Source organism: Cellulomonas marina (assembly GCF_900111925.1).
Lineage (GTDB): Bacteria > Actinomycetota > Actinomycetes > Actinomycetales > Cellulomonadaceae > Cellulomonas > Cellulomonas marina.
This window is the reverse complement of the sequence record NZ_FOKA01000016.1, coordinates 1-81,587: the sequence shown is the minus strand read 5'-3', so window position 1 is coordinate 81,587 and position 81,587 is coordinate 1. Positions and strand designations below refer to the sequence as shown.

Annotated in this window: 77 protein-coding genes and 3 tRNA genes; 50 read left to right on the top strand and 30 right to left on the bottom strand. The window is 74.3% G+C overall.

The features are described from left to right. A partial coding sequence (locus BM048_RS15230; protein WP_217644271.1) for a hypothetical protein occupies positions 1-287 on the bottom strand: 287 nt, incomplete at its 3' end. Positions 288-580: 293 nt separating this feature from the next. On the opposite strand from BM048_RS15230, the gene BM048_RS15225 reads away from it, so the two are divergent. Continuing rightward, positions 581-1,555 carry an aldo/keto reductase gene (locus BM048_RS15225; protein WP_090034308.1) on the top strand — a complete coding sequence of 325 codons (975 nt, stop codon included), beginning with the start codon at positions 581-583 and terminating at the stop codon, positions 1,553-1,555. Between the two features lie 6 nt (positions 1,556-1,561). On the opposite strand, the gene BM048_RS15220 is transcribed toward BM048_RS15225, so the two are convergent. From BM048_RS15220 to BM048_RS15205, 4 genes are all read right to left on the bottom strand, one after another. Next, on the bottom strand, positions 1,562-2,110 hold the full coding sequence (locus BM048_RS15220) for a hypothetical protein (protein WP_090034307.1): 549 nt from the start codon (positions 2,108-2,110) through the stop codon (positions 1,562-1,564). A gap of 34 nt (positions 2,111-2,144) precedes the next feature. Further along, positions 2,145-2,828 (bottom strand): GNAT family N-acetyltransferase, encoded by a 684-nt coding sequence (locus BM048_RS15215; RefSeq protein ID WP_244890642.1) that lies wholly within the window; start codon positions 2,826-2,828, stop codon positions 2,145-2,147. Continuing rightward, positions 2,825-4,288, bottom strand: coding sequence for an MFS transporter (locus BM048_RS15210; protein ID WP_239079007.1), 1,464 nt, complete (start codon positions 4,286-4,288; stop codon positions 2,825-2,827). The genes BM048_RS15215 and BM048_RS15210 overlap by 4 nt, the downstream gene beginning before the upstream one ends. A 174-nt stretch (positions 4,289-4,462) precedes the next feature. After that, positions 4,463-5,554: a hypothetical protein gene (locus BM048_RS15205; RefSeq protein ID WP_175499573.1), complete on the bottom strand. Its 1,092-nt coding sequence runs from the start codon at positions 5,552-5,554 to the stop codon at positions 4,463-4,465. A gap of 190 nt (positions 5,555-5,744) precedes the next feature. Here BM048_RS15205 and BM048_RS15200 point away from each other — a divergent pair, with 190 nt between their 5' ends. Further along, positions 5,745-6,284, top strand: a complete 540-nt coding sequence (locus tag BM048_RS15200) for a peptidylprolyl isomerase (RefSeq protein WP_090034306.1) — start codon at positions 5,745-5,747, stop codon at positions 6,282-6,284. Positions 6,285-6,519: 235 nt separating this feature from the next. Further along, positions 6,520-7,230 (top strand): rhomboid family intramembrane serine protease, encoded by a 711-nt coding sequence (locus BM048_RS15195; RefSeq protein ID WP_239079008.1) that lies wholly within the window; start codon positions 6,520-6,522, stop codon positions 7,228-7,230. A 169-nt stretch (positions 7,231-7,399) separates the two neighbouring features. Here the strand turns inward: BM048_RS15195 and BM048_RS15190 are convergent, their stop codons facing one another. Beyond that, positions 7,400-7,651 carry a cell division protein CrgA gene (locus tag BM048_RS15190; RefSeq protein WP_090034304.1) on the bottom strand — a complete coding sequence of 84 codons (252 nt, stop codon included), beginning with the start codon at positions 7,649-7,651 and terminating at the stop codon, positions 7,400-7,402. 115 nt (positions 7,652-7,766) lie between these two features. Here BM048_RS15190 and BM048_RS15185 point away from each other — a divergent pair, with 115 nt between their 5' ends. The 4 genes from BM048_RS15185 (at position 7,767) to BM048_RS15170 (ending at position 10,262) form a co-directional block, all read left to right on the top strand. Further along, positions 7,767-8,507 carry a DUF881 domain-containing protein gene (locus tag BM048_RS15185; protein WP_090034303.1) on the top strand — a complete coding sequence of 247 codons (741 nt, stop codon included), beginning with the start codon at positions 7,767-7,769 and terminating at the stop codon, positions 8,505-8,507. Beyond that, a complete protein-coding gene (locus BM048_RS15180) occupies positions 8,504-9,325 on the top strand; it encodes a class E sortase (RefSeq protein ID WP_244890641.1) in 822 nt (273 codons plus the stop codon). Before BM048_RS15185 ends, BM048_RS15180 begins: the two co-directional genes overlap by 4 nt. 77 nt (positions 9,326-9,402) lie before the next feature. Continuing rightward, positions 9,403-9,642: a hypothetical protein gene (locus BM048_RS15175; RefSeq protein WP_090034301.1), complete on the top strand. Its 240-nt coding sequence runs from the start codon at positions 9,403-9,405 to the stop codon at positions 9,640-9,642. Continuing rightward, positions 9,639-10,262: an aminodeoxychorismate/anthranilate synthase component II gene (locus BM048_RS15170; RefSeq protein ID WP_090034299.1), complete on the top strand. Its 624-nt coding sequence runs from the start codon at positions 9,639-9,641 to the stop codon at positions 10,260-10,262. The genes BM048_RS15175 and BM048_RS15170 overlap by 4 nt, the downstream gene beginning before the upstream one ends. Positions 10,263-10,350: 88 nt before the next feature. Here BM048_RS15170 and pknB read toward each other — a convergent pair whose 3' ends face one another. From pknB to BM048_RS15135, 7 genes are read right to left on the bottom strand one after another with little or no spacing between them, the layout of a single operon-like run. Beyond that, complete coding sequence (pknB, locus tag BM048_RS15165) at positions 10,351-12,429, bottom strand: Stk1 family PASTA domain-containing Ser/Thr kinase (protein WP_175499572.1); 2,079 nt, start codon at positions 12,427-12,429, stop codon at positions 10,351-10,353. Beyond that, entirely contained in the window at positions 12,429-13,724 is a 1,296-nt protein-coding gene (locus BM048_RS15160) for a serine/threonine-protein kinase (protein ID WP_090034336.1), read from the bottom strand. Before BM048_RS15160 ends, pknB begins: the two co-directional genes overlap by 1 nt. Next, positions 13,721-15,175: a peptidoglycan D,D-transpeptidase FtsI family protein gene (locus BM048_RS15155; RefSeq protein WP_090034298.1), complete on the bottom strand. Its 1,455-nt coding sequence runs from the start codon at positions 15,173-15,175 to the stop codon at positions 13,721-13,723. The genes BM048_RS15160 and BM048_RS15155 overlap by 4 nt, the downstream gene beginning before the upstream one ends. After that, positions 15,172-16,671, bottom strand: coding sequence for an FtsW/RodA/SpoVE family cell cycle protein (locus BM048_RS15150; RefSeq protein ID WP_090034334.1), 1,500 nt, complete (start codon positions 16,669-16,671; stop codon positions 15,172-15,174). The genes BM048_RS15155 and BM048_RS15150 overlap by 4 nt, the downstream gene beginning before the upstream one ends. 2 nt (positions 16,672-16,673) lie before the next feature. Then, positions 16,674-18,071 (bottom strand): PP2C family protein-serine/threonine phosphatase, encoded by a 1,398-nt coding sequence (locus tag BM048_RS15145; RefSeq protein WP_090034296.1) that lies wholly within the window; start codon positions 18,069-18,071, stop codon positions 16,674-16,676. A 4-nt stretch (positions 18,072-18,075) separates the two neighbouring features. Next, entirely contained in the window at positions 18,076-18,618 is a 543-nt protein-coding gene (locus BM048_RS15140; protein ID WP_090034294.1) for an FHA domain-containing protein FhaB/FipA, read from the bottom strand. A 9-nt stretch (positions 18,619-18,627) separates the two neighbouring features. Then, a complete protein-coding gene (locus BM048_RS15135; protein ID WP_090034293.1) occupies positions 18,628-19,329 on the bottom strand; it encodes an FHA domain-containing protein in 702 nt (233 codons plus the stop codon). Between the two features lie 249 nt (positions 19,330-19,578). On the opposite strand from BM048_RS15135, the gene BM048_RS15130 reads away from it, so the two are divergent. The 6 genes from BM048_RS15130 (at position 19,579) to BM048_RS15105 (ending at position 24,823) form a co-directional block, all read left to right on the top strand. Continuing rightward, positions 19,579-19,661 (top strand) — tRNA-Leu (locus tag BM048_RS15130). 235 nt (positions 19,662-19,896) lie between these two features. Further along, positions 19,897-21,306, top strand: coding sequence for an ABC transporter substrate-binding protein (locus tag BM048_RS15125; RefSeq protein ID WP_090034291.1), 1,410 nt, complete (start codon positions 19,897-19,899; stop codon positions 21,304-21,306). A gap of 112 nt (positions 21,307-21,418) precedes the next feature. Further along, positions 21,419-22,450 carry a carbohydrate ABC transporter permease gene (locus tag BM048_RS15120; RefSeq protein ID WP_239079010.1) on the top strand — a complete coding sequence of 344 codons (1,032 nt, stop codon included), beginning with the start codon at positions 21,419-21,421 and terminating at the stop codon, positions 22,448-22,450. Continuing rightward, the gene (locus BM048_RS15115; RefSeq protein ID WP_090034290.1) at positions 22,447-23,397 is read left to right on the top strand and encodes a carbohydrate ABC transporter permease; all 951 of its coding nucleotides are present in this window, start codon (positions 22,447-22,449) and stop codon (positions 23,395-23,397) included. The genes BM048_RS15120 and BM048_RS15115 overlap by 4 nt, the downstream gene beginning before the upstream one ends. Before the next feature lie 96 nt (positions 23,398-23,493). Next, positions 23,494-24,411: an alpha/beta hydrolase gene (locus BM048_RS15110; RefSeq protein ID WP_090034288.1), complete on the top strand. Its 918-nt coding sequence runs from the start codon at positions 23,494-23,496 to the stop codon at positions 24,409-24,411. Position 24,412: 1 nt separating this feature from the next. Next, entirely contained in the window at positions 24,413-24,823 is a 411-nt protein-coding gene (locus BM048_RS15105) for a hypothetical protein (protein ID WP_203708973.1), read from the top strand. A gap of 9 nt (positions 24,824-24,832) precedes the next feature. Here BM048_RS15105 and BM048_RS15100 read toward each other — a convergent pair whose 3' ends face one another. Next, positions 24,833-25,528 carry a trimeric intracellular cation channel family protein gene (locus tag BM048_RS15100; protein ID WP_203708974.1) on the bottom strand — a complete coding sequence of 232 codons (696 nt, stop codon included), beginning with the start codon at positions 25,526-25,528 and terminating at the stop codon, positions 24,833-24,835. Between the two features lie 184 nt (positions 25,529-25,712). Here BM048_RS15100 and BM048_RS15095 point away from each other — a divergent pair, with 184 nt between their 5' ends. Beyond that, positions 25,713-26,588, top strand: a complete 876-nt coding sequence (locus tag BM048_RS15095; protein ID WP_090034328.1) for a DUF1028 domain-containing protein — start codon at positions 25,713-25,715, stop codon at positions 26,586-26,588. Between the two features lie 37 nt (positions 26,589-26,625). Then, complete coding sequence (locus BM048_RS15090; RefSeq protein WP_090034287.1) at positions 26,626-27,765, top strand: asparagine synthase-related protein; 1,140 nt, start codon at positions 26,626-26,628, stop codon at positions 27,763-27,765. 42 nt (positions 27,766-27,807) lie between these two features. Here the strand turns inward: BM048_RS15090 and BM048_RS18840 are convergent, their stop codons facing one another. Next, positions 27,808-28,233 (bottom strand): DUF1810 domain-containing protein, encoded by a 426-nt coding sequence (locus BM048_RS18840; RefSeq protein ID WP_239079011.1) that lies wholly within the window; start codon positions 28,231-28,233, stop codon positions 27,808-27,810. 265 nt (positions 28,234-28,498) lie between these two features. On the opposite strand from BM048_RS18840, the gene BM048_RS15080 reads away from it, so the two are divergent. From BM048_RS15080 to BM048_RS15060, 5 genes are read left to right on the top strand one after another with little or no spacing between them, the layout of a single operon-like run. Further along, positions 28,499-29,836, top strand: a complete 1,338-nt coding sequence (locus BM048_RS15080; protein WP_090034284.1) for an ABC transporter substrate-binding protein — start codon at positions 28,499-28,501, stop codon at positions 29,834-29,836. Then, positions 29,836-30,822: a carbohydrate ABC transporter permease gene (locus BM048_RS15075; RefSeq protein WP_090034283.1), complete on the top strand. Its 987-nt coding sequence runs from the start codon at positions 29,836-29,838 to the stop codon at positions 30,820-30,822. Before BM048_RS15080 ends, BM048_RS15075 begins: the two co-directional genes overlap by 1 nt. After that, positions 30,822-31,775: a carbohydrate ABC transporter permease gene (locus tag BM048_RS18525; RefSeq protein ID WP_090034282.1), complete on the top strand. Its 954-nt coding sequence runs from the start codon at positions 30,822-30,824 to the stop codon at positions 31,773-31,775. The genes BM048_RS15075 and BM048_RS18525 overlap by 1 nt, the downstream gene beginning before the upstream one ends. Next, a complete protein-coding gene (locus tag BM048_RS15065) occupies positions 31,772-34,603 on the top strand; it encodes a beta-galactosidase (RefSeq protein ID WP_090034281.1) in 2,832 nt (943 codons plus the stop codon). Before BM048_RS18525 ends, BM048_RS15065 begins: the two co-directional genes overlap by 4 nt. After that, on the top strand, positions 34,600-35,820 hold the full coding sequence (locus tag BM048_RS15060; protein ID WP_239079012.1) for an ROK family transcriptional regulator: 1,221 nt from the start codon (positions 34,600-34,602) through the stop codon (positions 35,818-35,820). The genes BM048_RS15065 and BM048_RS15060 overlap by 4 nt, the downstream gene beginning before the upstream one ends. Before the next feature lie 69 nt (positions 35,821-35,889). Here BM048_RS15060 and BM048_RS15055 read toward each other — a convergent pair whose 3' ends face one another. Further along, positions 35,890-36,408, bottom strand: coding sequence for a MarR family winged helix-turn-helix transcriptional regulator (locus BM048_RS15055; protein ID WP_090034280.1), 519 nt, complete (start codon positions 36,406-36,408; stop codon positions 35,890-35,892). A 120-nt stretch (positions 36,409-36,528) separates the two neighbouring features. Here BM048_RS15055 and BM048_RS15050 point away from each other — a divergent pair, with 120 nt between their 5' ends. Next, positions 36,529-37,467, top strand: coding sequence for an NADP-dependent oxidoreductase (locus tag BM048_RS15050; RefSeq protein ID WP_090034279.1), 939 nt, complete (start codon positions 36,529-36,531; stop codon positions 37,465-37,467). Positions 37,468-37,510: 43 nt separating this feature from the next. On the opposite strand, the gene BM048_RS15045 is transcribed toward BM048_RS15050, so the two are convergent. Both BM048_RS15045 and BM048_RS15040 read right to left on the bottom strand, forming a co-directional pair. Beyond that, positions 37,511-37,999: a GNAT family N-acetyltransferase gene (locus tag BM048_RS15045; RefSeq protein WP_239079013.1), complete on the bottom strand. Its 489-nt coding sequence runs from the start codon at positions 37,997-37,999 to the stop codon at positions 37,511-37,513. A 44-nt stretch (positions 38,000-38,043) separates the two neighbouring features. Further along, positions 38,044-39,117, bottom strand: a complete 1,074-nt coding sequence (locus BM048_RS15040; RefSeq protein ID WP_090034278.1) for an LLM class flavin-dependent oxidoreductase — start codon at positions 39,115-39,117, stop codon at positions 38,044-38,046. Between the two features lie 157 nt (positions 39,118-39,274). On the opposite strand from BM048_RS15040, the gene BM048_RS15035 reads away from it, so the two are divergent. From BM048_RS15035 to BM048_RS15015, 4 genes are all read left to right on the top strand, one after another. Next, positions 39,275-39,484: a DUF3072 domain-containing protein gene (locus BM048_RS15035; protein WP_090034277.1), complete on the top strand. Its 210-nt coding sequence runs from the start codon at positions 39,275-39,277 to the stop codon at positions 39,482-39,484. 285 nt (positions 39,485-39,769) lie between these two features. Then, complete coding sequence (locus tag BM048_RS15030; protein ID WP_175499570.1) at positions 39,770-42,007, top strand: alpha/beta hydrolase; 2,238 nt, start codon at positions 39,770-39,772, stop codon at positions 42,005-42,007. 192 nt (positions 42,008-42,199) lie between these two features. Beyond that, a complete protein-coding gene (locus BM048_RS15020; protein ID WP_090034274.1) occupies positions 42,200-43,759 on the top strand; it encodes an FIMAH domain-containing protein in 1,560 nt (519 codons plus the stop codon). Positions 43,760-43,833: 74 nt separating this feature from the next. After that, on the top strand, positions 43,834-44,898 hold the full coding sequence (locus BM048_RS15015) for a P1 family peptidase (protein ID WP_090034323.1): 1,065 nt from the start codon (positions 43,834-43,836) through the stop codon (positions 44,896-44,898). Here BM048_RS15015 and BM048_RS15010 read toward each other — a convergent pair. Further along, positions 44,883-45,530 (bottom strand): NADPH-dependent F420 reductase, encoded by a 648-nt coding sequence (locus BM048_RS15010; protein WP_090034273.1) that lies wholly within the window; start codon positions 45,528-45,530, stop codon positions 44,883-44,885. The genes BM048_RS15015 and BM048_RS15010 overlap by 16 nt on opposite strands. Positions 45,531-45,594: 64 nt before the next feature. On the opposite strand from BM048_RS15010, the gene BM048_RS15005 reads away from it, so the two are divergent. The 8 genes from BM048_RS15005 (at position 45,595) to BM048_RS14970 (ending at position 51,638) form a co-directional block, all read left to right on the top strand. After that, positions 45,595-46,359, top strand: a complete 765-nt coding sequence (locus tag BM048_RS15005; RefSeq protein ID WP_090034272.1) for a glycerophosphodiester phosphodiesterase — start codon at positions 45,595-45,597, stop codon at positions 46,357-46,359. 324 nt (positions 46,360-46,683) lie between these two features. Next, on the top strand, positions 46,684-47,448 hold the full coding sequence (gene map, locus BM048_RS15000) for a type I methionyl aminopeptidase (RefSeq protein ID WP_090034320.1): 765 nt from the start codon (positions 46,684-46,686) through the stop codon (positions 47,446-47,448). A gap of 55 nt (positions 47,449-47,503) precedes the next feature. Beyond that, entirely contained in the window at positions 47,504-48,025 is a 522-nt protein-coding gene (locus BM048_RS14995) for a low molecular weight protein-tyrosine-phosphatase (RefSeq protein WP_090034321.1), read from the top strand. A gap of 50 nt (positions 48,026-48,075) precedes the next feature. Further along, the gene (locus tag BM048_RS14990) at positions 48,076-49,275 is read left to right on the top strand and encodes a pyridoxal phosphate-dependent aminotransferase (RefSeq protein WP_090034318.1); all 1,200 of its coding nucleotides are present in this window, start codon (positions 48,076-48,078) and stop codon (positions 49,273-49,275) included. 10 nt (positions 49,276-49,285) lie between these two features. Beyond that, positions 49,286-50,362 (top strand): lactate/malate family dehydrogenase, encoded by a 1,077-nt coding sequence (locus BM048_RS14985; protein WP_090034271.1) that lies wholly within the window; start codon positions 49,286-49,288, stop codon positions 50,360-50,362. Then, complete coding sequence (locus BM048_RS14980) at positions 50,359-51,009, top strand: hypothetical protein (RefSeq protein ID WP_090034270.1); 651 nt, start codon at positions 50,359-50,361, stop codon at positions 51,007-51,009. Before BM048_RS14985 ends, BM048_RS14980 begins: the two co-directional genes overlap by 4 nt. A gap of 198 nt (positions 51,010-51,207) precedes the next feature. Then, the gene (locus BM048_RS14975; RefSeq protein ID WP_175499569.1) at positions 51,208-51,450 is read left to right on the top strand and encodes a helix-turn-helix transcriptional regulator; all 243 of its coding nucleotides are present in this window, start codon (positions 51,208-51,210) and stop codon (positions 51,448-51,450) included. Continuing rightward, positions 51,447-51,638, top strand: a complete 192-nt coding sequence (locus BM048_RS14970) for a hypothetical protein (RefSeq protein WP_090034268.1) — start codon at positions 51,447-51,449, stop codon at positions 51,636-51,638. The genes BM048_RS14975 and BM048_RS14970 overlap by 4 nt, the downstream gene beginning before the upstream one ends. Positions 51,639-51,671: 33 nt before the next feature. On the opposite strand, the gene BM048_RS14965 is transcribed toward BM048_RS14970, so the two are convergent. Further along, entirely contained in the window at positions 51,672-52,919 is a 1,248-nt protein-coding gene (locus tag BM048_RS14965; RefSeq protein ID WP_090034267.1) for an IS256 family transposase, read from the bottom strand. Positions 52,920-55,423: 2,504 nt separating this feature from the next. Further along, a complete protein-coding gene (locus BM048_RS14955; protein WP_090034316.1) occupies positions 55,424-55,732 on the bottom strand; it encodes a helix-turn-helix domain-containing protein in 309 nt (102 codons plus the stop codon). Positions 55,733-55,786: 54 nt separating this feature from the next. Here BM048_RS14955 and map (BM048_RS14950) point away from each other — a divergent pair, with 54 nt between their 5' ends. Then, positions 55,787-56,563, top strand: a complete 777-nt coding sequence (gene map, locus BM048_RS14950) for a type I methionyl aminopeptidase (protein ID WP_090034265.1) — start codon at positions 55,787-55,789, stop codon at positions 56,561-56,563. Between the two features lie 69 nt (positions 56,564-56,632). Here map (BM048_RS14950) and rsmG read toward each other — a convergent pair whose 3' ends face one another. From rsmG to rpmH, 6 genes are all read right to left on the bottom strand, one after another. Beyond that, positions 56,633-57,373: a 16S rRNA (guanine(527)-N(7))-methyltransferase RsmG gene (gene rsmG / locus BM048_RS14945; protein ID WP_090034264.1), complete on the bottom strand. Its 741-nt coding sequence runs from the start codon at positions 57,371-57,373 to the stop codon at positions 56,633-56,635. A 2-nt stretch (positions 57,374-57,375) separates the two neighbouring features. Further along, the gene (locus BM048_RS14940; protein WP_090034263.1) at positions 57,376-57,888 is read right to left on the bottom strand and encodes a Jag family protein; all 513 of its coding nucleotides are present in this window, start codon (positions 57,886-57,888) and stop codon (positions 57,376-57,378) included. Positions 57,889-58,009: 121 nt separating this feature from the next. Beyond that, positions 58,010-59,275, bottom strand: a complete 1,266-nt coding sequence (gene yidC / locus BM048_RS14935; RefSeq protein WP_090034262.1) for a membrane protein insertase YidC — start codon at positions 59,273-59,275, stop codon at positions 58,010-58,012. A 24-nt stretch (positions 59,276-59,299) separates the two neighbouring features. Then, complete coding sequence (gene yidD, locus BM048_RS14930) at positions 59,300-59,707, bottom strand: membrane protein insertion efficiency factor YidD (RefSeq protein WP_203708984.1); 408 nt, start codon at positions 59,705-59,707, stop codon at positions 59,300-59,302. Beyond that, positions 59,704-60,099 carry a ribonuclease P protein component gene (rnpA, locus tag BM048_RS14925; RefSeq protein ID WP_090034261.1) on the bottom strand — a complete coding sequence of 132 codons (396 nt, stop codon included), beginning with the start codon at positions 60,097-60,099 and terminating at the stop codon, positions 59,704-59,706. Before rnpA ends, yidD begins: the two co-directional genes overlap by 4 nt. Positions 60,100-60,108: 9 nt before the next feature. Beyond that, a complete protein-coding gene (gene rpmH / locus BM048_RS14920; RefSeq protein WP_088287484.1) occupies positions 60,109-60,246 on the bottom strand; it encodes a 50S ribosomal protein L34 in 138 nt (45 codons plus the stop codon). A 497-nt stretch (positions 60,247-60,743) separates the two neighbouring features. Here rpmH and dnaA point away from each other — a divergent pair, with 497 nt between their 5' ends. The 12 genes from dnaA to BM048_RS14865 all read left to right on the top strand — a co-directional run bounded on the left by dnaA (position 60,744) and on the right by BM048_RS14865 (position 74,480). Then, the gene (gene dnaA / locus BM048_RS14915) at positions 60,744-62,417 is read left to right on the top strand and encodes a chromosomal replication initiator protein DnaA (protein WP_090034260.1); all 1,674 of its coding nucleotides are present in this window, start codon (positions 60,744-60,746) and stop codon (positions 62,415-62,417) included. A gap of 658 nt (positions 62,418-63,075) precedes the next feature. Beyond that, positions 63,076-64,206 (top strand): DNA polymerase III subunit beta, encoded by a 1,131-nt coding sequence (gene dnaN, locus BM048_RS14910; protein WP_090034257.1) that lies wholly within the window; start codon positions 63,076-63,078, stop codon positions 64,204-64,206. A 108-nt stretch (positions 64,207-64,314) separates the two neighbouring features. After that, positions 64,315-65,226 carry a phosphogluconate dehydrogenase (NAD(+)-dependent, decarboxylating) gene (gnd, locus tag BM048_RS14905; protein ID WP_090034256.1) on the top strand — a complete coding sequence of 304 codons (912 nt, stop codon included), beginning with the start codon at positions 64,315-64,317 and terminating at the stop codon, positions 65,224-65,226. 73 nt (positions 65,227-65,299) lie between these two features. Continuing rightward, entirely contained in the window at positions 65,300-66,601 is a 1,302-nt protein-coding gene (gene recF / locus BM048_RS14900) for a DNA replication/repair protein RecF (RefSeq protein WP_090034254.1), read from the top strand. Next, positions 66,588-67,229: a DciA family protein gene (locus tag BM048_RS14895; protein ID WP_239079041.1), complete on the top strand. Its 642-nt coding sequence runs from the start codon at positions 66,588-66,590 to the stop codon at positions 67,227-67,229. Before recF ends, BM048_RS14895 begins: the two co-directional genes overlap by 14 nt. 344 nt (positions 67,230-67,573) lie before the next feature. After that, positions 67,574-69,541, top strand: coding sequence for a DNA topoisomerase (ATP-hydrolyzing) subunit B (gene gyrB, locus BM048_RS14890; protein ID WP_239079045.1), 1,968 nt, complete (start codon positions 67,574-67,576; stop codon positions 69,539-69,541). Between the two features lie 77 nt (positions 69,542-69,618). After that, the gene (gene gyrA, locus BM048_RS14885; protein WP_090034250.1) at positions 69,619-72,315 is read left to right on the top strand and encodes a DNA gyrase subunit A; all 2,697 of its coding nucleotides are present in this window, start codon (positions 69,619-69,621) and stop codon (positions 72,313-72,315) included. Beyond that, positions 72,312-72,941 carry a DUF3566 domain-containing protein gene (locus tag BM048_RS14880; RefSeq protein ID WP_239079042.1) on the top strand — a complete coding sequence of 210 codons (630 nt, stop codon included), beginning with the start codon at positions 72,312-72,314 and terminating at the stop codon, positions 72,939-72,941. The genes gyrA and BM048_RS14880 overlap by 4 nt, the downstream gene beginning before the upstream one ends. 95 nt (positions 72,942-73,036) lie before the next feature. After that, positions 73,037-73,110, top strand: a tRNA-Ile gene (locus BM048_RS14875). Positions 73,111-73,135: 25 nt separating this feature from the next. Beyond that, entirely contained in the window at positions 73,136-73,255 is a 120-nt protein-coding gene (locus BM048_RS18520) for a DLW-39 family protein (protein WP_217644270.1), read from the top strand. Between the two features lie 24 nt (positions 73,256-73,279). Continuing rightward, positions 73,280-73,352: transfer RNA gene (locus BM048_RS14870), tRNA-Ala, on the top strand. A gap of 204 nt (positions 73,353-73,556) precedes the next feature. Continuing rightward, positions 73,557-74,480 carry a diguanylate cyclase domain-containing protein gene (locus BM048_RS14865; protein WP_090034249.1) on the top strand — a complete coding sequence of 308 codons (924 nt, stop codon included), beginning with the start codon at positions 73,557-73,559 and terminating at the stop codon, positions 74,478-74,480. Between the two features lie 45 nt (positions 74,481-74,525). On the opposite strand, the gene BM048_RS14860 is transcribed toward BM048_RS14865, so the two are convergent. Both BM048_RS14860 and BM048_RS14855 read right to left on the bottom strand, forming a co-directional pair. Then, positions 74,526-75,239: a response regulator gene (locus BM048_RS14860; protein ID WP_275407357.1), complete on the bottom strand. Its 714-nt coding sequence runs from the start codon at positions 75,237-75,239 to the stop codon at positions 74,526-74,528. After that, complete coding sequence (locus BM048_RS14855; protein WP_139224480.1) at positions 75,236-76,543, bottom strand: sensor histidine kinase; 1,308 nt, start codon at positions 76,541-76,543, stop codon at positions 75,236-75,238. Before BM048_RS14855 ends, BM048_RS14860 begins: the two co-directional genes overlap by 4 nt. A gap of 136 nt (positions 76,544-76,679) precedes the next feature. Here BM048_RS14855 and BM048_RS14850 point away from each other — a divergent pair, with 136 nt between their 5' ends. Next, complete coding sequence (locus BM048_RS14850) at positions 76,680-77,018, top strand: DUF3140 domain-containing protein (RefSeq protein ID WP_239079043.1); 339 nt, start codon at positions 76,680-76,682, stop codon at positions 77,016-77,018. Here BM048_RS14850 and BM048_RS14845 read toward each other — a convergent pair. Next, positions 76,984-78,291, bottom strand: coding sequence for a uracil-xanthine permease family protein (locus BM048_RS14845; RefSeq protein WP_090034245.1), 1,308 nt, complete (start codon positions 78,289-78,291; stop codon positions 76,984-76,986). The two genes, BM048_RS14850 and BM048_RS14845, sit on opposite strands and share 35 nt — an antisense overlap. Before the next feature lie 431 nt (positions 78,292-78,722). Between BM048_RS14845 and BM048_RS14840 the strand changes: the two genes are divergently transcribed. From BM048_RS14840 to BM048_RS14830, 3 genes are read left to right on the top strand one after another with little or no spacing between them, the layout of a single operon-like run. Beyond that, positions 78,723-79,655, top strand: coding sequence for a MetQ/NlpA family ABC transporter substrate-binding protein (locus BM048_RS14840; protein ID WP_090034243.1), 933 nt, complete (start codon positions 78,723-78,725; stop codon positions 79,653-79,655). 40 nt (positions 79,656-79,695) lie between these two features. Continuing rightward, positions 79,696-80,754 carry a methionine ABC transporter ATP-binding protein gene (locus tag BM048_RS14835; RefSeq protein WP_090034242.1) on the top strand — a complete coding sequence of 353 codons (1,059 nt, stop codon included), beginning with the start codon at positions 79,696-79,698 and terminating at the stop codon, positions 80,752-80,754. Continuing rightward, the gene (locus BM048_RS14830) at positions 80,751-81,413 is read left to right on the top strand and encodes a methionine ABC transporter permease (RefSeq protein WP_090034240.1); all 663 of its coding nucleotides are present in this window, start codon (positions 80,751-80,753) and stop codon (positions 81,411-81,413) included. Before BM048_RS14835 ends, BM048_RS14830 begins: the two co-directional genes overlap by 4 nt. Positions 81,414-81,587 lie beyond the last annotated feature (174 nt).

The following is an 81,587-nucleotide window of genomic DNA, read 5'->3' as shown; positions in this document are numbered from 1 at the left end:
ACCTTGATCTCGCGCTTGATCTCGCGGGCGACCGTCTGGGCCTTGATCTCGCGCTTGATCTCGCGGGCGACCGTCTGGACCTTGATCTCCCGCTTGATCTCCCGCTTGATCTCGCGCGCCGGCTCGACGACCTTGATCTCCCGCGCCGCGGAGACCTGCGCGACCGACGTGGCGGGCACCGGGGCGGCCGACGCCGCACCGGCCGTCCCGAAGGCGGTGCCGGCGAGGACGGCGGCGGCGACGGCGAGGCGGGCCGCGCGGCGCTGCCAGGTGCGGGTGGAGGTCATGATCGGTGCTCGCTCTCTGCTGAGGAGGTCTGCCCGGTCACCCGGGCGAACAGCGGTTCAGGTACGTGCCTGCCATCGGCCCCGCGTCACGACCACTTGAGCCCGGAACCGTGCGCTCGCGCCCGGACCGACGGAGCGCGAAGCCCCTGGTCGGGAGGATCTGTAACGATACGGACGTCGTGGTCCGGAGGAAAGAGGACGGATCGGGCGGGTGAAAACACCCGTGACCGGGCGTGTGCGGCGCCCGGTCGTGCCCGGTCGCGACGGTCGGCGCCCCGCGGCACAGTGGTCCCATGACCTCGGACCCCGGCCTCACCCCCGTCCCGCTCGTCCCCGTCGGCTCCTCCGACCTCCGGGTGGCCCCGCTCGCCCTCGGCGGCAACGTCTTCGGCTGGACGGCCGACGAGGAGGCGTCCGTCGCCGTGCTCGACGCCTTCCGCGCGGCCGGCGGGTCCCTCGTCGACACCGCCGACAGCTACTCGGCCTGGGTCGACGGGCACACGGGCGGTGAGAGCGAGCGCGTCATCGGCCGCTGGCTCGCCGACCGCGGCTGCCGCGACGAGGTCGTCGTCGCGACGAAGGTCAGCCAGCACCCGGACTTCCGGGGTCTCGCGCCCGACACGGTCCGTCGTGCGGCCCACGCCTCGCTCGAGCGCCTGGGCGTCGAGCGCATCGACCTGTACTACGCCCACTTCGACGACGAGAGCACGCCGATCGAGGACACGGCCACCGCCTTCTCGGCCCTCGTCGACGAGGGCGTCGTCCGGCACGTCGCGCTGTCGAACTACGCGCCCGAGCGCATCGACGCCTGGATGGCCGCGGTGCAGGAGCGGGGGCTGCACGTTCCGGTGGCGCTGCAGCCGCACTACAACCTCGTCGAGCGCGACTTCGAGGGGGCCCTGCGGGAGCGGGCGGAGCGGTACGGGCTGGGCGTCCTGCCGTACTTCGGCCTGGCCAAGGGCTTCCTCGCCGGCAAGTACCGCGAGGGCGGCCCCGCGGTGGACAGCCCGCGCGCGGGGCAGGCGGCGGGCTACCTCGACGACCGCGGCCGGCGGGTGCTCGCGGTGCTCGACGAGGTCGCGGAGGCGCACGGCGTGGCCGTCGCGTCCGTGTCGCTCGCGTGGCTGCGCCGGCAGCCGACGGTCGTCGGGCCGATCGCCTCGGCCCGCAGCACCGACCAGCTCGCCGACCTCGTCGCCTCCATGACGCTCGAGCTCACCCCCGCCGAGCTCGAGGCGCTGGACGCCGCATCGCGCCCGACGCCCTGACGCGGGTCAGCGGGCGGTCCCGCGCCGCGAGCCGCGCTGGGTGATCTCGCCGAGGACCTCGGGCAGGTACACGTCCTGGGGCCCCTCCGTGACGGGCCCCTGCTCGAGGACCGACCAGCGCCAGGTCGGGGCGACCGTCCACTGCGTCGTCGCGTCGTGCAGCCGGAGGGACAGCGCCACGGCGTACCGGTAGCCGAACCGGCGCTGGAGCTGCAGCCCGTACTCCTCGCCCTCCGGGCTGCCGTCGGCGGAGAGCTCGACGAGGAGCAGGTTGTGCTCCGGGCCCAGCTTGCCGCGCCGGTGGACGACGAGGTCCGGCGAGCGGTGGTCGGCGAGGCGCTCGGTGCTCTCCAGCGCCATGCCCGACCGCTCGTACTCGGTGTCGATGTCCCAGGACCGCTCGACGAGGGGCCGCAGGTTCCACCCGAGGTGGAAGGCGATCGAGCGCTGGCTCGGCCGGCTGGTCCCCGCCGTGGGGCTGAAGAGCGACCACTCGTTGACGAGCGTGTTGGTCAGGGCGATGCGGAGACGGGACTGCAGGTCCGGGAGCAGCATGCACGGACGGTAACGCCCCAGGTCGGGGGGCGCCTCACGCCGTCGGGCCGGGCAGGAAGGCGCGCAGGGCCTCGAGGCCCTCGGTGGTGACCGGCGGTCGGAGCGCTGGCGGGCGCCCGTCCCAGTCGGCCCGGTCCAGGCGGAACCGCAGGATCCGCGCGGGCATCCCCTCGACCGCCGCGTCGGCCGTCCCGTCGGGCCGGTAGCCCAGCGCCCGGGTGACGCCGAGCGACGCCGCGTTGTCCTCGCGGGCGGAGGTCGTCGCCGTCCGCGCCCCGAGGCCCTCGAACAGCAGGTGCAGGACGAGGTGGCGCATCTGCCGCCCGAGGCCCCGCCCCTGGTGCTCCCGCCCGAGCCAGGAGCCCGTCTCGGCGGCGCCCAGCACGGGGAAGTCGGTCGTCGTCATCGCCTGCACGCCGACGGCCCGGCCTTGGTGCAGGACGGCCAGCTCCAGGGACCACCGCGACGGGGTGAGCGCCGCCCGCTGCGCCCACTGGTAGGTGAGCACCGAGCGCGCCACCTCCGCGGGCGTGCCGCGCGTCCATGGGTGGAGGAACGGCATGCGGTCCTCGTCGTGCAGGCCGCGGGACGCCAGGTCCGCGAGGGCGAGGAGCAGCTCGTCGTCGAGGTAGCGCAGCTCGAGGTCGCCGCTGCGGACGCGCACCGCCGACGGCGGCCACAGCGCGGCCCACGACGGGCCGGTCATGGCTGCCGTCACCGGCCGTCACCGCCGACGGGCGTCGCGGCCTCACCGACCCCGCCGCGGCGCACCGCGTCCCGCAGGCGCAGCGGCAGGAGTGCGGCCAGGCCGAGGACCAGGACCGCCATGAGGCCGAGGATGCCCCAGTGCTGCGACCCGGACAGCGACACGCACACCGAGAACGCCAGCGGCGCCAGGGGGCTCGCGGCCCGGCCCGTCGTCGCGTACAGCCCGAAGACCTCGGTCGTGCGGCCGGGCGGGGCCAGCCGGGTCAGCAGGGACCGGCTCGCGGACTGCGCCGGCCCGACGAAGACGCACAGCAGCAGGCCCGCCACCCAGAACGCAGCAGGTCCGGCGTCGTGCAGGAAGAACAGGGCCAGCCCGGTGACGAGCAGCCCGACGAGGGACGCGACGACGACCGCCCGCGGACCGACGCGGTCGTCGAGCGTCCCGCCGGCGAACGTCGCGAGGCCGGCCACGACGTTCGCGGCGATGGCGAACACGACGACCTCCCCGGCCGAGAACCCGAAGGTGCCCGAGGCGATGACGGCGCCGAACGTGAACACCCCCGCGAGCCCGTCGCGGTACACCGCGCTCGCCACGAGGTAGCCGAGCAGGGTGCGGTCGTGCCGCCACAGCTCCCGGACGTCGGCGGCGAGCCGGCGGTAGGACGCCAGCAGCCCGAGCCGCTCCGGCGCGGGACCCGTCCGGGGCTCGTCGCGCACGACGAGCAGCACCGGGACGGCGAACACCGCGAACCACAGGGCCGACACGAGGACGGCCGCGCGGATGTTCCACCCGTCCTCGCCCGTGACGCCGAACCAGCCGACCTCCGGGTTGATGAACCCCACGAAGAGCAGGAGCAGGAGCACGATCCCGCCGAGGTAGCCCGCCCCCCAGCCGATCCCGCTGACCCGCCCGTACGTCGCGGGGGTCGCGACCCGGGTGATCATGCCGTTGTAGGTCACCGACGCGAGCTCGAAGGTGATGTTGGCGAGCGCGAGGATCGTCAGGCCGAGGACGACGTTCGTCGCCAGGGCGTCCGGGTCGGGTCGCACCACGGCGAGCGACAAGCACAGCAGGACCGTCACCGCCGTGAGCAAGCCCAGGCGGCGGGTGCGCCGGCCCGTGCGGTCGACGCGGCTGCCCAGCACGGGTGCGAGCAGCGCGATGAGCACCCCGGCGGCGGTCAGCCCCCAGCCGAGCCAGGAGGAGTGCTCGGCCAGGACGGCCTGGACCGCGGCCCGCGCCGGCCCGTCCGTCACGCCGGCCGCGGACTCCGCGTCCGCGTCGGCGACGAGGGCCGGGTCGACGAAGGCGTCGGACGTGATCCACCGCGTGAAGACGAACGTCGTGATGACGGCGTTGAACGCCGCCGAGCCCCAGTCCCAGGCGGCCCACGCCGCGATGCGCCGCCGGTCACCCGGCGTGCCGGCGACGGCGGCGGGCGTGGCGGTCGACGGCACCGTGCGGCTCACGCGCCAGACCCTAGGCCCCCGGGGCGGCGGTGCCCAGGGGTGGTGCCGCGCGTGGTGCTGCGTGTGGTGCTGCGTGTGGTGCTGCGTTAGTGCCGCGCGCCGGACGGACGAGACCCCCCGGCCCGGGCGGGCAGGGGGGTCTCGTGGACGGCGTGCCGACGGGCGGCGCCGGGGTCAGCCCTTGGTCTCGCCCTCCGGGCGGGTCTCGAGCGCGCCCGTGGGGTCGACCGTCACGGTCGTGCCCGCCGCGGTGCCCTCACCGGTCGGCGTCTCGACGTCCGCGTCCTCCGTCTGGACCGCGGCCGCGGCGTCCGCGGCGCTGCCCGCGGCCTCGTCGGTGCCGGCGGAGCCGCCGGAGGAGCGGCGGCCGGCCTTCTTCGTGGCCTCCTTGGCGGAGCCGGCCACGTCGGCGACCTTCTCGGCCAGGTCCTTGCGGGCCTCCTGGACCTTCTCGCCGAGGTCCTCGGTCACCTCGGCCAGCTTGCCGGCGGCCTGACGGCCCTTGGCGACGGCGCTGCCGGCGGCCTCGCCCACCGCCTCGGCGGCGCCACCGGCCACGTCCTGCGCGTCGGCGGCGCGGTGCTTGGCGGCGTCGGCCTTCTCGGCCGGCTCCCACGGCTCGGCCCACGGGTCGCCCGCGGAGCGGCTGCGCACGTAGGCGTAGGCGGCGGCGCCCGTGCCGGCGACGGCGGCGACGACCCAGAAGACCTTGCCGGCGCCGCCCTTCTTCTGCTGCACGACCGCGGTACCGGCGGCGGTGGCCGCGGCGGCCTGCACGGCGGCCCGGCTCGACTCCGCGCGCTCGGCCGCCGCGTCGACGGCGGCGGTCGCGGCGGCCCCGGCCTTCTCCGCCGCCTCGTTGAGCGCGGCGACGAGCTTGGGCAGCAGGTCCGCGACGAGCTTGTCGTGCGCGGTGCCGATGGCGGGGGTCGCCCGCTCGGCGGCCTTCTCCACGCGGGGCGCGGCGGCCTTGACGCTCTCCTTGTAGACCGTCTCGATGCGCGGGGCGAGCCACTCGACGAGCGCCTCGACCTTCGGCGCGGCGTAGTCCTTGGCCTCGGTGGCGTACAGGGCCGCCTTCTCGGCGGCGACCTTGCTCTGCTTGAGCGCCTCGGCGGCACCGACGCCGGCCGTGGTGGCGGCGACGGCGGCGGTGGCCCTGCTGTGCTTGATCGCGTCGGCCGCGGTGGCCGACAGGCCTGCGGCCCGCTGCTTGATCAGCTCGCTGTCCAGCTCGACGGGGGGACGGCGGATGCTGAAGCTCATGGTCTGCCTCCGGTGGCGGTCGTGGCGTGGCCACTCACTCTGCCACCGACGGCGCACGCGCGCAGCGGTTCCGGGCGACGAGCCACCTGTGCGTCCCCCGCACCGCCGCCGCCCTGGTCACCCCTCGCGCGCGCCTCCCCTCGGCCCCTCCAGATCCTGCGCGCGAGGCCCTGCGTGCCAGGATGGACCCATGTTCGCGACCCTGCACACGTCCGCCGGCGACATCCGCGTCGAGCTGTTCGAGAACCACGCGCCGAAGACCGTCCAGAACTTCGTCGGCCTGGCCACCGGCACCCAGGAGTGGACCGACCCCCGCACGCGCGAGAAGCGGACGGACGCGCTGTACAGCGACGTCGTGTTCCACCGCGTCATCCCGAACTTCATGATCCAGGGCGGCGACCCCCTCGGCACCGGCACCGGTGGCCCCGGCTACCAGTTCGACGACGAGATCCACCCCGAGCTGCAGTTCGACCAGCCCTACCTGCTCGCCATGGCCAACGCCGGCAAGCGCCCGCACCCGGTCACCGGCCGCCCCGCCGGCACCAACGGCTCGCAGTTCTTCATCACCGTCGCCGCCACGGGCTGGCTCAACGGCAAGCACACCATCTTCGGCAAGGTCGCCGACGAGGAGAGCAAGAAGGTCGTCGACGCCATCGCCGCCACGCCGACGCGTCCCGGGGACCGGCCCGTCACCGACGTCGTGCTGACGTCGGTCGACGTCGAGTCCTGAGCACCGCCGCGGCCGGGTCGGGGACGGACCGCCGCCCGTGACGCACGTGCCGCCGCCCCCCGCCCCACCCCCGCCGCCGGGGCCGCCGGTCGACCCCGGCCCGGCGGCGGGGGGCCCGGCCGCGGTCCCGGTCTGCCCCCGCCACCCCGACCGCGTCTCGTACGTCCGCTGCCAGCGCTGCGGCCGCCCGACGTGCCCGGACTGCCAGCGCCCGGCGGCGGTCGGGATCCAGTGCGTGGACTGCGTCGCGCAGGCCGCGCGGACGGCACCCCAGGTGCGGACGGCCTTCGGCGGCCGGCTGCGCGACGGGCGGCCGGTGGTGACGCTCGTGCTCATCGCCCTGTGCGTGGGCTCGTACGGGCTGCAGTGGCTCGTGCCCGGGTGGACGGGGCGGTGGGCCTTCGCACCGGTGGTCGGCGCCGCGGAGCCCTGGCGGTTCCTCACCGCCGCCTTCCTGCACTCGCCGACGAGCATCCTGCACCTGGCGTTCAACATGGTGGCGCTCTGGGCGGTGGGGCCGTTCCTCGAGCAGTCGCTCGGGCGCGCGCGCTACCTGCTGCTCTACGGCCTGAGCGCGGTCGGCTCGTCCGTCGCGGTGCTGCTGCTCGCGACCCCCACCGACTCCTGGTTCACGCCGGTGGTGGGCGCGTCGGGGGCGGTGTTCGGGCTGTTCGGCGCGGTGCTCGTGGTGCTGCGCAGGCTGGGCCGGTCGGCGCGCGGCATCGTCGGCGTCCTCGTCGTGAACCTCGTGCTCGGGTTCGTCGTGCCGAGCATCTCCTGGCAGGGGCACCTCGGCGGGCTCGTCACGGGCGCGGCGGTCGGCGCCGCGCTGGCGTACGCGCCCCGCGCCCGACGACGGGCCGTCGCGGTGGCCACCGGCGTCGGGACGCTCGTGGTCCTGGTCGTGGCGGCCGTCGTCACCTACGCGGCGGTCGGCCTCGTCTGACGTCGCGTGCGACCCCTGCGGCGACAGACGCCTCGTCGTCCACAGCCCTCCGGGTCGTCCACAGGGCGGTCCACCGCTGGGGACGAATGACACCGGTGTGATTTCCACAGGCATGTCCACCGCTGGGGAGAACGACACCGGTGTCATTCGTGCCGCGCCAGGCGGGCGGTCAGCGCCAGCGCGTCGTCATCCCGAAGCCGACCAGCATGATCGCGAAGCCCACCCCGAGGTTCCAGCGGCCGATCGACGGGATCGGGTACTGGGAGTTCGACAGGTAGGTCGTCACCACCCATACGAGCCCGACGAGCATGAGCCCGAGCATCACGGGCACCCACCAGGCGGGGTTGGGCTTGCGGGCCGCCGTCGTGCCGGTGGGCGGCGGCGTGAAGGCCGGCTTCTTGCGGGACCTCGACTCGGGCACGGACGCACTCCTCGTTCGGCGGGTGGCGGGCGCCGATGTGGGTGGTGGACCCGCGCCGGCCTGCTCTGACCTAGCGTAGTGCGGGCCCGCCGCTGCCCCCGGGGAGGAGGCCTCCGTGACCACGTCGCCGCGCCGCCTGCGCCCCGCGCTGTCCATCGGGGTCGTCGCGGCGCTCAGCGCGGTGCTGTTCGCCGCCAACGCCCGGGTCGCGGACGGCTCCGCCACCCGGCAGCCGCAGGACCTCGCGGGGCTGCTCGAGGCGGAGTCCGACCGGGTCACGGGGCTCGCGGGCCGTGTCGACGCGCTGCGCGCGGAGGTCGACGCCCTGAGCGAGGGCATCGCGGCGGCCGAGGGGGCGCCGGCACCCACCCCGGCGCCCGCCCTGCTCGTCGCGGGCGGCACCGTGCCCGTGTCGGGCCCGGGGCTGACGGTCCAGCTCGACGACGCACCGCCGGACCAGCCCGGCGTCGACGCGGACATCCTCGTCGTGCACCAGCAGGACCTCCAGGCCGTCATCAACGCGCTCTGGGCCGGCGGGGCCGAGGCGATGACGCTCATGGGCCAGCGCGTCGTCTCGACCACGGCCTTCGAGTGCGTCGGGAACGTCCTGCGCCTGCACGGGCGCGTGTTCTCCCCGCCCTACACCGTGCAGGCCGTGGGGGACCCGGAGTCGCTGCGGGCCGCGCTCGGGCGCTCGCGGGAGGTCCGCCTCTACCAGGAGGCGGTCGACGAGTACGGGCTCGGCTGGTCCGTGGCGGCGGAGGACCGGCTGCGGCTGCCCGCCTACACGGGCGTAACGGACCTAGGCACCGCGCGCGTGCCCGACGACGTCGACGCGCTCGCGGTGGCGCCGTGACGGGCGCGACGGCGACCACGGCGACGGGACCGGCGGTCCCCGTGACGCCGCGTCGCGGAGGTCGGGCGGCCGGGGCGGCCTGGGGTGCCGTGGGGGTGCTCGGCGAGCTGCTCATCACCGCCGGTGTGCTGCTGCTGGCCTTCCTGGCGTGGCAGCTGTGGTGGACGGACGTGGTCGGCAACCGCGAGCAGGCGTCCGTCGTCGCGGGCCTGGAGCGGGAGGAGCCGCCGACCACGGCCCCGGCCGACGGCACCGGCGACGAGGAGGGCGCGGCGCCCGCGCCCGCGCCGGTGGTGGCGCCGCCGCGGTACGACGAGCCGCCCGTCGACGAGGAGCCCGCCCACGCGACGACCTTCGCCACGCTGCAGGTGCCGCGGTGGGCCGGCGAGCCCGAGCGGCCCGTGAGCCAGGGCACCGACCGGGAGACGGTGCTCGACGTGCTCGGCATCGGGCACTACGAGGGCACGGCCATGCCGGGCGGCGTCGGGAACTTCGCCGTGGCGGCGCACCGGACCACCTACGCCAAGCCGTTCCACCGCATCGAGGAGCTGGGCGTCGGCGACCCCCTCGTCGTGCGGACCGACGACACCTGGTACGTGTACCGCGTCACCTCGTGGGACGTGGTGACGCCGGCGGACGTCGACGTCATCGCGCCGGTGCCGGGGGACCCGTCGGCGGAGCCGACCGAGCGGACCATCACGCTGACGACGTGCCACCCCATGTACTCCGCTCGCGAGCGCTACGTCGTGCACGGCGTGCTCGACCACTGGGCGCCCGTCGCGGACGGGACACCGGCCGAGCTGCTGCCCGGCGCCTGATGCCCCGTGCCGGCGTGGTGCCCTGGCACGGACAGGCCAGGCATCATGGGGGACGGCGCGCGGGGATCCGCGCGGAGGTGCACGGGGACGGGCACGGGGACGAGCACGGCGACGAGCACGGCGACGAGCACGGGACAGGCGGGGAGGTGGTGGACGTGTACGGATGGCTGTGGCGTCACCTGCCGGGGCCCGTGGTCGTGCGCGCGCTGCTGCTGCTGGTCCTCGCGGCGGCCGTGCTGGCCGCGCTGTTCACGTGGGTATTCCCCGCGGTCGCGCCCCTCATGCCCTTCAACGACACCACGGTGGGTGAGCCATGACCAAGATCCTCGTGGTCGACAACTACGACTCCTTCGTCTACACGATCGTCGGCTACCTGCAGCAGCTCGGCGCCGAGACCGTCGTCGTGCGCAACGACGCGGTGCCGCCGGTCGAGGACCGCGCGGCGTTCGACGGCGTGCTCGTCTCGCCCGGACCGGGCAACCCGCAGGAGGCCGGCCAGAGCCTGCAGGTGATCCGGGACTGCGCCGAGCGTGCGACGCCGATGCTGGGGGTCTGCCTCGGCCACCAGGCCCTCGGCGAAGCCTTCGGCGGGACGGTCACGCACGCGCCGGAGCTCATGCACGGCAAGACGAGCCGGGTCGAGCACGCGGGGGCCGGCGTGCTCGCCGGGCTGCCCACGCCGTTCACCGCCACGCGGTACCACTCGCTCGCCGTCGTGGACGGCACCGTGCCCGACGAGCTCGAGGTCACCGCGCGGGCCAACGGCATCATCATGGGGCTGCAGCACCGGGAGCTCCCGCTGCACGGCGTGCAGTTCCACCCCGAGTCCGTGCTGACCGAGGGCGGCCACCGCCTGCTGGCCAACTGGCTCGGGGTCTGCGGCAGCCGCGACGCCGTCGAGCGCGCCGAGGGCCTGCACCCGCTCGTGCGTCTGTAGGCGGTCGCCGACCCGTCGTCGGGCGGCAGCGCGCAGGAGGCCCCGGACCGTGCGGTCCGGGGCCTCCTCACGTCAACGGTCCCGCGCGTCAGTCGTCGTCGTTCCCGCCACCGTTGCCGCCGCCGTTGCCGCCACCGTTCCCGCCACCGTTGCCGCCGCCGTTCCCGTTGCCGCCGCCCGTCGCGGTGGGGGACGGCGAGGCGCCCGCCCCCGACGAGACCGTCACCTGGACGGTGGACCCCGCCCGGACGGTCGTGCCGCCCGCGGGGTTGGTGGAGACGACCGCGCCGGCGGGCTGCTGCTCGGACGGCGCGTCCACCCGCTCGGGGACGAGCCCGAGCGCGTCCAGCGCGGCGGCGACGTCGTCGTAGCCCTTGCCGACGAGGTCGGTGGGCACCGTCGCGGTGGTCGGGGCCGTCGCGACCTCGAGGGTGATCGTCGTCTGCTGGCGCACGAGCCCGCCGGCCGGCAGGTCCTGGGACACGACCGTGCCAGGAGCGGCGTCGCCGGTCTCGACGTTGGTCGTGGCCGGGCGCAGGTTGAGGTCGGTGAGGAGCGCGATCGCCTCGTCGACGTTCTTCGTCGTCACGTCCGGCACCTGCACGTTGCCGGTGGACACGAAGAGCGTCACCGTCTGCCCGTCCGCGGCCGGCGCGTTGGCGGCGGGGTCGGTCTTCGTGACCTGGCCCGCCGGGAAGTCGGGGTTGTCCTCGGTCTGCCGGTCGTCGGACACGACGAGGCCCTCCGCCTCGAGGATCCGCGTCGCCTCCTGCTCCGAGCGGCCGGACACGTCCGGCACGACCACCTCGGCCGGTCCGGTCGACACGGTGAGCGTGACCTCGCTGCCCAGCTCGGCCTGCTGCCCCTCCTCGGGGTCGCTGCTGATGACCTGGCCCTCCGGGACGCTGTCCGAGGCCGCCTCGGCGTGCCGGTCCTCCAGCCCCACCGCGTCCAGCGCGGCCACGGCGTCCGCCTCCACGAGCCCGACCACCGGCGGCACCGCGACCGTCTCCGGCCCGGCGTCGCGCTGGTTGAGCAGGAGGGCGACGATGCCCGCCAGCGCGAGCAGACCGACGAGCACGAGGGCGACGACGAGACCCCGGCGGCTGCGCGGCGGCTCGTCGGCGACCACGGGGGTGGCGGCCGTCGTCGGGCCGGTGGGCGGTCCCGCGGTGCGCGGCGCCCACGCGGGCGCGGTCGGCGGGAGGGCGGCCGTCGTCGCCGCGGCCGGTGCGGGTGCCAGGACGGCGGTCGCGTCCCCCGCCGCCGGCAGGGCCAGCGCCGCGGCGACCGACGGCGCGGTCACGGACCCGCCGCGGACCGCCTGCTCGAGGTCGGCGCGGAACTCCGCCGCCGAGGAGTAGCGGTTCGTCCGGTCCTTGGCCAGCGCCTTGAGCGTGATCCGGTCAAGGGTCTCGGGCACGTCCCCTGCGAGGGCGCTCGGCACGGGCGGCTGCTCGTGCACGTGCTGCACCGCCACCGAGACCGGGGAGTCGCCCTGGAACGGCGGCCGGCCGGTGAGCAGCTCGAACAGCAGGCAGCCCGTGGAGTACAGGTCCGAGCGGGCGTCGACGCTCTCCCCGCGGGCCTGCTCGGGGGACAGGTACTGGGCCGTGCCGATGACGGCCTGCGTCTGCGTCATGGTGGCCGAGGAGTCGGCCAGCGCCCGCGCGATGCCGAAGTCCATGACCTTGACCGCACCCGTAGGCGTCAGCATGACGTTCGCGGGCTTGATGTCGCGGTGGACGATCCCGGCGTGGTGGGAGTACTCGAGCGCCGACAGGACGCCCGTGGTGATCTCCACGGCCTCCTCGATGGGCACGGCGTGCCCGTCGCGCAGGATGTCGCGGACGGTGTGGCCCTCGACGTACTCCATGACGATGAAGGGCACGTGGCTCGTGGCGCCCGTGCGCTCGGTGACGAGGTCCTCGCCCGTGTCGTACACGGCGACGATCGCGGGGTGGTTGAGCGCCGCGGCGGCCTGCGCCTCGCGCCGGAACCGCGCCTGGAAGGAGGGGTCACGCGCGAGGTCCGAGCGCAGGATCTTGATGGCGACCGTGCGGCCCAGCCGGCGGTCGTGCCCGATGTGCACCTCCGCCATGCCGCCGCGGCCGATGGTCTCACCGACCTCGTAGCGGCCCGCGAGGATGCGCGATCCGTCGTCCATCAGAGGAGATCCTTCGTTCGTTCCGAGTGCCCGGCCGGGGTCGTGGCCCCCGGCCCGGCGTCCTGGCCGATCATCGCACCCGCGCCGACGGCGGCACCGCCGGCGGCACCGCCCACGGGTCCGCCGGTGCGGTCCGTCAGCAGCAGGCCCAGCAGCACGAGGAGCCCGGCGACGACCAGCGCGAGGACCCACCGGCCCGCCGCGCCGCGGCGCCGCGGCCGGCGTCGGACCGTGGGCTGGACGGCCGTGCGCGGGCCGCTCGCCCGTGGTGGTGGCGACCCCGCGGCGGTCCCGCCCGCCGTCCGCGGCCCGCCGGGCCGGACGGGTGGTGGGACGGACGGGGGCACGGACGACGGGGGCGACGACGGCTGGACGGGCGCCGCCGTACCTGCTGCGCCCGGTGCTGACCGGGGCGCGAACGACGGCGGCGCACCCACGACGCCGGTGCGCGGCCAGACGGGCGTGCGGGAGGTCGTCAGCGCGGTGCCGGCCTCCTCGAGCAGCCGCGCGAGCTCGGCGCCGGACCGCGGGCGCGCCGACGGTTCCTTCGACAGCAGCCGCAGGACGAGCGCGGCCAGCGCGACGGGCACCGCCGGCGGCAGCGGCGGGACGGGCGAGTTCACGTGAGCCACCGCGATGTCCACGGTCGTCGGGCCCGTGAAGGGCCGCTTCCCCGCCAGCGCCTCGTACGCGACGACGCCGAGCGCGTACAGGTCCGACAGCGGCGTGGCGGGCCGCCCGACGGCCTGCTCGGGCGACAGGTACTGGGCCGTCCCCATGACCATGCCCGTGGCCGTCATCGCCTGCTGCCCGTCCGAGCGGGAGACGCCGAAGTCGGTGATCTTCACGCGCCCGTCGGCGGTGACGAGGATGTTGCCCGGCTTCACGTCGCGGTGCACGACGCCCGCCCGGTGCGCGGCGTCCAGTCCCCGCGCGGTCTGCGCGAGGACCGGCAGCAGCCGCGCCGGCGGCAGCACGGGCTCGCGCTCGAGGATGTCGCTCAGCGGCTCGCCCTCGACGAGCTCCTGCACGAGGTAGGCGGACCCGTCCTGCTCGCCGTAGTCGTACATCTGCGCGACGTTCTCGTGGTGCAGGTCGGCGCTGTTGCGGGCCTCGGCCTGGAAGCGCTGGAGGAAGGCCGGGTCGCCCGCGAACTCCTCGCGCAGCACCTTGACCGCGACCGGCCGGTGCAACGACTCGTCCTCCCCCGCCCACACCTCGCCCATGCCGCCGGTCGCGATCGGCCGCACGAGGCGGTAGCGGCCGCCCAGCACCACGCCCTCCCCGGTCCTCACGAGCCCAGCACCGCCTGCATGACGGCCCGGGCGATCGGCGCGGCCACGCGGCCACCCGTCGCCTCCGAGCCCAGGTCCCCGCCGTTCTGCACGAAGACCGCGACGGCGACCCGGGGGTCGTCGGTCGGGGCGAAGCCCGTGAACCACGCGTGCGGGGCGGCCTCCGCGGTGGTCTGGGCGGTGCCGGTCTTCCCGGCCACCTGGACGCCGCCGATCTGCGCCGACGTCCCCGACCCGCCCTCGACGACGCCGACCATCATCCGCGTGAGCGACTCGGCGGTGGTGCCGGAGACGGCCTCGGACCGCACGGACGGCTCGGTCCGCGACACCACGGACAGGTCCGCGGCGCGCACGGTGTCGACGAGGGTCGGCTCCATGAGCACCCCGTCGTTCGCGATGGCGGCGGCCACCAGGGCCATCTGCAGCGGGCTCGCGGTGACGCTGCCCTGGCCGATCGCGGCGAGCGCGGTCTGCGCGCCGTCGAGGTCGTCGGGGAACGTGCTGCCGGCGGCGTTCGGCAGGATCGCCGGCGGGTCGGCGTCGAACCCGAACCGCTGCGCCTGCTCCTCCAGCGCCTCCGCGCCGAGCTCGATGCCGAGGCCGGCGAACGCGGTGTTGCAGGAGACGCGCAGCGCGTCGGCCAGGCTGATCGGGTCGGCACCGCAGCCGCCACCGCCGAAGTTGCCGAGGGTGGAGGAGCTCAGCGGCAGCTCGAGCTCCGTCGGCGCGGGCAGCTCGCTCTCCGGCGTCCAGCGCCCGTCCTCGAGCGCTGCGGCGGCCGTCACGAGCTTGAACGTCGACCCGGGCGGGTAGTTCTCCTGGGTCGCCTTCGAGCGCAGGGGGTTGCCGGGAGCGGCGACGAGCTCGTCGAAGGCCTGGGACGCGGCGGCGGTGTCGTGGACGGCCAGCGTGTTGGGGTCGTAGCCGGGGGTGGACACGAGCGCGAGGATCCGGCCCGTGGCCGGCTCGATGGCCACGACGGCGCCCTGCTGCTGGCCGAGCGCGTCCCGCGCCGCCTGCTGCGCGGCGGGCAGGAGCGTGGTCTCGACCGTCGCGCCCTCCGGCCGCTGCCCGGTGAGCACGTCGCGCAGGCGGGAGAAGAACAGCCGGTCGGACCGGCCCGTGAGCACGTCGTCCTGCGTGTCCTCCAGTCCCCAGCCCGCCCCGTTGGCGATGGAGTAGAAGCCCGTGACGGCCGACCACAGCGGCCCGTCGGCGTACACGCGCTGGTAGCCGAAGGCGTCGTCGACCGGCGTGGAGGACGCGACCGCCTCCCCCGCGACGACGATCGAGCCCCGGGCGTTGCCGAACTCGCGGTAGATGGTGCGGACGTTGCGCGGGTCGTTGTTGAGCGAGCCCGCCTGCACGTACTGCACCGCGGTGACGCTGCCGAGCAGGGCCAGGAACATGACGAGGACGACGGACGCCAGGCGGCGCAGGGGTGTGTTCACCGCGGCACCCCCCGGACCACCTCGGTCGGCTGGTCGTCGTCCCCGTCCCCGCCGGCGCGCCCGACGCCAGGCCCGACCGGGGTGCCCGTGACGACGGGGGTGCCGTGCGCCGGCGTGCCCGTGCCGGGCCCGCCGGTGGGCGTGCCGCCGCCGGGCGTGACCGTGCGGACCGCCGGGGCGGGACGGCGGGCCTCGTCGGAGATGCGCAGGAGCAGGGCGACGACCACCCAGTTCGCGACGAGCGACGAGCCGCCGTAGGCGAGGAACGGCGTCGTGAGACCGGTCAGCGGGATGAGGCGCGTGACGCCGCCGACGACGACGAAGCACTGCACGGCGATGACGAACGACAGCCCGCCGGCCAGGAGCTTGCCGAAGCCGTCGCGCACCCCGATCGCGGTGCGCAGCCCGCGCTGCACGAGGACGAGGTAGCAGGCGAGCACCGCCATGAGACCGGTCAGCCCCAGCTCCTCGCCCAGGGAGGCGACGATGAAGTCCGACTCGGCGTAGGGGACCAGATCGGGGCGGCCCTCGCCCCACCCGGTGCCGAACAGGCCGCCGCTCGCCATGCCCCACAGCCCCTGCACGAGCTGGCCGGACCCCCCGGGCGAGCGCGCGTAGACCTCGTCGTCGAGCGCGTGCAGCCACACGTCGAACCGCGCGGCGACGTGCCCGAAGGTCGACGCGGCCGCCGCGGCCCCCCCGGCGAACAGGGCCAGGCCGATCACCACCCAGCTCACGCGCTCGGTGGCGAGGTAGAGCATCGCGACGAACATCCCGAAGAACAGCAGCGACGTCCCCAGGTCCCGCTCGAGGACGAGCACGCCGAGCGAGACGAGCCAGACGAGGAGGATCGGGCCGAGGTCCCGGGCCCGCGGGAGCTGCAGCCCCAGCAGCTTGGGGCCGGCGAGCGCGAGCGTGTCGCGGTTGCTGACGAGGTAGCCCGCGAAGAAGACGGCCAGCGCGATCTTCCCGAACTCGGCGGGCTGCAGGCCGACGCCGCCGACGCGCACCCAGATCCGGGCGCCGTTGATCGTGGCCCCGATGAACGGCAGCAGCGGCAGCACGAGCAGGACGAGGCCCGCCAGCATCGCCACGTAGGTGTAGCGCCGCAACGTGCGGTGGTCGCGCAGCCAGACGAGCACGGCCGCGGCCAGCACCATCGACAGCGCGGTCCACGTGAGCTGTCGGACCGAGAAGCCCGTCTCCTCCGCGAGGTCGATGCGGTAGATCATCGCCAGGCCGATGCCGTTGAGGCCGACCGCCAGCGGCAGGATCACGGGGTCCGCGTAGGGCGCGCGCCAGCGCAGCACCCCGTGCAGCGCGAGCGACAGCACGGTCAGCCCGATGGCGTAGCCGAGCCAGTTGGTGGGGACCGCGTCGGCCGTCCCCAGCCCGACGAGGGCGTACGCGCCGACGCCCAGCGCGAGGGCGAGGACGAGCAGCCCGAGCTCGGTGGTGCGCCCGGCACGGACCTGGTGGGAGGCGATGGTGGCCACGGTCACGGCCCCCCGGTGGTCGTGCCGTCGGCGCCGGGGGTCGGCAGCGGCTCGCCGCCGGCGCCGGGGACGGGCTCGGGGGTGGCGGTCGCCGAGGCCGACGGCGACGGGGACGGTGACGGTGAGAGGGCCCTCTGCCGGGCCTCGTCCTGCGCCACCTGCTCCTCGAGGTTGTCCACCACCCCACGGGCGGCGGCCAGCGAGGCCGCCGCGATGGTGTCCTCCAGCTGCTCGCGCTGGTAGACGGGCAGGTCCTCCACCTGCACCGAGGACCGCTCGACGACCGACGAGAGCCGCAGGGGCCCGAGGTCGTCGGGCAGCCCGCGGAAGACGGCGACCCGGCCGTCCGAGGCGCCGACGAAGTACTGCGTCTGCGTCCACGCGTAGGCGCCGGCGAGGCCGCCGGCGACGAGCAGCACGAGCACCACGGCGAGGAGCGGCCCGCGCCACCGGCGCCGGCGCGGTGCCTCGTCCTCGTCGTCGCCGGCCCTCGTCGCGCCCGCGGCCCCGGCGGCCCCGCCGCCCGCCGCCCGCGCGATCGCCACCTCGTGCGCGAGCGCCGCGGCCCGGGCCGCCGGGCTGGCGGCGGCCGAGGTCGGCGAGTGGCGGGTGGTGGCGGCGGCGCCCACGACCGCCGAGCGCTGCGAGGGCGCCGCGCCGTCGGGGAGGGCGTCGAGGTCGACGACGTCCGCGACGACGACGGTCACGTTGTCCCCGCCGCCGGCGCGCAGGGCGAGCTGGACGAGCCGGTCGGCGCACTCCTCGACGTCGGGCACCGTCGCCAGCGTCTCGGCCATCGTCTCCGCGGACACGAATCCCGACAGCCCGTCGGAGCACAGCAGCCAGCGGTCGCCCGGCCGCGCCTCGCGCACCGACAGGTCCGGCGTCGTGTCCGCGTCGAAGTCGCCGAGCACGCGCATGACGACCGACCGCTGCGGGTGCGTCTCCGCCTCCTCGGCGGTGATGCGGCCCGTGTCGACGAGGTGCTGGACGTACGTGTGGTCGGCCGTGACCTGCGTGAGCACGCCCCCGCGCAGCAGGTACCCGCGCGAGTCGCCGAGGTGCAGCATCGCCAGCTTGTTGCCCGTCCGCAGGATCGCCGTGACGGTGGTGCCCATGCCGGCCAGCGTCGGGTCGGCGTCGGAGCGGGCGATGATCTCCTCGCGCGCGACCTCCAGGGCGTCCTCGAGCTCGTGCAGCGCGTCGTCGGGACCGTGCGCCTCGTCGTCGAGGGGGACGAGCGCCGCGACCGCGACCGAGGAGGCGACGTCGCCGCCCGCGTGCCCGCCCATGCCGTCCGCGACGACGAGCAGGTGCGGCCCGGCGTAGGCGGAGTCCTGGTTGTTGGCGCGCACGAGGCCCACGTCGGAGCGGGCGGCGTAGCGCAGGGCGACGGCCACCGGGCTACCTCTGCAGCTCGATGATGCTCTGGCCGACCCGGACCGGTGTGCCCGTCGGCAGCGGCACGGGCTCGACGACGCGCTGCTCGTCGACGAAGGTGCCGTTGGTGGAGCCGAGGTCTTCGACCCACCAGCCGCCGTCCTGCGGGAAGATCCGGGCGTGCCGTGAGGAGGAGTAGTCGTCGTCGAGGACGAGCGTGCAGCTGGGGGACCGGCCGACGAGCACCGACGACGTGCTCAGCGGCATGGTCGTTCCGCGCAGCGGGCCCTCGGTCACCACGAGCCGCGACGGGCCCGAGGAGCGGCCGCTGCGCCGCTCGGGACGGGCCTCCGCACGCGGCTCGGGCGCCGCACCCGTGCCGCCGGCCGCCCCGGCCGTGGCCGCGGCGCCGCGCGGGGCCTCCCGCCGGCCGCGCCCGGGCAGGCCGCGCTGCACGATGCGCGTGCCGTACAGGTCGCGGCGCAGCACGCCGATCGCGGCCAGCACCAGCAGCCACAGCAGCGCGAGGTACCCCAGCCGCAGCAGCGCGACGGTCAGCTCACTCATGCGCCGCCGTCACGCGTCGGCGTCCTCGTCCGCACCCGTGGAGAACAGGATGCGCGTCCGGCCGATCGTGAGCGTGTTCCCGTCCAGCAGCGTCGCGGCGGGGACCTGGTGGCCCTCGACGAGGAGCCCGTTGGTGGATCCCAGGTCGGTGGCGATGACGCCGTCGGGCGTCACCCGGATCTCGAGGTGCTTGCGGCTGACCCCGGGGTCGTCGACGACGATGTCCGCCTCCGAGCCCCGGCCGATGACGGTGACGGGCCCGGTGAGGATGTAGCGCTGGCCGTCGATGTCGACGAGCGGGTGCCGCGGGCTGGGCGACGCGGTCGTCGCCGGGGCCACCGCACCCCGCACGGAGGAGGAGGACACGGTGAAGCGGCCGGCCTCGAGGTCGACGTCCTCCGTGAAGCGCACGCTCACGGGCCCGACGAAGGCGTACTGCTGGCTGGCCGCGTGGTCCGTGGCCGTCGCCGCGAGCTCGTCCGCCATGGCCTCGGCCCCCCACGACTCGACGAGGTCGTAGTCCGGCGTCGACAGCGTGATGTCGTACTCGTTCGGTGCGACGGTGCGGTCCCGGCCGACGACCATCGCCCGGTCGTCCATCTCGCGGCGCAGCGCGTCGACGAGCTGGACCGGCTTGAGCTCGCCGCGGAAGGAGCGGACGTTGTTCATGGCGCGTTCCACGCCCTTCTCGATCCTGTCGAGGATGCCCATCCGACCTCCCTCCGTCCGTCGCGTCGGTGCCGCCGGTGGTCGGGGCACGCGTCCGCGTCGTCGATCGTAGCCACCGGCCCGGTCGGGAGGGGTCCGGGCCGTGGCACACGGCCGGGTGAGCGGGGCTGGGGACGGCCCGACGGCGTCCCCCCGCAGGTGCGGAGCCCGTGACCAGCCCGTGACGAGCCACGTGACGACCCCGGCGGGTGTCCGGACCACCCGCGGGACCGTGCTAGCGTTCTACGTCGCGCGCGAGTGGCGAAATGGCAGACGCGCTGGCTTCAGGTGCCAGTGCCCGTAAGGGCGTGGGGGTTCAAGTCCCCCCTCGCGCACAGAGCAGAAGGGCCGGACCTCGGGGTCCGGCCCTTCTCGCGTTCCTCGGGGCGACCGCCCGGCCGTGACCACATCGTGACGCACCCGATGCCGGAGAAGTCGGCTTTGTGGCTTGCCTGTGCGAGATGGCAACGCTTCCATGTGAGGTGCCCGGCACGGTGGCTCGAACAGGACGTGGTCGCCGCAGAGGGCTCAGGGGCGTACCCGTCCCCACGTCGACGTGGAGGTACTCGCATGAGCAGCATCAGCAGGGGCCGGGGGCTCGCGGCCACGATGGCCGGCACGGCCGCCCTGGCCGCGGTCCTGGCGGCGTGCACGCCGCCCCCCTCGGAGGGCGGCGGCGGCGAGGGCGGTGGCGGCGGCGAGGTCGCGGAGGGCTGCGAGGACTACGCCCCGTTCATCGAGATGGGCGACCTCCAGGACACCGAGGTCTCCGTCTACACCACCATCACCGGCGACGAGGCGACCGCGCAGGAGGCGTCGTACGAGGAGTACGAGCGCTGCACCGGCACCGACATCGTCTACGAGGCCAACGACGAGTTCGAGGCCCAGATCGCCGTGCGGATCCAGTCCGGCAGCGCGCCCGACATCGCGTACATCCCGCAGCCCGGCCTGCTGCAGCGCCTCGTCAAGGACTTCCCCGACGCCATCCTCCCGGCGTCCGAGGAGGTCGCGGCCAACGTCGACGAGTTCTTCACCGAGGAGTGGCGCGAGTACGGCACGGTCGACGGCACGCTGTACGGCTCGCCCCTCGGCGCCAACGCGAAGTCCTTCGTCTGGTACTCCCCGAGCATGTTCGCCGAGGCGGGCTACGAGATCCCCACGACCTGGGACGAGCTCATCGCCCTGTCCGACCGGATCGTGGCCGAGCACCCCGACACCAAGCCGTGGTGCGTCGGCATCGCCTCGGGTGACGCGACGGGCTGGCCGGCCACCGACTGGCTCGAGGACGTGGTCCTGCGCACCGCCGGCCCGGACGTCTACGACCAGTGGTACACGCACGAGATCCCCTTCGACGACCCGCAGGTCGTCGAGGCGCTGGACACCGCGGGCGAGATCCTGCGCAACCCGGACTACGTCAACGGCGGTCTCGGCGACGTCTCGAGCATCGCGACGACCGCGTGGGACGCGGGCGGCTTCCCGATCCTCGACGGCTCCTGCTGGATGCACCGCGCCGCCAACTTCTACGGCGTGAACTGGCAGCAGGCGCAGGAGGGCGTCGAGATCGCCGAGGACGGCGACGTCTTCGCCTTCTACCTGCCGGGCGCCACGGCCGACGAGAAGCCGATGCTCGGTGGCGGCGAGTTCGTCGTCTCCTTCGAGGAGCGTCCCGAGGTCCAGGCCTTCCACGCCTTCCTCGCCAGCGACGTGTGGGCCAACGACAAGGCCGAGGTCAGCAACGCCGGCTGGGTCTCCGCCAACAGCGGCCTGGACGTCGAGCTGCTGCAGTCGCCGATCGACCGGCTCGCCAGCGAGATCCTCGCGAGCGACGAGTACACGTTCCGGTTCGACGCGTCCGACCTCATGCCCGGGCCGGTGGGTGCCGGCTCGTTCTGGACCGGCATGACGAACTGGCTCAGCGACCCGAGCACGAGCTCGGAGCAGGTGCTCTCCGACATCGAGGGCTCCTGGCCCGCCAGCTGACGCACCGTTGGCGGCGGGGGTCGGGACGTCCCGGCCCCCGCCGTCCGACGGGGTCCTGATCGTCGGGGACGCGGCGGCACGCCGTCGCGTCCCCCGGAGCGCGGAGGCGTGCATGGTCGAGAACATCGGGTTGTGGGTCGGCTACTTCTGGGGCATCACCAAGGACTTCCTGCTGGACGCCGAGACGCCGGGGCACAAGCTCGCGCTCATGCTCGTGGCGATCCTGCTGTTCGTCGCGGTCATGGGCGCGGTCCTCCTGGCCGTCGACCGGCCGAAGCGCGTGCCGTCGTGGGCGGTCACCGCCGCCTTCGCCGGGCCGGCGCTGCTCGCGCTCGCGTTCGGGCTGGTCTACCCCGCGCTGCGCACCACCTACGGGTCCTTCTTCAACCGCAACGGCACGGAGTTCGTCGGGCTGGACAACTACGTCACAGCCTTCACGCAGGAGTCCTTCCAGGTGGTCCTGCGCAACACGGCGCTGTGGGTGCTGCTGGTGCCGACGCTGGCCACGTTCATCGGGCTCGTCTACGCGGTCGTCGTCGACCGGACGCGGTTCGAGAAGGTCGCCAAGGCCCTGATCTTCCTGCCGATGGCGATCTCGCTGGTCGGGGCCTCGATCATCTGGCGCTTCGTCTACGAGTACCGGGACGCCTCGCGGGCGCAGACGGGCCTGGCCAACCAGCTGCTCGTCTGGCTGGGGCTCGACCCGTACCAGTTCCTCGTCGACCAGCCGCTGAACAACGTCTTCCTCATCGCGGTGCTCATCTGGATCCAGGCGGGCTTCGCGATGACCATCCTGTCCGCGGCGATCAAGGCGATCCCCGACGACATCGTCGAGGCCGCCACGCTCGACGGGCTCAAGGGCCTGGAGATGTTCCGGTACATCACCGTGCCGAGCATCCGGCCCGCCCTCGTCGTGGTCGTCACGACCATCGCCATGACGACGCTCAAGGTCTTCGACATCGTCCGGACGATGACGGGCGGCAACTTCGGCACGTCCGTCGTCGCCAACGAGTTCTACGCCCAGAGCTTCGTGCAGGGGAACGCCGGGATGGGCGCGGCGCTGGCCGTGATCCTCTTCCTCATCGTCATCCCCGTCGTGGTCTACAACGTCCGTCAGCTGCGCCTCTCGGAGGAGATCCGATGACCACGAACCCGGCACCCCCGCAGGCCTTCGGCGCGGCGACGACGGGCGAGGCGGGCGGCGGCCGCGCCCCGGAGCTGCGCGCCGGCATCGGGCGCCGCGCCGACCGCGCGCGCCGGCGGCTCAGCTCGCCCTGGGCCTCGGGCATCGCGATCGCGATCGCCGTGCTGTGGACCGTGCCGACCTTCGGGCTGCTCGTGACGTCGTTCCGGCCGGTCCAGGACATCCGGGCCAACGGCTGGTGGAACTTCTTCGGCGCCCCCCGCGTGACGCTCGACAACTACCAGCAGGTGCTCTTCGAGGGCGACCAGCCGCTCGCGCAGTACGTCCTGAACTCCGTCGTGGTGACGATCCCCGCGGTGGTCATCCCCATCAGCATCGCGCTGCTCGCGGCCTACGCCTTCGCGTGGATCGAGTTCAAGGGCCGCAACATCCTCTTCGTGGCGGTCTTCGCGCTCCAGATCATCCCCATCCAGATCACGATGATCCCGCTGCTCACGCAGTACGTGCGGTGGGACCTCGCGGGGTCGTTCTGGGCGGTGTGGCTGTCGCACTCGATCTTCGCGCTGCCGCTGGCGATCTTCCTGCTGCACAACTTCATGAAGGACATCCCGCCGTCGCTGGTGGAGGCGGCCCGTGTCGACGGCGCGGGGCACGTGCAGATCTTCTTCCGCGTGCTCATGCCCCTGCTGGTCCCGGCGGTCGCGGCGTTCGCGATCTTCCAGTTCCTCTGGGTGTGGAACGACCTGCTCGTCTCGCTCGTCTTCGGCTCCCAGCGCCAGGTCTCGCCGCTCACCGTGCGCCTCGCGACCCTCGCCGGCGACCGTGGCGAGACGTGGCACCTGCTGTCCTCCGGTGCGTTCGTCGCCATGCTGGTCCCGGTCGTCGTGTTCCTCGCGCTGCAGCGCTACTTCGTCCGAGGGCTGCTCGCGGGGTCGGTCAAGGGCTGACGCCGCCCGTACCGGCCGTCGTCGCACCTCGTCGTCGCACCTCGTCGGCGTGCCGCGCGGGACCCCCCGCGCGGCGCGTCCGGCAGGATCGACGCCATGCGCACCGAGACGCTGCGGCTGCACGACGACCGCGACGACGTCACGCTCACCACCTACGTCCTCGACGACTCCCCGGAGCTCCTGGCCGGGGCCCCGCGCCCCGCGGTGCTGGTGCTGCCGGGCGGCGCGTACCTCGGGTGCTCCGACCGCGAGGGCGAGCCCGTCGCGCTCGCGTTCGCCGCCCTGGGGTACCACGCGTTCGTCCTGCGCTACTCGACGTACGGCGCCGTCCCCTCCGGCGTCGACCCCGCGACGGTCGTCGAGCCGAAGGACCACTGCCGGCACCCGGGCCCCCTGCGGGACGTGGCGCTGGCGGTGCTGCGCATCAAGGAGCGGGCGGCGGGGTGGCACCTCGACCCCGACCGCCTGGCGCTGTGCGGGTTCTCCGCCGGCGGGCACAACGCGGCGATGTACGGCACGCACTGGCACCGCCCGCTGCTGACGGAGGCCCTCGGGGTGGACGCGGCCGCGCTGCGGCCGGCCGCGCTGGTGCTCGGCTACGCGCTCACGGACTACGTGCGCCTCGAGGAGTGGGTGGAGCCCGCCGACGAGGGGGTGCGGCAGGTGATGCGCGCGGCCCACGTCGCGCTGCTCGGGACGGCCACGCCGGACGCCGCCACGGAGCTCGCGCTGAGCCCGGCGCGGCACGTCGGTCCGTCGACCCCGCCCAGCTTCCTCTGGCACACCGCCGCGGACGCCCTGGTCCCCGCGCGGCACTCCCTGGCGTTCGCCGCCGCGCTCGCGGACGCCGGCGTGCCGTTCGAGCTGCACGTCCACGAGCGCGGCGGCCACGGCCTCGCGCTCGCCACGGCCGCGACGGCGGGCAGCGCGACCCAGGTCGACGACGTCGCCGCGGGCTGGTTCGGCGCGTGCGCGCGGTGGCTGGAGCAGCGCCTGGCCCTGCCGGTGCCCTGACGTGCCCGACGAGCCGCGCCCCGACGAGCCGCGCCCGGACGAGCCGCGCCCGGACGAGGCGCGCCCGGACGAGCAGCCCCCCAGAGGCGACGGCCCGCCCGTCACCCCCGACGGCCGTTACCTCGTGGTGCGCGGCCGGCTGTGGCGGCGCTCGGACCCCGCGCTCGACGAGGGGCGTCGCGCGGAGCTCACGCACGAGCTCATGGCGGCCCGCCGGGCCAAGGGTGCCGCGATGCGCGCGGGCGATCCCGCGGCACGGGAGGCGGCCCGCGCCAGGGTCGACGCCGCCAAGGTCGCGCTGGGGGAGCGCGGCCCGGTGTGGTGGGACGACGGCGCTCCCGACCTCACGCAGCACCTGGCCCGCACGACGGTCTACGCCGAGTGGTACGCGGGCCTCGCCCCCGGCGGCTGACGGCGTTCCTCAGCCGGTCGACGTCCGCGGGCCCTCGTCGCCCGGGTCCCCGCCCGCCCCGTCGGGCCACGAGGGCCGCGCCCGCGGGCGGGGAGCGTCCAGCCCCAGCCGCATCCCGACGACACGCACGACGAAGCACGCGGCCGCCGCCCCGACGGCGGCCGGCGCGCCCAGCACCTCCTCGACCCCGCCGCGCGCGGCCAGCACGGCCAGCGTCGCCCCGACGAGGGCCGGGATCGCGTACAGCTCGTTCGTCAGGACGCTCGGCACCCGGCGCAGCAGCACGTCGCGCAGGGTGCCGCCACCGACGGCGGTCGTCGCCCCGAGGATGACCGCCTGCGCGGGCCCGGCGCCTAGCTCGAGCGCCCGCGCGGCGCCGGCCACGGCGAAGAGGCTGAGGCCGGCGGCGTCGAGCACCGCGATGGTCCCCGCGAGCCGGTGCAGGTGGTGCCCGAACCAGAACGCCAGCAGCCCGCCCGCGGCGGCGACGGCGAGGTAGCGCCAGTCGCCGAAGGTGGCTGGCGGCAGGGCCCCGAGCAGGATGTCCCGCACGATCCCGCCGCCGAGCCCGGTGATGACCCCGAGCGTGACGACGCCCACGATGTCGACGTGCGCCACCCGCACCGCCGTCAGGGCGCCGTTGAGCGCGAACGCGAAGGTGCCGACGAGGTCGAGCACCAGCAGCAGGGTCAGGTCGCCGTCCACGCACCACGGTCTACCCGACGGCGGGCCCGGGGAGCAGGGGTGCCCGCGCCGGCGAGGGGGCGGCGGCGGGCCGGGCGTGATCCCCTGGACGGCGGGCCCGGACGGCGTCGGTCAGGACGGCACGGGTCGGGACGGGTGGAACGGTACGGGGCCGGACGGCGGGGACCGGGACGGGGAGGGCGCGGTGACCTTCTCGCTCGTCGCGCGCGACGACGACGGCCGCACGTTCGGCGTCGCCACCGCGTCGAAGTACCTCGCCGTCGGCGCCACGGTCCCGGCGGTGGCCGCCGGCGTGGGCGCCCTGGCGACGCAGGCGAGCACGAACGTCCTGTTCCGCGACGCGGGGCTGCGGCTGCTGCGCCAGGGTCGCACCGCCCCGCGCACGGTGGAGCTGCTCGTGGCCGGGGACCCGGGGCGGACGGAGCGGCAGGTCGCGGTCGTGGCGGCGACGGGTCCGCCCGGCGCCTGGACCGGGGAGGGCTGCTCGGACGTGGCCTGCCACCTCGTGGGCGACGGCGTCGTCGCGGCGGGCAACCTCCTGGCCGACGAGGCCGTCCTGCCCGCGATGCTCCGTGCCTCCCAGGGGGCCACCGGGACGCTCGCGCGGCGGCTCCTGGCCGGGCTGGCGGCCGGCGACGCGGCCGGTGGGGACCGGCGGGGGCGGCAGAGCGCGGCCCTCGTCGTCGCGTCCGGGTCGGGCGTGCTGCAGCTGCGCACGTCCGCCCGCGTGGACCTGCGGGTCGACGACCACCCGGCGCCCGTCCCGGAGCTGGCGCGGCTGCTCGACCGCCACGAGCTGCTCGTCGGGGAGACGGATCCCGCGGCCGTCGTCCCGCTGCGCGGCGAGGTCGCCGTGCGGGTCGAGGGGCTGCTCGCGGCGCTGGGACGCACGGCCGGACGGCTCCCGGCCCGGCTGCAGGCCTGGGCCGGGACGGAGAACCTCGAGCACCGCACGCTGCTGGACGGCCTGGACCCCGTGCTGCTCGACGAGCTGGAGCGCCTCGCCGGACGGGCCCCCGCGCGCGCCCCGGGGCCGCCCGTGCCAGGCTCGACGTCCTGAGTGGAGACCCCCGCGCGGACCGAGAGGACCAGCAGGCATGTGCGGGGTGTGCGGTGAGGTGACCGCCGACGGGTCGCGGGCCGACGCGGCGGCGGTCGCGCGGATGTGCGAGGCGCAGGCCCCGCGCGGACCCGACGGCGCGGGGAGCTGGTCCGAGGGGCCCGTCGCGCTCGGGCACCGGCGGCTGGCGGTGATCGACACCAGCGACGCGGGTGCCAAGCCCTGGGTCGACGACGACCTCGGTCTCGCCCTGGTCTTCAACGGCTGCGTCTACAACTACCGCGAGCTCCGCGAGAGGCTGCGCGGCCACGGCTACCGGTTCCGCTCGGCGTGCGACACCGAGGTGGTGCTCGCGGCCTACCACCGGTGGGGCACGGGCTTCGTCGAGCACCTCGTGGGGATGTTCGCGGTGGTCGTCCTCGAGCGCGGGACCGGGCGCGTCGTGCTCGCGCGCGACCGGCTGGGCGTGAAGCCGCTGTACCTGTCGCTCACCGCCCGACGGCTGCGGTTCGCCTCGACCCTGCCCGCGCTGCTGGCCGGCGGCGACGTCGACACGACGATCGACCGCGTGGGTCTGCACCACTACCTCACGTGGCGGGCCGTGGGGCCGGCGCCGCGCACGCTCCTGCGCGGCGTGGAGAAGCTCCCGCCGGCGACGGTGCGCGTCGTCGAGCCCGACGGCACCACCCGCGACCACCGGTACTGGTCGCCGTCCTACGAGCGCCGGGCCGAGCACGCGGGGTGGACCGCCGAGGACTGGACGGACGCGGTGCAGGACGCCCTGACCACCGCGGTACGGCGGCGCATGGTGGCCGACGTGCCGGTGGGCGTGCTCTTGGTCGAGCTGGCGGCCGCGTGCCCGCCGGAGCTCAAGCTGGCCGAGGGCGGCAAGGGTGTGCTGCGGGCCGTGGCGCGGCGCCTCGTGCCCGCCGAGGTGATCGACCGGCCCAAGGGCTACATCCCGGTGCCCGCCGTGACCCACCTCGACGGACCGGTCCTCGACCTCGTCCGCGACGCGCTCACGTCGACGGCGGCCAAGGAGCGGGGCCTGTTCCGTCCCGAGCACCTCGACCCCCTGCTCGAGCGGCCCGACGAGGGCCGCAGCCCCACCGGCGTCAACCGGCTGTGGCCGTTGGGCCTGCTCGAGCTGTGGCTCCAGACGCACGGGGTGCGCTGAACGCCGCGCCCCGGACGCCCCTGCGCCGCTCGCGTCCCGGGGCTACAGCCGGCGCAGCGTCTCGTCGTCCTCCACGCCGTCGTACCAGCGCTCGAGGACCGCACGGAAGGCGGGCTCGTCGGGCGCGGCCTGCGCGAACAGCGTCATGGCGCTGCGCACCTTGACCGCGTCGACGGTCCCGAGGACGGCGACCGGGTCGGCGGAGGGTGTCGCGAGCAGCAGGTCCGTCGTCTCGCGCAGGCGCGGGCCGAGCACGGGGTGCGCGAGGTACGCGCGGGCCTCGTCGACCCCGGCCAGGGCGTAGCGGCGCGACATCTCGCTCTGCCCCAGCCCTGCCACCTGCGGCAGGACGAACCAGATCCAGTGGCTGGTCTTCCTGCCGCGGCGCAGCTCGGCCAGGGCGCGGTCGTACGCGCCCTCCGCGTCCTGGGCGTCGACGAACCGCTGCAGCGGGTTCCCGGCGCTCACGGGGAGAGGTCCGGCCGGTCGAGGTGGATGTCCTCCATCCCCCGACCCTGTGCCGTGGTCCGGGCCGTGTCCACCGCGGCGCGAGCCAAGGACCGCGTCGGACCGGAGGACCGACCGCCGGGTAACGATTCGGCAAGCGCTCTTCCGACTAGTTCGTCTATGGGTTAGCGTAACCAGCGCCGCCCGGTTGAGGGGGGCGTCCGACGCCGCTGTCGGACCGAGCCGTCCGACGGCGTCGTCGGACCCGCAGAGAGGCGGAGGGTGCATGAGCGCCGTCACCAGCAGGACCAGCAGCACGTCCCGGACCCGAGGCCGCCGCACGCGTGCCCGCGCGGGTGCGGCGGTCGCCGCCCTCTCGGTGCTCGCGCTGACCGCGGCGTGCGGCTCCGGTGGCGGCGGCGAGGGCTCGTCGGACGGCGGCGGCACGACCGAGCTGACGATGGCCGTCTGGGGCGGTGACACCGACAAGGCCGCGTACCAGGCGCGCATCGACATGCTCGAGGAGGAGCACCCCGACATCCAGGTCACCCTGCAGCTGATCCCGTCGGACCAGTACGCGCAGAAGGTGCAGACCATGATCGCCGGCGGCGACGGCCCCGACATCATGCAGGTGGCGGAGAACGTCAACGTCTACTCCTCGAAGAGCCAGATCCTCCCGCTCGACGGGTACGTCGCCGAGGCCGGCCTCGACCTGGAGGAGCGGTTCGGCCCCGTCGGCACGCTCTACTCCTACGAGGACAGCGTCTACGCGATCCCCGACCGCTCCGGCGCGATGATCACGTACTACAACAAGGACCTCTTCGACGCGGCGGGCGTCGCCTACCCCACGGCCGACTGGACCTGGGAGGACGCGCGCGACGCCATGCAGAAGCTGACCGTGCCGGGCCAGCAGTGGGGCTACGGCGGCGCGGGCTGGTGGGCGCAGTGGTGGAGCCTGGCGTACCAGAACGGCGGCGCGATCATCGACGAGTCCGGCGCGCCGACGGCTGACTCGCCCGAGGTCGTCGAGGCCCTCCAGTGGGCCAACGACCTCACGTTCAAAGACCACGTCTCGCCCACGCCCGCCGAGTACGCGGACATGGGGCCGGACATGGGCGGCGACCCGGCGTTCGTCGCCGGTAAGGTCGCGATGAACACGACCGGCTTCTGGGCCATCGGCGGCCTCGAGGACGCCGGCTTCAACTGGGACATCGCGCCGTTCTGGGGCGGCAAGGAGAAGGCCGTGACGGCCTTCGGCTCCGGCCTGGCGATCTCCCGCGACAGCGACGCGCCGGACAAGGCGTTCGAGGCGATCGACTTCCTCACGGACGCGAAGGCGCAGGAGGTCATCATCGACATGGCCCAGGACGTGCCCGCGAACCTCGAGGTGCAGAACTCCGACGCGTTCCTCAACCCGGAGTGGGCGACGACGCCCATCAACATGGCGGCCTTCGGCGAGTCGGCCGACCACATCTACCGGGCGCCGTTCATCCCGGAGTGGAACGAGATGCAGCAGGCCTTCACGGACAACCTCGAGACGTTCTGGAACACGGGCGGCGACGCGAAGAGCGCGCTGACCGCGGTGCAGTCGCAGCTCGAGTCCGTCGTGCGGACCGACGGCTGATGACCGCCACCCTCGGCGAGGCCCTCGGGGCGGTGCGCGACGCGCGCCGCCCCGGGGCGGCCGGCCGCCGTCCCCGTCGTGGCGCGCCCCGGCAGCGGCTGACCCGCCGCGGCCGCCAGGAGGCCGGGTGGTTCTGGCTGTTCATCTCCCCGTGGGTGATCGGGTTCCTGGCGTTCCTGCTGGGCCCCATGATCGCGTCGGTCTGGTACTCCCTCACCGACTGGGACTCCTTCACCGCCCCCGAGTTCGTCGGGCTGGACAACTACGTCCGGGCGCTGACGGAGGACCCGATCTTCTGGAAGGCGCTCTGGAACACCCTGTACTACGCGGCCGTCTCCGTGCCGCTGGGCATGGCCATCGGCCTGTACCTGGCGAACCTGCTCAACAAGCAGGTCCGGTTCCGCAAGCTGTGGCGCACGCTCATCTACCTGCCCACGCTGGTGCCGCTGGTGGCCACCGCGATGGTCTTCAAGATGGTGCTCGCGCCGTCGGGGCCCCTGAACGACCTGCTCGGCGTGTTCGGGATCTCCGGTCCGCAGTGGCTGCTCGACCCGAACTGGGTCAAGCCGGCGCTCGTCGTGCTGTCCGTGTGGGGCGCCGGCGGTGCCACGGTGCTGCTGCTGTCCGCGATGAACGGCATCCCGCGGGAGTTCTACGAGGCCGCGGAGATCGACGGCGCGGGGCCGGTCCGGCAGTTCTGGGCGATCACGTTCCCGCAGATCACGCCCGTGCTGTTCTTCAACCTGGTGATGGGCCTCATCGGCGCGTTCCAGATCTTCTCGCAGGTGTACATCCTCACCGGCGGCGGGCCGAACAACTCGAGCCAGACCGTGGTGCCGCTGCTGTTCCGCGAGGCGTTCGAGTTCTACCACTTCGGCTACGCGTCGGCGATCGCCTGGCTGCTGTTCGTCGTCATCATCGGCTTCACCGCCATCGCGTTCGGCACGTCGAGGAAATGGGTCTTCTACGAGACGGAGGTGCGGTGATGGCCGCCACCAGCCAGCTGCCCGGGCTGTCCAGCACGGGTCCCGGCCTCGCCGGTGCCGCCGCCTCCACCGGGGGCGAGCCGCGCGGCCGGGTGCCCGCGCCGATCCTGCGGGCGTTCCGCGCCCGGCCGTCCACCTACGCCGTGCTGCTCGTGGTGTCCGCGCTGCTGTTCACGCCGTTCGTGCTCATGGTCTCGATCGCGCTGTCGAGCGACCGGACGACGGCCGCCGGCGCGTTCACGATCCTCCCCGGCGAGTGGAACTGGCAGAACTTCGTCGACGTGTTCACCACGGACCTGCCCACGGGCCGGTTCCTGCTGAACTCGGTCATCATCGCGACCTTCTCCGCGCTCGGGCAGGTCCTGTCGAGCTCGCTCGTCGGGTACGCCTTCGCGCGGCTGCGCGCCCCGGGCAAGAACGCCGTCTTCGTCGTCGTCATCGCCACGATGATGATCCCCGCGCAGATCACGATGATCCCGCAGTTCGTGCTCTTCAAGGAGCTCGGCTGGGTGAACACGTTCCTGCCGCTCATCGTGCCGAACTTCTTCACCAACGCCTTCAACGTGTTCCTCGTGCGGCAGTTCGTCACGCGGCTGAGCAACGAGATCGACGAGGCCGCCCAGGTCGACGGGCTCGGCTACTTCGGCATCTACCGGCGGATGATCCTGCCGATGCTCACCCCCGTGCTCATCGCGATCGGGATCTTCACGCTGACCGCCACGTGGGGCGACTTCATGGGGCCGCTCATCTACCTCAACAACGAGGAGGACATGCCCCTGGCGCTCGGCCTGCAGTACATGACGTCGACGACGAACGACCTGCAGACTCCGCCGTGGAACCTCGTCATGGTCGGCTCCATCGTGCTGACGCTGCCGATGATCGCCGTGTACTACCTCGGCCAGAAGTACCTGTACGAGATGAACCTCAACGGCGGGAGCGCAGGGGTCAAGTGAGCACCGACGTCCTTCCCGACGACCTCCTCGCCGAGGACCTGTCGTCGGACGGCGGGCAGGCGTGCGCCGGCACGGTCCCGTCCGGCGCGGTCCCGTCCGGCGCGGTCCCGTCCGTCGCGCTCACCGCCGCGGGCCTCGTCGTCGACGGCGAGCCGCAGGTCCTGCTGTGCGCGTCCCTCTTCCCGTTCCGGCTGCCGCGCGAGGAGTGGGCGGCGCGGCTCGCGCAGGTGCGGGCCTCGGGCTACCGGGCCGTCGACGTGTACGTGCCGTGGAACTTCCACGAGCTCGCGCCGGGCCGCTGGGACTTCTCGGGGCGGCGGGACGTGGGGGCGTTCCTCGACCTTGCCGCCGACGCCGGGCTCGCCGTCGTCGCCCGTCCCGGCCCGTACATCTGCTCGGAGTGGGACGGCGGGGCGCTGCCGGCGTGGCTGACCCTCGAGGACGGGCTGCGGCCGCGGCAGGCCGAGCCGCGGTTCCTGGCGCACGTGCGCCGGTGGTTCGAGCAGGTGCTGCCCCTCCTCGCGGCGCGGCAGCACGGGCGCGGCGGGTCCGTCGTGGCGGTGCAGCTGGAGAACGAGCTCGACTTCTTCGACACGGACGACCGCGCCGCGTACGTCGGGGCGCTGCGGGACCTCGCGCGGGAGCACGGCGTCGTCGTCCCGCTGGTCGCGTGCGCCGGGCAGGGGGACCTCGTCGGCGCCACGGGTGACGTCGAGGGCGTCGTGCCGGCGTTCAACTTCTACCCGTCCGACCGCTCGCCCGCGGTCGAGGCGGAGGTGCGCGCCTACGCGGACCTCGTCGCAGAGCGCGGGCTGCCGCTGCTGGTCACCGAGACGAACCGCGACCACCGCACGCTGCGGCGGTTGCTCGTCAGCGGCGCCCGGCTGGTGGCGCCCTACCTGCAGGCGTCGGGGTACGACTTCGGCTGGATGCCGTCGGTGGGCAACTGGGGCGACCCGGGCGGCCTCATGACGCACGACTACGACTTCGGCGGGTACGTCTCGCCGGTCGGCGAGCTGCGCCCGGGCCATGCGGCGGCGCGGGTCCTGGCGGCGGTCGTGGAGGCGTACGGGCCGGCGCTCGCGGCCGCGACGACGCACCCGTCGGACCTGCCGGTGGTCGTCGACGGCCCGACGGCGTCCTCCCCCTCGGCGCTGCACCTCGTCGGGGGCGGCTCCCTCGTCGGGCTGCCCAACCTGTCCGACGACGAGGTCGTCGCGCACGTCGGGCCGGTGGCCGGCCTGCCCGTCGCCGCGGTGCGGCTGCCCGCCGCGTCCTGCCCGCTGGTGACCGTCGGGCGTCCGCTCGACGCGCACGGGCTGCCGGGCACGCTCCTGCTGGCGACCGCCGACGTCGTCGCGCTCGGGCCGGACGGGGTCGTGCTGGCCTCGGCCGTGCCGGCCGTCGTCGGGCTGGGCACGTCCGCCGTTCGGGCCGGCGACGAGCGGCCCGCGGTGGAGGGCGCGCGGGTGCTCGGCACGTCGGACGCCGCCGGGTCGGGGGTGCTCGTCGAGCTGCCCGCCGGTGAGCGGGGCGTCCGCCACGAGGCGCGCGTCACGGTCGGGGCGACGACGTGGCCGCTCGTCGTCGTGCACCCGGACGACGTCGGCCCCGGCGGCGTGGCGGAGACGGGGACGGCGGTTCCGGGGGCGGGGGTGGTCGACGTCGGGAGGCAGGACGTCGACGCCGAGCCCCGGCGCCTGACGGCCGCGCGCCGGCTCGTGCCGCCGCCGCCGCCCGCGCCCGTGCGGCACACCCGGGCACCGCGGTCGGAGGAGGTCGGCGTCCACCGCGGCCGGCTCCACCTGCGGACCCGGCTCGTGCGGGACGGCGCGGACGCGCTGCTGCTCGAGGGCGCGGGCGACCTCGTCGACCTGTCCCTCGACGGCCGCGCGCTGCCGACCCTCGCCCGGTTCGGGGCGACGGCGGTGGTCGACCTGCGCGGCGAGGCGGACGCGGTCGACCTGGCGGCGACCGTCGAGACGTGGGGGCACCCGAACTTCGACGACGCGCGGCTGCCGGGCCTGCGGCTCGGCTCGCTGCGCGGGCTGGGCGACGTGTGGCGCGTCGTCGGGCGCACGGACGTCTCCGCGCTGTGGACCGTGCACGGCGACGCGCAGTGGGCCGGCGACCCGGCGCCGCTGCGGACGCTCGGCGGCTGGAGCAGCACGCGGGTCGGCCGCGAGGTCGTCTACCGGCGGGCGCTGCCCGTCGCGCCGGACGCCAACCACGCGCTGCGGCTGGACGGCGTGCCCGGCGCGGTCGTCGTGCGGGTCGACGGGCACGAGCGGGTCGTGCACGCCGTCGACCCCTGGCTGCACCTGGCCCCGGGCGAGGGCGCGACCGTCGAGGTCGTCCTGCCGCACACGCCCGGTGCGCTGGGCGGGGCCGAGCTGCTGCGGCTGGCGCCGGTCGAGGGCTGGGACGTCGTGCCGGAGGACGACGAGGCGATCGTGGCCGCCGTGCGGGCAGCGGTACCGGCCGCCCCGCCGGAGGGACCGGGCGCGGACGTGTTCCCGGTCCGCCCCGGGCCCGGCGAGGAGGTCTGGCTGGAGCTGGCCGTGCCGACCGGCACGGGCTGGTCGATCCGCCCCGAGGGCGAGCAGGTGCGCCTCACCGTCGTCGCCGGCGACGAGGGCCTCGGCCGCGTCTGGCTCGACGACGCCGCCCGGCCGCGGCTCACCGGGGGTGACGGGGGCCGGATCTGGCTCCCCGCGGCATGGAACACCGGTACTGTCCGGCTCATGGTGCGAGGGACCGCAGGGGGGCCGTCGCCGGTGCTGCACGCGCTGGTCGCGTCGCCGGTGCCACCGCCGTCCGGCCCGTGATCACCTCGCGCCGCACGGCTCGGGACATCCGCAGCGACTCCCGGCTGGCGGTGCTGCACGCCCTGCTGTCCGCGGGCGAGGCCAGCCGCAACGACCTCGCCCGCGCGACGGGGCTCAGCACCGCCACCGTCGCCACGGTCGTGGCCGAGCTGCTCGCGGAGGGCCTCGTCGTCGGCGCGGGACGGAACCGCAGCGGCGTGGGCCGCCCCAGCACGAGCCTGCGGATCGACGGGTCGCGCGGCGCCATCCTCGGCGTCGACGTCGCGGAGACGTACGTGCGGACGGTCGTGTTCGACGCCGCCCTGGCCCCCGTCGGCCGGTTCGAGGTGCCGCTCGACGAGCACGAGAACCTGCCCGGCTACGTCGTGGACGGCGTCGGCCGGAGCATCGACGGCGCCCTCGGGGAGGCCGGGGTCGAGCGGTCGCGCGTCCTCGGCGTCGGGGTCTCCCTGCCGGGGCAGGTGCTGCCCAACGCGGGCGTGTCGGTCTTCGCACCGAACTGGGACTGGCGGGGCGTGCGGATCCTGGACCTGCTCCGGGCGCGCGTCGACCTGCCGCTGGTCCTCGACAACCCGCTGAAGGCCATCGCGACCGCCGAGCTGTGGTTCGGCGCGGGGCGGTCGGTGCGCAGCCTGGTGACGATCAACCTGGGCACGGGCGTCGGGGCCGGCATCGTCCTCGACGGGCGCATCCTGCGCGGGGTGTCCAACAACGCGGGCGAGTGGGGGCACTCCCTGCTGGTCCTCGACGGGCGGGAGTGCCGGTGCGGCCGGCGCGGCTGCGTCGAGGCGTACGTGGGGGCGCGGGGCATCCAGCAGACGCTGGCGGAGATCGACCCGGACCACCCGCTGCTCGCGCTCGGGCACCAGCGCGACTTCATCTCCGCCGTCGCCGGGGGCCTCGACGAGGACGCGTCCGGCCCGTTGGCCGAGCTCCTGCGACGCACGGGCCGCTACCTCGGCGCGGGTGTCGCGGACCTCGTCGCCATCCTCAACCCGGAGCGGGTGACGCTCACGGGATGGACCGCCTGGACGCTCGGCGAGCACCTCATGGCCCCGACGAACGCCGAGCTGGCCGTGCAGGCCCCGCTCGGCTCGGCCAGCGACGTGACGCTCGACGTGTCCACGGTCCGCGGCGGCTCGGTCGCCCGCGGCATGGCGACCTTCGCGTTCGAGCGCTTCCTGGGCGACCTCGGCCTGCTCAGCGTCGACCGCTGACGCGCCGGCGCGGCCCGGCGTGCGCGCCCGCCCCCTGCGTGCGTCGGACGCGGCCCGGACCGGGGGACGTCAGGTGGTGGCCCCCGGTCCGGCGGCCCTGCGCCGACGTCGGGCGGCGGACCGGGGCGGCGTCCGGCGCATGTGGTCGCGCGCGCGGGTGAGGATCTCCGCGAGCGTCTCGACGTCCTGACGGGTCAGCGGCGCGAGGAGCAGGTCGTCGACGACGCCGACGTGACCGGGCAGGACGTCGGCGAGGACCGCCCGGCCCTCGTCGGTGATGGACACGGTGACGCTGCGCTCGTCGTCGGGCGCCGGGGCGCGGGTGACGAGGCCGCGCCGCTCCAACGTCTGGGCCTGGTAGGTGAGCCCGCTGCGGCTGTAGACGACCCCGTCGGCGAGGTCGGTCATCCGCCGGCTGCCCCCCGGTGCGTCCCCGAGGGTGGCCAGGAGCTGGAACTGCACGTAGCTCAGCCCCGCCACCTCGCCGAGCTGCTGCTCCACGGCGTGCCGCAGCAGGCTGCTGGCCTCGATGAGGGCGAAGTAGGCGCCGAGCTCGGTGGCGTCGAGCGACCGTGCGGTGGAGGTCATGGCACGAGCGTATCGAAGCTTCGGCTTCGAACCACTTGCTACGGATTCGAAGCACTAGTACGGTGGCTGCAGGCGCTTCGAACTCGAAGCACCATATCGCTCACGAGGAGGGAGAAGACCATGAAGGCAGTGCGTTTCCACGAGACCGGCGGCCCCGAGGTCCTGCGCTACGAGGACGCCCCCCAGCCCGTTCCCGGTACCGGGCAGGTCCGCGTCCGGGTCGCCGCGTCGGCCTACAACCCGGCGGACGGCGGCATGCGGGGCGGCTTCCTGCCGATCCCGATCACCCTCCCGCACGTGCCGGGCTACGACGTGGCGGGCACCGTCGACGCGCTCGGCGACGGCGTCGACGGGCTCGCGGTGGGCGACGCCGTCGTCGGGTTCCTCCCGATGGCGTCGGACGGGGCGGCGGCCGAGTACGTCGTGGCGCCGGCCGAGGCGCTCGTCCCGGCGCCGACGCGGATCCCCCTCGTCGACGCGGCCGGGCTCCCCTCGGTCGCCCTCACGGCCTGGCAGGCACTGTTCGAGGCCGGCGGGCTGGAGGCGGGTCAGCGCCTGCTGGTCAACGGGGCGGGCGGACCCGTCGGCGGGTACGCCGTCCAGCTCGCCGCGCACGCGGGGGCGCACGTCGTCGCGACGGGCAGCCCCCGCAGCGCCGCCGCCGTGCGCGCGGCGGGTGCCGACGAGGTCGTCGACCACACGACGACGTCGCTCCTCGAGGCGGTGGCCGAGCCCGTCGACGTGCTGCTGAACCTCGCCCCGATCACCGCGGACGACTTCACGGCGCTGGTGGCGCTGGTCCGCGACGGCGGCGTCGTCGTCTCCACGACCCCGATGGTCCCGACGCCCGGCGACGAGGCGCGCGGGGTCCGGGCCGAGACCGTCTTCGTCCACCCCGACGCGGAGGTGCTGTCCCGGCTGGTCGCCCGGGTCGACGCCGGGGAGCTGCGGGTCCAGGTGGCCCGGCGCGTGCCGCTCGCGGAGCTGCCGGCCCTGCACGCGGAGGCGGAGGCCGGCGGGGTGCACGGCAAGGTCGTCGTCGTGGCACCCGCCGCGTGAGCGACCGCACCGACCCGGCCGCGGCGCACGCACCGCGGCCGGGTCAGCCCGCCCGACGCATGGGGACGTGCGGGATGCCGTCCTCGTGGAACGCGGGCCCGTCGACGACGAACCCGAAGCGCGCGTACCAGTCGGCCAGGTGGGCCTGGGCGTCGAGCACGACGTCGACGCCCGGGGCCCGCTGGGTGCACCGCGCGACACCGAGCCGCATCAGCCGCGAGGCGACGCCCCGCGACCGCGCGGACGCCGCCGTGGCCACCCGGCCGATGCGCTGCGTGCCGTCCGGGTCCCGCAGGACGCGCAGGGTGCCGAGCACCTCGTCGCCGGCCGCGGTCCACAGCAGCTCCGCGTCCGCCTCGGCGTCCCGTCCGTCCAGCTCGGGGTACGCGCACTCCTGCTCGACGACGAAGACGTCCACCCGCAGCCGCAGGAGCCGGTAGAGCGTGCGGGCGTCGACGTCGTCGAGCGTCGCGCGGTGGTCGGTCAGGGGCACGTCGAGGGGCGCGTCGAGGGGCAGGTCGGGTCCGGGCACGCCCCGGGACGGTACCCGCGCGGCCTCCGCGACGGATCCGCCGCTCAGCCGACGGCGACCCCACGGTCCGCGAGCATCTCGCGAGCCAGCGGCACGACCCGGGTGCCGTAGAGCTCCACCGCGCGCATGAGCCGGCTGTGCGGCATCGGCCCGCTGGAGTACTTGAGGTCGAACCGGTCGACGCCCAGGGCGGCCACCGCGTCGGCGATGCGCCGGGCGACGGTCTCGGGGCTCCCGACGAACAGCGCCCCGCCCTCGGCCTCGGCGTCGAACTCCGCCCGGCCCATGGGGGGCCAGCCGCGCTCGCGGCCGATGCGGTCGCGGTTCGCCTTGAAGTGCGGGAACAGCAGCTCGCGCGCCTCGTCGTCGGTGTCGGCGACGAAGCCGGGAGAGTGAACGCCCACGGCCTGCCGCCCCGTGCCGAGCTGCTCGGTGGCCCGGTGGAACAGGTCGACGTAGGGGGCGAACCGCGCGGGCGCGCCGCCGATGATCGCGAGCATGAGGGGCAGCCCGTGCCGGGCGGTGCGCACGACGGACTCGGGGCTCCCGCCCACGCCCACCCACACCGGCAGGCACCCGCGCTCCGTCGTCGGGAAGACGCGCTGGTCCGTCAGCCCCGCGCGGGTCGTGCCGGACCAGGTGACCGGGCCCTCGTCGCGCAGCCGGACGAGCAGGTCCAGCTTCTCCTCGAACAGCACCTCGTAGTCGGTCAGGTCGTAGCCGAACAGCGGGAAGGACTCCGTGAAGGAGCCGCGGCCGACGGTGATCTCCGCGCGCCCGCCGCTGATCGCGTCGATGGTCGCGAAGCGCTGGTAGACGCGGACCGGGTCGTCGGAGCTGAGGACCGTCACGCCGGAGCCGAGCGTGATCCGCCGGGTCCGCGCCGCGACGGCCGCGAGCACCACGTCGGGGGCCGAGACGGCGTAGTCGTCGCGGTGGTGCTCGCCGAGGCTCAGGTGGTCCACGCCGACCTCGTCGGCCAGGACCCCCTCCTCGACGACGTGCCGGACGACCTGGTGGGCCGGCACCGGCCGGCCGTCGTCGTCGACCGTGACGTCGCCGAAGGTGTCGAGGCCGAAGGTGACGGTCCGGGGCTGCTGCGCGGTGGGGTCGCTCATGGCCCGATCAACGAGCACGCCGCACGCGGTGTTCCTGTGGGTGCCCTGTCCGCGCCGGCGCCGGCGCCGGCCCCGCCGGGCGGGTGTCGGGGGGCGGGGCTAGCGTCGGCGGCGGACGCGGCAGGACGACGACGCCGCCCGACGAGAGGAGCCGGCCGTGGCCGATGCCGATGACGTGACGCAGTCCGCCGAGAAGGACCCGTCGGACTGGACGACGGGGGACGAGCCCATGACGGGCCCGCAGCGCAGCTACCTGCACACGCTGGCGCGCGAGGCGGGCGAGGAGGTGCCGGACGACATCACGAAGGCGCAGGCCTCCGAGATGATCGACCGGCTGCAGTCGGCGACGGGGCGCGGCGCGTCCTGACCCTCGCCCTCGGGCTCCGAGGGCCCTGCGCCCGAACGGCCGTCGTCCCCCCGCGGGGCGGCGGCCGTTCCTCGTCTGGGGACGGCCCACGGCGGCCGCCGGACAGACCCTTGACACGGACGTGTGAACGGCAGACGATCGCTGTGCGGTTACGACGTCGTAAAAGTGCGCGTCAGCAGCATTACGACGTCGTGAGGGCGGTGCACGGGCGCGCCGCCGCGGGAGGCACGGCGCGGTGCCGGTCCCCGACGTGAGCGGACGGCGATGAGAGGCGAATCGATGGCGATGGGATCTCGACAGGGGACGACCGGGCTGCGGCGACGCCGCGGCCGGCAGGCTGTGGCGGCCACGGCGGCCGTGGCGATGGGGGCGGCGGCGCTGCTCGTCGCGCAGCCCGCGGCGGCGGACGCGATCGGCGCCGACCCGTGGGTCGCGGAGGTGCCGAACAACCCGGTGCAGGACGTCTACCGGTTCACGGTGCCCTCCGCGGCGGTGTCTGCGGCGACGGGCATCGCGGGCGGCCAGACGGCGGTCGAGGGCAACTTCGGCCCCGGCAAGGCGTGGACCACGTACAACATGGGCGCCAGCGGGGCGAACCTCACCGCGACCTTCGGACCCCTCGAGCCGGGCCTGTACTACTACCAGTACGCGACCCGCCCCGCCGCGGACCAGGACGCGGTCGCCTTCCGCAACCCGGCGTTCGCGCAGGAGGTCACGTCGAAGCCGACGCTGGCCACGCTCTTCGTCCCCGGGCCGGGGGCGGAGTGGCTCGCGGACGCGCCCGGTGGTGGTGAGCTGGAGACGTTCTCCTACGGCAAGGCGCCGCGCAGCGGGGGGGAGGCGGTCGTGTGGACGCCCCCGGGCTACGACGAGGACCGCGCGGAGCCCTACCCCGTCCTCTACCTGCTGCAGGACGAGGGCCAGAGCCCGCGCGAGTGGGCGGAGCTCGGCCGGCTCGAGCAGATCATGGACAGCCTGACGCTCGGCGGCGACGCCGAGCCCATGGTGGTCGTCATGGGTGACGCGGGCATGTCCGACCGCGTCTCCCGCGTGACGAAGGACCTCTTCCGCGACACCGAGCGCGCGTACAACGTCGCCACCGACGGCGAGGAGCGGGCGATCGCGGGCATCGGTCGCGGGGCCGCCCTGGCGGTGGAGAGCCTCGTCGAGAGCCCGCGGGACTTCTCCGCCGTCGGCGTCTTCTCGGGCGGCTACGACGGCTCGATCCGGGACAGCAAGGTCCGCAAGATCAACGAGTCGACGGACGTCCTGCGCCTGTACGCGGGCAACGTCACCGACCCCGCCTACGACGACACCGTCGCTCTCGCGGCGTCGCTCACGACCGCAGGTGTGGAGTTCCAGTCCGACGGCTCCGACCCGACCACCGGCGGGACCTGGGACACCTGGCAGAAGAACCTGCACGACTTCGCCCAGCGTGCCTTCCGTGACGCGGTCGACGACGGCCCGAGCGAGGGCCACCTGCCGCTCGTCCCGTACACGCCGCCCGCGGCCGGCACGACGCCGACGCCCGTGGTGGGCGAGAACGGCGTGGTGACCTTCGAGCTCGGCGCCCAGTACGCCGACGCCACCGACGTCACCGTCTGGGCCAACTTCGGCCCGGCGGGGAGCTGGCCGCGCACGCCGATGGTGCAGCAGGCCGACGGCTCGTGGCGCCTCTCGCTCGTCGTGCCCGGCGGCTCGTACTACGACAAGTTCGTCGTCGACGGCGTGGACCTCAAGGACCCGACCAACCCGACGAAGGTGACGTCGGAGCCCACGTGGAGCACGTTCACGGTCGAGGGCGACACCCTGCGCGGCCGGTACACCTCCGAGGTCCCCGCGGCGGCGCAGGGCGAGGTCAGCGTCATGACCTACACGAGCACCGCCGGTGAGCAGCAGCGGCAGGCGTACGTGTGGACGCCCCCGGGCTACGACGCGGACCGCGCCGAGGCCTACCCGGTCTTCTACCTGCAGCACGGCGGCGGGCAGACCTGGACGGACTGGGTCGAGGTCGGCCACATCGACCGCATCCTCGACAACCACCTGCAGGACGGCACGATCGTCCCGATGGTCGTCGTCATGGCCAACGGGAACGCCGTGGACTTCCCCCGCGAGGTCACCGAGCGCATCGTGCCGACGGCCGAGGCGCAGTACAACGTCAGCACCGAGGGCGACCGGAAGGCCCTCGCCGGCCTGTCGATGGGCTCCGGCGCCACCCTGAGCACGCTCTGGGCGCACCCGGGCGACTTCGCGTACATCGGAGCGATGTCGGCCTTCGGCGCGGTGCCGGCGGGCGCCGACGTCGCGGCCATCAACGAGGGGACGAAGCTGCTGCGCGTGTACAGCGGCGACGTGCAGGACTTCACCTACGGCGCGACGCTGCAGCTCATCTCGTCGATGACCACCCGGGGCGTGGAGCACGAGTTCGCCCCGATCATCCCGGGCCCCCACAGCTGGGACGTCTGGCAGAAGTCGGTCATCGACCTCCTGCCGCGGCTGTTCGTGGACGGTGCCGGGGCCTGACGCCCCTCACCTCCGCCCCGGTGCGGCCGGCAGGCACGTCCTGCCGGCCGCACCGGCCCCGACGGCGCTCCTCGGTGCCCACCGCACCACCGCGCTCGTCACCGCACGACCGCAGGACGTCGACGTGCCCCAGCGCTCGTCGACGACGAGCCGCCGTGCGACGGCTCGCCCACCGTTCGAGGGAGAACAGTGATGTCAGCTCTGCACCCCAGCCGGGCCGTCGCCGGGTCGGGTCCCGCGACCGGACGTGCGTCCGGCCGTCGGACCGCCCGCCTGGTCCTGGTCACCGGCGTCGGCGCCGCGCTCGCGCTCGGCGCCGTTCCCGCGACCGCGATGGCCGACGACCACGTCGACCTCACCCCCGGCCCGACCGTCGTGGCCGACCCGGGGTCGCCGACGGGCTACACCGGGCACTTCGTCCTGCACGAGCCCGACGCCGAGAGCGTCCGCTTCGTCGCCGACATCAACCTGCGCAGCTGGGAGGACCCGGCGGACCCGACCGTGTACTCGCCCTTCGACTACCGGCCCGGGCTCATGCGCGGCGGCGGTGCGTACGAGGTCGAGATGACGGAGGTGGAGGACGGCTGGTGGGTCACGGAGGTGCCCCTGGCCGCCGGCGCGAACCAGTACTGGTTCTACGTCGACGGGGACACGAGCCTCTGGGTGACCGATCCCGCCAACTCGCCGGTCTACGCGCCCGACGGCCTCACGGGTACCGCCCGCCGCGCGTTCAACAAGGTCAACGTGCCCTACGACCCGGAGAAGCAGGACTACGCCCCGCTGGCCGCACGGGCGGTGGAGAACCCCCGGCCCGGCTCGGCGAAGGGGACGTGGAGCTACGTCCCGATCCAGGTGGCCGGTGCCGAGCGCACCGTCGGCGTCTACCTGCCGCCCGGCTACGACCCGGAGCGGCGGCAGCCCTACAAGACCATCTACATGCAGCACGGCGGCGGCCAGGACCAGTCCGACTGGCTCAACATCGGCAGCGTCCCGGTCATCATGGACAACCTGCTGCAGGACGGGCTGACGGAGCCCGCGGTCGTCATCACCACGGCGACGAACTACCTCGGGGACCCCGCCCAGGGCTACCCGAACCTGCGCGACGTCGTCCTGCCGTTCGTCGAGAGCACCTACAACGTCTCGACGGACGCCGACGACCGCGCCTTCGCCGGGCTCTCGATGGGCAGCATCGCCACCCAGAACATCATCAACCACGATCCCACACTCTTCGGGTGGTACGGGCCGTGGAGCGGCGGGGCCCGGCTCGACCCGACCACGCCGGACCTGGCGACGCCGTACATCCTCTTCGGCGGCGGCGCGTGGGACTTCGGCCTGCCCAACGCGGCCGTGGTCGAGTCGTACGACAACGCGCTCGTCGAGAACGTCGTGGTGAGCGGGGCGCACGACTTCAACGCGTGGAACCAGCTCTTCACGATCTTCGCCCGTGACTACCTGTGGCAGCCGGACGCCTTCGTCGCCCCGTACCTCGAGCGGACGCAGACGGAGCTGGACGCGCTGCAGGCCGAGCGGGCCGTCGCCGGACCGGTGTCCTTCCTGCTCGACGAGCACCTGTCCGCCGCCACGCGGATGGCGGACCGCGGGAAGACCACCGCGGCCGTCGTGCAGCTCGAGCGGTTCCTCGGCCGGCTCGACTCGCCCCCCGGGCCGTCCAGCCGGGTGTCCGAGGAGGCCGACGCCGAGCTGCGGGGGCGTGCCGAGACGCTCATCGAGAACCTCAGCCAGGAGCGCTGAGCGCGGGTCCACGCGGAGGGGTGCGCCGACCAGGGGGCGGCGCACCCCTCCGTCGTCATGACAGGGTGACGGACATGGACGACGAGGTCGGCAGCATCACGGACGTCCCCGGGGTGCGCGTGGGCCAGGTGCAGCGGGTCGGCGACGGGTGGCTGACCGGCGTGACCGTGGTGCTGCCCCCGCCGGGCACGGTCGGCGGGGTCGACGTGCGCGGCGGCGGACCCGGCACGCACGAGACCGACGCGCTCGACCCCCGCACGCTCGTCGCCACCGTCGACGCGGTCGTCCTCACCGGCGGCAGCGCCTACGGCCTCGTCACCGCCCACGGCGTGCAGCGCTGGTGCGCGGAGCAGGGGCGGGGGTTCCCCGTCGGCCCGCGGCCCGACGAGGTCGTGCCCATCGTCCCGGCCGCCGCCGTGTTCGACCTCGGCCGCGGCGGGCGGTTCACGGCCCACCCCGACGAGGCCATGGGCTACGCCGCCGCGGTCGCCGCCGGCGCGCAGCCCGAGCACGGGACGGTCGCGCGCGGCACGGTCGGCGCGGGCACGGGCGCGGCGATCGCCGGCGGCCGGTTCAAGGGCGGGGTGGGCACGGCGTCCGTCCGCGTCACGGTGGACGGGCCGCAGGGGCCGCGACCCGTCGTCGTCGGCGCCATCGCCGTCGTCAACGCGGCGGGGGCGCCGCGCGACGACGGTGCCGGCGCGAGGACCGCGGTCCCGGCCGCCGCGGCGGAGGCAGGAGGCGCGCTCGCCGCCGCACCCCTCAACACGACCATCGCCTGTGTCGTGACGGACGCGGCGCTCGACCCGGCGGAGACGTCCCGGACCGCGACCGCCGCGCACGCCGGCCTCGCACGGGCCCTCAACCCGGTGCACACCCTCGTCGACGGCGACACCGTCGTCGCCCTCGCCACCGGCGACGTCCCGCTGCCCGCACCGCGCCCGGAGCGGGTCGGTGCCCTCGTCGCCCTGCACGCCGCCGCGGCGCACGCGCTGGAGGCGGCCGTCCGCGACGCCGTGCGCTCGGCCACGCCCGTCCGGACGCCGGCCGTCGACCTGCCCGTGTGGCCGGGCGGTCCCGCCGTGGACCCCGGGAGGGGGACCGGCGGCGGGACCACCCCGGGTCACATGTCGCGGTAGCGGCGCGCGGCGCCGAGGGCCTCCTGCAACCCCGCGACGTCCAGGCGGACGCCGTAGCCGGGCGTGTCGCGCTGGATGCGCCAGCCCTCCGACAGCGGCTGGAGGGTCACGGTGTCGAAGCCGAGCTCGTGGATCAGCGCGGCGACCTGGCCGACCGCATCGGTGTCGTCCCCGGCGACGACCAGTGCACGGCGGCCCGCGGGCTCGTCGGGCTGGGCGTGCTCGAGCAGGTGCGAGGCCATGATGTGGTTGAAGGCCTTGACCACGCGGCTGCCGGGCAGGTGGGCCTGCAGCAGCTCCGCGGTGGTGGTGCTCTCGTCGTCGAGCTCGGCGATCTGGCCGTCGCGCTGCGGGTAGTAGTTGTTGGTGTCGACGACGACCTTGCCCACCAGCGGCTCGGCGGGCACGGACCCGATCGCCTTCAGCGGGATCGTCACGACGACGAGGTCGCCGGCGGCCGCCGCGTCCTGCGCCGTCGCCGCCCGGGCGCGCGGGCCGATGTCTGCGACGAGGTCCGCGAGCGTCTCCGGCCCGCGGGAGTTGGAGAGCACGACGTCGTACCCGTGCTGCGCGGAGAGCCGCGCGAGGGAGGAACCGATGTGGCCTGCGCCGATGAACCCGATCGTGGTCATGGCGGCCCCAACGTCACCCGACAGGGGTCGTGTTCCCGCAGGGTCGCGCCGCTACGGTCCCGGCATGGACCCGGTCCGGCCGGCTCGGCCGCTCGTCGTCGCCCACCGCGGCAGCTCCTCCGTCGCCCCGCAGAACACGCTCGCCGCGCTGGAGGCGGCGTGGCGCGCCGGCGCCGACCTGGTGGAGGTCGACGTGCAGCGCACGCGCGACGGCGCGGTCGTCGTGCTGCACGACGACGACGTCGACGCGACGACGGACGGCACCGGGGCGGTGGCCGACCTCGACCTGGCGCAGGTGCGCGCCCTCGACGCGGGGGCGTGGTTCTCGCCGGCGTACGCCGGGCAGCGGGTGCCGACGCTGGCGGAGGTGCTGGCCTTCCTGGCCGACCGGCCGGGCATCGGCCTGCTGCTCGAGGTCAAGGGCACGTGGGACGAGGACGCCGTGCGCGCGGTGACGGAGCCGGTCCTGGCGGCGGGGCTCGGCGGGCGGGTGCTCGTGCAGGGGTTCGACGAGGGGACCGTGGCGGCGCTCGCGGCGGTGGCACCCGGGCTGCCCCGCGCGCTGCTGGTGGCCGAGGTGCCCGACGACCTCGTCGAGCGGTGCCGGGCGCTGGGCGTCGTGGCGTGCAACCCCGGCGCGCTGGCGCTGGCCGCGCGGCCGGACCTCGTCGGGCGTCTGCAGGCGGAGGGGTGGCGCGTCATGGTCTGGACGCTCGACGAGCCCGAGGACTGGGCGGCCGCCGTCGCGCTCGGCGTCGACGCGGTCATCACCGACCGGCCGGACCGCCTGCGGGGCTGGCTGGAGGGGCGGGCGTCGTCGTCCTCCTGAGCCCCCGCCGAGGACCGGCGATCTCCCTGGGCGAAAACCCCTTGGCGTCCCCGCCCGACGGACGTACGGTCGAGGCACACGGAAGGGAGGTGGTCCTGAGGTGAATTCTCATAGGACGCGTGAGGTGGCTGCCCGCTAGTCGCCCGAGCACTCGGACGGATTGTCCCGATCCGCCGTGCCCCGCCGGACCGTTCCGGACGGGCGCAGCGAATCCCCGGCAGTCACCGCAGCCCGTGGGTGCCGTGGTCTCGTCCTCCACGGCAGGTCCCCGTCAGGGGAGCCGGCCCACGGGCTGTTGCCTGCCCGCGTGCGAGAGTGGGGCGCATGGCTCTGAAGACCCCCGCCCAGATCGAGGAGATGCGGCCGGCCGGACGGTTCGTCGCCTCCGTGCTGTCGTCGCTCCGGGACGTGGCCCGCGCCGGCATGACGCTGCAGGACCTCGACGACCACGCGCACCGCATGATCGACGCCGCCGGCGCCCGCTCGGTGTACCTGGGCTACCACCCGTCGTTCGGCGCCATGCCGTACCCGGGGGTGCTGTGCACGTCCGTCAACGACGCGGCCCTGCACGGCCTGCCGTCGGACCGCGTGCTCGAGGACGGCGACGTCCTGAGCATCGACTTCGCCGCGGAGCTGGGCGGTTGGGTCTGCGACTCCGCGCTGACGGTCCAGCTCGGCACGACGACGCCCGAGGCGCAGGAGCTCATCGCGACGACGGAGCGCGCGCTCGAGGCCGGCATCGCGGCGGCACGCGTCGGCGGGCACATGGGCGACGTCTCCGCGGCGATCGGCCGCGTCGGGCACGCGGGCCGCTACGGCATCAACACCGACTTCGGCGGCCACGGCGTCGGCCGGACGATGCACGAGGAGCCGCACGTCCCCAACGACGGCCGCCGCGGCTCGGGCATGCGGCTGAAGGCGGGGCTCGTCGTCGCCATCGAGCCCTGGTTCATGGCCGGCGGCCGCGACTACGTCATCGACCCCGACGGCTGGACGATCCGCTCCGCCGACGGGTCGCTCGCCGCGCACGCCGAGCACACCGTCGCGCTCACCCCGGAGGGGCCGCTCGTCCTCACCGCCCGCGACTGACGGCGTCGCGGGGCAGGATGGCCGGGTGACCAGCACCCCCGAGCCCTACCGCGTCATGACCGTCTGCACCGGCAACATCTGCCGCTCGCCCATGGCGGAGGTGGTCCTGCGCGAGCGGCTGCGGGAGGCGGGGCTGGCCGACCGGGTGCTCGTCGACTCGTCGGGCATCTCGGACGAGGAGAACGGCAACCCCGTCGACCGGCGCGCCCGCCAGGTGCTGCAGGCGCACGGGTACCCGGTGCTCGAGGGGCACCGCGCGCACGCGGTGGCCACCAGCGAGGTCGTGGAGCGGGACCTGCTCCTGGCCATGACGGCCCAGCACGTGAAGGCGCTGCGGCACCTGGCCGACCACGCCGGGGCCGAGACGACGAAGGTCCGCATGCTGCGCAGCTTCGACCCCGACGCCCCGCGCGTGGAGCCCGGCGGCCGCGAGTCCCGGCTCGACATCGCGGACCCCTGGTACGGCGGCATCGAGGACTTCGAGGTCACGCTGCAGGAGGTGGAGGCGGCCGCGGACGGCGTCGTGGCGTACGTGCGCTCGCAGCTCGAGGCGCGCGACGCGGGCGGCGGCGCCTGACCGTGGCGCCGCCGCCGCCGACGTCGCAGCCGGTCCCGCCGCCTGACCCGCTGCCCGCCTCCCGCCGGTCCCGGGTCCCGCCGTTCGCGGTCATGCAGATCGTGGCCGCGGCCAACGAGCGCCGGGCGGCCGGCGCCGACGTGCTGTCCCTGTGCGTGGGGGAGCCGGCCGGCGGCGCGCCCGCGGTGGTCCGGCGGCGGGCGGCGGAGCTCGTCGAGCACGCGGACCTCGGCTACACGGAGGCGGCGGGCCTGCCCGCCCTGCGCCACGCGATCGCCGGCCACTACGCGCGCTGGTACGGGCTGGACCTCGACCCGCGCTGGGTGGTCGTGACGACGGGCTCGTCGGGCGCGTTCGTCCTGGCGTTCCTCGCGGCCTTCGAGCACGGCGACCGGGTGGCGCTCGCGCGGCCCGGCTACCCGGCCTACGCGAACATCCTGCGGGCGCTCGGCTGCGAGGTCGTCGACCTGCCGTGCGGCGCCGCGCAGCGCTACCAGCCGACGACGGCCCAGCTCGACGCGCTGGACCGCCCGCCCGCCGGCCTGCTCGTCGCCAGCCCCGCCAACCCCACGGGCACGATGCTCGACGCGGCCGCGCTCGACGCGCTGGCGGCGTGGTCGGCCGCGCACGGCACCCGGCTCATCAGCGACGAGATCTACCACGGCCTCACCTACGCGGGCCCTGACGGCCGCCGCCCCCCGCTCACCACGGCGGCCCGCCACCCGGACGCCGTCGTCGTGTCGTCCTTCTCGAAGTACTGGGCGATGACGGGCTGGCGGCTGGGCTGGCTCGTCCTGCCCGACGCGCTCGTCGACGCCGTGGACGCGCTCGCGGGCAACATCGCGCTCTCCCCGCCCGCCCTGCCGCAGCACGCGGCCCTGGCCGCCTTCAGCGAGGAGGCGTACGCGGCGGCGGAGGCGGCGGTGGCGCGGTACGCCGACGCCCGGGCGCTGCTGCTGGACCGGCTGCCGGCCCTGGGCTGGTCGCACGTCGCACCCGCGGACGGCGCGTTCTACCTGTACGCGGACGTCTCCGCCTCGGGCCTGGACTCCGTGACGTGGTGCGCCCGGCTGCTCGACGAGGCCGGCGTCGCCCTCACGCCCGGCACGGACTTCGACCCGGCGGACGGCCACCGGTGGGTGCGGCTGTCCTTCGCCGTCGCGCCGGAGGTGCTGTCCGCGGCGCTCGACCGCATCGAGGCGTGGCAGGCGACGATCGGCGTGGCTCCCGACACCGGCACGACCCCGTAGGTTCTGCGCCGTGGACGTGGCGGTGCTGGGGGCGACGGGGGACGTCGGGCGGCAGGTCTGCACGCAGCTCGTCGAGCGGCGCGTGCTGCCGACGAGCTCGCGGCTGCAGCTCGTCGGGCGGGCCGACGGGCACTCCGGCCGGGCCACGCACGGCCTGCGCGCGGACCTCGTCGACGCCTACGACGAGCACGCCCCGCTCATCGACGTCGCCCTGACGCCCGAGGAGGTCGTCGCGGACGTCGTCGTCGTGTGCGCGGGCAGCACCGCACCCGCCCGTCCCGACGCCTCCACGGACCGCGGCGCGCTGGCCGCCGGGAACGCCGCGGTCTTCGCCGCCTACGCCGACGCGCTCGCGGCGCACGGCTCGGGCAGCGAGGTCGTCGTCGTCGTCTCCAACCCGGTCGAGCTGGGCGTCGCCGTGATGGCCGAGCGCCTGGGCCGGCACCGGGTGGTCGGCATGGGCGCGTGGCTCGACACGCTGCGGTTCCGCCGGGAGGTGGCCGTGTCCCTCGGCGTGCGTCGGCACCGGGTGACGGGGTTCGTGGCCGGGCAGCACGGCGACGACCTCGTGCCGCTGTGGTCGACCGTGCGGGTGAGCGGGCTGGACCTGGCCGAGCGGCGGCGGGCGGTGGACGGGCTGCGGCGCGGGCGGACGCTGGCGACCTTCGGCGCGGAGGTCACCGCGGCGCAGGCCGAGCTCTCGTCGCTGGTGCTCGACGACGTCGAGGCGGCCTTCGCCCGCATCGACAGCTACCCGCCGGACCTGCGCGTCGTCACCCGTCCGTCGCTGACGCACCGCAGCGGCGCCAAGACCGCGGCCGGGACCGCCAGCGCGACGATCGACCTCGTGGAGACGGTGCTCGACGGGCGGGACATCGTCGTCGCCGGGCAGGTAACGCTCGACGGGGAGACGATCGCGGGCCGGGAGCGGCACGGGGTGCTCGGTGTGCCCGTCGTCCTCGGCCCGGAGGGCTGGTCGCGCGTCCTGCTCGACGACCTGCCGCCCGACGAGGCCACGCGCCTGGACGAGGTCGCCGACCGGATCGCGGCCGTCACCGCGCCCTGGCTCGCCGCGGGTGCCCGGTGAGCGCGCCCGACGAGGGCCGCGCGCCCCTGGCCGCCGAGGACGAGGAGCGCTGGGTCGCCTACGTCCGCGCCGACCACCGCACGGGCACCGTCGCGGCGCTCGCCGGGGTCTTCGCCACCCGCGGGGTCAACTTCGACTCCCTGGCCGGGTCGCCGGGCTCCCGGGTGCCGGCGGCGGACGGCACGGTCGAGCCGGGCCTCGTCGTCGTCACGTTCTGGGCCACTCCGCGTCGTCAGCGGCTGCTCACCCGCAGCGTCGAGCGCCTCGCGGCCGTCCGGAGGGTGCAGGTCCGCAGCGCGGGCCATCCGGACGTGCGGGCGGCGGCGGTCGTCCGCCTGCCCGCCCGGTCGACGTTCCGGCCGCCCGACGACTCCGCGGTGCGCTGGACGGGGGAGCCGCAGGGCCAGGGACCGCTGCTCGTCGAGGGTCGGTTGGCCGACGTCGAGGCGGTGCTGGACGCCGCAGAGGCGGCGGGCGCGGTGGCCTCCGCCGTCGTCCTGGAACCCTTGCCCCCCGCCGAGCTGATGGCGGAGGCGAGCACCTCGATCCTCGACGAGGTGCATGACGGAGCTGGTGGACGAGCCGGGGGCGGCCTGCCCTTCCGCGATGCGGCGGAGGCGGTGCGCGAGGACCGTGATCGTCGTTGACGCGAGCTCGTCGCGGGTCCTCTCGTCGATGTCGAGGTGCTTCTCGATGCCGCCGGCGGTGGTCGGGGCCTCACGCTGTCGGTCCAGCTCCGCGTACTTCGTGCGTCGCTGAGTTGGATGTCGCGATATGCAGACGTGCCGTTGGCGACCGGATATCCTGACGCACGGCAGGCAACGGTACGGTCACAGGAGGGCGTCGTGGAGGAGCCGCGCAGAGCCGGCTGGGCCTACGTCGCGACGCCCGAGCAGCTCGGGCGCTGGCTGCGCGAGCAGCGCGAGTCCCTCGAGCTGACCCAGGAGCAGCTCGCCGACGAGCTGGGCATCACGCGCCAGTACCTGCACGAGATCGAGAGCGGCAAGCCCAGCCTGTACACGTCGCGCCTGTTCTCGCTGCTACGCCTGCTCGGCGCGCGGTTGAAGGTCGAGGGGCGCAACGGGTGAGCCCAGCGCTCGACGCATGGCTGTACGGGACCCACGTCGCCACCTTCAGCCCCGCCGCCGGACGCTCCAGCCCCGGCGTGCGGATGACCTGGGCGTCCGAGGCGGCGGAGCGGTGGGGCGACGGATCGGTCGTGCTGTCCCACCTCCTGCCGACCGGTGCCGACCCCCACCGGTCAAGTCCTGGGTAGTGGTGTAGCGGTTCGGCGTGATCCTGGTGTTGTTCAGGCGGTCAGGGCCAGGGTGTTGTCGGTGGTGTTGATCTGCGGGTTCGGGTCGGGGAGGGCCTGGAGGCGGGCCTTGGCCAGGACGTCGAGGGCGAAGTAGCGGCGGCCTTCGGCCCATTCGTCGTGCTGTTCGGCTAGGACGGCGCCGACGAGCCGGGTGACGGCGTTGCGGTCGGGGAAGATGCCGACGACGTCGGTGCGGCGGCGGATCTCGCGGTTGAGCCGCTCGTTGGGGTTGTTGGACCAGATCTGGCGCCAGATCTCCTTGGGGAACGCGGTGAACGCCAGCACGTCGGCGCGTGCGGCGTCCAGGTGCTCATGGACCTGCGGGAGCTTGTCGGCGACGGCGTCGAGCAGCTTGTCGAACTGGGCGTTGACCTGGTCCTTGTCGGGCTGGTCGTAGACCGAGTGCAGCATCGCCTTGACTGCTGGCCACGAGCTCTTCGGGCATGCGCCCATCAGGTTCGCTGCGTAGTGGGTGCGGCACCGCTGCCAGGACGCTGCGGGCAAGGTGGCCCCGATCGCGGCGACCAGCCCGGCGTGGGCGTCGGAGGTCACCAGCTTCACGCCGGTCAGGCCCCGGGCGGTCAGGTCCCGGAAGAACGCCAGCCACCCGGCGCCGTCCTCGGCGGTCGAGACGTCGATGCCGAGGATCTCCCGGTGCCCGTCGTTGTTGACCCCGGTGGCGACCAGCACCACCGCGTTGACGACCCGCCCGTCCTCGCGGACCTTCATCGTCAACGCGTCCGCAGCCACGAACGTGTACGGGCCGGCGTCCAGGGGCCGGTCCCGGAACGCCGTGACCTGCGCGTCCAGGTCCTTGGACATCTCGCTGACCTGCGAGCGGGACAGCCCGGTGATGCCCAGGGACTGCACGAGCTTGTCCATGCGGCGCGTCGAGACGCCCAGCAGGTAGCACGTCGCCACGACGCTGATCAGAGCCTTCTCCGCCCGGCGCCGCCGGTCCAGCAACCACTCGGGGAAGTAGGACCCGGTGCGCAGCTTGGGCACCGCCACCTCGATCGTCCCGACCCGGGTGTCCAGGTCCCGGTGCCGGTACCCGTTGCGGCGGTTGACCCGGTCCTGGCTGCGCTGGCCCCACTCGGCGCCGCACACCGCGTCGGCATCCGCCGAGAGCAGCACGTCGATGAACGTGCTCAGCAGGTGACGCATCAGATCTGGGGAAGCCTGCTCCAGGTGCTCGTGCAAGAACCGGGCAGGGTCGATACTCGTCGGTGCGGTCATCGTGTTGCTCCACTTCGAGAGTGCTGTGAGAGGTTCACTCGAAGGGTCACGCGGTGACCGCGTCCTCGTCTACGACGACGCGCCCACCGGGCTACCGGTACACCACTCTGCTGGACTCAACTGGCGTTCTCAAACGCGCTTGCAGCGGCTGAGCATCGTGGCGATGCGGCTGTTCCACGTCCAGCGATGGCTAGCGTGGACCAGCCGTCTAGCAGCGTCGCCCGGAAGGCACCGAGATCGCGGCCGCTGTGGTCGGCCGAGGGCGCGGCGCGGGAGGGGCCGTTCACGTGAACGTGAGGCGCACGTCGGGAACCCCATCGATACCGCTACACGGCGCGTCGGCAGCCAATGTCGCCTCAGCCGCTCGACACCGACTCCGGACGCTACTCCTCGACATGGCCTCGCGTGCTGCAGCGGTCGGAGTTGCCCGGCGGTGGTCGCTCTTTCAAGTCGCTCGTCTCCTGCACGTGCTGCGCTGCTCGTACCGGACTCTCGACCTCGACTGGCACTGATGCGAGTGCGGCAGCGGGTCTTCCGTCCACGCAAACCTCGTCCTCCTCCATGTCGCGTTCCACGTGAAACATCTCCTTCCATCGCCGGCAGGGCGAGGGCGTGCTGCGGGGCCTGGTCTCCCGGCGGCCACGAACGATCGCCGACGAGCAAGTCGCTCTCCAGTCCGATCGGTGCCGCTCACGCCCGGGCTCATACCTGCCGCTCCAGGAGGCCAGAAGCTAAGGGGCGCCGGGGCGGGAAGGGTCAAGCCCGCAGCAGGTGGTCTTCGCCCTTCGGGATGATGGAGCACGGGCCGTGCCTGCGCGGCGACGGCAGCGGGCACATGCGTCGAGGCCGGCAGGGAGCGCCGAGACGGAGGACGCTCAAGCGCCCACCCGACGTCCACGACGTGCTCGGCGACGGCGTCGGGACGAACTGCTCCACGACGACGCCGGGACGACCTGCTCGGCGACGATATCGGCGCGCCCTGTTCGGCGACGGACGGAGCGCTCGGTCACGGCGGGATGCACCTGCTGACAGGACCTCCGCGCGCATCGGTACGACGTCCGACCCGACCTGTACCGGCGCGCCGCCCACCGCGGCGACTCGTTGGTGCGTGCTTCTTCTCGCCCTCGCGTAAGAAGATGGTGACGCCGTCGACAGCCATGTCGGTGCGTATGGCGTCGACCAGCATCCCCTCGTCCACGCTGCCGACGGGCCCCTCGACAGTGGGGAACGCGAAATCCAGCGCGTCCTCCTCGGTGACGACGTGCCGCACGAGCGGGCGGCAAGAGAGCGACGAGCTTGTACGGCGCGCCGCGGGTCCGCTGAGCTAGGTCCCGTGGACGAGCTCTGTCCGCTCCGCGTCGTTCTCGCGCCCGCGTGCTCACCCGGCGCCCCGAGATGGACCGCGCGCCTCGCATCAAGGCGTCGCCGCAGATTTCCGCATCGGCCGCTCGGCTGGAAAAGCGTTCCACGTGAAACATCGCGGTACCGCCCGGTGGACGGTGGGGCCACGGTGCAGCCTCACTCAGGGGAGCCGACGCAGCGCCGTACTGCACCGGATGCAGGAACCTCGTGCGAGCCGTTCGACATCGACCCGCGTCCCCGTGGGCGATCGAGCACCGATCCTCGCGATCCGACCGCGTCCGACCGTGCGTGCACGGCCGCGAGGTCTCCTCGCGCAGGCCCGTTCACCACACGCGAAGGAGCGGAGCTTCGACGGACGAACGTCGGCGCGACCGTTTCGAGGCCGGCTTGCGCCTGTCACCGCTGCGCGGGGTCTGCAGATGATGGCACCGTGCGAGTCGCCCCTGCAGCCCTTCCTGGCGCAGCACTGCACGTCGTGCGCGTCCCTGCTTGTCTACCTCCACCTCTCGTCACCGGGAGGGCGCCGCCAGCGCGGTCCACTGTTGCGACTCCTGCGGGTCACGTCCTCGAGCGGTGACGGCCACTGCCACGAGCTCTCCCACGCGGTCAGGGTCGCTCGTCCGGCTGTCGCACCGCACACCACGAGGCTCGGAAGACGCGGGGCACGACCTGGACGGACGATCGCACGGAGCCCTTCGCGTGCGGCCGGCCGCCCTCCGCCGTCCTCGCCATATGCGAGGGCGAGGAGCGCCGAGCGGGTGCCACGGTCCGACGTCCGCGAGCTCGATCTGCGAGCGACCTGTTCAACCGTGTCTCCGCAGCCCGTTCGGCGGGTGCGTGGTTGTGCGACCGGTCTGGTGCACGAGGACGTCGTCGGTGCCGACCGCTACCGCCGACGACAAGCAACGCGATGACGGCCCTGAGGCGGAAGACCGATCGTGGCGAACGGCAGTGTCGGTCGGCACGTTTCACGTGGAACAGGTGGCCGTCCGGGCCGTGCCGCGATCGATGGGCCCTGTTCGCGGGACGGGCCCGATTGCTACGCGGCGGTGTTTCACGTGGAACGACGGCTCCGCATGCAACAGCCACGGTGACGACGCACTTCTGCCTCCAGCCAGCCGTGACCCTGTCTACTGGGCTCGTCAGGACGCTTCCAGCGCAGCCTGCGGCGTGGCTTGCGCAGGAGCGTGCTGGTCACGCTCAGGTTCGCGGCTCTGCATCAGCTCCCACAGGTCGTCGAGAGACAGCTCGACGACCGTGGCCACTGCCGCCACCGTGGAGAACGCCGGCGTGGCGACACGGCCCGACTCGATCTTGCGCACCGTCTCGGGCGACAGCCGCGCGGCGAGCGCCACCTCCAGGATCGACCGACTGCCTCGCGCAGCTCGGAGAGCGGCACCGAGACGGCGACCGCGCTCCACGTCGGCAGGAGTCAGGGGCAGACGGACCATGGCGATCACACTACTGCCGGGATACATTGACCGGTATACCTATCGGGGGGCGTGATGATCGAGCTGTTGAACGACGACGAGCTGCACAGGGTTCGCGCGACCGGACATCTGGTCGCCGACATCCTGCAGGACCTCCGGGGCCGGAGCGTTCCGGGCACCAACCTGCTCCAGATCGACCGGTGGGCCCGGGAGGCGATCGAGGCAGCAGGGGCCGTGTCCTGCTACGTCGACTACGCACCCTCCTTCGGCAGGGGCCCGTTCGGGCACTACATCTGCACCTCCCTCAACGACGCCGTCCTCCACGGCCGGCCGCACGACGAGGTCCTGCACGACGGGGACCTCCTCTCCCTCGACCTCGCGGTCTCGCTGCAGGGCGTCGTCGCGGACTCGGCCATCAGCTTCGTCGTGGGGGACCGTCGGCCGCCGGGCTCCCCGGAGCTCATCGCCGCCACGGAGCAGGCGCTCACCGCAGGCATCGCCGCTGCCGGGCCGGGTGCGCACGTCGGCGACATCGCCCACGCCATCGGCACGGTCCTGCAGGGCGCCGGCTACCGCGTCAACACGCAGTTCGGCGGCCACGGCGTCGGCTCGACCATGCACCAGGACCCGCACGTCCCCAACGCCGGTCGCCCGGGCCGGGGCTACCGGCTGCGCCCGGGCCTGCTGCTCGCCATCGAGCCGTGGGTGATGGCCGACACGGACGAGCTCGTCACCGACGAGGACGGATGGACCCTCCGGAGCGCGACCGGGTCCCGCACGGCCCACAGCGAGCACACCGTCGCGATCACCGAGGACGGGGTGGAGGTCCTGACGCTGCCGACACCCGCGTGACGCGCCGCCGTGCACGCGCCGGGAACACCAGGACCGGATGCGTCGTGTCGGAGCGGGCCGATCCCTGGATCAACCGCGGCGTCGTCGGGCCTTGCGCTGCCCGGCGACGCCGCCGCGGACGGGCGGCGCCACGGCACGCTCCCGTACCACCGTGACGACCCGCGTCGACTCGACGCCCTCCACGGTCCCCACGGTGTGCACGGCGGGCACGCCCGCGCCCCACGCTCGCCCGGTGTCGCTGGACGCCCCGATCTCCTCCTCGGCCCGGGCGCCCTTGAGGGCGACGAGCTCCCCACCGACGCGCAGCAGCGGCATCGCCCAGCCGTACAGAACGTCGAGCGCCGCCACGGCGCGGACCGTGACGGCGTCGGCCGAGAACGTCCCGACGACCTCTTCCGCGCGGCCCCGGTGCACCTCGACGTTGTCGAGGCCGAGGGTCCGGACGACCTCGCCGAGCCACTCGGTGCGCCGCAGCATCGGCTCGAGCAGGACCACCCGGGCCTCCGGTCGCATCGCCGCAGCGACGACCCCCGGCATGCCGGCCCCCGACCCGAGGTCGACGATCGTGCCGACGGCCGGCAGGAACGGCACGACCGCCGCCGAGTTGAGCAGGTGCCGCTCCCACAGGCGACCCACCTCGCGCGGTCCGACCAGACCCCGCAGCACGCCCTCGCCCTGCAGCATCCGGTGGAACCCGGACACGGCCGGCCACGCCGGACCGAAGAAGCCCGGCAGCCGGGGGTCGTCGGTCAGGGGGTCCGTGGCCGCCGCGGCCCCACCGTCCCCGCTGGGCGCGCGATGCTCCTCCATCGTCAGGCCGGCCGGACCACCACGTGGCGGTTCGGCTCGATCCCGTCCGAGTCGCTGACGAGGCCGGAGGCGGCGACGACGTCGTGCACCACCTTGCGCTCGTACGCGTTCATCGGCTCGAGCGCGAGCGACGCCCCGGTCGAGCGGACCTTCGCGATCGCCTCCTCGGCCACCGCCGTCAGGGCCGTCCGCCGGCCCGCCCGGTAGCCGGCGACGTCCAGCATGAGACGGCTGCGCTCGCCGGTCTTGGCCTGGACGGCCAGACGGGTGAGCTCCTGGAGCGCGTCGAGGACCTCGCCGTCGCGGCCCGCCAGGGTGCGCAGGCGGCGGTCGGCCGGGTCCTCCGAGACGATCGCCACGGCGGCGCGCCCGTGCTCGACGTCGATGTCGATGTCCCCGTCGAGGTCGGCGATGTCGAGGAGCTCCTCGAGGTAGTCCGCCGCGATCTCGCCCTCCTCCTCGAGCCGGCTCGTGCCGGTGCCGGCCTCGGGGACCTCGGGCTGCGTCGTCGTCATCGTCGTGTCTCCGTTCGTCGTGCTGCCGGGTCGTCCCGGCGGAGGTCGGGTGGGGACGCCGTCCCCTGCGCGCTCCCGTGACGGGAGGCACCGCGACGGGCGGCGACGCCGCCCCGTCGCCTCAGTCCGTCTGGCTCTGACCGGGCCCGCGCCCGGACGGACCCGCGTCGCCCGCGGGGCGCGGTCGCGGCGTGCGCTGACCCTGGCCGGGCGGCCGCTTGCGCGGCTGGCCGGAGGCCGACGCGCCCGACCCCGGGCGTGCGGCCGACGACCCGCCGGACGCCTTCGTCGAACCTGCTCCGCCGCCCCCCGGCGCCCCCGCCTGACCGGCCGGACGCGGGCGCGGGGTGCCACCGGTCGCGGACCCGCCCGACGAGCCCGCCGGCCGCGGCCGGGGGGTGCCGGTGCCGGCGGCACCGCCCGGACGGGCGGCGCGGTCCTTGCGCTTGGGCTGCTCGCGCTGGCCGCGCGGCTTGTCCTCGACGACGACGCCGGCGGCCGGCGGCTCCTCGAGCGGGAGCCCCTTGGCCGCGCGCTTGCGGGCCTGCCGCTCCTTGAGCGCCCGCTCCGCCTGCGACCCCGGCGCCGGCATCTTGCGGATCGTGTAGAACTGCTGGCCCATCGACCACAGGTTCGTCGTCGTCCAGTAGACGAGCACGCCGATGGGGAAGTTGATGCCCGAGACGGCGAAGATGATGGGCATCAGGTACAGCAGCATCTTCTGCTGCTGCGCCATCGGGCCCTCGAGCGCCGTGGGCGGCATGTTCTTCATCGTGAGCTGGCGCTGCGTGAGGAACGTCGTGGCCGACATCGCGAGGATGAGCACCACCGTCACGATGCGGGTGCTGACGTTGTCGCCGGCCAGCGTGAACGTGCCCGACAGCGGGGCGCCGAAGATCGTCGCCGCCTCCGCCTGCGAGGCGAGGTCCCGGGTGAGGGCACCGATGCCGTCACGCCCGTTGACCTGCCCGCCCTCGGAGAGGAGCTTGAGCGAGTTCAGCACCCGGAAGAGCGCGAAGAAGATGGGGGACTGCGCGAGGATCGGCAGGCACGAGGAGAACGGGTTCGTCCCGTGCTTGCGATAGAGCTCCATCGTCTCGCGGGTCATGGCCTCGCGGGACGCCTGGTCCGTCTTCCCCTTGTACTTCTTCTGGATCGCCTGCAGCTCCGGCGAGAGCATCTGCAGCCCACGCGACGCCTTGATCTGCTTGAAGAACAGCGGGATCAGGATGATCCGCATGACGATCACGAGCCCGACGATGGACAGCACCCAGGAGGCGCCCCCGGTCTCGGACAGCCCCAGCGCCGTGAACAGCGTGTGGAACTGGACCATCGTCCAGGCCACGGCCAGCATGATCGGCCAGAGCAGCGCGTCGAACCAGTCCATCTCGGAGGTACTCCTCGGTCGGTGTCAGTGCCCGGCGTGCACGTGCGGGAGACCCGCGGACGAGCGGCCGGTAGGAGCAGGAGAGCGCGTGGCGCTCGACGTGGGCGACGGCGTGGAGCCCGGGACGGTGTCCCACGCATCCGACGTCCCGCGGGCCTCGGTGGTTCCCGGCACGTCGTCGACACCGCCGGCCGCCCACGGGTGGCACCGGCCGAGCCGTCGGACCGCGAGCCACCCGCCGCGCAGGAGCCCGTGCCGTTCCAGCGCCACCACGGCGTACGACGAGCACGACGGGTGATAGCGGCAGGACGGCGGCGTCATCGGCGAGACGAGGAGCTGGTAGGCGCGCACGACGAGGACGAGCAGCCGCACGAGCACCCGGGCGGGGACCCGCACCAGACGCCGGAGCGCCCCGTCGGTCGCAGCCGTCACGACGTCACCGCCGGCGCACGTCGGCCGCGACCACCCGTCGTCCCCTCCGCGGCCCGGCGTCGCGCCGTCCGCAGGCCGCCGTCCAGGTCCGACGCGAGGTCGGCGGAGGAGGCCGCCGCCGCGGGCGCCAGGGCCCGCACCACGACGCGCGCGTCCGCCGGCAGGTCGCCGAGCCGGTCGCGGACGAGGGCCCGCAACCGCCGCTTCACCCGGTTGCGCACGACCGCGTTCCCCACGGCCCTGGACACGACGAGACCGACCACCGGGCCCTGCGGCCCGAGGTCGGTCGTCGTCAGGTGGACCACCAGCGTGGTCCGGCCACCGCGCGCCCCCCGGCGCACCGTCTGCTCGAAGTCGGCAGAGCGGCGCATCCGGTGCGGGGCGGGCAGCACCGGGGTGGGTCAGGCCGAGAGCTCGTCGCGACCCTTGCGACGACGGGCCGCGAGGATGGCGCGGCCCGCGCGGGTCCGCATCCGCAGGCGGAAGCCGTGCGTCTTGGCGCGGCGCCGGTTGTTCGGCTGGAACGTGCGCTTGCTCACGAGGTACTCCACTGCTCCGAAGGTGCCGGCCGCGGCCGGAGGGCGTCGTGCCTCGCGAGACCGCTCCTCGGACGCCCGGCGCCGCGACGATCACGTCGGCGGAGCGGTGCGCGGGCGTCAGGGCACGCCAGCAGGAGCCACTTTCGAGGCTGGGCCACGTTACGCCGCGGCCGCGTGCCGGGTCAAACCACCACGGCCTACCACGCGCCCGGGTGACCTCCACGCCGACACGCCGGATCGGGTGCAAGTCGCCGGGCGGAACGGCCCCCGGCGCCCCGACGGGCCGTTACGATCATCGCTCGTCGCTGCCCGCCCCGGCGGGACGGGGCGCACCGGTCCTGCCGGTGCCGGCCACCGTGCGGCACCTGCCCGGGGAGGGTCTGTCCCCCCGAGCGCTCGTGTGGTACGCGCGTTCCGCACAGGTGTGGACAACTGTGTGGACAGGCGACCGCGTGCGAGACTCCGGCACCGGACGGACCGAGACCGAGGGTAGGGCGTTGGCACAGGCGGACGAGAGCACGGCGGTGTGGCGGCAGGCCGTCGACCTGCTGGAACGCAGCCAGGACGTCACCCAGCGGCAGCTGGCGTTCGTCCGTCTCGCGCGGCCCCTCGGGCTCCTCGACGGCACCATGCTGCTCGCCGTCCCCAACGAGCTGACGAAGGACTTCCTCGAGACGCGCACCCGCGGCGAGGTGGTCGCGGCGCTCGTGGACGTGCTCGGCCGCGAGGCCCGGATCGCCGTCACGGTCGACGACTCCATGCCCGACGACCCCGCGCCCACCCCCACGCAGACCACCGCCCCCCTCGACGGCGACGACGGCGGTGCGTACGGGAACGGGCGGGCGGACGGCTACGGCGGCGACCGCTACGCGGACGGCTACGACCTGCGCCGGGGCGACGGCTCCCGACCCGACGGTGCCCGTGGCGACGGACCCCGCGCGGACGGACGGGTCGGCACGCGACCCGGTGGGCGGACCGAGACCTACCCCGACGGCCGGACCGCGCTCGACGGCCACGGACGTCCCGACGGCGACGGCTACCGGGAGCACGACGCGTACCGCGGCGACGCCGCCTTCGACCCCGCCCCCCGCGCGCGTCCGCCGGCGCTGGCCGCCGGGCCCGGCCGGCCCGCGGACAACGGCCGGCTCAACCCCAAGTACACGTTCGAGACGTTCGTGCCGGGGTCGTCCAACCGCTTCGCCCACGCGGCCGCCGTCGCGGTCGCGGAGGCGCCCGCCAAGGCCTACAACCCGCTGTTCATCTACGGGGACTCGGGCCTGGGCAAGACGCACCTGCTGCACGCCATCGGCCACTACGCCCAGGCGCTCTACCCCAGCGTGCGCGTGCGGTTCGTCAACTCGGAGGAGTTCACGAACGACTTCATCAACTCCATCGGCGAGGGCAAGGCCGGCGCGTTCCAGCGCCGCTACCGCGAGGTGGACGTCCTCCTCATCGACGACATCCAGTTCCTGCAGGGCAAGGAACAGACGATGGAGGAGTTCTTCCACACGTTCAACACCCTGCACAACGCGAACAAGCAGGTCGTCATCACCTCCGACCTGCCGCCGAAGCAGCTCAACGGCTTCGAGGACCGCATGCGCTCCCGCTTCGAGTGGGGGCTCATCACGGACGTGCAGCCGCCGGACCTCGAGACGCGCATCGCCATCCTGCGCAAGAAGGCGACGAGCGAGTCCCTGCAGTCGCCCGACGACGTCGTCGAGTACATCGCCTCGCGCATCTCCACCAACATCCGCGAGCTCGAGGGCGCGCTCATCCGGGTGACCGCGTTCGCCAACCTCAACCGCCAGCAGGTGGACCTGTCGCTGGCGGAGATCGTCCTGCGGGACCTCATCAGCGACGAGCAGACGCCGGAGATCACCGCGGCGACGGTCATCGGCCAGACGGCGGCGTACTTCAGCCTGTCCATCGACGAGCTGTGCGGGACCTCCCGCTCGCGGGTCCTCGTCAACGCCCGTCAGATCGCCATGTACCTGTGCCGCGAGCTCACGGACATGTCCCTGCCGAAGATCGGGCAGGCGTTCGGCGGTCGGGACCACACCACGGTCATGCACGCCAACCGCAAGATCCGCGAGCTCATGGCGGAGCGTCGGTCCATCTACAACCAGGTGACCGAGCTGACGAACCGCATCAAGCAGCAGCAGCGCGCCTGAGGCGCGCGCCTCCCCACCCCCGTTGTCCACACCTGTCCACAGGCTCCTGTGGATAGGAGCGACGTATCCGACGACGGCCCGCGTGCCCTCCCCGTGTCGAGCCCTCCTCGTCGACCCCCCGGCCCCGCCGGTGCTCCGGCCTCCGGATCACGCTCTGATCACGGGCGACACCCGACGCCGGCCCTCGACCGGGTGTCCACGCAGGACAGGTCCGACGATCCGGGCACACCGGACAGCCGTCCACAGGTCACCTGCCGGTCACGCGACGTTCGTCCACCGGTCGAAGGACGCATGGGACGACTGCCCACACCTGTGCACCGTGCTGTGGACAGAGGTGGACGACACGCGACGGCCCTGTGGACAGCGCGGTCGGCCGTCGTGGACGCACCAGGACGGCACGAGCGCCGTCCACACCCGTCCACCGCTGCACCCAGGCCGCGCACACCGGCGAACCACACGTCCGCGGCCACTCCGACCTGCACCGACGCCTCGTCGCCCACAAGGTGCACACCCGCGATGACGACGAAGAGACCTCTCTCCACGGGGCGATGGGACACCGGCGAAGGGCGGACGGCGGCAGGGTCGGGGCCGACCGGCGGAGGTCCCGGCTCGCGTAAGGTTCGCCCGGACGACGGCCGGTCTGGCGGAGGGGTGTGGCATGAGGTTCCGGGTGGAACGAGACGTCCTGGCCGAGGCCGTGACGTGGACGGCGCGCAGCCTCCCCACGCGCCCGCCCGTCCCGGTGCTGGCGGGCGTCCGCATCGAGGCCGACACGACCGGCACGTTGCAGCTCTCGTCGTTCGACTACGAGGTCTCCGCCCGCTCCCAGGTGCCCGCCGACGTCAGCGAGGCGGGCACGGTCCTGGTCTCCGGCCGGCTCCTGGCCGAGATCAGCCGCGCGTTGCCCGGCAAGCCCGTCGACGTGGTGCTCGAGGGCACGAAGGTGACGCTCACCTGCGGCGCCTCGCGGTTCACCCTCCTGACGATGCCCGTCGAGGACTACCCCGCGCTGCCGGCCCTGCCCGCGACGAGCGGCACGGTCGACGGCGACGAGCTCACGCACGCGGTGGCCCAGGTCTCCGTCGCCGCCAGCCGGGACGACACCCTGCCGCTGCTCACCGGGGTCCGGGTCGAGATCGAGGGCGAGCGCGTGACGCTGCTGGCCACCGACCGGTACCGGCTGGCCCTGCGCGAGATGACGTGGAAGCCCGCACGGCCCGACCTGTCGACGGTCGCGCTCGTGCGCGCCCGGACGCTGTCCGACGCGGCGAAGTCCCTCGGCGGCGGCGGGACGGTCACGATCGGCCTCTCGTCGGGCGCGGGGGTGGACCTCATCGGCTTCGAGGCCGGCGGCCGCCAGACGACGAGCCTCCTCGTCGACGGCGACTACCCCGCCGTGCGGCGCCTCTTCCCCGACGAGACACCCATCCACGCCGTGGTGGCCACGCACGCCCTGGCGGAGGCCGCCCGGCGCGTGGCCCTCGTCGCCGAGCGCAACACGCCCATCCGCCTCGCGTTCAGCCAGGGCCAGGTCGTCCTCGACGCCGGCCAGGGCGACGACGCGCAGGCGTCGGAGGCGCTCGAGGCCACGCTCGTCGGCGACGACATCACCGTGGCGTTCAACCCGCAGTTCCTGCAGGACGGCCTCGGCGCCCTGAGCACGCCCTTCGTGCGGCTCTCCTTCACGCACCCGAACAAGCCCGTGGAGTTCACGGGCCAGGACAGCATCGACGGCGAGGACTCCCAGGAGTACCGGTACCTGCTGGTGCCGATCCGCTTCGCCGGCTGAGCCGCTCGACCCGTCCCGCACGCCGCCCACGGCCGCGCCGCCCGCTCGCCGGGCGCCGCACCGCGCGGCACAGTGGGACGGCCACCCACCACTGGAGGACGAACGAGCATGCACATCGGTCTGGTCGGCCTGGGCAAGATGGGCGCGAACATGCGCACGCGCCTGCGCAACGCGGGCATCGAGGTGACGGGGTACGACCGCAACCCCGACGTCACGGACGTGCCCTCCCTCGAGGAGCTCGTCGCGGCCCTGCCGGCCGGTGAGCGCGTCGTCTGGGTGATGGTCCCCGCCGGCAAGGTGACCCACGCCGTGATCGAGGACCTCGCCGGCCTGCTCACCGCGGGCGACGTGGTCATCGACGGCGGGAACTCCTACTACGTCGACGACAAGCCGCACGCGGAGCTGCTCGGCCGCACGGGTGTCGGCTTCATCGACGCCGGCGTGTCCGGTGGCGTGTGGGGCCTGGAGAACGGGTACGGCCTCATGGTCGGCGGCGAGCCGGAGCTCGTGGAGAAGGCCATGCCGGTCTTCGACGCGCTGCGCCCCGAGGGCCCGCGCGCGGAGGGCTTCGTGCACGCGGGGACCGTCGGCGCCGGTCACTTCGCCAAGATGGTCCACAACGGCATCGAGTACGGCCTCATGCAGGCGTACGCCGAGGGCTACGAGCTGCTGGCGGCGAAGGACCTGGTCACGGACGTGACCGGCACGATGAAGGCCTGGACGCGCGGGACCGTCGTGCGGTCCTGGCTGCTCGACCTCCTCGTCCAGGCGCTCGAGTCCGACCCGGGCCTGGGCGAGATCGACGACTGGGTCGAGGACTCCGGCGAGGGGCGCTGGACGGTGGACGAGGCGATCGACGCCGCCGTGCCGGTCCCCGTCATCTCCGCCGCCCTGTTCGCCCGCTTCTCCTCGCGCCAGGAGCAGTCGCCGGCGATGAAGGCCGTCGCCGCGCTGCGCCAGCAGTTCGGCGGCCACGCCGTGCACGCCGCCAAGCCCGGCGTCACCATGCCGCCGGAGTGACGGCGCCCCGCACGCGCTGAGCCCCGCGCACCCGCCCCGCCGCCCGCACCTCACCCCGACCGCCCTCCCCGAGATGTACGTCGCGCACCTGTCCGTCACCGACTTCCGCTCCTGGCCCTCCGTCGAGCTGCCGCTCGACCCCGGGGTGACGGCGCTCGTCGGGCCCAACGGCCAGGGCAAGACGAACCTCGTGGAGGCGGTCGGGTACGTGGCGACGCTCGGCAGCCACCGGGTGCCGACCGACGCCGCGCTCGTCCGGCACGGCACGAGCCGCGCCGTGGTGCGCACCCGCGTGGTGCGGGAGATCGACCCCGGGCAGCCGCGTGCCTCGTTGCTCGAGGTCGAGGTCACGCCGGGCAGGGCGAACCGTGCCCGCATCAACGGCGGGTCGCCGGGTCGCGCGCGCGAGGTGCTCGGCATCCTGCGCTCGGTGCTCTTCGCGCCGGAGGACCTGGCGCTCGTCAAGGGGGACCCGGACGGGCGGCGGCGGTTCCTCGACGAGCTGTCGGTGCAGCTCACGCCTCGGCTGGCCGGCACGGTCACGGACTACGAGCGGGTGCTGCGCCAGCGCTCGGCGCTCCTGAAGTCGGCGGCCGCCGCGTCGCGGTCCTCCCGTGCCGCCCCCGACCTGCGCACCCTCGACGTGTGGGACGCGAAGCTGGCCGCGGTCGGCGCGCAGCTCGTCGTGGCGCGACGGCGGCTGGTCCGTGCGCTGCAGCCGCTGGCCGCGCACGCGTACGAGCAGGTCAGCTCGGGGCAGGGGGCGCTGGTGCTCGAGTACCGGGCCTCGGTCGACGCCGCGCTCGAGGACGGGCCTGACGGCCGCGGTCCCCGGGACGCGGCGGGTGCCGGGCCGGTGGACGACCCACCGGGACAGGGCGACGACGCGCGTGGGCTCGACCCCGTGCTCGTCGAGGGCCGGCTGCTCGAGGCCATGGCGCGCCTGCGCGGGAAGGAGGTCGAGCGGGGCGTGTCCCTCGTCGGGCCGCACCGCGACGACCTCGTCCTCACCCTCGGCGGGCTGCCTGCGAAGGGGTACGCCAGCCACGGCGAGTCCTGGTCCGTCGCGCTCGCGCTGCGGCTGGCGTCCTGGCGGCTGCTGTCCGGGCCGGGCTCCGTGCACCGGGAGGGCGTGCCCGTGCCCGACGACGAGGAGGGCTGGGTCTTCGACGACCGGCCCGACGGCGAGCCCGTGCTCGTCCTCGACGACGTCTTCGCCGAGCTCGACGCCCGCCGGCGTGCACGGCTGGCGGCCCTCGTCGCGCCGGCGCGGCAGGTGCTCATCACCGCGGCGGTGGCCGAGGACGTGCCGGCGCCCCTCGTCGGGGCGCGGGTGGACGTCCGCGACGGGACGGTCACGCGTGCCGGGGCGTGACCCGGATCCGGGAGCAGGATCGGCGCCCGGCTCGGCCGCCGGCCCGGCACCGACGTCGGCGGGACGCCCGGTCGCCGGGCCCGGGGCGCCGGTGGGGCTGCTCGTCGAGCTGACGCCGCCCGCCACCGTGGCAGCGGCCGCGCTCAACCGTGCCCGGGCCGCCGCGCGCGCCCGCGGCCTGCGGCCCGGGGACCCGCCGCGCCGCACCGCGCTGGCGATCGCCGAGCGGCAGGCGGAGGCCGCGGCGGGCGGCAGCGGGGCCCACCCCTCGGCCCGCGACCCGCAACCGGTCGCCGCCACGCTCGGGCGTCTGCTCGACGAGGCCGGCTGGCGGCAGGACGTCCTCGTCGGCGGGGTCGTCGGACGCTGGGCGGACATCGTCGGGCCGCAGGTCGCCGAGCACTGCGTGGTCGAGCGGTTCGGCGGCGGGGAGCTCGTCGTGCGGACCGACTCCACCGCCTGGGCCGCGCAGATGCGGCTGCTGGCACCCACGTTGCTGGGCCGGCTGGCGCAGACCGTCGGGGAGGGCGTCGTCGTGGAGGTGACGGTGCTGGGGCCGACCGGACCGGGCTTCGGCCGGGGCCCCCGGTCCGTGCGCGGGCGTGGCCCCCGGGACACCTGGGGCTAGGCCCCGTCCCCAGGCGGCCCCGCAGCCGGGAAAACGCGTGCGGGGGGAGTAGACTTCAGAGGTTCACAGCCGCGCGCTGGCACCCTGCCAGAGCCGCGAACACGGACGTCCCGGGGTGATCCGCTCTCCTGATCGACGAGCGGGCCGTCACGGGGCGGACACGACGTCGAGGAGACCCTCCGCCCGTGGCCGACGAGACCACCCCCGCCGACGCGACCGTACCGCAGCCGGCGCCCCCGGTCCCCGGCAGCGACGCCGTCCCCGCCAGCCCCGCCGCCGACGGCGTCGCCGAGGCCGCCCCGGCCGCCCGCGCCCCCCACGACGGCTCCTACGGGGCCGACGCCATCACGGTCCTCGAGGGCCTCGAGGCCGTGCGCAAGCGGCCCGGCATGTACATCGGCTCCACCGGTGAGCGCGGGCTGCACCACCTCGTCTACGAGGTGGTCGACAACTCCGTCGACGAGGCGCTGGCCGGCTACTGCGACACCATCGACGTGACGCTGCTCCCCGACGGCGGCGTGCGCGTGTCCGACAACGGCCGCGGCATCCCCGTCGCGATCCACCCCACCGAGGGCCGGCCGACGGTCGAGGTGGTCATGACGATCCTGCACGCGGGCGGCAAGTTCGGCGGCAGCGGGTACGCCGTCTCCGGCGGCCTGCACGGCGTGGGCATCTCCGTCGTCAACGCGCTCTCGACGAAGGTGCAGACCGTCGTCAAGCGCGACGGCTTCACCTGGGAGCAGGACTTCCGCGACGGCGGCCGCCCCGACGGGGAGCTGCGCCAGGGTGCGCCCACGGAGGAGACGGGCACCACCCAGACGTTCTGGGCCGACCCCGCGATCTTCGAGACCACCGAGTACGACTTCGAGACGCTGCGCTCGCGGTTCCAGCAGATGGCGTTTCTCAACAAGGGCCTGCGCATCACGCTCACCGACGAGCGGCCGGAGCACGCGGACACGGGCGACGAGGTCACGGAGGCGACGGACGAGCAGGAGGCGTCGACCAAGGCCCACACCGTCTCCTACAAGTACGACGGCGGCCTGACGGACTACGTCAAGCACCTCAACTCCGCCAAGAAGGTCGAGGTCGTCCACCCCGACGTCATCGACATCGAGGCGGAGGACACCGCACGCCGCATCTCGGTCGAGATCGCGCTGCAGTGGACCAACGCCTACTCCGAGTCCGTGCACACCTACGCCAACACCATCTCCACCACGGAGGGCGGCACGCACGAGGAGGGCTTCCGCGCGGCCATGACGCGTCTGGTCAACGACTACGCGCGCACGAAGGGCCTGCTCAAGGAGAAGGACGAGAACCTCACGGGCGACGACATCCGCGAGGGGCTCACCGCCGTCATCTCCGTCAAGCTCGGCGAGCCGCAGTTCGAGGGCCAGACGAAGACGAAGCTCGGCAACACGATCGCCAAGACGTTCGTCCAGCGCGTCGTCACCGAGCGGCTCACGGACTGGTTCGACGCCCACCCCACCGAGGCCCGCGACATCATCCGCAAGGCGATCGGCGCGGCGGCCGCACGCATGGCGGCCCGCAAGGCCCGCGAGGCCACGCGCCGCAAGGGCCTCATGGACTCCGCCGGCCTGCCTGGCAAGCTCAAGGACTGCCAGTCCAACAACCCCGCCGAGTGCGAGGTGTTCATCGTCGAGGGCGACTCCGCCGGCGGCTCCGCCGTCCGGGGCCGCAACCCGCGCACGCAGGCGATCCTGGCCATCCGCGGCAAGATCCTCAACGTCGAGCGCGCCCGCCTCGACCGCGCCCTGGGCAACCAGGAGGTCCAGGCGCTCATCGCGGCGTTCGGCACCGGCATCGGCGAGGACTTCGACATCGCCAAGCTGCGGTACCACAAGGTCGTCATCATGGCCGACGCCGACGTCGACGGGAAGCACATCAACACGCTCCTGCTGACGCTGCTGTTCCGCTACATGCCGGGGCTCATCACGGGCGGGTACGTCTACCTCGCGCAGCCGCCGCTGTACCGGATCAAGTGGTCGAACGCGCCGCACGACTACGTGTACTCCGACCGGGAGCGCGACGCGGTGCTGGCCGACGGGCAGGCCAACGGCAAGCGGATCCCCAAGGACAACGCCATCCAGCGCTACAAGGGCCTCGGGGAGATGGACTACTCCGAGCTGTGGGAGACCACGATGGACCCGGAGCGCCGCACCCTGCTGCAGGTGACGCTCGACGAGGCGGCCGCCGCCGACGAGATCTTCTCGGTGCTCATGGGCGAGGACGTCGACTCCCGGCGCTCCTTCATCCAGCGCAACGCCAAGGACGTCCGCTTCCTCGACATCTAGGCGGGCCGCCGGCGGGTGCGGCAGCACCCGGGCGCCGGCCCCGACGACCTCCCCCTCGACCCTGACGAAGGACTCCCGTGACGGACACCCCCGACGGCCCCGGCGGCGGCACCCCCGAGAACCCGCTCTGGCAGGTCGGCGCCGACGGCATCGCGCACGGCCGCATCGACCAGGTGGACCTGCAGCTCGAGATGCAGCGGTCCTACCTGGACTACGCGATGTCGGTCATCGTCGGGCGCGCGCTGCCCGACGTGCGCGACGGCCTCAAGCCCGTCCACCGCCGCGTCCTGTACGCGATGTACGACGGCGGGTACCGCCCCGACCGGCAGTTCTCCAAGTGCAGCCGCGTCGTCGGCGACGTCATGGGCAAGTTCCACCCGCACGGCGACGGCGCGATCTACGACGCGCTCGTCCGCCTCGTGCAGGACTGGTCGCTGCGCTACCCGCTCGTCGCCGGCCAGGGGAACTTCGGCTCCCCCGGCGACGACCCGGCCGCCGCCCCGCGGTACACCGAGTGCCGCATGGCGCCGCTGGCCATGGAGATGGTCCGGAACATCGACGAGGACACCGTCGACTTCCAGGACAACTACGACGGCCGCGAGCAGGAGCCCGTCGTCCTGCCGTCCCGGTTCCCGAACCTGCTCGTCAACGGCTCGGCCGGCATCGCCGTCGGCATGGCGACGAACATCCCGCCGCACAACCTGCGCGAGGTCGCCGCGGGCGTGCAGTGGCACCTGGACCACCCGGACGCGAGCAAGGAGGAGCTCCTCGAGGCGCTGCTCGAGCGCATCAAGGGCCCGGACTTCCCCACCGCGGCGACGATCCTCGGCCACCGCGGCATCGAGGAGGCGTACCGCACCGGGCGCGGCTCCATCACCATGCGCGCGGTCGTCGAGGTCGAGGAGATCCAGAACCGGATCTGCCTGGTGGCCACCGAGCTGCCGTACCAGGTCAACCCCGACCGCCTCGCGGAGAAGATCGTCGAGCTCGCGCGCGACGGCCGCGTCCAGGGCATCGCCGACGTGCGCGACGAGACCTCGGGCCGCACCGGTCAGCGTCTCGTCATCGTCCTCAAGCGGGACGCGGTCGCCAAGGTCGTCCTCAACAACCTCTACAAGCACACGCAGCTGCAGGACACCTTCGGCGCCAACATGCTGGCGCTCGTCGACGGCGTGCCGCGCACGCTGAGCATCGACGCCTTCGTCCGGCACTGGGTCACGCACCAGATCGAGGTCATCCGCCGGCGCACGCAGTACCGCCTGGCCGACGCCGAGCGCCGCATCCACATCTACCGCGGCTACCTCAAGGCGCTCGACGCGCTCGACGAGGTCATCGCCCTCATCCGGGCGTCCGCGTCCGCCGACGCCGCACGCACCGGGCTCATGGAGCTGCTCGACATCGATGAGGAGCAGGCCAACGCCATCCTCCAGATGCAGCTGCGCCAGCTCGCGGCCCTCGAGCGGCAGAACATCCTCGAGCGCTACCAGGAGCTGGAGCGGCTCATCGCGGAGTACAACGCGATCCTCGCCAGCGAGCAGCGCCAGCGCGACATCGTGTCGGAGGAGCTGGCCGAGGTCGTCGACCGCTACGGCGACGAGCGGCGCACGCGCGTGCTCCCCCACGACGGCGAGGTCTCGATCGAGGACCTCATCGCCGAGGAGGAGGTCGTCGTCACCATCACGCGCGGCGGCTACGCCAAGCGCACGCGCACCGACGCCTACCGGGCCCAGCGCCGCGGCGGCAAGGGCGTGCGCGGGGCGCAGCTGCGCCAGGACGACCTCGTCGACCACTTCTTCACGACGACGACCCACCACTGGCTGCTGTTCTTCACCAACCTCGGCCGGGTCTACCGGGCGAAGGCGTACGAGCTGCCCGAGGGCGGCCGCGACGCCAAGGGCCAGCACGTGGCGAACCTCCTGGCGTTCCAGCCCGGCGAGAAGATCGCCCAGGTACTGGACCTGCGTGGCTACGACCAGGCGCAGTACCTGCTGCTGGCGACGCAGCGCGGCCTGGTGAAGAAGACCCGACTGTCCGACTACGACACGAACCGCACGGGCGGCGTCATCGCCATCAACCTGCGCGAGGACGAGGAGGGCCGCGCCGACGCGCTCGTCGCCGCCCGCCTGGCCGACCCCGAGCAGGACGTCATCCTCGTCTCCCGCAAGGGCCAGTCCGTGCGCTTCACCGCCTCCGACGAGGCGCTGCGCCCCATGGGCCGCGCGACGTCCGGCGTCACCGGCATGAAGTTCCGGGGCGACGACGAGCTGCTGGCGATGGACGTCGTGCGCGAGGACGCGGACCTGTTCACGGTGACCCAGGGCGGCATCGCCAAGCGCACCGCGCTGACGGTGGAGAACTACCGCCAGCAGGGGCGCGGCGGGCTCGGCGTGCGCGTGGCGAACCTGCCGGAGGCGAACGGCGACCTCGTCGGCGCGCTCGTCGTCGACCCGGAGGACGAGGTCCTCGTCATCATGGAGCACGGCAAGATCGTCCGGTCGGCGGCCGCCGAGGTGAACGCCACGGGCCGCACCACCCAGGGCGTCATCTTCGCCAAGCCCGATGCCGGCGACCGCATCATCGCCGTGGCGCGCAACCCCGAGCGGCAGGCGGCCGAGGAGGTCGTCGTCGCGGAGGACCTGGCGCCGGCGGCCGACGTCGAGGTCGTGGAGGCGGACGTCACGCCGGTCGTCGAGGCTGACGGGACCGAGCCTGCCGGTAGCGTGGAGGACGACGGCACGACCGGGCCGGACGCCGCTGACGGGAGGGACGCGTGAGCACACCCACGCCCCCGCAGGGACGTCCGCTGCGCACCTCGGTGGTGCCGCGCCCCGGGACGACCGACGACGCCGGACGGGCCGGCGCCGGTGACGCGAAGGACGGGCCCATGAGCCAGACCAGCACGGGCCCGCGCACGGCCAGTTCCGGCAGCTCGGCGGTCCCGCCGGCCGAGGTGCCCGTCGGCGGCTCGCCGACCGCGGGTGCCACGCCGGCCGCGGGTCGTCCGGCGGCCTCCTCCGCGCCGCGGCAGGCCGTGCCCGGTCCCCGGCGGGTGCGCCTGGCGATCTCGCGGGTCGACCCGTGGTCGGTCATGAAGCTGTCGTTCCTGCTGTCCTTCGCGGTGGGCATCATCATCGTCGTCGCGACGGCGGTGCTGTGGCTGACGCTGGACGGGCTGGGCGTCTTCGCGCAGGTCGACGAGCTCATCACCACGGTCGTGGGCGACGCGACGACCATCAACGTCCTGGACTACCTGCGGTTCCCGCGGGTGGTGTCGGCGGCGATGCTGGTCGCGGTGATCGACGTCGTGCTGCTGACGGCCATCGCGACGATCGGCGCGTTCCTGTACAACCTCGTGGCGGCGCTCGTCGGCGGGCTGCACGTCACGATGACGGACGACTGACCTCGTCGTCGGCGGCACGACGCCGGTTTGGGGCGGGTGCACGGGCTGGGGTACTCTCGTCCGGCGCACGCGGCCCCCGGGTCGGACCGTGCCACGGGCCTATAGCTCAGACGGTTAGAGCGCTTCCCTGATAAGGAAGAGGTCACAGGTTCAAGTCCTGTTAGGCCCACGCACTCCCCCCTCCAGGAGGTCCGGTGAAGAGGCTGCTCCTCGTGGCGGCGCTGGGCGCCGTCGCGTACGGCGCGTACCAGCGGTACGCCCAGGACCGCGACGAGCGCGAGCTCTGGGCCGAGGTCACCGACGACGTGTCCTGACGGTCCCGCCCACGCGGGACCCCGGGGGCCATGGCGCAATTGGTAGCGCACCTGCTTTGCAAGCAGGGGGTTAGGGGTTCGAGTCCCCTTGGCTCCACTCCTGCCCGTTCTTCAGGCCCGGGCGACCGGTCGTACGCACCTTGCCGCGTGCCACCCGCCACGACGGCCCACCCTGGCGTCACGTCCGGGGCGGCGGGTCGTCTCTCCGTGACGTGCTCTGCGCCCACACGATCGGGTGGCAGGCGAGTGCACCCGCCTGTCCTGCAGGCGGCGCAGCGCTGCTCCTCCGAGACTGACGGCGATGACTCCTGATGACTGCGACCCTCGATCCGACGACGTCCCGCCCGCGGTGCCATCGATCGACGACGCCGCGCTCGCCGCGTGCGTGGCGGCGATGCGCAGTGCGGTGCTGGTGGCCGACGCCCGTGACGCCGACCTGCCGCTGGTGTTCGTCAACGACGGCTTCGAGCAGCTGACGGGCTACGCCCGCGCATCGGCGCTCGGGCGCAACTGCCGGTTCCTGCAGGGTCCGGGCACGGACCAGGCCGTCGTCGGCGCCCTCCGGGTCGGCCTGGCCGAGGGCCGGTACACCCGGGCGCGGCTCCTGAACTACCGCGCGGACGGGTCGACGTTCTGGAACGACCTGCGCCTGTCCCCGGTGCACCACGACGACGGGACGCTCCGCTACTGGGTGGGGGTGCAGCACGACGTCACCGCGCAGGTGGCGCAGGAGACGGCCCTCGCGCGGGCTGCGACCCAGGACCCGCTCACCGGGCTGGCCAACCGGACCGTGCTGGCGGAGCACCTGCGGGGGGAGGTCGCGCGCGCGTCAGCCGCAGGGCGCGCGGTGGCGGTCCTCTTCCTCGACCTCGACGACGACAAGCAGGTCAACGACAGCAGGGGGCACCTGGCCGGCGACCAGCTCCTCGTCGAGATCGGGCGCAGGATGCGCGCGGTGCTGCGGCCGGGCGACCTCGTGGCCCGGTTCGGCGGGGACGAGCTCGTCGTCGTCGTGGGTGACCTCCCGCTGGAGAGCGGCGGGCGCGTGCGCGAGCTGGTCGAGGGGCTGCGGCAGGCGGTGGAGCGACCCGTCCCGCTGCCGGACGGCGACGTGCGCGTCGGCGTCAGCATCGGGGTGGCTGTCCACCCGCACGACGCGGCCGACGGCGACACGCTCCTGGCGGTGGCCGACGCGGCCATGTTCCGCGACAAGCGCAGCCGCTGACGGGTCGCGGACCGGCGTGGCCCGTCCGCAGCCGTCGCCGATCCGCTACGCCTCGCCGGCGTCGTGGACGTACCGCGCGATCTGCACGCGGTTCGTCGCGTCGAGCTTCTCGAACAGGTGCCCCACGTGCGTCTTCACCGTCGCGGTGCCCAGGTGGAGATCGGCGGCGATCTCGGCGTTGGTCAGGCCGCGGGCCACGGCGGAGGCGACCTCGCGCTCACGGGCGGTGAGGGTGTCGAGACGGCGGACCGCCTGCCGGCGCCGCACGTCGTCGCCGCGGGTCTCCGTCGCAGCGGCGATCACCCGCGCCGTCGCGGTCGGCGACAGCATCGGGTCGCCCGCCGCGACGCGTCGGACCGCCTCGACGAGGGCCGCCGGGGGCGTGTCCTTGAGCAGGAACCCCGCCGCGCCGTGGCGCAGGGCCGTCAGGACCATCTCGTCCGTGTCGAAGGTCGTCAGGACCAGGACGCGCGTCGGCAGGCCCTCCTCGACGACCCGACGGGTGGCCGCGAGGCCGTCCAGGCGCGGCATCCGGATGTCCATGAGCGCGACGTGCGGGACGAGCTGCCGGACCAGGGCCAGTCCTTCCTGCCCGTCGCCGGCCTCGCCGACGACCTCGATCGTCGGGTCGCCGCCGAGCAGGAGGCGCAGCCCCGTCCGGACGAGCGCGTCGTCGTCGACGACGACGACCCGGACGGTGCCGCCCGGGACGGCGTCCGCGGTCGCGTCCGTGACCCGGCCGGGCACCGGCGGCGTCACGCCGCACCGCCGGGCAGGTGCAGGGCGAGCACGAAGAGGCCGTGCTCGTCGCGGCCCGCCTCCAGCCGGCCGCCGGCGAGCGCCGCGCGCTCCCGCAGGCCCGTGAGGCCCCACCCGGTCGGTGCTGGGACGTCGGCACCGTGTGCGCCTGCGGTGACGGGTGCCGGGTTGCCGACCCGCACCTCGAGCGCCCCGGAGGGCGTCGTGGTGACGAGCACGTCCACGGGTGCACCGGGCGCGTGCCGACGCGCGTTGGTCAGGCCCTCCTGCACGACGCGGAAGGCGGTCCGGGACGCCGTCACCGGCACCCTCCGAAGATCGGTGCCCGGGGCGAGGTCCGCGTGCCACGTGACGACCTGCCCGGCGTCCCGCGCGTCCGCCACGAGCGCCGGGAGCTCGGCGAGCGTCGGCTGGGGAGGCTCGGCCGCCTCGTCGGCGCGGCCCGGCTCGACACCTTCCGCCTGCTCGGTGCCACCGCCGCTGCGCAGCACGCCGAGCACCTCGCGCAGCTCCTCCAGCGCGACGTGCGCGTTCTCCTGCACGACCGTGGCGACCTGGGCGGTCTCCTCGCGGCTGAGGTCCGTGCGGTAGGCGAGCGCGCCGGCGTGCAGCCCGACGAGGGAGATGCGGTGCGCGAGCACGTCGTGCATCTCGCGCGCGATCCGGAGGCGCTCGGCCTCGCGCGCCGCCTCCGTCTCGACAGCACGCTGCCGCTCGGCGGTCTCCGCCCGTTCCCGCAGCCGGACGAGCAGCTCGCGGCGCGCCCCGACGAACGATCCGGTCGCCACGAGCGCGCCGACGACGAGCAGCGCCAGGCCGGCCGACCCCGCAGCCCCAACCACCGACGCCGCGGGCCCGGTGGTCGCCGGCCGGTACAGGAGCTCGTAGGCCAGGGTCGCGCCCAGGAGCACGGCCGCGACTCCCACGACCTCGCGCCACCGCCGACGGGTCGCCAAGGACACGATCGCGAGCGCCGCCGCGGCGACCGCGGCGCCCGAGACGGCCGTGACCGCGGTGGTCACGCCGGCGACGAGCACCGGGTGGCTGCGCCGCAGCGGGAGCAGCGCCACCATGCCGAGCCCGAGCAGTCCGTCGAGGGCCAGGACGACCCCGACGACGAGGTCGTCCCCGGCCGGTGGCACCTCCCGCGTCCCCCCGGCGGTGATCGTGTCCCAGGCGACCACGACCCAGACGAGCAGGGCGACGAGGACCACCACGACGTACCGCCACGTGCGCGACCAGGCTCCGAGCGCGGGCGGCGGGACGGGGGCCGGCACGGGTGCCGGTGCGGGGAGATGGCTCATGGCGGTCAGGCTAGGGCGGGCCCTCGACGCCGGGGATCAGCCGTGGAGCGGGACCGTCTCCTCCTTTGGTCGCAGGTCGCAGGTCAGGGCTGCCTGCCCGCGTGCGCCGACGTCCGCCCCGGCGCAGCATGAAGGGGTGGACACCGATGAGGCGGACGACATCCGGCGCGCGTTCGGCGAGGCCGTGAACATGACGCCGAAGGCGCTCGAGGACTGGCTGGGCACGGACGAGTCGCAGGCGGTCGGGCAGAAGTCCGACGGCGGCGGGGAGTCGACGGGGCACGCCTCCGGCCGGCGCATCGTCGAGCTGCTGCGGACGAAGAAGGCCGACCTGTCCGACGACGACCTCGCGCACATGAAGAAGGCGACGGGTTACGTGCACCGGCACCTCGCGCAGCGGCCGGACGGCGACGTGACCGACACGCACTGGCGCTGGTCGCTCATGAACTGGGGGCACGACCCCCTGCAGGACTGACGAGCGTCGCGTCCGCCTCCGTGCCGCGCCACCGGGCCACCGCCCGCATGAGGTGGTACAGCCCGATCGCGGCGGCGGTGCCGAGCGCGATGCCGCCGAACGTCAGGTCGCCGGCGACCCACGTGAAGTTCGCGATGCCGATCACCAGGGCCGCGGCGGCGCTCGTGAGGTTCACCGGGTCGGAGAAGTCGACGCGGTGCTGGATCCAGATGCGGGCGCCGAGCAGGCCGATCATCCCGTAGAGGACCGTCGTCGCCCCGCCGAGGACGCCCGCAGGGATCGTCGAGACGACCGCGCCGAACTTCGGGGACAGGCTCAGCAGCAGGGCCGCAGCCGAGGCGACCCAGTAGGCCGCCGTCGAGTAGACGCGGGTGGCCGCCATGACGCCGATGTTCTCCGCGTACGTCGTCGTGCCGGAGCCGCCGCCGAGGCCGGCCAGCGTCGTCGCCAGGCCGTCGGCCATGAGCGCGCGCCCGGTCACGGGGTCCAGGTCCTGCCCCGTCATGGCGGCGACGGACTTCACGTGACCGATGTTCTCGGCGACGAGGACGAGCACCACCGGCAGGAACAGGCCGAGCACGGACACGTCGAAGGACGGGGCCGTGAACGAGGGCAGGCCGACCCACGCGGCGTCCGACACGGGCTGCAGGTCCACCTCGCCGCGCAGCAGCGCGACGACGTACCCGACGAGCACCCCGACGAGGATGGCCAGCCGCCCGAGGATGCCGCGGAACAGCACCGTCACCAACGCCACCACCAGCAGCGTCACCACCGCCGTCACGGGGGCCGCCTGCACGGAGTCCCACGCCGTCGGCGCGAGGTTGAGCCCGATGAGCGCGACGATCGTCCCCGTGACCACGGGCGGCATGAGGACGTCGATCCACCGCACCCCGGCCGCCTGCACGACGAGCCCCACCAGCGCCAGCGCGACGCCGGTGACGACGACCCCGCCGAGCGCCACCGCCGGGCCGCCGGCGTCCTGCGCCGCGGCGATCGGCGCGAGGAACGCGAAGCTCGACCCCAGGTAGCTCGGCACGCGGCCGCGGGTCAGCAGCAGGAACAGCGCGGTGCCGACGGCGGAGAAGAACAGCGTCGTCGCCGGCGGGAAGCCCGTCAGCAGCGGCACGAGGAAGGTCGCGCCGAACATCGCGACGACGTGCTGCATGCCGATGCCGACCGTCCGCGGCCAGCTGAGCCGCTCCTGCGGCGCGACCACCGCCCCGGGCGCGATCCGTCGTCCGTCGCCGTGCAGGCGCCACCCCTGTCCCGCCATCGCGGTGCCCTCCGTCCGTGGGTCGCCGGCGCTCCCGCACGGCAGCGCCAGGCTAGCGGCGGCGCGCGCACCGTCGGCGGGACGACCGGCCCCAGTCGTCCCACCATCTGGCGTCCGTCTGACCGAGCGGCGGACGCGGTGCTACCGTCGCCCGGTCCGCACCCCAGGGAACCGGAGCCGCACCGTGCCCACGACCGCCCCCCTCCGCGCCGCCGGCGCGCTGGTCGGCATGTGTCGTGGCTGCCTGTGCCGCCCCGTGCGCTGAGCCCTCCCGCTCGCGTCCGGTCCCGGGCGGACCTCCCCGGCCCTGCCGCGCGCGACCACGTCACGCCCGTACGCAGGAGCCGGGTGGCGTCCCGGGTCCGACCCTGACCCGCACCCGACCGGTCGAGCAGACCCCGGTCACGCCCCGCCCCGAAAGGCACCACGAGATGACCCTCGCCGTCCTGCCCCGTCGCCGCGCCCTGCGTACCGGCGCCCTCGCCGCCGTCGCCGCCCTCACCCTGGCCGCCTGCGGTGGCGGGGAGACCTCCGGCGCCGCCCAGGCCACCACCACCGCCGACCCCGAGAACCGGCAGAGGGTCACCATCGGCGTGACCGACCAGTCCAAGGACTACTGGCGCACGTTCGAGGACCTCGCCGCCGAGGAGGGCATCGACGTCGAGCTGGTGAACTTCACGGACTACCAGCAGCCCAACCCGCAGCTCTCGCAGGGGCAGCTCGACCTCAACCAGTTCCAGCACCTGCTGTTCCTGGCGAACTACAACGTGGAGGCCGGTGAGGACCTCGTGGCCATCGGCTCCACGGCGATCTACCAGCTCGGTCTGTACACGACGAAGGGCTACGCCTCGCCCGACGAGATCCCCGACGGCGGCCAGGTCGCGATCCCCAACGACCCGACGAACCAGGCCCGGGCGCTGCTCGTCCTGCAGTCGGCGGGCCTCGTCGAGCTGGCGGACGGCGGCAACGCCCTGTCGACGCCGGCGGACGTGCTCGAGGGCTCGCGCGTCGAGGTCGTCCCGGTCGACGCGAACCAGACCCCCGTGCAGCTGCAGTCGCTGGACGCGGCGGTCATCAACAACAACTTCGCCTCCGACGCGGGCATCGACCCGACGACGGCGATCTACTCCGACCTCGACGACCAGTCGGCGGCCGAGCCCTACATCAACGTCTTCGCGGCGCGGGCCGAGGACGCCGACAACCCGCTGTTCGAGCAGGTCGTCGAGATCTACCACAGCCCCGAGGTGGTCCAGGGCCTGCTCGACGAGTCCGCGGGCACCGCCGTCGACGTCGACCTGGGCGCGGACGAGCTCGCCGGGATCCTGTCGGGTCTCGAGGAGGACATCACCGCGGCCCAGGGCTGACGGGCCCGACGAGGACCGACACGACGAGAGGAGCCGGACCATGGGTGCCGCCGTGCAGCTACGCGACGTCACGAAGGAGTTCACCGACGGCCGCCGCACCGTGCGCGCGGTCGACGGGGTGACGCTCGACATCCGCGCGGGCGAGGTGTTCGGGGTCATCGGGTACTCCGGGGCGGGCAAGAGCACCCTGGTCCGGCTCATCAACGCCCTCGAGGTGCCGACCGCGGGCAGCGTCGTCGTCGACGGGACGGAGCTCGCCGGGCTGCCCGAGCGTCGGCTGCGGCCGGTCCGCGCGGGCATCGGCTTCATCTTCCAGCAGTTCAACCTCCTGTCCTCGCGCACGGTGGCGGGCAACGTCGCGTACCCGCTGCAGGTCGCACGGTGGCCGAAGGAGAAGCGGGAGGCCCGCGTCGCCGAGCTGCTGGAGTTCGTCGGGCTGACGGACAAGGCGCAGCAGTACCCGAACCAGCTCTCCGGTGGGCAGAAGCAGCGCGTCGGCATCGCGCGGGCGCTGGCGACCTCGCCCTCGCTCCTCCTGGCCGACGAGTCGACCAGCGCGCTCGACCCGGAGACGACCCGCGACGTGCTGGACCTGCTCCGGCGCGTGAACGCCGAGCTCGGCGTGACGATCGTCGTCATCACGCACGAGATGTCGGTCGTCTCCTACCTCTGCGACCGCGTCGCCGTCATGGAGGGCGGCCGCGTCGTCGAGCACGGGGACGTGTACGACCTGTTCGCGCGGCCGCGGGAGGTGGTGACCCGGCGGTTCGTCGGCACGGCGCTGCACGACCGGCCGCGACCGGACGTCGTCGAGCGGCTGCGGGACCGGCACGCCGGACGGATCGTCACGGTCGCCGTGACCGACGACGAGGGGTCGCCCACGCTGCTGACCCGCCTGCTGCGGGAGCACCGCGTCGACGGGTCCATCGTCTTCGGCGGCATCACCGAGGTCGGGGCGCGGCCCCTGGGCTCGGTGACCTGGGACCTCGTCGGCGAGCGCGGGGACGTGGACGCGCTGCTCGACGAGCTGCGGCGGCGCACGGAGGTCGTCGACCACGGACAGGGCCGCGCCACGGGTGCGACGGGGGGTGCGCGATGACGAACGGCTCGACCAGCCTGTGGCCGGTGCTGCTGGCCTCGCTCGGCGAGACGCTGTGGATGGTGGCGGTGACGCTGCTGATCGGCGGTCTGCTCGGCCTGGCGCTCGGCATCGCGCTCTACGTCACGCGGGCCGGCAACCTCCTGCCGAACCGGGCCGTGCACGCGGTGCTCAACGTGGCCGTCAACCTCGTCCGGCCGATCCCCTTCATCATCTTCCTCACGGCGGTGCAGCCGTTGACCATCGCGGTCACGGGCACGAGCTACGGCACGCGTGCGGTGATCTTCCCGATGGTCATCATGGCGACCTTCGGCACCTCGCGGATCGTCGAGCAGAACCTCGTGGCGCTCGACCCCGGCGTCGTGGAGGCGGCGCGCGCGATGGGCGCCGGCCCGCTGCGGATCATCGGGACGGTCATCGTGCCGGAGACGCTGGGGCCGCTCATCCTCGGGTACACGTTCCTGTTCGTCGCGGTCGTCGACATGTCGGCGATGGCGGGCGCGGTGGCCGGTGGCGGCCTCGGGGACTTCGCGCTGCAGTACGGGTACCAGCGGTTCAACCCCGTGGCGACGTGGGTCGCGGTGGCGGTCATCGTGGCGCTGGTGCACGTGGCGCAGGCGGTCGGCAACACGCTGGCGCGGCGGGTGCTGCGGCGGTAGCGACCGTGCCGGCGGCACACCGGCACCGACGACGACGGCGCCCCGGTCCTGGTGGACCGGGGCGCCGTGGCGTCCGCAGCAGCGGCCGGGACCTCAGCGAGGTGCGGGACCCGGGAGCAGTCGTCAGGCCTGCGAGGTCTTGATCTCGCGCTTGATCTCGCGGGCGACGTTCTG

Coding starts and splice junctions, on each gene's coding strand:
- BM048_RS15200 (WP_090034306.1), top strand. CDS start 5,745: ATGTTCGCGACCCTGCACACGTCCGCCGGCGACATCCGCGTCGAGCTG.
- BM048_RS15055 (WP_090034280.1), bottom strand. CDS start 36,408: ATGACCTCCACCGCACGGTCGCTCGACGCCACCGAGCTCGGCGCCTAC.
- BM048_RS15040 (WP_090034278.1), bottom strand. CDS start 39,117: ATGAGCGACCCCACCGCGCAGCAGCCCCGGACCGTCACCTTCGGCCTC.
- BM048_RS15140 (WP_090034294.1), bottom strand. CDS start 18,618: ATGAGTGAGCTGACCGTCGCGCTGCTGCGGCTGGGGTACCTCGCGCTG.
- BM048_RS15015 (WP_090034323.1), top strand. CDS start 43,834: ATGGACGACGAGGTCGGCAGCATCACGGACGTCCCCGGGGTGCGCGTG.
- pknB (WP_175499572.1), bottom strand. CDS start 12,429: ATGGACGACGGATCGCGCATCCTCGCGGGCCGCTACGAGGTCGGTGAG.
- BM048_RS15205 (WP_175499573.1), bottom strand. CDS start 5,554: ATGAGCTTCAGCATCCGCCGTCCCCCCGTCGAGCTGGACAGCGAGCTG.
- BM048_RS15020 (WP_090034274.1), top strand. CDS start 42,200: ATGTCAGCTCTGCACCCCAGCCGGGCCGTCGCCGGGTCGGGTCCCGCG.
- BM048_RS15030 (WP_175499570.1), top strand. CDS start 39,770: ATGGGATCTCGACAGGGGACGACCGGGCTGCGGCGACGCCGCGGCCGG.
- gnd (WP_090034256.1), top strand. CDS start 64,315: ATGCACATCGGTCTGGTCGGCCTGGGCAAGATGGGCGCGAACATGCGC.
- BM048_RS15135 (WP_090034293.1), bottom strand. CDS start 19,329: ATGGGCATCCTCGACAGGATCGAGAAGGGCGTGGAACGCGCCATGAAC.
- BM048_RS14965 (WP_090034267.1), bottom strand. CDS start 52,919: ATGACCGCACCGACGAGTATCGACCCTGCCCGGTTCTTGCACGAGCAC.
- BM048_RS15120 (WP_239079010.1), top strand. CDS start 21,419: ATGGTCGAGAACATCGGGTTGTGGGTCGGCTACTTCTGGGGCATCACC.
- BM048_RS15050 (WP_090034279.1), top strand. CDS start 36,529: ATGAAGGCAGTGCGTTTCCACGAGACCGGCGGCCCCGAGGTCCTGCGC.
- BM048_RS14840 (WP_090034243.1), top strand. CDS start 78,723: ATGACCCTCGCCGTCCTGCCCCGTCGCCGCGCCCTGCGTACCGGCGCC.
- BM048_RS14865 (WP_090034249.1), top strand. CDS start 73,557: ATGACTCCTGATGACTGCGACCCTCGATCCGACGACGTCCCGCCCGCG.
- rsmG (WP_090034264.1), bottom strand. CDS start 57,373: ATGGAGGAGCATCGCGCGCCCAGCGGGGACGGTGGGGCCGCGGCGGCC.
- dnaN (WP_090034257.1), top strand. CDS start 63,076: ATGAGGTTCCGGGTGGAACGAGACGTCCTGGCCGAGGCCGTGACGTGG.
- yidC (WP_090034262.1), bottom strand. CDS start 59,275: ATGGACTGGTTCGACGCGCTGCTCTGGCCGATCATGCTGGCCGTGGCC.
- BM048_RS15220 (WP_090034307.1), bottom strand. CDS start 2,110: ATGCTGCTCCCGGACCTGCAGTCCCGTCTCCGCATCGCCCTGACCAAC.
- BM048_RS14845 (WP_090034245.1), bottom strand. CDS start 78,291: ATGGCGGGACAGGGGTGGCGCCTGCACGGCGACGGACGACGGATCGCG.
- BM048_RS14855 (WP_139224480.1), bottom strand. CDS start 76,543: ATGAGCCATCTCCCCGCACCGGCACCCGTGCCGGCCCCCGTCCCGCCG.
- BM048_RS15005 (WP_090034272.1), top strand. CDS start 45,595: ATGGACCCGGTCCGGCCGGCTCGGCCGCTCGTCGTCGCCCACCGCGGC.
- BM048_RS15110 (WP_090034288.1), top strand. CDS start 23,494: ATGCGCACCGAGACGCTGCGGCTGCACGACGACCGCGACGACGTCACG.
- BM048_RS15090 (WP_090034287.1), top strand. CDS start 26,626: ATGTGCGGGGTGTGCGGTGAGGTGACCGCCGACGGGTCGCGGGCCGAC.
- BM048_RS14835 (WP_090034242.1), top strand. CDS start 79,696: ATGGGTGCCGCCGTGCAGCTACGCGACGTCACGAAGGAGTTCACCGAC.
- BM048_RS14995 (WP_090034321.1), top strand. CDS start 47,504: ATGACCGTCTGCACCGGCAACATCTGCCGCTCGCCCATGGCGGAGGTG.
- BM048_RS14940 (WP_090034263.1), bottom strand. CDS start 57,888: ATGACGACGACGCAGCCCGAGGTCCCCGAGGCCGGCACCGGCACGAGC.
- BM048_RS18525 (WP_090034282.1), top strand. CDS start 30,822: ATGGCCGCCACCAGCCAGCTGCCCGGGCTGTCCAGCACGGGTCCCGGC.
- BM048_RS15225 (WP_090034308.1), top strand. CDS start 581: ATGACCTCGGACCCCGGCCTCACCCCCGTCCCGCTCGTCCCCGTCGGC.
- BM048_RS14955 (WP_090034316.1), bottom strand. CDS start 55,732: ATGGTCCGTCTGCCCCTGACTCCTGCCGACGTGGAGCGCGGTCGCCGT.
- BM048_RS14830 (WP_090034240.1), top strand. CDS start 80,751: ATGACGAACGGCTCGACCAGCCTGTGGCCGGTGCTGCTGGCCTCGCTC.
- BM048_RS15115 (WP_090034290.1), top strand. CDS start 22,447: ATGACCACGAACCCGGCACCCCCGCAGGCCTTCGGCGCGGCGACGACG.
- BM048_RS15170 (WP_090034299.1), top strand. CDS start 9,639: ATGACCAAGATCCTCGTGGTCGACAACTACGACTCCTTCGTCTACACG.
- map (WP_090034320.1), top strand. CDS start 46,684: ATGGCTCTGAAGACCCCCGCCCAGATCGAGGAGATGCGGCCGGCCGGA.
- map (WP_090034265.1), top strand. CDS start 55,787: ATGATCGAGCTGTTGAACGACGACGAGCTGCACAGGGTTCGCGCGACC.
- BM048_RS15125 (WP_090034291.1), top strand. CDS start 19,897: ATGAGCAGCATCAGCAGGGGCCGGGGGCTCGCGGCCACGATGGCCGGC.
- BM048_RS15075 (WP_090034283.1), top strand. CDS start 29,836: ATGACCGCCACCCTCGGCGAGGCCCTCGGGGCGGTGCGCGACGCGCGC.
- recF (WP_090034254.1), top strand. CDS start 65,300: ATGTACGTCGCGCACCTGTCCGTCACCGACTTCCGCTCCTGGCCCTCC.
- BM048_RS15010 (WP_090034273.1), bottom strand. CDS start 45,530: ATGACCACGATCGGGTTCATCGGCGCAGGCCACATCGGTTCCTCCCTC.
- BM048_RS15080 (WP_090034284.1), top strand. CDS start 28,499: ATGAGCGCCGTCACCAGCAGGACCAGCAGCACGTCCCGGACCCGAGGC.